General features: G+C 58.3%; 102 protein-coding genes, 3 tRNA genes, 1 pseudogene and 1 riboswitch (2 of these 107 cut by a window edge). Of the genes and pseudogenes, 14 read left to right on the top strand and 92 right to left on the bottom strand.

Translation table 11 applies throughout. The annotated features are described in order from the left end of the window. The 4 genes from Q5H33_RS01735 to Q5H33_RS01720 all read right to left on the bottom strand — a co-directional run. Window positions 1-844, bottom strand: the beginning of a protein-coding gene (locus tag Q5H33_RS01735; protein ID WP_034984390.1) for an RNA helicase. 1,760 nt of this gene lie to the left of the window's left edge; only the first 844 of its 2,604 coding nucleotides appear in the window; its start codon is at window positions 842-844; its stop codon lies off the left edge, out of view. Window positions 845-858: 14 nt separating this feature from the next. Continuing rightward, window positions 859-1,176, bottom strand: a complete 318-nt coding sequence (locus Q5H33_RS01730) for a hypothetical protein (protein WP_302422673.1) — start codon at window positions 1,174-1,176, stop codon at window positions 859-861. Between the two features lie 13 nt (window positions 1,177-1,189). After that, window positions 1,190-3,103: a YafY family protein gene (locus tag Q5H33_RS01725; RefSeq protein WP_033499471.1), complete on the bottom strand. Its 1,914-nt coding sequence runs from the start codon at window positions 3,101-3,103 to the stop codon at window positions 1,190-1,192. A 142-nt stretch (window positions 3,104-3,245) separates the two neighbouring features. Next, window positions 3,246-4,640: a UTP--glucose-1-phosphate uridylyltransferase gene (locus tag Q5H33_RS01720; protein WP_050750178.1), complete on the bottom strand. Its 1,395-nt coding sequence runs from the start codon at window positions 4,638-4,640 to the stop codon at window positions 3,246-3,248. A 280-nt stretch (window positions 4,641-4,920) separates the two neighbouring features. Here Q5H33_RS01720 and Q5H33_RS01715 point away from each other — a divergent pair. Together Q5H33_RS01715 and Q5H33_RS01710 are read left to right on the top strand one after the other, a co-directional pair. After that, window positions 4,921-4,997: transfer RNA gene (locus Q5H33_RS01715), tRNA-Pro, on the top strand. A 235-nt stretch (window positions 4,998-5,232) separates the two neighbouring features. Continuing rightward, a complete protein-coding gene (locus Q5H33_RS01710; RefSeq protein ID WP_003809266.1) occupies window positions 5,233-5,646 on the top strand; it encodes a hypothetical protein in 414 nt (137 codons plus the stop codon). 125 nt (window positions 5,647-5,771) lie between these two features. On the opposite strand, the gene der is transcribed toward Q5H33_RS01710, so the two are convergent. Together der and Q5H33_RS01700 are read right to left on the bottom strand one after the other, a co-directional pair. Further along, a complete protein-coding gene (gene der, locus Q5H33_RS01705; protein ID WP_138296815.1) occupies window positions 5,772-7,901 on the bottom strand; it encodes a bifunctional cytidylate kinase/GTPase Der in 2,130 nt (709 codons plus the stop codon). Continuing rightward, window positions 7,898-8,671, bottom strand: a complete 774-nt coding sequence (locus Q5H33_RS01700) for a pseudouridine synthase (protein WP_021913311.1) — start codon at window positions 8,669-8,671, stop codon at window positions 7,898-7,900. Before Q5H33_RS01700 ends, der begins: the two co-directional genes overlap by 4 nt. Before the next feature lie 112 nt (window positions 8,672-8,783). On the opposite strand from Q5H33_RS01700, the gene Q5H33_RS01695 reads away from it, so the two are divergent. Continuing rightward, window positions 8,784-9,719, top strand: a complete 936-nt coding sequence (locus Q5H33_RS01695) for an MIP/aquaporin family protein (protein ID WP_042990491.1) — start codon at window positions 8,784-8,786, stop codon at window positions 9,717-9,719. Here the strand turns inward: Q5H33_RS01695 and Q5H33_RS01690 are convergent. From Q5H33_RS01690 to Q5H33_RS01515, 36 genes are all read right to left on the bottom strand, one after another. Next, entirely contained in the window at window positions 9,633-9,917 is a 285-nt protein-coding gene (locus Q5H33_RS01690; protein ID WP_080505085.1) for a DUF3017 domain-containing protein, read from the bottom strand. The two genes, Q5H33_RS01695 and Q5H33_RS01690, sit on opposite strands and share 87 nt — an antisense overlap. A gap of 156 nt (window positions 9,918-10,073) precedes the next feature. Beyond that, a complete protein-coding gene (gene purH / locus Q5H33_RS01685; protein WP_042990489.1) occupies window positions 10,074-11,702 on the bottom strand; it encodes a bifunctional phosphoribosylaminoimidazolecarboxamide formyltransferase/IMP cyclohydrolase in 1,629 nt (542 codons plus the stop codon). After that, the gene (locus Q5H33_RS01680; RefSeq protein WP_229055851.1) at window positions 11,650-13,035 is read right to left on the bottom strand and encodes a DUF6350 family protein; all 1,386 of its coding nucleotides are present in this window, start codon (window positions 13,033-13,035) and stop codon (window positions 11,650-11,652) included. Before Q5H33_RS01680 ends, purH begins: the two co-directional genes overlap by 53 nt. Further along, the gene (gene sucD / locus Q5H33_RS01675) at window positions 13,035-13,958 is read right to left on the bottom strand and encodes a succinate--CoA ligase subunit alpha (protein ID WP_011743184.1); all 924 of its coding nucleotides are present in this window, start codon (window positions 13,956-13,958) and stop codon (window positions 13,035-13,037) included. The genes Q5H33_RS01680 and sucD overlap by 1 nt, the downstream gene beginning before the upstream one ends. A 1-nt stretch (window position 13,959) precedes the next feature. After that, window positions 13,960-15,147 (bottom strand): ADP-forming succinate--CoA ligase subunit beta, encoded by a 1,188-nt coding sequence (sucC, locus tag Q5H33_RS01670; RefSeq protein ID WP_003809275.1) that lies wholly within the window; start codon window positions 15,145-15,147, stop codon window positions 13,960-13,962. Window positions 15,148-15,198: 51 nt separating this feature from the next. After that, a complete protein-coding gene (locus tag Q5H33_RS01665) occupies window positions 15,199-15,780 on the bottom strand; it encodes an adenine phosphoribosyltransferase (protein WP_080863213.1) in 582 nt (193 codons plus the stop codon). Between the two features lie 115 nt (window positions 15,781-15,895). After that, window positions 15,896-16,309, bottom strand: coding sequence for a preprotein translocase subunit YajC (yajC, locus tag Q5H33_RS01660; RefSeq protein WP_080863214.1), 414 nt, complete (start codon window positions 16,307-16,309; stop codon window positions 15,896-15,898). Window positions 16,310-16,365: 56 nt separating this feature from the next. Next, entirely contained in the window at window positions 16,366-17,439 is a 1,074-nt protein-coding gene (gene ruvB / locus Q5H33_RS01655) for a Holliday junction branch migration DNA helicase RuvB (protein ID WP_033499467.1), read from the bottom strand. An 11-nt stretch (window positions 17,440-17,450) separates the two neighbouring features. Continuing rightward, window positions 17,451-18,068, bottom strand: coding sequence for a Holliday junction branch migration protein RuvA (ruvA, locus tag Q5H33_RS01650; RefSeq protein ID WP_021913305.1), 618 nt, complete (start codon window positions 18,066-18,068; stop codon window positions 17,451-17,453). A gap of 47 nt (window positions 18,069-18,115) precedes the next feature. After that, complete coding sequence (ruvC, locus tag Q5H33_RS01645; protein ID WP_003809282.1) at window positions 18,116-18,697, bottom strand: crossover junction endodeoxyribonuclease RuvC; 582 nt, start codon at window positions 18,695-18,697, stop codon at window positions 18,116-18,118. Window positions 18,698-18,703: 6 nt separating this feature from the next. Beyond that, window positions 18,704-19,459, bottom strand: a complete 756-nt coding sequence (locus Q5H33_RS01640; RefSeq protein WP_039775122.1) for a YebC/PmpR family DNA-binding transcriptional regulator — start codon at window positions 19,457-19,459, stop codon at window positions 18,704-18,706. A gap of 130 nt (window positions 19,460-19,589) precedes the next feature. After that, window positions 19,590-20,252 (bottom strand): phosphatidylinositol phosphate synthase, encoded by a 663-nt coding sequence (pgsA, locus tag Q5H33_RS01635; protein WP_003809290.1) that lies wholly within the window; start codon window positions 20,250-20,252, stop codon window positions 19,590-19,592. 113 nt (window positions 20,253-20,365) lie between these two features. Further along, window positions 20,366-22,399: a threonine--tRNA ligase gene (gene thrS / locus Q5H33_RS01630; protein ID WP_038444446.1), complete on the bottom strand. Its 2,034-nt coding sequence runs from the start codon at window positions 22,397-22,399 to the stop codon at window positions 20,366-20,368. Between the two features lie 161 nt (window positions 22,400-22,560). Further along, entirely contained in the window at window positions 22,561-23,388 is an 828-nt protein-coding gene (locus Q5H33_RS01625) for a DUF881 domain-containing protein (protein ID WP_038444443.1), read from the bottom strand. Between the two features lie 6 nt (window positions 23,389-23,394). Further along, window positions 23,395-23,727, bottom strand: coding sequence for a small basic family protein (locus Q5H33_RS01620; protein ID WP_003809295.1), 333 nt, complete (start codon window positions 23,725-23,727; stop codon window positions 23,395-23,397). Continuing rightward, window positions 23,727-24,698 (bottom strand): DUF881 domain-containing protein, encoded by a 972-nt coding sequence (locus tag Q5H33_RS01615; RefSeq protein WP_011743176.1) that lies wholly within the window; start codon window positions 24,696-24,698, stop codon window positions 23,727-23,729. Before Q5H33_RS01615 ends, Q5H33_RS01620 begins: the two co-directional genes overlap by 1 nt. A gap of 7 nt (window positions 24,699-24,705) precedes the next feature. Then, entirely contained in the window at window positions 24,706-25,317 is a 612-nt protein-coding gene (locus tag Q5H33_RS01610) for a CDP-alcohol phosphatidyltransferase family protein (RefSeq protein WP_038444441.1), read from the bottom strand. 13 nt (window positions 25,318-25,330) lie between these two features. Beyond that, window positions 25,331-26,182 (bottom strand): ATP phosphoribosyltransferase, encoded by an 852-nt coding sequence (gene hisG, locus Q5H33_RS01605; protein WP_003809302.1) that lies wholly within the window; start codon window positions 26,180-26,182, stop codon window positions 25,331-25,333. Window positions 26,183-26,233: 51 nt separating this feature from the next. Beyond that, window positions 26,234-26,497, bottom strand: coding sequence for a phosphoribosyl-ATP diphosphatase (locus tag Q5H33_RS01600; RefSeq protein ID WP_003809305.1), 264 nt, complete (start codon window positions 26,495-26,497; stop codon window positions 26,234-26,236). A 29-nt stretch (window positions 26,498-26,526) separates the two neighbouring features. Continuing rightward, on the bottom strand, window positions 26,527-27,192 hold the full coding sequence (gene rpe, locus Q5H33_RS01595; protein WP_038444440.1) for a ribulose-phosphate 3-epimerase: 666 nt from the start codon (window positions 27,190-27,192) through the stop codon (window positions 26,527-26,529). A gap of 34 nt (window positions 27,193-27,226) precedes the next feature. Then, window positions 27,227-28,237: a prolipoprotein diacylglyceryl transferase gene (gene lgt, locus Q5H33_RS01590; RefSeq protein WP_038444438.1), complete on the bottom strand. Its 1,011-nt coding sequence runs from the start codon at window positions 28,235-28,237 to the stop codon at window positions 27,227-27,229. Window positions 28,238-28,306: 69 nt separating this feature from the next. Further along, on the bottom strand, window positions 28,307-29,182 hold the full coding sequence (trpA, locus tag Q5H33_RS01585; protein WP_033499461.1) for a tryptophan synthase subunit alpha: 876 nt from the start codon (window positions 29,180-29,182) through the stop codon (window positions 28,307-28,309). Window positions 29,183-29,199: 17 nt separating this feature from the next. Continuing rightward, window positions 29,200-31,293 carry a bifunctional indole-3-glycerol phosphate synthase/tryptophan synthase subunit beta gene (locus tag Q5H33_RS01580; RefSeq protein ID WP_033499460.1) on the bottom strand — a complete coding sequence of 698 codons (2,094 nt, stop codon included), beginning with the start codon at window positions 31,291-31,293 and terminating at the stop codon, window positions 29,200-29,202. 43 nt (window positions 31,294-31,336) lie between these two features. Next, window positions 31,337-32,893: an anthranilate synthase component I gene (gene trpE, locus Q5H33_RS01575; RefSeq protein ID WP_039775121.1), complete on the bottom strand. Its 1,557-nt coding sequence runs from the start codon at window positions 32,891-32,893 to the stop codon at window positions 31,337-31,339. Further along, entirely contained in the window at window positions 32,890-33,297 is a 408-nt protein-coding gene (hisI, locus tag Q5H33_RS01570; RefSeq protein WP_003809316.1) for a phosphoribosyl-AMP cyclohydrolase, read from the bottom strand. Before hisI ends, trpE begins: the two co-directional genes overlap by 4 nt. Window positions 33,298-33,360: 63 nt before the next feature. Next, window positions 33,361-34,131, bottom strand: coding sequence for an imidazole glycerol phosphate synthase subunit HisF (gene hisF / locus Q5H33_RS01565; protein ID WP_003809320.1), 771 nt, complete (start codon window positions 34,129-34,131; stop codon window positions 33,361-33,363). 114 nt (window positions 34,132-34,245) lie between these two features. Beyond that, on the bottom strand, window positions 34,246-35,406 hold the full coding sequence (rlmN, locus tag Q5H33_RS01560) for a 23S rRNA (adenine(2503)-C(2))-methyltransferase RlmN (RefSeq protein WP_003809321.1): 1,161 nt from the start codon (window positions 35,404-35,406) through the stop codon (window positions 34,246-34,248). 25 nt (window positions 35,407-35,431) lie between these two features. Then, window positions 35,432-36,418 (bottom strand): phosphatidate cytidylyltransferase, encoded by a 987-nt coding sequence (locus Q5H33_RS01555; protein ID WP_033499459.1) that lies wholly within the window; start codon window positions 36,416-36,418, stop codon window positions 35,432-35,434. 56 nt (window positions 36,419-36,474) lie between these two features. Next, a complete protein-coding gene (frr, locus tag Q5H33_RS01550; RefSeq protein WP_003809323.1) occupies window positions 36,475-37,029 on the bottom strand; it encodes a ribosome recycling factor in 555 nt (184 codons plus the stop codon). Between the two features lie 52 nt (window positions 37,030-37,081). Next, the gene (pyrH, locus tag Q5H33_RS01545; RefSeq protein ID WP_080863220.1) at window positions 37,082-37,831 is read right to left on the bottom strand and encodes a UMP kinase; all 750 of its coding nucleotides are present in this window, start codon (window positions 37,829-37,831) and stop codon (window positions 37,082-37,084) included. A gap of 181 nt (window positions 37,832-38,012) precedes the next feature. Next, complete coding sequence (gene tsf, locus Q5H33_RS01540) at window positions 38,013-38,888, bottom strand: translation elongation factor Ts (protein ID WP_003809325.1); 876 nt, start codon at window positions 38,886-38,888, stop codon at window positions 38,013-38,015. 75 nt (window positions 38,889-38,963) lie between these two features. Then, window positions 38,964-39,782: a 30S ribosomal protein S2 gene (gene rpsB / locus Q5H33_RS01535; protein WP_003809326.1), complete on the bottom strand. Its 819-nt coding sequence runs from the start codon at window positions 39,780-39,782 to the stop codon at window positions 38,964-38,966. Between the two features lie 261 nt (window positions 39,783-40,043). After that, entirely contained in the window at window positions 40,044-40,529 is a 486-nt protein-coding gene (locus Q5H33_RS01530; protein ID WP_003809330.1) for a peptide deformylase, read from the bottom strand. A 2-nt stretch (window positions 40,530-40,531) separates the two neighbouring features. Next, on the bottom strand, window positions 40,532-42,571 hold the full coding sequence (locus Q5H33_RS01525) for a long-chain fatty acid--CoA ligase (protein ID WP_033499457.1): 2,040 nt from the start codon (window positions 42,569-42,571) through the stop codon (window positions 40,532-40,534). A gap of 116 nt (window positions 42,572-42,687) precedes the next feature. Further along, window positions 42,688-43,338 carry a hypothetical protein gene (locus tag Q5H33_RS01520; protein WP_003809333.1) on the bottom strand — a complete coding sequence of 217 codons (651 nt, stop codon included), beginning with the start codon at window positions 43,336-43,338 and terminating at the stop codon, window positions 42,688-42,690. Between the two features lie 148 nt (window positions 43,339-43,486). Further along, window positions 43,487-44,605 carry a GuaB3 family IMP dehydrogenase-related protein gene (locus Q5H33_RS01515; protein ID WP_003809334.1) on the bottom strand — a complete coding sequence of 373 codons (1,119 nt, stop codon included), beginning with the start codon at window positions 44,603-44,605 and terminating at the stop codon, window positions 43,487-43,489. A gap of 135 nt (window positions 44,606-44,740) precedes the next feature. Between Q5H33_RS01515 and Q5H33_RS01510 the strand changes: the two genes are divergently transcribed. Both Q5H33_RS01510 and Q5H33_RS01505 read left to right on the top strand, forming a co-directional pair. Then, entirely contained in the window at window positions 44,741-45,961 is a 1,221-nt protein-coding gene (locus Q5H33_RS01510; protein ID WP_085382484.1) for an NADP-dependent isocitrate dehydrogenase, read from the top strand. A 121-nt stretch (window positions 45,962-46,082) separates the two neighbouring features. Continuing rightward, entirely contained in the window at window positions 46,083-47,591 is a 1,509-nt protein-coding gene (locus Q5H33_RS01505; protein ID WP_011743164.1) for a substrate-binding domain-containing protein, read from the top strand. 90 nt (window positions 47,592-47,681) lie between these two features. Here Q5H33_RS01505 and Q5H33_RS01500 read toward each other — a convergent pair whose 3' ends face one another. Together Q5H33_RS01500 and Q5H33_RS01495 are read right to left on the bottom strand one after the other, a co-directional pair. Further along, window positions 47,682-49,511, bottom strand: a complete 1,830-nt coding sequence (locus tag Q5H33_RS01500) for a long-chain fatty acid--CoA ligase (protein ID WP_302422645.1) — start codon at window positions 49,509-49,511, stop codon at window positions 47,682-47,684. A gap of 112 nt (window positions 49,512-49,623) precedes the next feature. Then, entirely contained in the window at window positions 49,624-50,247 is a 624-nt protein-coding gene (locus tag Q5H33_RS01495; RefSeq protein WP_011743162.1) for a M23 family metallopeptidase, read from the bottom strand. Between the two features lie 174 nt (window positions 50,248-50,421). On the opposite strand from Q5H33_RS01495, the gene Q5H33_RS01490 reads away from it, so the two are divergent. Beyond that, on the top strand, window positions 50,422-50,799 hold the full coding sequence (locus tag Q5H33_RS01490) for a hypothetical protein (protein WP_003809340.1): 378 nt from the start codon (window positions 50,422-50,424) through the stop codon (window positions 50,797-50,799). A gap of 57 nt (window positions 50,800-50,856) precedes the next feature. Here Q5H33_RS01490 and Q5H33_RS01485 read toward each other — a convergent pair. The 3 genes from Q5H33_RS01485 to Q5H33_RS01475 form a co-directional block, all read right to left on the bottom strand. Continuing rightward, a tRNA-Asn gene (locus tag Q5H33_RS01485) sits at window positions 50,857-50,929 on the bottom strand. A 27-nt stretch (window positions 50,930-50,956) separates the two neighbouring features. Continuing rightward, window positions 50,957-51,029, bottom strand: a tRNA-Asn gene (locus Q5H33_RS01480). Window positions 51,030-51,127: 98 nt separating this feature from the next. Beyond that, window positions 51,128-51,829 (bottom strand): ABC transporter ATP-binding protein, encoded by a 702-nt coding sequence (locus Q5H33_RS01475; RefSeq protein WP_003809341.1) that lies wholly within the window; start codon window positions 51,827-51,829, stop codon window positions 51,128-51,130. A 106-nt stretch (window positions 51,830-51,935) separates the two neighbouring features. Here Q5H33_RS01475 and Q5H33_RS01470 point away from each other — a divergent pair, with 106 nt between their 5' ends. Beyond that, entirely contained in the window at window positions 51,936-53,711 is a 1,776-nt protein-coding gene (locus tag Q5H33_RS01470; RefSeq protein WP_124917189.1) for a bifunctional ADP-dependent NAD(P)H-hydrate dehydratase/NAD(P)H-hydrate epimerase, read from the top strand. A 15-nt stretch (window positions 53,712-53,726) separates the two neighbouring features. Here the strand turns inward: Q5H33_RS01470 and Q5H33_RS08395 are convergent, their stop codons facing one another. Both Q5H33_RS08395 and Q5H33_RS01460 read right to left on the bottom strand, forming a co-directional pair. Continuing rightward, on the bottom strand, window positions 53,727-55,259 hold the full coding sequence (locus Q5H33_RS08395; RefSeq protein ID WP_308286019.1) for an ABC transporter permease: 1,533 nt from the start codon (window positions 55,257-55,259) through the stop codon (window positions 53,727-53,729). A gap of 841 nt (window positions 55,260-56,100) precedes the next feature. Then, window positions 56,101-56,484: pseudogene (locus Q5H33_RS01460) on the bottom strand (ATP-binding cassette domain-containing protein); the annotation flags it as partial. Between the two features lie 275 nt (window positions 56,485-56,759). On the opposite strand from Q5H33_RS01460, the gene Q5H33_RS01455 reads away from it, so the two are divergent. Both Q5H33_RS01455 and Q5H33_RS01450 read left to right on the top strand, forming a co-directional pair. Continuing rightward, window positions 56,760-57,395, top strand: a complete 636-nt coding sequence (locus tag Q5H33_RS01455; RefSeq protein ID WP_021913284.1) for an HAD family phosphatase — start codon at window positions 56,760-56,762, stop codon at window positions 57,393-57,395. A gap of 161 nt (window positions 57,396-57,556) precedes the next feature. Next, on the top strand, window positions 57,557-58,480 hold the full coding sequence (locus tag Q5H33_RS01450) for a LysR family transcriptional regulator (RefSeq protein WP_033499525.1): 924 nt from the start codon (window positions 57,557-57,559) through the stop codon (window positions 58,478-58,480). 122 nt (window positions 58,481-58,602) lie between these two features. Here Q5H33_RS01450 and pyrE read toward each other — a convergent pair whose 3' ends face one another. From pyrE to lepA, 20 genes are all read right to left on the bottom strand, one after another. Continuing rightward, the gene (gene pyrE, locus Q5H33_RS01445) at window positions 58,603-59,298 is read right to left on the bottom strand and encodes an orotate phosphoribosyltransferase (protein ID WP_003809359.1); all 696 of its coding nucleotides are present in this window, start codon (window positions 59,296-59,298) and stop codon (window positions 58,603-58,605) included. A 36-nt stretch (window positions 59,299-59,334) separates the two neighbouring features. Next, window positions 59,335-60,282, bottom strand: coding sequence for a dihydroorotate dehydrogenase (locus Q5H33_RS01440; RefSeq protein ID WP_011743304.1), 948 nt, complete (start codon window positions 60,280-60,282; stop codon window positions 59,335-59,337). A gap of 2 nt (window positions 60,283-60,284) precedes the next feature. Continuing rightward, window positions 60,285-61,103, bottom strand: coding sequence for a dihydroorotate dehydrogenase electron transfer subunit (locus Q5H33_RS01435; protein ID WP_011743303.1), 819 nt, complete (start codon window positions 61,101-61,103; stop codon window positions 60,285-60,287). 39 nt (window positions 61,104-61,142) lie between these two features. Beyond that, the gene (gene pyrF / locus Q5H33_RS01430; protein ID WP_003809364.1) at window positions 61,143-62,105 is read right to left on the bottom strand and encodes an orotidine-5'-phosphate decarboxylase; all 963 of its coding nucleotides are present in this window, start codon (window positions 62,103-62,105) and stop codon (window positions 61,143-61,145) included. Then, a complete protein-coding gene (locus Q5H33_RS01425) occupies window positions 62,105-63,523 on the bottom strand; it encodes a dihydroorotase (protein ID WP_003809366.1) in 1,419 nt (472 codons plus the stop codon). Before Q5H33_RS01425 ends, pyrF begins: the two co-directional genes overlap by 1 nt. A gap of 4 nt (window positions 63,524-63,527) precedes the next feature. Continuing rightward, the gene (locus tag Q5H33_RS01420) at window positions 63,528-63,947 is read right to left on the bottom strand and encodes an aspartate carbamoyltransferase regulatory subunit (protein ID WP_003809368.1); all 420 of its coding nucleotides are present in this window, start codon (window positions 63,945-63,947) and stop codon (window positions 63,528-63,530) included. Further along, window positions 63,947-64,909, bottom strand: coding sequence for an aspartate carbamoyltransferase (gene pyrB, locus Q5H33_RS01415; RefSeq protein WP_171024943.1), 963 nt, complete (start codon window positions 64,907-64,909; stop codon window positions 63,947-63,949). The genes Q5H33_RS01420 and pyrB overlap by 1 nt, the downstream gene beginning before the upstream one ends. A gap of 159 nt (window positions 64,910-65,068) precedes the next feature. Continuing rightward, window positions 65,069-68,170: a bifunctional [glutamine synthetase] adenylyltransferase/[glutamine synthetase]-adenylyl-L-tyrosine phosphorylase gene (locus tag Q5H33_RS01410; protein ID WP_302422637.1), complete on the bottom strand. Its 3,102-nt coding sequence runs from the start codon at window positions 68,168-68,170 to the stop codon at window positions 65,069-65,071. A gap of 101 nt (window positions 68,171-68,271) precedes the next feature. Then, the gene (gene metF / locus Q5H33_RS01405; RefSeq protein WP_011743158.1) at window positions 68,272-69,111 is read right to left on the bottom strand and encodes a methylenetetrahydrofolate reductase [NAD(P)H]; all 840 of its coding nucleotides are present in this window, start codon (window positions 69,109-69,111) and stop codon (window positions 68,272-68,274) included. 42 nt (window positions 69,112-69,153) lie between these two features. Further along, window positions 69,154-71,460, bottom strand: coding sequence for a 5-methyltetrahydropteroyltriglutamate--homocysteine S-methyltransferase (metE, locus tag Q5H33_RS01400; RefSeq protein WP_302422635.1), 2,307 nt, complete (start codon window positions 71,458-71,460; stop codon window positions 69,154-69,156). A 181-nt stretch (window positions 71,461-71,641) separates the two neighbouring features. Next, entirely contained in the window at window positions 71,642-72,046 is a 405-nt protein-coding gene (locus Q5H33_RS01395; protein WP_021912871.1) for a cupin domain-containing protein, read from the bottom strand. Window positions 72,047-72,176: 130 nt separating this feature from the next. Next, window positions 72,177-72,737: a histidine phosphatase family protein gene (locus Q5H33_RS01390; protein WP_033499447.1), complete on the bottom strand. Its 561-nt coding sequence runs from the start codon at window positions 72,735-72,737 to the stop codon at window positions 72,177-72,179. 98 nt (window positions 72,738-72,835) lie between these two features. Then, the gene (locus tag Q5H33_RS01385) at window positions 72,836-73,891 is read right to left on the bottom strand and encodes a tRNA (adenine-N1)-methyltransferase (protein ID WP_021912873.1); all 1,056 of its coding nucleotides are present in this window, start codon (window positions 73,889-73,891) and stop codon (window positions 72,836-72,838) included. Between the two features lie 163 nt (window positions 73,892-74,054). Beyond that, on the bottom strand, window positions 74,055-74,906 hold the full coding sequence (locus Q5H33_RS01380; protein ID WP_021912874.1) for an ABC transporter ATP-binding protein: 852 nt from the start codon (window positions 74,904-74,906) through the stop codon (window positions 74,055-74,057). Between the two features lie 136 nt (window positions 74,907-75,042). Beyond that, entirely contained in the window at window positions 75,043-76,287 is a 1,245-nt protein-coding gene (gene glgA / locus Q5H33_RS01375; protein WP_033499445.1) for a glycogen synthase, read from the bottom strand. A gap of 247 nt (window positions 76,288-76,534) precedes the next feature. Next, window positions 76,535-76,996: a membrane protein gene (locus Q5H33_RS01370; RefSeq protein WP_033499444.1), complete on the bottom strand. Its 462-nt coding sequence runs from the start codon at window positions 76,994-76,996 to the stop codon at window positions 76,535-76,537. Between the two features lie 121 nt (window positions 76,997-77,117). Then, complete coding sequence (locus tag Q5H33_RS01365) at window positions 77,118-78,665, bottom strand: glutamate synthase subunit beta (protein ID WP_035011052.1); 1,548 nt, start codon at window positions 78,663-78,665, stop codon at window positions 77,118-77,120. A 1-nt stretch (window position 78,666) separates the two neighbouring features. Beyond that, entirely contained in the window at window positions 78,667-83,238 is a 4,572-nt protein-coding gene (gene gltB, locus Q5H33_RS01360) for a glutamate synthase large subunit (protein ID WP_085382479.1), read from the bottom strand. Window positions 83,239-83,449: 211 nt separating this feature from the next. After that, on the bottom strand, window positions 83,450-84,613 hold the full coding sequence (gene hemW / locus Q5H33_RS01355) for a radical SAM family heme chaperone HemW (protein ID WP_217730173.1): 1,164 nt from the start codon (window positions 84,611-84,613) through the stop codon (window positions 83,450-83,452). A 7-nt stretch (window positions 84,614-84,620) separates the two neighbouring features. Continuing rightward, complete coding sequence (lepA, locus tag Q5H33_RS01350) at window positions 84,621-86,501, bottom strand: translation elongation factor 4 (RefSeq protein ID WP_021912880.1); 1,881 nt, start codon at window positions 86,499-86,501, stop codon at window positions 84,621-84,623. Window positions 86,502-86,657: 156 nt separating this feature from the next. On the opposite strand from lepA, the gene rpsT reads away from it, so the two are divergent. Further along, window positions 86,658-86,918, top strand: a complete 261-nt coding sequence (gene rpsT / locus Q5H33_RS01345) for a 30S ribosomal protein S20 (protein WP_003809394.1) — start codon at window positions 86,658-86,660, stop codon at window positions 86,916-86,918. A gap of 88 nt (window positions 86,919-87,006) precedes the next feature. Here rpsT and Q5H33_RS01340 read toward each other — a convergent pair whose 3' ends face one another. From Q5H33_RS01340 to Q5H33_RS01330, 3 genes are all read right to left on the bottom strand, one after another. Then, entirely contained in the window at window positions 87,007-87,747 is a 741-nt protein-coding gene (locus Q5H33_RS01340) for a trimeric intracellular cation channel family protein (RefSeq protein ID WP_003809397.1), read from the bottom strand. Window positions 87,748-87,940: 193 nt separating this feature from the next. Continuing rightward, window positions 87,941-89,068 (bottom strand): branched-chain amino acid aminotransferase, encoded by a 1,128-nt coding sequence (locus Q5H33_RS01335; protein WP_003809399.1) that lies wholly within the window; start codon window positions 89,066-89,068, stop codon window positions 87,941-87,943. A gap of 233 nt (window positions 89,069-89,301) precedes the next feature. Continuing rightward, on the bottom strand, window positions 89,302-89,910 hold the full coding sequence (locus tag Q5H33_RS01330) for a 50S ribosomal protein L25/general stress protein Ctc (RefSeq protein ID WP_033499439.1): 609 nt from the start codon (window positions 89,908-89,910) through the stop codon (window positions 89,302-89,304). Between the two features lie 260 nt (window positions 89,911-90,170). On the opposite strand from Q5H33_RS01330, the gene Q5H33_RS01325 reads away from it, so the two are divergent. After that, window positions 90,171-91,172, top strand: a complete 1,002-nt coding sequence (locus Q5H33_RS01325) for an alpha/beta hydrolase (RefSeq protein ID WP_003809402.1) — start codon at window positions 90,171-90,173, stop codon at window positions 91,170-91,172. A 103-nt stretch (window positions 91,173-91,275) separates the two neighbouring features. Here the strand turns inward: Q5H33_RS01325 and Q5H33_RS01320 are convergent, their stop codons facing one another. After that, window positions 91,276-91,689, bottom strand: a complete 414-nt coding sequence (locus tag Q5H33_RS01320; protein ID WP_003809404.1) for a GNAT family N-acetyltransferase — start codon at window positions 91,687-91,689, stop codon at window positions 91,276-91,278. Window positions 91,690-92,066: 377 nt separating this feature from the next. Between Q5H33_RS01320 and Q5H33_RS01315 the strand changes: the two genes are divergently transcribed. Continuing rightward, entirely contained in the window at window positions 92,067-94,265 is a 2,199-nt protein-coding gene (locus tag Q5H33_RS01315) for an excinuclease ABC subunit A (RefSeq protein ID WP_227561546.1), read from the top strand. Between the two features lie 27 nt (window positions 94,266-94,292). Here the strand turns inward: Q5H33_RS01315 and Q5H33_RS01310 are convergent, their stop codons facing one another. From Q5H33_RS01310 to Q5H33_RS01270, 9 genes are all read right to left on the bottom strand, one after another. After that, window positions 94,293-94,949, bottom strand: a complete 657-nt coding sequence (locus Q5H33_RS01310) for a hypothetical protein (RefSeq protein WP_270479470.1) — start codon at window positions 94,947-94,949, stop codon at window positions 94,293-94,295. Further along, window positions 94,946-96,541, bottom strand: coding sequence for an ABC transporter ATP-binding protein (locus Q5H33_RS01305; protein WP_302422623.1), 1,596 nt, complete (start codon window positions 96,539-96,541; stop codon window positions 94,946-94,948). Before Q5H33_RS01305 ends, Q5H33_RS01310 begins: the two co-directional genes overlap by 4 nt. Beyond that, entirely contained in the window at window positions 96,487-97,245 is a 759-nt protein-coding gene (locus tag Q5H33_RS01300; RefSeq protein ID WP_302422622.1) for an energy-coupling factor transporter transmembrane protein EcfT, read from the bottom strand. Before Q5H33_RS01300 ends, Q5H33_RS01305 begins: the two co-directional genes overlap by 55 nt. Next, window positions 97,173-97,790, bottom strand: coding sequence for an MptD family putative ECF transporter S component (locus Q5H33_RS01295; protein ID WP_003809410.1), 618 nt, complete (start codon window positions 97,788-97,790; stop codon window positions 97,173-97,175). Before Q5H33_RS01295 ends, Q5H33_RS01300 begins: the two co-directional genes overlap by 73 nt. A gap of 180 nt (window positions 97,791-97,970) precedes the next feature. Next, a complete protein-coding gene (locus Q5H33_RS01290) occupies window positions 97,971-98,345 on the bottom strand; it encodes a CrcB family protein (RefSeq protein ID WP_003809412.1) in 375 nt (124 codons plus the stop codon). After that, on the bottom strand, window positions 98,345-98,800 hold the full coding sequence (locus Q5H33_RS01285) for a CrcB family protein (RefSeq protein ID WP_003809413.1): 456 nt from the start codon (window positions 98,798-98,800) through the stop codon (window positions 98,345-98,347). The genes Q5H33_RS01290 and Q5H33_RS01285 overlap by 1 nt, the downstream gene beginning before the upstream one ends. 94 nt (window positions 98,801-98,894) lie before the next feature. Further along, window positions 98,895-98,972: riboswitch (Fluoride riboswitch) on the bottom strand. A 59-nt stretch (window positions 98,973-99,031) separates the two neighbouring features. Further along, window positions 99,032-100,408, bottom strand: coding sequence for an MFS transporter (locus tag Q5H33_RS01280; RefSeq protein WP_021913748.1), 1,377 nt, complete (start codon window positions 100,406-100,408; stop codon window positions 99,032-99,034). Continuing rightward, entirely contained in the window at window positions 100,405-100,881 is a 477-nt protein-coding gene (locus Q5H33_RS01275) for a MarR family winged helix-turn-helix transcriptional regulator (protein WP_003809417.1), read from the bottom strand. The genes Q5H33_RS01280 and Q5H33_RS01275 overlap by 4 nt, the downstream gene beginning before the upstream one ends. 175 nt (window positions 100,882-101,056) lie before the next feature. After that, window positions 101,057-101,464: a cupin domain-containing protein gene (locus tag Q5H33_RS01270; protein ID WP_003809418.1), complete on the bottom strand. Its 408-nt coding sequence runs from the start codon at window positions 101,462-101,464 to the stop codon at window positions 101,057-101,059. A 365-nt stretch (window positions 101,465-101,829) separates the two neighbouring features. Between Q5H33_RS01270 and Q5H33_RS01265 the strand changes: the two genes are divergently transcribed. Then, window positions 101,830-102,228: an aldo/keto reductase gene (locus Q5H33_RS01265; RefSeq protein ID WP_003809420.1), complete on the top strand. Its 399-nt coding sequence runs from the start codon at window positions 101,830-101,832 to the stop codon at window positions 102,226-102,228. 23 nt (window positions 102,229-102,251) lie between these two features. On the opposite strand, the gene Q5H33_RS01260 is transcribed toward Q5H33_RS01265, so the two are convergent. The 6 genes from Q5H33_RS01260 to Q5H33_RS01235 form a co-directional block, all read right to left on the bottom strand. Further along, entirely contained in the window at window positions 102,252-103,112 is an 861-nt protein-coding gene (locus Q5H33_RS01260; protein ID WP_011743135.1) for a MerR family transcriptional regulator, read from the bottom strand. Then, a complete protein-coding gene (locus tag Q5H33_RS01255) occupies window positions 103,109-104,458 on the bottom strand; it encodes an MATE family efflux transporter (protein ID WP_003809424.1) in 1,350 nt (449 codons plus the stop codon). The genes Q5H33_RS01260 and Q5H33_RS01255 overlap by 4 nt, the downstream gene beginning before the upstream one ends. A 118-nt stretch (window positions 104,459-104,576) precedes the next feature. Then, a complete protein-coding gene (locus Q5H33_RS01250; RefSeq protein WP_003809428.1) occupies window positions 104,577-105,944 on the bottom strand; it encodes a hypothetical protein in 1,368 nt (455 codons plus the stop codon). Window positions 105,945-106,150: 206 nt separating this feature from the next. Then, a complete protein-coding gene (locus tag Q5H33_RS01245; protein WP_171024944.1) occupies window positions 106,151-107,578 on the bottom strand; it encodes an NAD(P)(+) transhydrogenase (Re/Si-specific) subunit beta in 1,428 nt (475 codons plus the stop codon). A gap of 18 nt (window positions 107,579-107,596) precedes the next feature. Next, window positions 107,597-107,902 (bottom strand): NAD(P) transhydrogenase subunit alpha, encoded by a 306-nt coding sequence (locus tag Q5H33_RS01240; RefSeq protein ID WP_003809446.1) that lies wholly within the window; start codon window positions 107,900-107,902, stop codon window positions 107,597-107,599. Between the two features lie 4 nt (window positions 107,903-107,906). Beyond that, window positions 107,907-109,052: an NAD(P) transhydrogenase subunit alpha gene (locus Q5H33_RS01235; protein ID WP_302422614.1), complete on the bottom strand. Its 1,146-nt coding sequence runs from the start codon at window positions 109,050-109,052 to the stop codon at window positions 107,907-107,909. A gap of 235 nt (window positions 109,053-109,287) precedes the next feature. Between Q5H33_RS01235 and Q5H33_RS01230 the strand changes: the two genes are divergently transcribed. After that, on the top strand, window positions 109,288-111,324 hold the full coding sequence (locus Q5H33_RS01230) for a long-chain fatty acid--CoA ligase (protein ID WP_003809451.1): 2,037 nt from the start codon (window positions 109,288-109,290) through the stop codon (window positions 111,322-111,324). 192 nt (window positions 111,325-111,516) lie between these two features. Here the strand turns inward: Q5H33_RS01230 and era are convergent, their stop codons facing one another. The 4 genes in view from era to Q5H33_RS01210 are tightly spaced (at most 48 nt apart) and all read right to left on the bottom strand, a layout consistent with a single transcriptional unit that may run on beyond the window. After that, on the bottom strand, window positions 111,517-112,515 hold the full coding sequence (era, locus tag Q5H33_RS01225) for a GTPase Era (RefSeq protein ID WP_003809452.1): 999 nt from the start codon (window positions 112,513-112,515) through the stop codon (window positions 111,517-111,519). Further along, window positions 112,508-113,926 (bottom strand): hemolysin family protein, encoded by a 1,419-nt coding sequence (locus tag Q5H33_RS01220; protein ID WP_003809453.1) that lies wholly within the window; start codon window positions 113,924-113,926, stop codon window positions 112,508-112,510. The genes era and Q5H33_RS01220 overlap by 8 nt, the downstream gene beginning before the upstream one ends. A gap of 48 nt (window positions 113,927-113,974) precedes the next feature. Further along, on the bottom strand, window positions 113,975-114,520 hold the full coding sequence (ybeY, locus tag Q5H33_RS01215; protein ID WP_035011076.1) for an rRNA maturation RNase YbeY: 546 nt from the start codon (window positions 114,518-114,520) through the stop codon (window positions 113,975-113,977). Next, window positions 114,521-115,343: the 3' portion of a PhoH family protein gene (locus Q5H33_RS01210; protein WP_003809457.1), read on the bottom strand. 311 nt of this gene lie beyond the right edge of the window; the window shows 823 of its 1,134 coding nt (coding positions 312-1,134); its start codon lies off the right edge, out of view; its stop codon occupies window positions 114,521-114,523.

Below are 115,343 nucleotides of genomic sequence, written 5' to 3'. Positions count from 1 at the left end.
TACGTTTCGCGGCCTTGCGGTCGAGCTGATCGAGCCTGCTCACCAGCTGGGCGTTGAGCTTGTCTGTCTGATTGCCGTCTTTATCACGTCGATACAGGTCGATGAGCTCCGGTTCGGTGTGGTCGTCCGCCTGAACAAGCACATGCTGTTCCAACGGCACGGGCCGTTTTTCGGACACCACCAGCGTGGTGTCGCCACGGACCGATTCAATCCATTTGGAGAAGTCCTCGACATTCGACACGGTTGCGGACAGGCCGATGATTCTCACGCTTTGGGGCAGGTGGATGATCACTTCCTCCCACACCGGCCCGCGGAAACGGTCGGCGAGATAGTGCACCTCGTCAAGAATCACGTAACGCAAGGCGTCAAGCGTCATGGAATGCTCGTAGAGCATGTTGCGCAGGACCTCGGTGGTCATGACCACGATGTCGGCTTCGGAGTTGATGGACGTGTCGCCGGTAAGCAGGCCGACTCTGTCCGGCCCGTACGTTTCGACCAGATCATGGTATTTCTGATTGCTCAACGCTTTGATTGGCGTGGTGTAGAACGCTTTGACGTTACGCTCTTGGGCCAGATAGATCGCGAAATCAGCCACGACCGTCTTGCCGGCTCCGGTAGGCGCGGCGACGAGCACATTGTCGCCGGCTTCCAACGCATCATTGGCTTTGACTTGGAAATCGTCCAATTCGAATGGCATGGACCGTGCGAAACGAGACGAGACCGATTGGCGTTTGGCCTGCGTCTGTTTGAACGCCGCATAGCGTTGCGCGGGAGATAGGGCTGTGGTCATCTCGGCATCGTATGTGCCGGTGTCGTTATTGCCATGTCGACGATGATGAGTCATGGTTCCTTTTCGAATCAGTCGTTGGAATGTTTCCACTGCGCCCACTGCCGGGCATGACGGACGCGCTTTTCCTCACGGCGGCTGACGACTTCGGCATGAGCGTCGATATAACGATTGGCCGCGTCCTCAAGTGGACGTGTGAAGCACGGGGACGTGTTCTCCTTTGGTTGCGGCAACGGCTCGGACATGACCTCGAAACGTTTGGACATGCGTCCGCCTACTTTGATGGCATCTTTGAACGCATGATATCCGCGGATGCATGCGTATGCGCCGCCGCCGACCAGCATCGTCAGCATGAACAGGACGAGCACCAGCCAAATCCACCAAGGCATAGCGCCTCCCTCGTCAGTCTTCGTTCTCTCGGTCGCCGACGCTCAGCTCATGCTGTGCTCGGGCGATGATCATCGTGCGCAACGTCTCCGGCGCGACGGCAGTAATATGACGGGCGTGCGCGATGCAGAACGCGACATACCAGGAATCGGAAGACACAATCAGATGCACCTTCTCGCCTTCGCCGCATTTCTCGACGGTGGCTCCCGACAGGCTGTCGATGAACGACAGGTCGTCCTGATTGGTTATGAACACGGCAGGTGTGCCATTGTCGAAACTCCACTTGCGCAGTTCGGATGCGGGCACGTCCGGAATGTCCACTTTTTCAGTGGGTTCGACCAGCTCCGTATGCTCGATGCGGGAGATGCGAAGCACCTGCCAGATACGAGGCTTGCCAGTAGCCTTGTTGATGGTCGTATCCGTCTTGACGAACTTCATCTTGTCCGCGGGCGCCGCGTTGGACACGTCGGTCCATACCGCCACGTAGTAAACGCCTTCGTCGACAAAAATCTTGTCTGGCGCCACTAGCTTGCGCTGTATACGGCCCGCACCGTCCGTATATTCCATGTCGAGCAGCATGCCTTTGGAGATGGCGCTCTTGACGATGGAGAAGTTCCTTGGTTCCATCTCGTATCCGGTCAGGCTCAGCCACGGCATGTCGCCAGGCTTGACGTGCTGGCGCAGTCGGCTGTACAGCGATTCCGCCTGCTCACGCAGCTTGTCCGGAAGCAAAGAGGAGTGGGCGAGATAGCTCACCGATGCGGTCAGCATGCTCAGGTACTGCTGGGAAATGCCGGCAAGGCGTTCAAGCCCCAGCGAATTCGTGGCGGAGACGATGCCTTCCGCGTCAAGCAAGGACCAATCGATATCGAAGAACTGGCTTCCGGCCATCTCGCCATCATCGGACACCGTGGTCAACGTGTTGATGTCCTTATGAATGATGTTGACGAACTTCTTCAATTCGTCATCGGACTTCGGCCTGCCGATGAATCGTTCCGCAAGTTCTTCAAGAGAGTATTCCTCACCCATGTGGGCGGACAGGAACAGCATCAGGCGAAGACGCCGATCGACCTCACTACCGGTCTGGAACGCGGAGTTCTTCTTCGGACGGCCCTTGCCTTCCTCGGTATCATCCTCATCAGTGCTGTTGCGGTTGATTTCCGGAGACACCACGGTGGAGCTGTCGGTGCCGGTGGATTCATCGGCCGGCACGAACTGCGTGGCCGCATGCAGCCGGCGGTTGAACGCGTCGACAGCCTCCTGAGGGCTCACTATGGACGCACCCGGATGAGACAGCACGAACATGGCCAGATCATCGGAGTCGGCGTAGGCGACATTGAGATGCTCGCCATCAACATCCACAGTGGCGGCGAAACGCCGCTGATCGACCACTTTGACCAGCTCGTCGGGAATGGATTGCGTGCCAAGACCCGGCGCGATGGAATCCAAGCCAAGTCCTGGAATCGGCGTCTGCGGCACGCGCGGCGCGGTACGGGAAGCGTGCTGGGGTTCGTGCGCAGGAGCCGAGGAAATCGACATGGAGCGCGCAAGGTAATTCGCAGCGGCAAGAATCGGCAGATCCTCGTCGCCGAACAGCAGACGCACGCGCGGCTCATCGCCAAGCTGCAGACGGTAGGAAGCGAAATCCTGCCCTTCTGACTTGGAGGAATATTCCGGCTGCCTTGATTCGATGGCGATGCCCATGGCGGCGAGCTTGGCGCGGTCACGCTGAAATTGCTTGGCGAAGGCGGCCTTCGCCGCTTGATCGGCGAGCTCTCCGTACGAATCGGCATACGCCTTCACACGTTGCGCGATCTGACGTGAGGTAAGCCATTGCGGAAAGGCTGAGGAGAGCACAGCCAACACATCAAGCTCATGCTTGCCCCATTTGTCGGAAAAACGTCGCCTACCGTTACTTCCCTCAGCCATTAGTCCTCACGTCTCGTTAACGTTTCTTTTTAAGTGCTTGGCCTCGTAAGCCGCACACAACATTCTATGATAGAGGTTTTTTAAGCGATTTGTGCCTATTTCACGAAAAAACATCGTTTTCGTGTTGCATGGCCGTCCAAAATCAGACCCAATCGTCCGGTTCCACGCCCTGCGGGCCGACATATTCGCCATTCGGCACATAGCTTGGTTCGCCTTGATCCTCCAGTCGCGCGTCGCTAAACAGCATCACATCCCTGCCGAAGGTCCAATCGCCATCGATATTAACGGATTTCGCCGCGGCGAGCGAAGGCACACCGTATGGGAAACGGGCATCGAAATCGTGGATGTTCTTGTAATAGCGCGCGTCCAAATGGACGTCGGGGAAGATGTAGTTGCCGTCTTCCATCTCGTACTGGTCCGTCAGATGGAATCGGTCGGACCGCATGATGAACAAATCGTCAGTGGTCTTCACCGGCAGGAAACGCATACGGTCGACGCATACGCAGGTCGCGCCATCGAAAAGCGACACCGCGGCTCCCATGGCGGTCTCCAGCTGAATGACCGGCTCGCTGGTCGGATCGGTCGGGTCGACCGTCTTCTTATTGCGGATTACCGGAAGGGGAAGCACGCCGTCATAGGATGCGAGTTTCGCTTTCAGCGCATCGATACGCACCCAAATGCTGTTCGTGTTGAAGTACGGATGCTTGTCGATGTTCTGCGCGTCGTCCTTGTCGTCTGGATGGACCTGGCTCATCTCACGCAGCATCAGACGGCCCGTGGCCTTGTCTCGCACGATGTGGCCGCCCTTACGATCGGCTGGGGTGCGTTTGGCGACCTCGATCATGAACGGTGCGCCCGTATTCTCGAAATGCTGCGCAAGCGTACGGGAGGGACGCGCGCCCAGGTTGTCGGAATTGGAGATGAAAAGGTATTTGAACCCCTGCGCCTCAAGCGCGTCAAGCAGACCGGATTCCCAAATGGTGGAGAACAGGTCGCCGTGGCCCGGCGGGCACCATTCGAGTTCCGGATTGGCCGGGAAGCTGACGGGCATTCCCGTTTCCGCGCTGATCTTCGGCTCCTGATGCTGGATGATTTCCATCGGGATGTCTTCCTGATGGAATTTCTTATTGGTCTGCAGCACCTTCATGGTGTCTTTGGAGGTACGGAAGGAGTTCATCAGAGTCAATGGCAGATCGACGCCAAGTCTGGTCCGCGCGGTCAACACCTGTCCGATGATGATGTCGATGAAACGCATCTGCCGTGCCTTGTGGCGACGTACCGGCAGCAGCGACTTGGCGCAATCGAGTCCCATCGAAGTGCCAAGACCGCCGTTAAGCTTCAGGAACGCCGTTTTGGCGAACGCGTCAACGGCCTTGTCGTGATTGATGGTCTCATACACGTCATGGAAGCTGGGAACGCTGACGAGCGGTTCGACCTCGTCCTCACGAATCCAACTGCTGGCCTCCTCATTGCGCCAGACCTCGTACAGACGACGGAACTGGGCGATGGCCATGTCGGTCATTCCGTGCTTCCGCATCTTCGCGGCAGAGTATTCGAATACGTCCTCAGTCAATGTCTCTCCCTTTCGAACGGGCGTTGTTATTCGATGCGCTTATGCCATAATACGACATTCCGCCAAAATCGGGGGCATTTAGACACAGAACCAACATGAACTTCCGGTGGAGCAATTGCCGGAAAACCCTCAAATATCCGAAGCCAAACTCTCCGGAATGGATGCGACTCGCTTTCCGACACGATGTGTTTGAAAAACCGTAGAGATTATGCTATGCTTCATATTCGGTGCTTTTCGCACCGTTCGGACCATAGCGCAGTTTGGTAGCGCACTTGACTGGGGGTCAAGGGGTCGCGGGTTCAAATCCCGCTGGTCCGACCAAGAAAGCCCGTCGTTCCGCCGTTTTCCACGGCATCGGAATGGCGGGGTTTTCGTTATGTTTGGGCAGGTTTGGGCAGTGAACTGCGGCATACAGCCCCTCAGAATGGCATCTATCGGAGCCGGAAGCCGGACGTCAGGACGGTCTTGAGCGCATGCAAATATGTAGCCTGCGATATTTTTCATGTTTCTTGCCGTTTAATGCGATTAACGCATGGGTTCAGAGAGGTGATTCGGTTTGCAGCAGAACGACACGCAGCCACAGTTCGATGACGTCGACGAATTCGCCCATGTGTTCGATTCAACGCTTCCCGAAGATGAATGGAAGATTCGATTGCCCCGCGAGCTTGGCTTGGAAGCCCGCGAACGCGCTCGGCATGATGGCATCACGCTTACCGAATTGACCCGCAGGGCACTCTTGTCCGACGATTCCGATGGCTGTTCAGACGCGGTCGGCATCGGGCGCATGCCAAAGAACAGCGACGGGCGCAAACAGCTTGGCGACGAATGGAAGATCAAACTCCCCTACGCCGTAGGCCATAAGGCGCGGGCCAAGGCCAAGCAGGACGGCATTTCATTAAGCTCGCTCGCGCGCAGAGCCATAACGGGGTATCTCAGAACACGCAACCAGGATGAACATCCTCTGTTCTGACGCTGTCGGCCTAAGCTGTGCGTAAAGGAAAACAAAAGCCGGCAACGACCCAGATTCAATAAGGCAGATGGGCGTGCGCCATGGTCTAAACCAGGCGCACGCCCATCTTCTAACAGTTCCGGTGGTTACTTGCGTTTCTTCTTCTCACGGACATTCACCGAAATCTGAATCGGCGATCCTTCGAAGCCGAATTCCTCGCGCAGACACCGTTCGATGTAGCGGCGATAGCCATGCTCCAAGAAGCCGGTGGCGAAGATCACGAAGCGCGGCGGTCTGGTGGACGCCTGCGTCGCAAACAGGATTCGCGGCTGCTTGCCGCCACGCAGCGGATGCGGGTGGGCAGCTTGGATCTTGCCAAGGAACGCGTTGAGTTTGCCGGTGGGGATGCGCTTGTCCCATGATGCCAAGGCGCCACGCATGGCATTGGCCAAACGATTGGTGTGCCATCCGGTCTTTGCCGACAGATTGACGCGCTGAGCCCAAGTGACGCGATTGAACTCGGTCTTCCACAGGCGTTCCATACGCTGACGGTCGAACTCGTCCATCAGGTCCCACTTGTTGAACACAAGCACGATGCAACGGCCCGCGTCCACGGCCTGGCTCATGACCTTCAGGTCTTGGTCGGAAATCGGCTGGGAGGCATCGAACAGCACCAAGGCAAGCTCGGAACGTTCGATCGCGGCCTGCGTACGCAACGAGGAGAAGTATTCCGCGCCGGACAGCTTGTGCAGACGACGTTTGATACCTGCGGTATCAATGAACAGCCAATCCTCGCCATCGACGGTGACGACCTCATCGACCGGATCTCGCGTGGTGCCCGCAAGATCGTTGACGACGGTGCGTTCCTCGTGGGCCAGCTGATTGAGCAGGGAGGATTTGCCGACGTTCGGACGTCCGACCAGAGCCACGCGGCGCAGATGCGACGGCGTAAGGAAGCCGGATGTCCTTTCCGCTTTCTCCAACGAGTCGAGTGCGGCGTCAAGCAGTTCACCGATGCCACGACCATGCATGGCGGAAATGCCATACGGCTCCCCCAGACCCATCTTCCAGAATTCGGCGGTCAGGTATTCGCTTTCGCGATCATCGACCTTGTTCACCGCAAGCGTCACCGGCTTGCCGGCGGCACGGAGCATTTTGACGATGCGTTCGTCCGTGTCGGTGAGGCCAACCAGACCGTCCACCACGAGAATCACGGCATCGGCAAGCTGCACGGCGATTTGCGCTTGGGATGCGATGGCGGATTCGATGCCTTCCACGTCGGCTTCCCAGCCGCCCGTGTCGACCAGTTTGAAATCGGTGCCGCACCATTCGGCGTCGTAGCTCACACGGTCGCGAGTCACGCCGGGGGTGTCCTCCACCACGGCTGCGCGACGGCCGAGAATACGGTTCACCAGAGTGGATTTGCCGACGTTCGGACGTCCGACCACGGCAAGTACGCCGACCGGTTTCGGACCATTCTTGCTTTCGCCACCAGAGAACACCGTTCCATCGATCAGCTCCTCATCGCCTTCATCCAGCTCATAGCCTTCGAGGTTGGAAACGTACTGGCGGTATTCCTGTTCCTCGATGGCGTCGTCAACGATACGGACGAGCACGTCAAGGGTCTCGCCGAAGTTGAGATCGGAGTTGTCGACGGTCAACACGCCTTCCGCGGCGGATGTGAAGTTGGTGACTTTCGAATCGGCCTTGTCGCGTGCCGCGACATTCTCCGCACCCACACCCGAGACGGCCTGTCCGCTACGTCGGGCCTGACGGACCTCTTCACGCGCGGTAAGCAGGATGCGCACTTCGGCGTCGGGAGCGACGACGGTGGTGATATCACGGCCCTCAGCAACAATACCGGCGCCTTCGGAGAAGGAATCGACCGAAGCCTCTCGTGCGATGTAGGCACGTTGCGCGGCGATCAACACGTGACGCACGGGGATGATGTTGGACACCTTGGACACGTGCGAAGAGACCTCGGAAGAACGGATGGCCTCGCTGATGTCCTCGCCATCGGCGTACACCTTCGGATCGTCCGGATCGACGCTGATGTCGAAATGGCCGTCGGTGAAGAATTCGCCGACGGTTTCGGTGACGAGCTGCTCATCGATGGTTTCGGCATCCAAATCGATGCCTTTGTGCATGCACCACCAGGCGCAGGCACGGTACATCGCGCCTGTGTCGAGGTATGCGAAACCATAATATTTGGCCAGTGCCTTGGACGTGGATGATTTGCCGACGCCCGCAGGCCCATCAATAGCTACACGGATCACAGTCCCACCGCCTTGGATAGAGAACGGACCTCAGCCTGCGACAACACGCGATACGTGCCGCTTTTCAGGTCGCCGAGTTTGATCGGACCGATCTGCGTGCGTACCAAACGCTTGACGGGAAAACCGATCGAGCCGAAAATACGGCGCACGATGCGGTTCTTGCCCGAATGCAGCACGACCTTGACCAACGTGCTTTCGCGGCTGGAGTCGAGAATAGCGCAGCGGTCGAGTTTGATCCACCCATCGTCGAGCTTCACGCCCGTGGTGACGAGCCTGCGGCACACCTGACCGCTGATGCGTCCTTCCAGCGTGGCGATGTAGGTCTTTTCGACCTCATATTTGGGGTGCATGACGTGCTGGCTCAGTTCGCCGTCGTTCGTCATGAGGATTAGGCCTTCCGAATCATAATCCAGACGGCCCATGTGGAAAATACGCTCGTACTTGTCTCCGACGATGTCGCGCAAAGTGTAGCGTCCCTTGGGATCCTCCATGGCGCTCAGCACGCGTTTCGGCTTGTTCAACGCAAGCGTGACATGGTTAGGGTTCACACGCACGCGAGAACCGTCGACACGGACCTCCTGACGTTTCGGATCGACTCGGGTGCCAAGTTCGGTAATCAGCTCGCCATCGATCTCAACGCGACCATCGGTGATGATTTCCTCGCATTTACGGCGCGAGCCGAAGCCCGCCTGAGCGAGAAGTTTCTGCAGGCGAATGCCTTCATTGTCATGATTGTGCGCCTTGGCGGCGCGAGAATATGCGTTTGGCATCGTTCTCCCAACGTGGCCGGATAATACTTACAGGGACTGCTGGTAGTATGGCAGTCGTTTGGCGGCTTTCATAAAAACCGCAACTTGTCCACTATATGACAGAGGAAAGACTATGACTGCTGTTGAAGCAACGTCCGTAACAGAGGAAGAACAGAGCAAGCCACTGGCCCTTCGCATAGGCGCGGAGCTGGTGGGAAGCTTCATCATCTGCTTCGCCATCTACTCGATTTGCACGCTTGGTTCCGCGATCTACGGCGTGAATATGGCGTTCATCGCCTTGCTGACAGGTTTGGTGTACGCCGCCGCCACCCTGATATTCGGCACGATTTCCGGCGCCCAGTTCAATCCGGCGGTCTCCGTTGCGGCGATGCTGTCCGGCAAAACCCATGTGCTTGACGGAGTGCTCTATATTATCGTTCAGGTGCTGGGTGGTATCGGCGCAGGCGCCGCCATCCGCTTCCTGCTGCCGACATCCGAGCAGGTAACGCTGAAAATCTGGCTGACGCCGGTCATTAACGGTTTTGACAAGAATTCCGTCTCCTATGCCACGCTCGGCAACTATGGCGTGTCCTTCAGCATCACTCTGGCCATCGCCGTTGAACTCGTCGCGGGCATCATCATCGTCGCCACCGCGCTCAACACCACCAGTGAATCCGGAAAGACCAATACCAGCCATGCCATCGCCATGGGTCTCGCCTACGGTGTCGGCGCCGCAATCTCCTATCCGGTAACAGGCGCAGCTCTGAATCCGGCTCGTGCCACTGGCATCGCCATCTTCGCCCAGAATCAGGGCCTTTCCCAAGAGCCTCTGCAGCAGCTGTGGGTGTTCTGGATCTGCCCGATTCTCGCAGCCGCCATCGTCTCGCTTGTGGCCATAGTCGCGTCCATGATCGGCACCAAGAAAAACGTTTCGGAAGCCGAGCAGGATTCCGAAACGCTGGAGGCCATAGCCGACGACGCGTCAGACGATGCCGACGGGCACGAGGGCGAGCAGGATGAACAGTCCGACGCCCAGACCGATGCCGATGAAAGCGTCGAAGCCAACTGAACGGACTTTCCAAGGACTACGCTCGCGCATTACGAGTCTGATTAGTCCTGTTATGATGGCCGTCACCGCGATTACCGTGGTGGCGGCTTTTACATGGCCTAAGACCGCAAGCACTGTGGCTATAACCACCATTGCCGCAACGATCCATTCAAACCACGGCTTGCCTTCATGGTCTTCGGAAACGTAGGGATGACTCATATCGCAGGCCTTTCGTTATATGTCAACGCGCGTCCGCGCACGGAACCCAATCATAATAATAAAACGTGGCGTCCGAAACCAGCGAATGGTTTCGGACGCCACGTCATTTATCGCGCCGCAACGCTCCCAGCTTGCCGGTCGACGCTTCCACTGAACTCAGTGGAAGAAGTGTCGGGTACCGGTCACATACATGGTGACGCCGGCCTTGCGGGCCGCCTCGAACACTTCCTCATCACGAATGGACCCACCAGGCTGGACGATGGCCTTGACACCGGCGTTGATCAGAATCTCGGCACCGTCGGCGAACGGGAAGAACGCGTCGGACGCGGCCACCGCTCCCTTGGTGCGGTTGGCTCCGTCAGCCAGCGTGTTGGCACGCTCGACGGACAGATTGGCGGAATCCACACGATTGACCTGGCCCATGCCGATGCCTACGGTTGCCTGATCGTGGGCGATAAGTATGGCGTTGGATTTGACGCACCGGATGGCACGCCATGCGAACACCAGATCCCTGACGGTTTCAGCGTCGGCCGGCTCGCCGGAAACCAGCTTCCACGCGTTCGGATCGTCTCCTGAAGCGTCAATCAGATCGGTGGACTGCACGAGCAGACCGCCGTCAATCTGACGGAACTGGGTCTTGGTCTTCGGAGGCTCAGACACCTTCAGGATACGCAGGTTCTTCTTCTTGGTCTGGAGCAGTTCAAGCGCATCGGCGTCGTAATCGGGCGCGACGATGACTTCGGTGAAGATTGGACGAACACTTTCGGCCATTTCCATAGTGACCTTGCTGTTCGCAGCAATCACACCGCCATAGGCGCTCATCGGATCGCATGCGTGCGCCTTCTTGTGCGCCTCTGCCACGGTAGCGCCAATGGCCAGACCGCATGGATTGTTGTGCTTGACCACTGCGACGGCGATCTGAGGCGCGAAATCCCACACGGCACGCCATGCGGCGTCGGCATCGACGTAATTGTTGTAGCTCATCGGCTTGCCGCCAAGCTGTTCGGCGTGTGCGAAGCCGTTCTGGTTGAGCGGATCCAGATACAGCGAAGCCTGCTGGTGAGGGTTCTCGCCGTAACGCAGCACGTGCGCGCGGTCCCACGTACGGGTGAACGTGGCTGGGAACTTGGCCTCATTCACTTCGGTCTCGCCTTCGGAAACCGGCTGTTCGATGGACGCCGGCTTCGGCCAATGCTTCGCGGTCCACTCGTTGATGGTGGCGTCGTAGGCGGCCGTATGGGCGAACGCCTTTCCTGCGAGCCAGCGACGCTCATCAAGGGAGAAGCCCTCGCCGTTCTCGATGCGGGAGGCGACGAGTGCATAATCGTTCGGATCGGTGATGATGGCGACGGTGGCGCTGTTCTTGGCTGCGCCACGCACCATGGACGGACCGCCGATATCGATCTTTTCGATGGTGGCGGCTTCGTCAGCTCCGGAGCGGACCGTGTCGGCGAATGGATACAGATTGACGACCACCAGATCGAACGGCTTGATGCCAAACTTCTCGAGCTGGGAGGCATGGTCGGGGTTAGTCATGTCGGCGAGGATACCGGCATGGATATGCGGGTCAAGGGTCTTGACGCGACCATCAAGGCATTCCGGGAAACCAGTGACTTCGGAGACCTCGGTCACTTTGACACCCAGCTCAGCCAGACGCTTCGCGGTGGAACCGGTGGAAACCACCTCGGTGCCCGCCTTGATGAACGCTTCGGCAAGCACCTCGATGCCTTCCTTATGGAAGACTGATACCAGAGCCCGTCGTATCGGTCGATTCGTTGTTGTCACCCTGATCCTCCTTGTTATTGTTGTTCGAGGCGACCGTGCGAAGCGCACGTGTTTCCTCACGGCTGTTTTCCGTGGATTCGGGAGCGGTCTCCCTCTTTCCACGTTCGCGTATACGCTTCATCATCCAGCGTATGGCGAAAAATATGCTCACGGCCACCAAAGTCAGCAGCCATGCGGAGAACAAACCCATGGCGGTGGGTTGTCCCACCTTACGGGTTGACGCGATCACGTCTACGCCGACGTGCGCAAGATGTTTCGATCCCAAGCCTCCGTTTCCCAAGGCGAACAGCAAGCTGGAAGCCACGGACACGACGGCGCTGGTAATCGAAAAAGCAGCAATCGGATAGGCAAAACTCAGCACAACGCGTTTGACGTCGATGTTCCGTCCTGATTCACCTACTCTGATATGGAATCCCTTATTAAACAACATGACGACCATGCCGGTAGCAAAAGCGGATGCCAATGGTATGCACATCAGCGCGATTCTCACCCAATCCGTCTCGACCGCCTGTGGCATCATACCGAAAAGCGGCAAGGCGGGGAGCCCGTCACCCTGTCCGGTCCATAATGTGAATTCAGCTAAATCGCCGATTGAGAAGCCGGCGCCGAAAGTCCATGAGACAGCCCAAATCATCAGATTCGGAAGCCATGCGAGCATACTGATCGTGGTAAGAATACGAGACCCGTTCTGCATGCCCGAAAGTTCATATAGCTTCGCTATCGATGATTGATTGCTTATTGCCCAAAAAACAACGACGATCAGACCGACCAGCAGATACGCCGCCTCCAGCAGCAGCCCTAGGACGGAACCGATGACCATGGTCTTTCGCACCGGCGATGACACATGAGATCGAATCCATTCGGTACAGGCTTGGGTCCATGACGCATTCGGAATCGCCGCGACCGCATATCCGAGGATGAAAACAAGCGCCGTTTTGATGGCGATCATCGTCATCGAATCAACGATTTCGATATTTATGCTTCTGGCGAAGAAGATGTTTACGGCTTCCCAAAAGACCAGACCGGCCGCGAATCCACGCAGACTCGTGCCAAATCTTCTGGCGAGCTGCGCGATAAGGGCGATAAGCAGTACCGTCAAGAGCAACGGCACAATCGTCAACGTGATGGCATCAGTCTTGAACCCGATACCTTGGCTGAGCAGCACCAACGCCTCGGTAAGAGGCACCGAGAAGGCGGAAAGATTGTCCCCGCCTTCTTCCATGGATATGACCAGAAGCATTAGGGCCATATAGCAGCCCAAGGCAACGGCGTAAATAATCATGGACGCTGCCGCGACGGCAAGCCCTTTCAGCCAATACTTCAGGTTCGTCATCATAGCGATTGGGAAGCGAGCACCTCTCGCATGATTTCAGCGGTCTGTCCGGGAGTACGACCGACACGGATGCCAACGGCCTCAAGGGCTTCTTTCTTATCCTGCGCGGTGCCCTTGCCGCCGGAAACGATGGCGCCGGCATGGCCCATCTGCTTGCCTTCCGGCGCGGTGAATCCCGCGATGTAGGCCACGACGGGCTTGGTCATATGTTCGGAAGCCCACTTGGCAGCGTCCTGTTCGGCGCTGCCACCGATTTCGCCGATCATGACAACGGCTTTGGTGGCTTCATCGTTCTCAAAGGCTTCCAAAGCCTCCTGCAAGGTCGTGCCGACGATCGGATCACCGCCCGCGCCAAGGCATGCGGTGAAACCGATGTCAGACAGCTCCCCCATCAGCTGATAGGTCAACGTTCCGGACTTGGACACCAAACCCAACGGGCCGCGGGACACGATGCCATCTGGAATAATGCCGAGGTTGCAGCCCTTGGCGTCCTTAGAAGATGGCAGCGTCAACAGACCAGGACAATTCGGCCCAACGATGCGCACGCCCTTACGCAAGGCCAACTCGACGAAATACGCGCTGTCCGCCACCGGAATGCCTTCGGTGATGACGACAATCAGTTCGATGCCGGCTTCAATGGCCTCAACGACGGCGTCCTTGGCGAAGCGCGGCGGCACGAACACGACGCTTGCTTTGGCTCCAGTGGCTTCGATGGCTTCAGAGCAGTTGGCGAACACGTGAATGGTGGCGTCCTCGCCATTTTTGGCTTCAGGGAAGGTGACGTCCAGCCCAGCCTTGCGGGCGTTCACGCCACCGACGATGTTGGTGCCGGCCTTGAGCATGCGGGCCGTGTGGGTCATGCCCTGATGCCCGGTCATGCCCTGGACGATGACCGGAGCGCCATCTTCAATGAAAAGCGTCATTTCAGCGAACCTCCTTGGCCGCGAAACGTGCGGCCTGCTGTGCGGCTTCCTCCATGGTCTGAGCGACGTGCAGGTTGGCGCGGCCGGCTTGGGCCAAAATGTTCAGACCTTCCGCCGCCGCATTGCCATCGAATCGCACGACGATAGGCTTGCTGCTGCCAAGTTCGTCAAGCGCCTCGAGAATGCCCTTCGCGACCTGTTCACACGAGGTGATGCCACCGTACACATTGATGAGCACGGATTCGACCTGCGGGTCGGACAGCACGATTTCAAGACTATTCGACATCACTTCGGCGGAAGCGCCTCCGCCGATGTCGAGGAAGTTTGCGGGCTTGACATTCGTGCCCTGATCCTCGCCTGCGCCTGACACCGCGTCAAGAGAGCTCATGACGAGTCCCGCACCATTGCCGATCACACCGACGGAACCCTTGAGATGCACATAATGCAGTCCATGTTCGCGGGCTTTTTGCTCATATGGATCGACATGAATCGGATCGGTGAAACGTTTCCAACCATCATGGCGGAACGATGCATTGTCATCAAGGGAGATCTTGGCGTCCAGCGCGCACAACGACTTGGAAGATTCGTCATCCGGATCGCCGATTTTTGCAAGCGGGTTGATTTCCACAAGCGTGGCGTCGTTCTCCTTGAAGCAACGCCACATTTTCAGCAGAATCTGCGCGGCCTGATCAACATCGGCATGATAGAAGCCGATGCTTTCAGCCATCTTGGTGGCCGCTTCCAAATCGAAATCGTCAAGAGCATCGATATGCAGACGCTTCACGGATTCCGGATGCTCTTTGGCGATTTCCTCAACCTCAGTACCGCCATTCGCAGTGGCGAGCACGTCGAAATCACGAGAGGATCGGTCCACTGAGATGGAGACGTAATACTCGTGAAGGATGTTCTTCGCCTCGGCCACCAGCACGCCGCTGACCTTGTGCTTGTGAATGGTCATCGGCAGAATGTCTTCCGACGCGAGAATGGACTCGTCACGGGTCTTGGCGAGCTTGACTCCGCCGGCCTGGCCACGGTGTCCAATCTTCACCTGCGCCTTAATCACATTGGGATATCCAATCTGGTCGGCCGCTTCGGCGACTTCATGGGAGTTCTGGGCGAATATTGCCTTAGGAGTCGGGATACCCTGTTCTTCGAGCAATTCCCTGGCTTGATACTCATAGAGATCCATGGATCATTCCCTTTGGTTGTTTGTTCTGAATGGTTGACGAAAACGGAGTTATCAGGCAGGCATGCACACCAGCGAGCTTGTCGGATAATCGCCTAGCGATTTCATGCCGTCAATACCGGTAAGTTCCATGACGAAGCTGAATCCAGCAACGACGCCTCCGCACTTCTCGATGAGGCTACGCGCCGCATTGGCGGTTCCACCGGTGGCGATCAGATCGTCGACGATCAATACGCGCACTCCCTCATGGACAACGTTGGTTTCGATTTCCATTGACGCCTGACCATATTCGAGGTCATAGCTTTGCGACATGGTTTCTGGAGGCAATTTGCCGGCTTTACGGACCGCGATAAACCCCTTTCCGAGACGGGCGGCCAACGCTGGACCGAACAGGAATCCACGGGCTTCAAGGCCGGCGACCATGTCGAAATCATCGACGTCTACTGGCAATGCCGCTTCAAGGGCCCCCATCAAAATACCGAACGCGCGCGCATCAGCCAACACCGGCATGAAATCGCGGAATAGGATGCCCTCCTTCGGAAAGCCCGGAATAGTACGTATTTTCGATACAAGATATGCTGCGTCTTCGGCTCCAACTTTGTTCAAGCCCGAAACGGCGATATCCGATGCTGCCATGACAGTGGTTTCCTTCTACCTTGGTTTACGGCACTTTGAATTATAGGTTTCCCGTGCGAAAAAGAACGGCGAAAACCTCAAAAATGAGATTTTCGCCATCTAAAAATCAAAGAAATCAATCGTTCTTCTGCTCGTCAATGGGCTGCTGAATAACATCGGCATCCTGTACGGGCTCTTCAGTCGCGTCGACGATAGGCTTCTGGTCGGGCTCGTCTTCCTTGGATAGCGGATTGCCGTTCTCATCGACCTCATCATCATGCACGTATGCCGGACGGACATATTCACGGCTGATGGCGTTGAAGCCGAAACGCAGTTGCGATCCTTCGGAATCAACGACGATCTCCTCGTATTCCGTATCGACGGAAACGACCTTGCCGATGATGCCACCGATGGTGATCACTTCAGTGCCGGGCTGCAGATTAGAACGGAAATCCTGACGTTCAGCTTGCTGCTGCTTGGCTTTCTTGGACTGCCAGAACATCATGCCGAACATTACAACGATAAGAACAACGAGAAAAAGGATATCCAAAATAAACTCCTCGGAGTCAGGGTCTCAACCGGAACACATTACTCAAGATGTGAAGTCTATGACATCTTATTGACATCATATGCGGATTCGTCGGGAGTAATACCAAGATGCTCCCATGCCTTGCGCGTGGCCACGCGGCCTTTCGGCGTGCGGATGAGGAAGCCCTCACGTACCAGATACGGTTCGCATACCGTTTCCACCGTTTCCGACTCCTCGCCCACCATGGCCGCCAGATTGTTCAAGCCGACGGGGCCTCCGTTGAAATTGGTGACGATGGCCTTAAGCACTGCTATATCCAGACGGTCAAGACCTTCGGTATCGATCTGATAAAGCGCCAACGCCTCCTTGACATCATCGGGACGCACCGATTCGAGATCGTGCACGATGGCCCAATCCCTAACACGACGAAGCAGGCGGTTGGCAATTCTCGGCGTGCCGCGGGAACGCATGGCCAGTTGGCGAGCGGCCCCGTCCTCCAACTGGATTCCCAACACTGCGGAGGAACGCTCAATCAGCTTTTCAAGCTCCTCATGCGGGTAGAAATCCAGATGCGCCGTGAAACCGAACCGCGCACGCAGCGGCGAGGGAAGCATGCCCTCTCGCGTGGTGGCACCGATAACCGTAAACCGAGGCAATGTCAGCGGAATGGATGAAGCTCCAGGGCCTTTGCCGACCATCACATCAACACGGAAATCCTCCATGGCGATGTACAGCAGTTCCTCGGCGGCACGGGGCAGACGGTGGATCTCATCGATAAAGAGCACCTCGCCGGCGTCCAGCGAACTCAGAATCGAAGCCAAATCACCAGCATGTTGGATGGCGGGACCGGAAGTGACGCGGATTGGAACTTCCAATTCATTGGCCACAATCATGGCCAAAGTGGTTTTGCCAAGTCCCGGAGGCCCCGCAAGCAGGATATGGTCCGGAGGAACGTCACGTTTTCGAGCAGCATCGAGGAAAAGCTGCAACTGCGCTTTGAGTCTTGGCTGTCCGATGAATCCCTCAAGGATATGAGGACGAAGCTCCTCGTCGCTGACCGGTTCGTTGCCGACGGGTGCGGCGGAAACCATACGGAGGGATTCCTCGTTCGCCCCGGTGTTCGGCTGTTCGAATGTATCAGTGTTCGTCATAATGGTCCGTTTCATCTACCTCTATCCAACGATGTCAGCGCGAGCTTCAGCACGCGTGGAACATCCTCGGCGTTCAACGGCGTCTCGATTTGATTATCGGCGCAGACCGTCTGCACCGCATGGACAGCGTCCTGCTGGTGCCATCCCAAAGACATCAGACCTTCGACGACCTGTTCGGCCCCAGTGTCTTCAGGAGTCGAAGCGGTTGCGGAAGAACCCTCGATCTGGCTCAGATCAATGGAACCTTTCAGTTCGAGGATGATTTTCTGCGCGCCTTTCTTGCCTAATCCCGGAGCCTTGGCCAACGCAGTGGCATCACCATCCGCCACAGCCCTCGCAAGTCGATCGGGAGGCAAAGTGGACAGCAACGATAGCGCGACTTTCGGTCCGATGCCACTGACCTTCTGCAATTGCAGGAACATGCGTTTCGAGGCCAGCGTGCCGAAGCCGAATAAAGTGATGGCGTCCTGGGACACATTCAACGAAGTGTAGACCTTGATTTCCTGGCCGGCGTGCATGGAAGCCAAGTCGGCGGATGGCATCCTGACCTCGTAGCCGACTCCCCCGACCTCGATAATGGCCGATACGGCGTCTACCGACTCCACATGGCCACGTAGCATGCCAATCATTATGGACGTCTCCTTCGCACAGGTCTAGAACATCTGTTCGATACAGCTTACATGCCTCTGCGGACGCCTTGTCTGCGCGCTGCTTTTTGCGAAGCCTGCGCCCACTGTCGTTGCGCCGCCGTGAGATGCTGTTCGCGTTCGCCGCCTTGCAGCGCACCAGCCGGACGCAACGCGTGACAAATCGCAATAGCCAGCGCGTCAGCCGCATCAGCCGGCTTTGGCAGCGTGTTCAATCCCAATATCCGCGCCACCATACGTTCCATCTGGATTTTCTCTGCTTTGCCGTTGCCGGTGATTGCAAGCTTTGATTCCGTCGGCGTATGCAACGCTACAGGAATGCCGCGTTGCGCCGCAGCGAGCATCGCCAACCCTGCCGCCTGTGCGGTTCCCAGCACCGTGTTACGGTTTTCTTGCGCGAACACTCGTTCGATGGACACCGCATCGGGAGCAAATCGTTCGATTTTTTCCACCAAGCCGTTGTAGATGGCCAGCAGACGCAGATCCTGGGAGGTTTTTGGATCGGAACGCACCACATCCACGTGGATAAAAGAAAGCCGGCGGTATGCGCCGGCTTCAATCACGCCGACCCCGCAGCGAGTCAGCCCGGGGTCGACGCCAAGAATAATCACGCTGGATTACTCCTCGTCAAGCTGGGCCATGACCTCGTCGGAGGCGGTCCAGTTGGAGTAGATGTTCTGGACATCGTCCAGATCATCGAGGTTGTCGATGAGCTTGGAGACCTTCTGGGCATCCTCAAGGCTCAGCTCGACCTCGTTCTTCGGCATCATGACCAGATCAGCGGAATCGTAATCGAAACCGGCGTCCTGGAGAGCCTTGCGCACGTCGATCATGTCGGACGGATCGGTGATGACGGTGAATACCTCACCATCGTCGGTCACGTCTTCGGCACCGGCTTCGGCGGCCTTCTCGAACAGGTTGTCGAGGTCAACGCCTTCGGCCGGAACAACGATCTGTCCCTTGCGTTCGAAGTTGAAGCTCACGGAACCAGTGGTGGCCAGGGAGCCATTGCCCTTGGTCAGGGTGGAACGCACGTCGGCAGCCGCACGGTTGCGGTTGTCGGTGAGGCATTCGATGATCAGGCCAACACCTGCCGGGGCGTAACCCTCGTACACGATGTCTTCATAGTTGGCGCCGCCGGCTTCCTCACCGGAACCACGCTTGACGGCGCGCTTGATGTTGTCGGCCGGCATGGAGGCCTTCTTGGCCTTGTAGATGGCGTCATACAGGGACGGGTTGCCGTCGGGATCGCCGCCACCCATACGTGCTGCGATCTCGATGTTCTTGATCAGCTTGGCGAACAGCTTGCCGCGCTTCGCGTCGATGGCGGCCTTCTTGTGCTTGGTGGTCGCCCACTTGGAATGACCTGACATAATGCTCCTAGGCAGGTTGCGGATGTTTCAAACGAAATGATTCTAAAGCGGTTCGCCGACAAAATGCCGAATACGAACCTGTGGCATTTCGCTTTTCGAACTTTTGGATGGGGTCTGCCCCCGGCTGTGACTACCGCCGATATGTTTTCTCCCCTATGACCATTTGGCGCTTGGCTTCGAAGATGCGTTGGAATACGGTGACTAATCCCAATCCGGCCAACAGTATCATGGCGATGGCGAGCCACAATCCCTGACGCGTCAATCCGGTGATGGCCATGCCCACCAGAATGATGGTCAAGCGATCGGCACGAGTGGCGATGCCGTTTTTCACCTCATAGCCGACTGATTCGGCACGAGCACGGGCATATGAAGTGACGAACGATGTCATCACGGCCACCGCGGCGGCGGCGATACCGATCATGCTCGTATAGTCAGGCGTGTTGTCGATGGCCGTATGCCACCAGTCACGATGCATAAGAAAGAAGATGATCACGCCTACGAGCATCGCCCAATCAGCGATGCGATCGAGCGTGGAGTCGAGAAAAGCCCCGAATTCGGTCCCACCCGTGGTAAGCGCGGCGATCGAGCCATCCAACGAATCGGCAAGCACAAGCAGAGTCAGAACAACCGCTCCCCCAAATAGCCATCCGGTCACACCGGTGGCGATGGCCACGACGATGGTGCCGACAGCACCAATCACCGTCACCGCATTGGCGGTCAGTCCTATGGCGATCAACGCTTTGGCTATTGGCTCGATGAGTTTTTTGAACGGCGCACGAAGATGCTCAAGCATGTGTTACTTCCTTCTCGATGAGAAAATGAGAAACGGCGCACAAACCTCTTGTCGAGATTCGTGCGCCGTTTCACGGTTCATGGTCGCGTGCGACTTGTTGTCACCGGTCTCGCTCAGTCGGCGAGGGCGGCCTTGAAGTCGTCTGCGGTGTTGACCTGGACGCGCTTCTTGATTACGGCCAGAATGTTCGCCTTCGCCTCATCGACCGGCACGCCGTTCAACTGGCTGCCGTCGCGGAAGCGGAAGCTGACCGCGTTGTTGTTCATATCCTCTTCGCCGACGATGAGGATGAACGGCGCCTTGGACTTGGATGCGTTGCGGATCTTCTTGCCGAAGCGATCGTCGGACAGGTCGATCTCGCAACGGACGGTCTCCTCTTCCAAGCTGGCGATGAACTTCTGCAGGTGCGGGGCGAACTCGTCCGCGACCGGCACGCCAAGCACCTGGACCGGGGCGAGCCACGCCGGGAAGGCGCCCGCGTAATGCTCAAGCAGCACCGCGAAGAAGCGTTCGATGGAGCCGAACAGCGCGCGGTGGATCATCACCGGACGCTGGTGCGTGCCATCGGCGGCGATGTATTCGAGCTTGAAACGTTCCGGAAGGTTGAAGTCGAGCTGGATGGTGGACACCTGCCAGGTACGTCCGATGGCGTCACGGGCCTGCACGGAGATCTTCGGACCGTAGAAGGCTGCGCCGCACGGATCGTCGACCAAGTCCAAACCGGATTCCTTGGCGACCTCGGCCAGCGTGTTGGTGGCTTCCTCCCAAATCTCGTCGGAACCGACGTACTTGTGCGGATCCTTGGTGGACAGCTCCAGATAGAAGTCATCCAGACCGAAGTCCTTCAACAGGCCGAGCACGAAGGTAAGCAGGCTCTTAAGCTCGTCCTTCATCTGCTCGCGGGTGCAGTAGATGTGGGAATCATCCTGAGTCAAGCCGCGCACGCGGGTCAGGCCATGCACTTCGCCGGACTTCTCATAACGGTACACGGTGCCGAATTCGAACAGGCGCAGCGGCAGCTCACGGTAGGAACGCTGGCGGGACTTGAAGATCAGGTTGTGCATCGGGCAGTTCATCGGCTTCAGGTAGTAATCGAAGCCTTGCTTGATGACGTTGCCGTTCTCGTCCTTCTCCTCGTCCAGACGCATCGGCGGATACATGCTGTCCTTGTACCACTGCAGGTGGCCGGAGGTCTCATACAGGCCGCCCTTGGTGATGTGCGGGGTCTGCACGAAGCTGTAGTGGTGCTTGCGGTGCATCTCACGGGAGTAGTCCTCCATGGCGTTGATGACGGCCGCGCCCTTCGGATGGAAGACGGCAAGGCCCGGACCGATCTCATCCGGGAAGGAGAACAGGTCCATTTCCGCGCCGAGCTTGCGGTGGTCGCGCTTGGCGGCCTCCTCCAGACGGGTCTGGTATGCCTTCAGGTCCTCCTTGGTGGCGAAGGCGGCGCCGTAAATGCGCTGCAGCATCGGATTGGCCTCGCTGCCGCGCCAGTATGCGGCGGCGGAACGCTCTATCTTGAACGCCTTGATGTAACGGGTGTTCGGCAGGTGCGGACCACGGCACAGGTCCTTCCAAACCACATTGCCTTCACGGTCGACGTTATCGTAGAAGCTCAGTTCCTTGCCGCTGATTTCGGTGGCGGCTTCCGGGTCAAGATGCGCTTCCTTATCCTTGATAAGTTCAAGCTTGTAGGGCTGGTCGGCTTCCTCGGCAAGAGCCTCTTCCTCGGTCACCACGCGGCGGCGGAAGGACTGGGAGGACTTGATAATGCGCTGCATGCGCTTTTCGATTTCCTTGAGGTCCTCCGGAGTGAAAGGGGTCTCGACATCGAAATCGTAGTAGAAGCCGTCTTTGATGACCGGTCCAACACCAAGCTTGGCGTCAGGGCGAATCTCCTGCACGGCCTGGGCCATGACATGGGTTGCGGAATGGCGCATGATGGCCACACCGTCCTCGCTATCGAGCGCGATGGGTTCCACAACGTCGCCGTCGTGCAGCTCGGTATAGAGATCGCGGGGTTCGCCGTTCAAACGCACCGCGATGATGTTCTTGTCGTCGGAGAAGAGCTGGACGCCGGTCTGGTCTGCCGCCACCTCCTTCTTTTCGCCGTTGAGTGTGATGGAGATGGTCTGTTCAGCCATGAGTTGTCCTTTGCTATCGGGGTCCGCGTTACCAATGTGCAGGCCTGGACTATATATCAACGATGAACAAGATAGGGTCAAGCGCAGACAACGGCACGCCATTTCGGTGAACGGAAGAACAACGCTGATTGAATGTCGCGAAAGGAAAGGTCCTTCACTGTTTACTGTCCGATGACGTGCGCATATGTATACTGCGGAGCCTGACGCGTGGACTTGATCATCACTTTGTCAGAGGGGCTGACCGATACCGTAGCGCCATACTTCACTTTGAGCCGCGACCCGACGCCACCGGCCAGATTGACCGCGTTCTGCAGATTGTCGCTGTCGCCGATCGCGCGAATGGTGAATGGGGATTTCAGTTTGGTGCCGTCGCAGACGAGACTGCCGGCCGTGCCACTGATGTAAGTGCTGGTTACCACGCGGACATTGTTGATCTCAATGACCTCGGCACCACTGTTGCGCAATTCCTCAAGCAACGTGAACAATATCGCGGAGTCAATCTTCTGTTTGGAACCCTGCGATATGCGGATGACCACGCCTTCTCCCGTAGCCGCGAGACGGCCGGATAGGATGCCGTTGATCTGCGCGTTCTGCTTGGCGATTTCCGCGGCCTTCTCATTTTTGTCCGCGGTGTCTTTCAAAGCGTTCAGCTGGCTGGAGAGTTCGTTCTTACGCTGTTCGAGCTTTTGGACCTGGGCATTGGTCTCGCTGATGAGCTTGGTTAATTCATCTTCGCTCATCGTCTCATAGGTGGATGTCGTGTTGTTTATCTGGATCACATAGCCGAAGCCAAGCAAGGCGCACAATATCGTGACCAGAATGCTGGAATACAGTCGGGTTCGTGTGACCTTCGCATCAAGTGAGATCCGCTTCTTGGCCTTGACCATGGGGAACGCACCGGTTTGGGTGCTGTCATTGTTCTGGTCCTTGACCCTCTGCTCATGGATTCTGGACAGCATGTCCTTGCTGTTCGCGTCTTGTCCGCTCATACCGCATCAACCTTTAAAGATGAAGCGTCGGATGGAGGACACATTGGTAAAGATTCGTATGCCGAGCACTACGATCACTGCGGTCTGCAGCTGGGAGCCGACTCCCAACTGGTTGCCGAGGAACACCAGCAGCGTCGCGGTGATGACATTCGAGAAGAAGGAGATCACGAACACTTTATCGGAAAAGCTGCGTTGGAAATACGCGCGTGCGGCGCCTAGCAACGCATCCAACGCGGCCAATACCATAATCGGCAGATACGGTTGGAGCTCGATGGGGATGTCCGGACGAACGAATACACCGATTACCACGCCGATGATAAGTCCCAAGACAGCTGCCATTACTTGTCCTTCCTCACATGCGTCGTGTCGCCAGCCACTGCAGCATCAAGTGTAATCGATTTGCTTTTGCTTATCTGCGGATAGATGCCGGCCTTTTTGAAATCGTCATACAGTTGTTTCTGCGTTGTCTTGCTTACCGATTTCGCCAAGGTCGCCTGATTGCCTATCGCCTCGATTCGATATGGGCTTTGCACCGAATTGACTCCGATGAGAATCGTCGATCCGGCGGTTCGAATCGAGGTTTGCACGCCAAGGCGGTTGCCGTTGATCGCGATCGCCTCCGCTCCGGATTGCCATAGCAAGGAGACAAGCAGCTGCAAATCGGAATCGGTGACGACTCGAACCTGGCTGCCATTTTCTCTTGGCAGTGAGGAGTCAGCATTGTCGCCGCTGACGGAAAGCGGGTTGGCTACGGTCAGGACAATGCCTTCCCCTTGCACCGGAAGCGTTCCATTGACCATTTCATCATCCTGCATCGTCTGGTTTAGGGACCAGCTTGCCAAGGATTCCGATTCAGATTCGATTTGCGACCGCAAGTCGTTGACATCCTTGGTGAGGTCGCCGACCCGCTTCGTTTGTTCGGTCAGCTGGCTTGCCAACTGCTTGCGTACTTCTTTGCGTGGGTCAGTGCTCAGCTGGCGCACGAAAACGCTTCCCGCGGCACCCACAGCGATGCAGATGAGGAACACCAGAATCCTGGTGGCCCAAATCGAAACCGCCGAACGTTTTTTAGTGGCCAGGCGGGAGTCCGAATACAGGACATCCATCGGACGATTGGTCAAATCGTCAATAAGCCGAAGCGAATCGTCATCGACATGTCTATGGCGTTGCGGCATGGCGGGCATGGAGGCCGGTTGCACATGATGGGATGACAGGCCGGCGAAGGATGACGAAAAAATGGCACGATGCTTTGTGGGTACGTTCTCCGGGGAAACGGGGAACGACGCGAAACGTGGAGCATCGGACTTCATATATGCGTCAATCCTTGCTGTTTGTATCGTTCTTCAACAGTTGGATGCCTTGGCGCATGTAGATGTACCCTGCAAGCCAATACAGTCCAACGCCCCAGATTCCGGTGGCAAGACCGCATAGATGCAGTGTATCCGCAGCGGCGTTGGACCAGATGTCGGCGAAGATCAACGCGACGATGGCGATAAGCAGCATCGCGGTACCGGCCTTGCCTACGAAATGAACAGGCAATGGGCCATAATCGTGCTGCGCCAAAACCAGTATCAGAACAGCCATGATCAAATCTCGCAGGCCGACGACGATCAGCATCCACCATGGAATGATGTTCGCCACACCCAAAGCAAGAATGCTGCAGAAGATCAGCAGACGATCGGCAATCGGATCGAGAATTTGCCCGATTTTGCTCACCTGATTGAATGATCTGGCGATCAGTCCGTCCAAACCATCGGATATCGCCGATAGTGCAAGCACGACCAAGGCGGTCACCATCCTGTGATGAGAGACCAGCATCGCGATAAAAGGAATCGAAATGATTCTCAGCAGGCTGATGAAGTTCGGAACCGTGAAATAGATGTCTCGCGGTTCCGGACTGTATTGCTTCTTAATAATCAATTTGCTCATATTACGAGCAACACTACATTCTCGAAGCCTGCAACGCGGTGACTATTATGCCACGGGCACCAACTTCATACAACTGGTCCATAAGCTGGTTCACCTTCGCCTTCGGAACCACCACACGCACGGCCGCCCACTGCTTATCATGCAGAGGCGAAATCGTCGGGCTTTCGAAACCCGGAGTGATATCCACTGCGGCGGACACCTTCTCGACCGGAATGTCGTAGTCCATAAGCACATTACGCTGGGCAGTGAGCACGCCTTGCAGACGCCTGCTCAGAATCGTCAGACGCTCGTCATCCGCCTCAAGACGAGGGGAACGAATCAATACGGCTTCAGAGTGCATCAGCGGTTCAGCGAAAATGCGCAGTCCCGCATTACGCAGAGTGGTCCCTGTGGAAACCACATCGGCGATCAGATCGGCGACGCCAAGCTGGACGGACGATTCGACGGCGCCGTCAAGGTGCACGGTTTCCGCGTTGATGCCATGCTCGACCAGATAGTCGTGTACGAGCTTGTCGAATGTGGTGGCGACTCGCTTGCCTTCAATATCCTCAAGCTTGGTAATCGGCGAATCGTTCGGGGCTGCGAAACGGAACGTGGAGGCTCCGAAGCCAAGCTGCATATGCTCCTCCGCATCGGTGCCGGAGTTCACGAGCAAATCATGCCCGGTGATTCCAACGTCGATGGTGCCGCGACCGACATAGACCGCAATGTCGAGGGGACGCAGGTAGAACAACTCAACATCATTGTCGGGATCCTCCACGACCAACTGGCGAGGGTTGCTCCTCAAACGGTAGCCGGCTTCCGCCAGCATGTTCCAAGCGGGTTCGGACAGCATGCCCTTATTAGGCACAGCGATTCTTAGCATGTTTCTCCTCTAAAAAAGGCCACACCTTCAACTGGCATGGCCCCGGGTTTCTCACAGGTTCTTGTAGATGTCCTCGAGTGTGATGCCACGATCGATCATCATGACCTGCAGATGGTAGATGAGCTGGCTCATTTCTTCGGCCGTGCGATCAGCACCCTCATATTCGGCGGCGATCCAGGTCTCTCCAGCCTCTTCGACAATCTTCTTGCCGATGAAGTGCGTGCCTTTGGCAAGCTCATCGACGGTCAGGGAACCGGCCTGCTTGGTGGCGGCTTTCTCGCTCAATTCCGCGAACAGCGATTCAAAAGTCTTCATATTCGTATGCTTCCTTGTATGGTGGGCGTTCACGCCTTGAAGGCTGCTTCGGCCTTCTCGCGGATGGAGTCGATAGCCTCGGCCGGATTCTCGGCACCGTACACGGCGGAACCGGCGACCAGCACATCGGCACCGGCTTCGGCAACGATATGGGCGGTCTTGGGGCTCACGCCACCATCGACCTGGATCTTCGTCTTCAGGCCACGGCGGGTGATTTCGTCACGCAGACGACGAACCTTGGCCATCTGGTTGTCAAGGAACTTCTGACCGCCGAAGCCCGGTTCGACCGTCATGATAAGCACCATGTCGAATTCGTCAAGGATGTCGAAGATCGGCTCGACCGGTTCGGCCGGACGGACCGCGAAGCAAGCCTTGCAGCCCATGTCGCGCAGCTGACGCGCAAGACGAACCGGAGCATGCGTCGCTCCCATATGGAAGCTGACGGAAGCCGCACCAAGCTTGGCGTATTCCGGAGCCCAACGGTCCGGATCCTCGATCATCAGATGCACGTCGACCGGAAGGTCAGTGACTTGGCAGATGCGAGCCACAATCGGCTCACCCAACGTCAGATTCGGAACGAAATGATGGTCCATCACGTCCACGTGAACGAAATCGGCGTTGGAAATGGCCTTAAGATCACGTTCCAGATTGCAGAAGTCAGCGGACAGGATGCTAGGTGCGATTTGAATAGTCATGGTTCTCATTCTATGGAAGGTAATCGACTTGATGCTACTTGTTGTCGGACTGGTCATCGGCATATGAGACGGATGAGCCATCGTTTGCCGTGATTTCATCCTTGGTTTTCGTAAGGTTGGCCTTCGCGGTCGAGAGACCGGTTTCTCCATCCTCGACGAGGCTTAGCTCAATCTCGGTGACGGTGCGCAACTTCTCGGCAAGCAGCTCGGTGGACTTTCCCATCTGCTGAATAACGATGAAAGCCACCACGCCAAGCACGAACACCGCCATGGACACCCATACGTTGATGCGCACGCCAAGGAACTCGTGCGCGAAATCAATGCGCAGAGCCTCGATCCAAGTGCGTCCCGCCGTGTACCACATGATGTATATGGCGAACAAGGACCCGGCCTTGAGTTTTTTCATGATTTTGGAACCAAGGAAAACGATGAGCGCAGCACCGATGAGATTCCAAATCATCTCATACAGGAAGGTGGGGTGGAACAGCGTGCCTGTCGGGCAGGTCGCTCCGTCATAGCATTGTTCGCTGTGACCGATGGCGCTTCCCTCCATATTCAACTTCAAACCCCAAGGCAAGATCGTCGGCGCGCCGTAAAGCTCTTGGTTGAACCAGTTGCCCAGACGTCCCACGGCCTGCGCCACGAGCAATCCTGGCGCGACGGCGTCACCGAGCAGAGCCATTGGATAATGCCTGTGACGACACCATGCCCAAGCGGCAAGCGCTCCAAGCAGGACGCCGCCCCAGATGCCCAGTCCGCCATTCCAGATGCGGAACATCTCCACCCAATCGCCGGTCGGTCCGAAGAAACGTTCCGGAGTGGTGATGATGTGGTATATACGCGCACCGATGATGCCGCTCGGCACCGCGACAAGCGTGATGTCGAGAATCTGATCGAAATTACCGCCATATCGTTTCCAATGAACGGTTGTCATCCATACCGCCAGCACGATGCCGAGCAGAATGCACAGCGCGTAGAAATGGATGGTCACCGGCCCGATGGAAAACTGCGAAATGGTGGGTGACGGAATGTAAGCAAGTGTCATAGTTTCCTGATGGTAGTCCACGTATACGATATGGTACGTGGACTACCAGTATGTTGTCTTTGGACTGGTTCAGTTGCGGGCGTTGTGGATGCCTTCGGCAAGCTCCTCAGTCTTCTCCGCCAAGGCCTTGAGACCGGTGGCTTCGTCGACTGCATGCTTGCCGGATTCGTCAAGCATGGTATGCACCAGAGCCGAGCCTACGATGACACCGTCCGCATACGATCCGACACGAGCCCCCTGTTCCGCGGTGGACACGCCGATGCCTACGCACACGTTTTTCGCACCGGCCTTGCGGGTACGGGCGACCAGTTCCTTCGGGGACGCATCGATGGTGGAGCGTTCTCCGGTGACGCCCATGCGGGCGGCAGCATAGACGAAACCCCGCGCATTGTCCGCAACGACTTTCAGACGGTCTTCGGTGGAATCCGGAGATACCAGGAAGATGCGGTCGAGTCCGTGACGGTCGGAGGCTTCGATCCACTCGCCGGCCTCATCCGGAATGAGATCCGGGGTGATGAGACCGGCTCCACCGGCGTTTTCGAAATCACGTGCGAATCGTTCGACGCCGTAATGGAAGATGAGGTTCCAATAGCTCATGACCAATGGCACTCCCCCGGCGTTCGCCACTGTTTCCACCGCTTTGAATACGTTGGCGATTTTTTCACCATTGTCGATGGCGATTTGCGATGCCGCCTGGATGACGGGACCGTCCATGACGGGGTCGGAATACGGCAGCCCGATTTCGACCGCGTTCACGCCGTGTTCGACCATGGTGCGGAAAGCTTTGAGCGAATAATCCGGATCAGGGAATCCGTATGGCAGATATCCGATGAATGCCGGCTTGTCGGCGGCTTTGAATTCATCGAACATGGTTTCCGTCGGGCTTGGCTTGTGGCTGATGCCGAGTGGCTGGCCGGACGGCGTGGATGATGTTGCGTTCGTCATGATGGTTGCTCCTTTTCTCACTCGCCGTCCGCGTTGTTGCCTTGCGCGCCGTTGGCTTCCAAGGCTTTGGCCTGCTCGTCGGTCAGGTATCCGAACCATTTGCCGGCGGTGTTCATGTCCTTGTCTCCACGGCCAGAGATGTTGATGATCATGACCGGATGCTCATACCCTTTGGCCTTGAGGTCTGCAGCTGCCTTGTACGCGCCGGCCACTGCGTGGGAGCTTTCGATGGCAGGGATGATGCCTTCGGTTTCGCACAGATCCTTGAACGCGCTCATGGCTTCCTGATCAGTGGCCCAGGAATAGTTGACGCGGCCGATATCCTTGAGCCATGCATGTTCGGGGCCGACGGAGGCGTAATCCAAGCCTGCGGAGATGGAGTACGTGTCAAGGGTCTGGCCTTCGGGGTTTTCCAACAGATAGCTCTTGGCTCCTTGGAACATGCCCAGTTCACCGGTACCTGGCGCGAATCGAATGGCATGGCGACCGGATTCGGGCCCGTTACCGCCGGCCTCGTAACCGTACAGGTTCACTCGTTCGTCATCGAGGAAGGCGTTCATGATGCCGATGGCGTTGGAGCCGCCGCCGACGCATGCGCAGATAGCATCGGGATGGTCGATGCCATACCAATCCTGCAGCTGCTGTTTCGCTTCCTCTCCGATGATCTTTTGGAAGTCGCGCACCATCGATGGGAACGGATGAGGTCCTGCGACCGTGCCGAGCAGATAATGGGTGTCTTTGACGTTGGTGACCCAGTCGCGCAGCGCCTCGTTGATGGCGTCCTTGAGGATGCGATCACCCAAGGTGACTTCGACGACCTCCGCGCCAAGCATGCGCATGCGGGCAACGTTCAGCGCCTGACGGCGGGCATCGATCTGTCCCATGTAGATGCGGCACTTGAGTCCCAGCATGGCACAGACCGTGGCAGTGGCCACACCATGCTGGCCTGCACCGGTTTCGGCGATCACACGGGTTTTGCCCATGCGCTTGACCAGTAGGGCCTGTCCAAGCGCGTTGTTGATCTTGTGGGCGCCGGTGTGGTTCAGGTCTTCACGCTTGAGGAACACACGGGCATCAAGACCGGTTTTCTCCTCGAGCCTCTGCGCGAAACGAGGCGCTTCAGTCAATGGGGACGGACGTCCAACATACTGCTGGTTCAACCGCGCCAATTCCTTATGGAATTCCGGATCGGCCTTGGCTTCCGTATACACGCGTTCAAGCTCGTCGAGCGCCGTGATCAGCGCTTCCGGAACATAGCGTCCGCCAAACTGTCCGAAATATGGTCCTTCATGGCTTGCCAACGGGGTCTGTTCGGATGCCTTCACTCTTGCTCCTGCCTTTACTAATCGTTCCACTGCCTGCTCATGGTTGGCCGCGGTGGCCACGCCTTCTCCCACCAGCACCGCATCCGCGCCGGCACGGGCGTAATCCTCAAGCTCAACCGAACCGAACACACCGGATTCCGCCACGCGAATCACATCGTCCGGCAAATCCGCGGCCAGTTCGTTGTACTTGTTCACATCCACCTTGAGGTCTTTAAGATTGCGGGCGTTGATGCCAATGACCTTGGCCCCGGCATTGATGGCCCGTTGAATCTCCTCACGGGTGTGTGTTTCCACCAGCACCGTCATATTGAGGCTATGCGCGAGATCGAGCAGCGACTTGAGCTTGACGTCGTCCAATGCGGCGACGATGAGCAGCACCAGATCGGCACCATGCGCACGTGCTTCCCAAATCTGATATTCGGTAACGATGAAATCCTTGCGCAGCACGGGAATCCTCACTGCGGCGCGCACCTTGTCGAAATCTTCAAGAGAGCCAAGGAACCGACGGCCTTCAGTCAGCACGGAAATCGCGCTTGCACCTCCCTGCTCGTATTCGCGGGCCAAAGCGGCCGGATCCGGAATATCGCTCAAATGGCCTTTGGATGGGGAGGCACGCTTGATCTCGGCGATGACCGGAATGCCATCCGCCTTTTTCAGCCACTGGCGCGCATCGATTGGCGCTGAAGCCTCGAACGCCATCCGCTTGACCTCAGCGAGCGGCACGTTGTTTTCTCTTGATCGCTGATCCTCGACGGCTCCCGCCACCAATTCATCGAGCACAGACATTACTGCTTCCTTTCACAACACAATTGAACGGTCAGAATGTGACTCACAACTGGCGAAGCTGCGCGGCGATCTGTACCGCTTCAACGCTGGCTTCGGCCTTGTTGCGAGTCTCCTGCCACTCACTGGCCGGCACGGAATCGAGGACGATTCCAGCTCCGGCCTGCACGCTCGCTTCATGGTCGCGAATGAATGCAGTTCGAATGGCGATGGCCATATCGAGGTTGCCTGAAAAATCAAAATAACCGACGGTGCCGCCGTAAATACCACGGTCGGCCGGCTCAAGTTCATCGATAATCTCGATGGCGCGCGGCTTCGGCGCTCCGGACAGCGTCCCCGCGGGGAAGGCGGAAGTGAACACGTCGAACGCCGTCATATGCGGATCGACCTGCCCGGTAACGGTTGAGCAGATGTGCATGATATGGCTGAACCGTTTGATGTCCATCAAGGAAACGACTTCGACGCTTTCCGGACGGCACACGCGGCTCAGATCGTTGCGGGCCAGATCGACCAGCATGATATGCTCGCTGCGTTCCTTCGGGTCTGCCAATAGTTCCTTGGCGAGACGTTCATCTTCCTCAGGAGTGGCGCCTCGTGGTCTGGAACCGGCGATTGGGAAAGACATGGCATGGCCGTTGTCCACCTTGATCAGTGTTTCCGGGCTGGAACCGATGACGTTGAAATCACGTCCTTGAGCATCGGTGAGTGCCATGAAATACATGTACGGGCTCGGATTGAGGGTACGCAGCACACGATACACATCAAACGGATCGGCGGGAGAATCAATATCCAGTCGCTGCGAAATGACCACTTGGAACACATCGCCATCGATGATATGGCGTTTGGCCTCTTCAACGGAACGTTCGTAATCGCTTTTCTCCGTGCGGAATCGCAGTTGGGGCTGGCCGACCGACTCGTCGAGCACATTGACCCGGGCTTCGTTTTCGACGGGTGCGGCAGCCTTGCGCTGCATATCATCCAGACGTGCCAGCGCTTCATCGTAGGCGGCATCGGCACGAGTCGGACGGTCATCGACATTCACGGCATTGGCAATCAGCCATACCGAGCCAGACACGTGGTCGACTACTGCGATGTCCGTGGCGAGAGCCAGAACGGTTTCCGGCTGTCCGGTCTCATTCGGGGCTTCGGCACGGAGCGTCGGTTCCCAATGTCGGATGGAATCCCATCCGACAGTACCAACGAGGCCACTGGTCAGATTCGGCAATCCCTCGACGTGCGGAGCCTTCAATGTCTTCAGCGCGGCATGTGCCACTTCGACAACATCACCGTCGGTGGGCACTCCGACAGGCACCTGTCCCAGCCAATCGGCTTTGCCGTTGTTCGAACGCAGCTGCGCCATGGAATTCACGCCGATGAAGCTGTATCTACTCCACGCTCCGCCAAATTCAGCCGATTCGAGGATGAACGTACCGGAACGGCCTCCTGCGAGACGCTCGTAGAAGCCGACTGGGGTCAATGAATCAGCCAGCAAACGGCGTACGATGGGGATGACACGGTAGCCTTGGTCGGCCAATTCATGGAACTGCTCACGGCTTGGCCATGTAGTACCCCACTTGAGGGTCTGTACGCTGCATTCGCTCACCGCTGACCCTCCTGTTCTTTGGTTCGATGGCCCACGACCACAGGCAGCTGTCCGCCTTCTTCAAAGCAGGAACGTTTGCCGGTATGGCAAGCCGCTCCCACTTGGTCAACTTCTACCAGAATGGCATCTCCATCGCAATCCAGCGCGAAGGACTTCACATACTGGGCATGTCCCGACGTATCGCCCTTACGCCAATACTCCTGCCTGGACCTCGACCAGAATGTGACGCGTCCGGTGGTGAGGGTACGTCTGATGGCTTCGTCGTTCATATAGCCGACCATCAGTACCTCTTTGGTATCGAACTGCTGGATGACGGCCGCGACCAAGCCTTTGTCATCGTGCTTGAGACGCTGTGCGATGCGCGGGTCGAGAGTGGTGGTGTTGTCGTATGCTTCGTTGGTCATGATGGTATTGCGATTCGTTGTTCAGTACTACAGGGTTGGTTTGCGTAGTTTCCGTGGTTCTATTCAGCGTACGGTGTATCCGGCTGCCTTGATGGCGTCTTTGACTTCACCGATGGTGACTTTGCCGTAATGGAAAATCGAGGCAGCGAGCACGGCATCGGCGCCCGCCTCGATTGCCGGCGGAAAATCCGAGGCTTTGCCGGCGCCGCCAGAAGCGATAATCGGGATTTTGACTTCCTTGCGGACAGCTTTGATCATCTCCAGATCGAAGCCTTGTTGGGTGCCATCGGCATCCATTGAATTAAGGAGAATCTCCCCCGCACCAAGTTCTTGGGCGCGCTTGACCCACCAAATGGCGTCAATGCCAGTGGATTTGCGCCCGCCCATGGTGGTGACTTCGAAACCTGACTGCGTATGTCGTTCTCCCTGTTCGCGACGTGCATCGACGGACAGCACAAGCACCTGATTGCCGAATCGTTCGGCGACACGACTGATGAGGGTAGGGTCATTGATGGCCGCGGTGTTGACGCCGACCTTATCCGCACCGCAACGAAGCAGGGAATCGACGTCTTCAGGGGTACGTACGCCGCCGCCGACAGTCAGTGGAATAAAAATCTGTTCGGCGGTGCGGCTCACCACATCGACCATGGTCTGCCTATGGGAGCTTGACGCCGTCACATCAAGGAACGTCAGTTCGTCCGCGCCCTGGCGGTAGTATTCCGCGGCGAGTTCGACCGGGTCTCCTGCATCGCGAAGATTCTCGAAATGCACGCCTTTGACCACTCGTCCCGCATCGACATCAAGACATGGAATGACTCGGACCGCCAGTGACATGCTGCTCTACTCCTTCACGCATAACGGTTGCAATGATTGCAAGAGTAACCGCAATACGTTACGTCGGTTCATGCGGATTCCGAGTAGCGGACAGAACCGGGCCTTTCGGAGGAATCAGTCACGTTCTTTGGCTGCAAGCTGTCCGCATGCGCCATCAATGTCCTGTCCTCTGGTATCACGCAGCGTGGCTGTGATGCCAGCGTTATGGAGAATCTCAAGGAATCTACGCTCGTCTTCTGGTTTGGACGCGGTCCACTTCGATCCCTCGATCGGATTGAGCGGAATCGGATTGACATGCGCCCAATCATCTCCATAGTGGTTCAGACGCTTCGCCAGCAATTTGGCATGTTCCGCCTGGTCGTTGATGCCGCGCATCAAGGCGTATTCGATGCTGACTCGCCGTTTGGAAGCCAGATAATAATCATGCGCAGCGTCGAGCACCTGTTTGGTGTTGAAACGCTTGTTCATGGGCACAAGTTCATCGCGCAATTCATCGCTCGGCGCGTGCAGGGATACTGCGAGACGTACTGGGATGCCTTCTTCGGCCAGTTTCCTGATGCCAGGCACCACGCCAACGGTGGAAACCGTGATGTTACGTGCGGAGATGCCGAAGCCTTCGGGAGGCATGGAACTAATTTGGCGGACTGCGCTCAAGACGGATTTATAGTTGCCCATTGGTTCGCCCATGCCCATGAACACGATGTTGCTCAGTCGTCCGGAGCCTCCGGCCACTTCACCGTCACGCATGGCCTTCGCGGCCACACGAACCTGCTCAACGATTTCGCCTGCGGACATGTTCCTGGTCAGTCCCAGTTGTCCAGTGGCGCAGAATGGGCAACCCATGCCGCAGCCGACCTGGCTGGAAATGCAAAGCGTGGTTCTGGTGGGATAACGCATCAATACGGATTCGATCAGCGACCCATCAAACAGGCGCCACAACGTTTTGATGGTGGTGCCTCCATCGGCGACTTGGCGTGTCACCTCATGGATGAGTTCCGGGAAGAAAGCTTCAGCCGCGTCGGAGCGTCTTGCCGCCGGAAAATCGGAAAATTCTTCCGCATTGACATCAAAATGGCCATAGTAATGATTAGCCAGCTGTTTGACCCTGAATTTCGGCAATCCAAGTTCCTTGGCCTTACCGATACGTTCCTCTTCGGACATATCGGCGAAATGCAGTGGCGGCTTGCCACGGCGGGCATGGTCTTTCGACAGCACATCCCGGAAGGCGCCCGAAGTGCCTCCAGGAGTGATGCCTGTTTCCGGCTGATCATTCATGGAATTCACGGTTATTGGCCCTTTCTCACATTCCGGTGGCCCACAGGAGCACGCACACGAAAGGAGCGCACAGGAGGATGGAGTCGACACGATCCATCACTCCGCCATGACCTTTAAGCAGATGGCCCATATCCTTAATACCAATGTCACGCTTCAGCATGGAAGCGCATAGGTCGCCGAAGGTTCCGGCTATACCGATCATGAAACCAGCGACAATAGGCACCCACCATCGAACCGTCCAAACGGATGGCTCGTAAGTGCAAAACATCACCACAAAAGAACCGGCCATGGCGAACAAGATGGATCCTGCCAGGCCCTCCCATGATTTCTTCGGTGAGATACGGGGACTGAGTTTATGTTTGCCAAGCCATGCACCTGCAAACAGACCACCGGTGTCACTCAGCGCGGGCATGAAGACAAGCATGATGGCATGTGCCACCGGATGACCGTTGAACGTCAACGGCATGATCAGGCAGGAGGCAAGCAGCGGAATGTACAGAACGGTGAACATGGAGACTGCCACATGGCTCAGTCGGCTGTGGCGCACTTCACCCTGTTCATGATTGAACGACGATTCGAGACGAGCACCTGCATCGGTGTGCGACAGTTTGTCCGCCACGGCCAGGGAAAGCCGACTGCCGAACGTCACCTTGGCACTTGCGGCGATCGCTACAAGCAGCAAGGAGGCCAGTACACAGACCGTCATAGCCACAATATGATGCTTGCTGTAGTAGGTGGCCAGCAAAGTCACCGCGGAACATGCCCACAGCGCCACCACGGGAATATGCAATCCCGCGGTGGCGAAATCGACGCGCAGCTCCCACAATGCGAGCACCATGAACAGCACGACAAGATAGACGAACAAATCAACGCTGATCAACAGGCATGCCAAGATGATGGCGATCAGGACGACCGCCGTGGCGATGGCCTGCGGCATGTTGCGTCCGGTTTTCTTGTTGATGGCGTTAATGGCCTCTTCGGCTTCTTTTTCGCGTTGCTCCTGTTTTTCCATCGTGGTCTCTCCTGTGGTACCGTGCGTCGATTGATGATTATGGAGATTCGAAGGAATCAGACCTCCATGATCTCCTTCTGCTTGGTTTCCAGCAGAGCGTCAAGCTCGTCGGTGGTCTGCTTGGTGACCTTGTCGAGTTCCTTGAGCAGACGATCGCCTTCGTCCTCGCCCATGTCGCCGTCTTTGATGGCCTTGTCAAGGGATTCCTTGGCCTTGCGACGAATGTTGCGCACCGCGACCTTGCCGTCTTCAGCCTTGCCCTTGGCAATCTTGACGTATTCCTTGCGACGCTCTTCGGTCAGCTCCGGCATGGTCAGGCGAATGACGTTGCCGTCGCGACGGGGGCTGGCTCCGAGATCGGAATCACGAAGCGCCTTCTCCACGGCGTTGGCCTGGGACGCATCGAAAGGAGTGACCGCCAAGGTGCGCGGCTCCGGAACACCGATGGTGGCAACGGCCTTCAGCGGGGTCGGTGCGCCGTAATAGTCAACGGTGATGCCGTTAAGCAGCGCCGGATTCGCACGACCGGTGCGAATACCGGAGAAGTTCTCCTTGGTGGATTCCACGGACTTGGCCATCTGCGCCTTGGCCTGATCGACGATAGTTGCCATTGTTTGCTCCTTTAATATTGTTGGTTTAATCGATATTCGGCTTTGAATGTCGTCACTCGGCGAGGGCGGATTCCGCGGTGGAAACCATGGTGCCGATCTCCTCGCCCAGCAAAGCCTGGGTCACATTGCCGGCGCCCTCGAGTCCGAAGACGCGGATGCGCTGCTTGTTGTCCCGCGCCATGGAAAGCGCCGCAGCATCCATGACCGCAAGATTGTCGACCAATGCACGGTTATAGCTCAGCGTGGCGAAGCGCTTGGCGTTCTCGTCTTTGCGCGGATCGGCAGTGTATACGCCGTCCACGCCGTTCTTGCCCATCAGCACCTCATCGCAGTGGATTTCCAGAGAACGCTGGATGGACACGGTGTCAGTGGAGAAATACGGCATGCCTGCTCCGGCGCCGAAAATCACCACGCGTCCCTTTTCCAGATGACGAATGGCCTTAAGCGGAATGTACGGCTCGGCGACCTGTCCCATGGTGATGGCGGTTTGCACGCGCGTGGCCTGTCCCTCCTGCTCGAGGAAATCCTGCAGAGCGAGGCAGTTCATCACCGTTCCCAGCATGCCCATATAGTCGCCGCGGGAACGATCGATGCCGGCCTGCTGCAGTTCGGCGCCACGGAAGAAGTTGCCGCCACCAACAACGATGGCGACCTGCACACCTTGCTTGACCGCGGGAACGATTTCCTCCGCAATACGACGAACGACGGTGGTGTCGATGCCGACTTTGCCTCCGCCGAATGCCTCTCCGGACAGCTTGAGCAGTACCCTGCGGGGATTGTCGCCAGTGTTTTCGCCAGTCATGAAATGCCTTTCTTACCCGAAAACCCATGAAATTTACCGTTTTCAAGACTATCGGCAAACACAGACACCAAAAACACGATGGGGTTTAGTGCAAAAAAAATGTCCGCAATCCTGTTGGATTGCGGACATTGGAGATATGCCAAGCCCACGTTCGAAAGCGTGAGCTCAATTCACATCAGATTCACTCGGCGTCGCCCTTGCCGACCTCCACACGAGCGAAGGAAAGCGCGGTTCCCCCGACTTCCTTGAACAGGTCGCCGACGGTCTTGGACGGATCCTTGACGTACGCCTGCTCAAGCAGCACGGTCTCCTTGTAGAATGCGCCGAGACGGCCTTCCACGATCTTCGGAGCGATCTTCTCGATCACGGCCTCCGGCTTGCCCTTGCTCTTGAGCTCCTCCGTGGTCTTCTCGGTGGCCACGCGACGCTCGGATTCCAGCACATCAGCCGGAACATCCTCGCGGGTCAGCCACTGGGCGCCCATCGCGGAAATCTGCAGAGCGGCCTCATGAGCCACAGCAGCGCCGGCTTCATCGGTGGCAATCATGGCCACGATGCTCGGCGGCATCTCAGCGGACTTCTTGTGGGCGTAGACCTCGACATGCGGGCCCTCGACCTTGGCGAACTGGCCTACCTTGACGTGCTCACCGAACAGAGCAGCGGCTTCCTCGACGGCTTCCTTCACGGTGGTGTCACCGGAGGCTGCTGCCAGAACCTCATCCACGGAGGATGCTTCGGCCTTGACGGCGTCATCGAGCACGCTACCGGCGAATTCCACGAACTTCGGGGTCTTGGCCACGAAGTCGGTCTCGGAGTTCAGCTCGACCGCATAGCCGGTCTGGCCGTTGGCGGATTCGACAACGGTGGAGGCGATGGTGCCTTCCTGAGCCTTGCGGCCTTCACGCTTGCCAGCGGCCTGGATGCCCTTGGCGCGGATGATTTCCTTGGCGCGAGCCACATCGCCTTCGGCTTCGGTCAGGGCCTTCTTGACGTCCATCATGCCGGCGCCGGTTTCCTCGCGCACCTGCTTGATCAGAGCTGCAGTGATTGCTGCCATTGATTTGTCTCCTCTGAAAATTTGGTGATGCCCCGATGATGGGAGGCATAGCACCTCCCATCATAGAGCATGGTCTCACTCGGCCTTGGTTTCGCCTTCAGCCTCAGCCGGGGCTTCAGCTGCCGGAGCGCCCTCGGTGAGGAGCTCCTTTTCCCAAGCAGCCATCGGCTGCTCGGCTTCGCCTTCGGCCTTGGCGGCCTTGCCGGAACGCTCCAGCAGACCTTCGGCCACTGCGTCAGCCATGAGGCTGGTCAGCAGTTCGATGCCGCGGATGGCGTCATCGTTGGCGGCGATCGGATACTCAACGGATTCCGGATCGGCGTTGGTGTCGACGATGGCGACAACCGGAATGCCCAGCTTGTGGGCTTCCTCGACGGCCAGAGCTTCCTTGTTCACATCGACCACGAACATGGCGGACGGGGTGCGGTTCATGTTGCGGATACCGCCCAGCTGCTTAGCCAGCTTGTCCTTCTCACGCTCGAGGAGCAGCAGCTCCTTCTTGGTCAGACCGGAGCCGTGCACGTCGGTGAAGTCCATTTCCTCAAGTTCCTTGAGGCGGGAGACGCGCTTGGACACGGTCTGGAAGTTGGTCAGCATGCCGCCGAGCCAACGCTCGGAGACATACGGCATGTTCACGCGGGTGGCCTGAGCGGAAACAGCTTCCTGAGCCTGCTTCTTGGTGCCGACGAACAGCACGGTGCCGTTGTGGGCAACAGTGGCCTTGATGAAGTCGTAGGCCTTGTCGATCATGTCGAGCGACTTGAACAGGTTGATGATGTGGATGCCGTTGCGCTGGGTGAGGATGAACTGCTTCATCTTCGGGTTCCAACGACGGGTCTGGTGGCCGAAGTGCAGGCCTGCCTTCAGCATGTCGCTCATAGTGATCTGAGCCATGGTATTGCTACCTCTTTCTTTGTCGGTTCTTGCCTGGTCATGCGTTCCTGCGTGCAGCCAATGCCTTGCAGGCATCAGCCGACCGACACAGGTCGTCGCGAGCATGACGCGAATTGGTTGCGCACCGGTTGACAATAATTGGGCGGTTTGAAGCACTCGCGGCAGCGCTTCTCACCAAATTGGCGCACAAATATTAAAAATACCATGGGGCCACGTCTTTCTGACGTGGCCCCATGGTTGAATCGTCGTTCGCTGTTTCGATCACTTGCGATGGGTGCGCATGTAACGCATCGCCTCGCGGCGTTCTTCCTTTTCCAGACGATCAAGATAGACGTGACCGTCCAAATGATCAGTCTCGTGCTGCAGCATGCGGCCCATGATGCCATGACCTTCCAACACTACCGGCTTGCCGTCCAGATCAATGCCCCGCACGCGAGCATAATCGGCGCGACGAGTCTTGTACCACAATCCTGGAACGGAAAGGCAGCCTTCATCGCCATATTGCTCTCCGCTGGTCTCCTCCAACACCGGGTTAAGCACATAGCCGATTTTGCCGTCGATATTGTAGGAAAACGCACGCAGACTCACACCGATTTGGTTGGCGGACAACCCGGCGCGTCCCGGGTCATCAACGGTATCCAACAAATCCTGCACCAGATGGCGCACCGCGGGCGTGATCTCCTTGATGGGATCGCATGGGGTGCGCAGCACTGGATCAGGTACGACTCGAATCTCACGGATTGCCAAAATTAACGCTCCTCGTTGTTCTTGGTTGCGGAAGGCTCGACGGACGGTGCCGTCTCGTCATCCGGTTCATCGGACTGCTTCTTGATTCTCTCCTGCATGGTATCAAATGCCTGCCGAACCTTCGGGCTGACGGATTCAGAAGCCTGCCGCATGCTTTCCGACGCCTGCTTGACGGTTTCGGTGGTGCGGTCGAGAATCTGGACGGTCTTCGGCAACGGCCTGTTGGAGGGTTTTGGCGCGTAAATCACGTTTTCGATGACGTCTGCGTAGCGCTGCAGCACCTTGGGACGAACAACTTTCAGGCTTGCCGTCAAGGTGCCGTCCTGTTGGTTGAATTCCTCATCGAGAATCTCGAATTTTCGTACGGATTCCGCACGGGAAACGTTCGCGTTGGCCTTTTCGACATACTGCTGCACGAAAGCGCGCACGGCATCGTTTTCCGCTACCTGCTTCATGGACATATCGGCATCAAGACCCTGCTGGGAAAGCCAAGAACGAGTCATATCAGAATCCAGTTCAATCAAAGCGCTGATGAACGGCTTGCCATCGCCAATGACCACAGCATGGGACACGATAGGACAGGTGTCGATGATGTCCTCCATCGGGGCGGGGCTGACGTTCTTGCCTCCGGCTGTGATGATGATGTCCTTCTTGCGGCCGGTGATATACACGAATCCATCATCGTCGATGGCCCCCAGATCGCCGGTCCTCAGCCAACCATCAGGCATTTTGACTTCAGCGGTCTTCTCAGGATTCTTGTAGTAGCCAAGAAAAACATTGGGGCCCATGACCTGCAGCTCGCCATCATCATCGGTGCGCACACCCATACCCGGCCCGGGCTTACCAACGGAACCGACGCGATTCGCATTTTGCCAGTTGACGATCATCGGAGCCGCGGTTTCCGTCATACCGTACCCCTGAATGAACGTGATGCCATCCATGCCATTGAAGAAGTGGGCAAGGTCGACGTTCAGCGGGGCGCCGCCGCATGCCAGATATTTCAGGTTCGGACCAAGCGCGGAACGAATGGACTTGCCGACGACGGACATGAAGAAGGAATGCTCGGCTCGGGCCACCATCGAATGATGTCCCCCGTCCTGCTCGTCCTTGGACCATTGCACGAAATGATCGAACGCCTTGGCGAAGACCCTGCCGCGAATACCCGCACCGGCCTTCTGCGAGGCAGCGTTGTACACTTTTTCGAACACACGTGGCACGCCAAGCAAATACGTCGGTTTGAAACTGCGCAGATCGGCGAGCAGATGCTTGGCTCCAGGCAGATAGCCGACCACGCCTTGTCCGCCAATCGCCACGTATTGGATATAGCGGGCGAAGCAGTGCGCCAACGGCAGGAACAGCATCAACCTGTTGGGCTGGTACAGCATCTCGTCAAGAATGATGTAGCCATTGAGCACGATATGCGTGAAGTTGCGATGGGACAGCATCGCACCCTTCGGACGTCCCGTGGAGCCCGATGTGTAAACGATGGTGAGCATGTCGTCCGCCTTGATCCGGGCAATGACCTGATCAAGGGTATCGTCATCGACGCCCTCTCCGAAATCGGCGACTGCGTCAAGACCGTCCGCTTTGAAATTGAACACGTAACGCAGCCCTTCATGCATGTCACGAATCTGTTCGAGCGTCTGCGTGTGGACGGAATCTCCAGCGAAGGCAATAACCGGCTCCACCTCTTCCACGATGGAAGCGGCCTGCTTGGCCGAATCGGTTTCATAAATCGGAACGCTTACCGCGCCGATGGCCGCGCATGCGAAATCGACCACACCCCACTCGTAACAGGTGGGAGAGTAAATGACCACCATGCTTCCGGCCTTGACTCCAAGACCGATAAGGCCCTTCGCCACGGCGCGCACACGAGCGAGCATCTGGCCTGCCGTCACATCATGCCATTGCCGAGTCTCATCATCCTGCCATTGTGCGATAAGATCATCCGGATTCTTCTGCGCACGACGCGACAGCAACGCATATACCGTGTCATCATCCGTGGTGCTGTAGGCCGGCTCTGGTACAAATTCTCTCAACATGGTTCTCTATAGTAGTTCCCGTATGCTTAAGGCACGCTGAAAACCCTTGGCATCGACTGCGAACATCGACGCCAAGGGCTTTTGCAGATTCCTACCGTATCATCGCATCAATGCGATCACCCGAAATCAGCCAAGACGCACTTCCACGTGGAGCCTTTGAGCCTGAATGCGGTGTTGCATCTCAACCGCGTTTCGCCGATGTTGAGCAAAGCCGCACATTCGAATTTCGTGGTCGAAGTCAACCAGCCATTAATGGCGGACACGTTGATGGGAAGCAGACCAATCTTGGCATATAGATTTGCGTCTTCCTTCATATAATGGCCTATTATGGAAGCTGCGATTTTAAGCCTACGCATACAGTCCTCCGTTAGAATACGCTCTACATGCGCCGGCTTTTGCCGACCACGGAAGATGTCGATGGCATCGCACGACATGCGCGCGCCCAATAACGCCAAGGAATAGGCTTGCTTCGCGTCCCACGGTGTGGAATCGGACCGGATAACATGGAAGGGCACCCGCATGCCGGATAATTGTGTTTCCAAAAACCCATCATATGAAGGAAGCTTCTCGACGGATTTTCCTATGCACTGCAGCCATTGGCCATTGTTTTCCGCTTCTTTAAGACCGACATACGAATCAGGGTCTGACGGTGGGATTTCGTCAGGCTCATTGCCTTCTATCTCCTTGTCGTCTTCCGGCTCCCGCTCAGAGCCGGACTGCCATTCCGGAGGTGAAACGCCATCGTCGGATAAGTCGTCCATTGCCATGGATCCCTCATTTCTTTACCTGTTTAATGTCATCCAACTCTCTTCACTGAGAAGGACCAAAAACATTAATACATAAAGACAATCCCCCCGTCAAGTCGACGGAGGGATTGTGGATAACTTTTTTTATCCACAGGACGAAGCTATCTGATCAGTGGCTCGAAGCGACCGTAACCGGACAACGTTGGAAGCTCTTCAAATCGACATAACCGGTCGTGGCCATGGCTCTGCGAAGCGCCCCAACAAAATTGGTGGTTCCGTCGGCGTTATGGCTCGGGCCGAACATGACCTCCTGCAAGGAACCTACGGTGCCCACGTTAGTGCGGAATCCGCGCGGCAACGTCTGGTGGCGGGCCTCGGCGCCCCAATGCATGCCTTTGCCAGGAGCCTCGGAGGCGCGTGCCAGAGGCGAGCCCAGCATCACCGCATCGGCGCCCAGCGCGAATGCCTTGACGAAGCTGCCGGAATCACCCATACCGCCGTCGGCAATCACCTGCACATAGCGTCCGCCCGATTCGTCCATGTAATCGCGGCGGGCCTCGGCGACATCGGCGATGGCTGTGGCCATCGGCGCGTGCACTCCAATCGTGTTGCGGTTGGCGGATACCGCACCGCCACCGAAGCCGACAAGCACGCCAGCGGCTCCCGTGCGCATCAAATGCAACGCAGCCGTGTAGTTGGCCGCGCCGCCAACAATGACGGGGACATCTAGGTCATAGATGAATTTCTTAAGGTTCAGGGGCTCATGGTCCTTGGAGACATGCTCCGCCGACACCACGGTGCCACGAATGACAAACAGATCGACACCGGCCTCAAGCACGGTGGAATAATAATCCTGCGTACGCTGCGGAGACAGCGCGCCGGCTACGGTGACGCCGGCATCACGAATCTCATGCAGACGTTCGACGATGAGTTCCGGCTTGATCGGCTCAGCGTAAATCTGCTGGATGCGTTCGGTGGCCTTGTCCGCAGGCAGCTGCGCGATTTCGTCCAGCAGCGGCTGGGGATCGTCATAGCGGGTCCACAATCCTTCTAGGTCAAGCACGCCAAGCGCGCCCATCTTGCCCATGGCGATGGCCGTGGCCGGGCTGGTCACGGAATCCATCGGGGCGCCGATGACCGGCACGTCGAATTCATAGGCGTCGACCTGCCAAGAGGTGGACACATCCTGAGGATCACGGGTACGACGGGAGGGAACGATGGAGACATCGTCCAGCGAATAGGCCAGACGGCCCTTCTTGCCCAAACCGATTTCAATTTCCTGAGACATGGTTTCAAGGCTAATGCTCAGCTATGACAGTGCCTTCGCGCGTGTCCCCACGGTTTTGGACATTTCCATACGGAATTAACACACATGTAATAAGACGGAACCCATCACCTTCAATTCCGACAGGGAGGACAAACCATGGCCAAAATCAAGGTCGAAGGCAAAGTCGTCGAACTCGACGGCGACGAGATGACCCGTGTCATCTGGAAAGACATCAAGAACCGTCTGATCCTGCCGTACCTCGACGTGGATTTGGATTATTACGATCTGGGCATCGAAAACCGCGACGCCACCGACGATCAGGTGACCGTCGACGCGGCGAAGGCCATCCAGCGCGAACATGTCGGCGTCAAATGCGCCACCATCACCCCGGACGAGGCACGCGTCAAGGAGTTCGGCCTCAAGAAGATGTGGAAGTCCCCCAATGGTACCATCCGCAACATTCTCGGCGGCACCATCTTCCGCGAGCCGATCGTCATGAGCAATGTGCCTCGCCTGGTCCCGGGATGGACCAAGCCGATCGTCGTGGCACGTCACGCCTTCGGAGACCAGTACAAAGCCACTGATTTCAAGGTTCCGGGAGCCGGCACCCTCACCGTAACCTTCACTCCGGAAGACGGCTCCGAGCCGATTGAGCACGTCGTTTACAATTATGGCCCTGACGGCGGAGTTGCCCAGGTGCAATACAACGTGAACGATTCCATCCGAGGTTTCGCACGCGCCTGCTTCAACTATGGTCTGATGCGCGGCTATCCGGTGTACCTGTCCACCAAGAACACGATTCTCAAGGCGTACGACGGCCAGTTCAAGGATACGTTCGCCGAGGTGTTCGAAAACGAATACAAGGACAAGTACGAGGCGGCTGGCCTGACCTACGAGCACCGACTCATTGATGACATGGTGGCAAGCTCCCTCAAGTGGCATGGCGGCTATATCTGGGCTTGCAAGAACTACGATGGCGACGTGCAGTCGGATTCCGTCGCACAGGGATTCGGCTCCCTTGGCCTAATGACCTCCGTGCTGATGACTCCCGACGGGCAGACCGTCGAAGCCGAAGCCGCGCACGGCACCGTGACCCGCCATTATCGCCGTTGGCAGAAGGGTGAAAAGACCTCGACCAATCCGATCGCCTCCATCTTCGCATGGACCGGCGGTCTGAAGCATCGCGCCGACCTTGACAACACTCCGGAAGTCAAGCATTTCGCCGAAACTTTGGAGAAAGTCATCATCTCCACCGTCGAAGGCGGACAGATGACCAAGGATCTGGCCATGCTCATCGGACCGGACCAGCCTTGGCTCGATACCGAGGGTTTCATGAACGCCCTCGACGAGAATCTGGCAAAGTCTCTGGCAGAGTAATCTATCTGAGCTGTCGAAAGCCCGTATGCGCAATCACACACGCGTACGGGCTTTTTGACGTCCGGATATTACAATCGATGGTCAGTATAAGGAACGTCTATTCTTCCGCAAAGGACATGGCATGATTCTGCATCGCACAATCCCGGCGAAACGTCTGCTCGCTCTGCTGGCATCGGTCTGCATGGCAACAGCCATGGGGGCCTGCTCGCCCAACGGTGATTCGCAATCGCAGCAACAGCCGTCATCACAATCCAGCGCAACAGCCGATGCCGGCAATGTGGCGATTTTCGCTCCGACAGACAGCATCACCATCTCTCAACAGACGCCATTGAGCAAATGGGAAAAACTCGTTCCCGAAATCGTGTCCTCGTTGAAACGGACCGGTGTCAAAAGCGGCGACATCACCGTGAAAACCGCTTCGAACCTCGACAAACAAAGTCAAAGCGTCCAAGACTATGTGGTGAATCACATCAACGGGACCGAGCATTCGTCCACGAAAGCCAAAACCACCTTGGTGGTGGCGCCTGTCGCCGAGATGCCGGAATCCGACAGGCAATACGGCGACTATGCACGGCATGATATCACGTGGAACTCCGACGCGTCGGATGAGGACGAACAGGATTATGCGCAATCAGCGCAACGGCTGGTTTCGGCGTTGCAGCTTGCGCAGAATGAAGGAATGAAGGTCGTTCTGATCTCCAATACGCTTCAAGGGTATGCGCCGGACGTGTACGTGCCGATGACCACGGCCGAGCAGATTGGAGAACTGCAAGCCAAAGAGCTCGTCAACAAGCTCGAGCTCGACAAGGCATCGTCCGATGCCCCCAAGCAAATCGAGGTACTACTCCCCTACGACGCGGCCGACGGACATGATGCCAAAACGGACACGTCCTTCGCCCAGAACATGTTCAAAGGCATCTGGAAAGTGCTCGAACCGTATTTCAAGGACGGCAAAGCGGCATCTCCTTCCGAGACGCTCACCGCTTCGACCACCAAGGATGACTGGCGGTCCGTGGCATTCGATTCGTCAAAAGCCGAACAAATCAAATCGGTGCTTGCCGAACGTCTCGACGCGGACAAGGACGATTCGCACCCTGTCCACCTTGATGGCGTCATCTCCTGCAACGACTATGTGGCGAAGAACATCGCCGACGAGTTGGACAAACTCGGCTACACAGGTTCCTCAGCCGATATCAACCCTTCCATCTCAATCTCCGGCATCGTGGACAGCATCACGGGCAAAAAAGACCTGAAACGGCAGGCAGTGCCTGACCCTGCGAAGACGTCGTCATCGGATGACGACAGCGATTCCGATAACAAGGAAAACGCAAAATGGCCGATCATCACCGGCTATGGGGCCTATATCAGTTCCATGCCGAACATCGTCAACGGCAAGCAATGGATGACCGCCATGGAGAACCGCAAGGCGTTGGCCGATGACATCGCGCAGACATGCGTGCGACTGAACACTTCGGGCAAACTTTCCAAACTCGGTTTCATCCGTTCCGCAACGGTCGAGGGGAAGAAAATTACGACCATCCATGAGGAGACATTGGCGATCAGCGCCGACAATCTCAAGAAAACGCTGATTGAACCCGGCTACATTTCGCTGGCGGATGCGGGCCTATGATTCTTCCGGGATTCTTCCGGGATTCTTCCGGATATGGTGGGGGCCGATGGCATCACTCGGATGTCACCGGCCCCCACCATATTTCGAACATCATTCGGCGTGAGCCGCCGGCTTCCTCGGCACGTAGATGACCTTGTCGATCAACGTCCGGTAATGTTCAACCACTGCCTGCCTGCGGGCCTTCATGCTCGGCGTGACCAAACCGTTCTCCTCAGTGAACTCGTCGGGAACGATTTCGAACTTGCGGATTGATTCGGCACGTGAGGCGAGCTCATTGGCTTTGTTGACGGCACGCTCCACTTCCGCACGCACAATGAGATTCTTCGAGGCTTCATCCAAATCAGCGACCTGTTCCGCTCCCTTGGATTCCAGCCATAGGTTCGTCTCCGCCAAATCAAGGGAGATGATTGCGGCGATGAATGGCTTGCGATCGCCGATCATGACGCATTGGCTCACCACCGGCGAAGTCATGATGGATGCTTCCATCTCGCATGGGGAGACGTTCTTGCCGCCTGCGGTGATGATGAGATCCTTCTTACGCCCGACGATGGAAACGAAGCCGTCATCATCAATGGAGCCGAGATCACCGGTATGCAGCCATCCATCGACAATTTGCTGCTTGGTAACGTCAGGATTGTTGTGGTATCCGGCGCATACGGCAGGGCTCTTTATGCACAGCTCCCCTTCTTCGTCGACCCCCATGGTCACGCCTTGCAGAGGCAAGCCGATGGTGCCGATCTTGTAGCCTTCGGTCGGATTGACGCTCGAGGGGGCGCACGTTTCGGTCATGCCGTAGCCTTCCAATAGCGGCAGACCGACACCGTTGAAGAAATGCGCGATAGAGGAATCAAGCGGCGCTCCGCCGGAGACCGCATACTCGACGTGGCCGCCGAACACTTCCATGATTGACGAATACACCAGCTTGTTGTACAGGGCATGTTTTGCGTTCAGCGCGAGTGGAATGCTCCCACCGGACTGCTGAGCATGCGACCAATCGCATGCCGTCTGGGTGGCGTCAGCGAAAACACGTCCCTTGAAACCGGCTCCGGCCTTCTGCGAGGCCGCATTGTAGATCTTTTCGAAAATCCGCGGCACGGCGAGGATGAACGTCGGTTTGAACGCCTTGAAATCGGCGAGAATGGTCTTCAGATTGCTGGACAGACCGAGTGAAACGTTTCCGGCAAAGCAGAAGAACTGCATGTATCGGGCGAATACATGGGCGAGCGGCAGGAACAGCAGCAGTCGACGATTCGGTTTCATGGCGATGTCCGGCATGGAGTTGACGCCGGAATAGGTGATGAACACGAAATTGGCATGCGTCAGTTCAACGCCCTTCGGGGTGCCAGTGGATCCCGACGTATATACGATGGTGGCTAGATCGGAGCCTTTGACCGTTTGTTCACGTTCAAGGAATTCGGCGTCGGAGACCGCGCGGCCGTATTCGATGATCGTGTCAATTGCACCAAGTCCGATGACGTACACGTCGCCAAGATCCGGGCACTGATCACGGACGGATTCGATTTTGTCGCGCTGGAAATCATCCTCAGCGAACGCCATCTTGACATTGGCATCATTGAAAATCATCTTCACCTGCGCCGGCGAATTCGTTTCATAGACCGGAACGGTAAGGGCGCCGATGGACATGATGGCCACATCAAGCGCGGTCCACTGCCAGCAGGTATGCGCGATAATGGATACCGAATCTCCAGGCATTACGCCACGAGCGATAAGTCCTTTGGCGAGGGCGACGACCTTGTTTTTGAACTCCGCAGCGGTGAACGCCGCCCATTCGCCCTGAGCGTTCTTGTATTCGACAAGATTGTCGTCAGGAGTGCGTTCCACACGCTCCTCAAGTACTGAGAAGATGTTTTTGTCCGAGTCAATTCCCTGTTCCAAAGGGCGCGTGTATTCCTTGATCATAAGCTTCTCGCTCCTCGAAATCTAATGTACAGACAGCATTATAGCCGGAATACCGCACTTTTTCTTTAAGGCCACGACCCCAGGACAACGACAACACCCGTGGATATGGCCGTTACAACGGTTTCAGTTCAACCCGCATCGACCTCACTCTGCCCGACGGATCCGCATAATCACGTCCTCCGCTCTTGAGGCCCCAATGCAGGCATCCATCGGCGCAATGTTCCGAGCCACCTTCAACACGAGCGAAACGCTCCCCCTTGGCGATGACGGCCCCGACCGGTCGCGTAGTGACCGCGGGTTCAAACGTCGACGTCAGGCTTCCCGTTTCCGCACCGTGGCGAAGCGTTACCACGGATTTGCCCGCCACTTTGCCACTGAAGGCGACCACACCATCCGCGGGCGCGATGATGGCGTCTTGCGGCCGTGCACGCAAATCCAAACCGCGATGCCCAGGCAACCATTGTTTAGCCGGCGCATCATATTCGCCGATTACTTGCGCGTGCTCCAAAGGCCACTGCATTGATGTGCGGCATGCCGCTTGTGCGACTTCATGCGCCACGTCATCAGCCGATTGCGCGTATGCCGACGCCGTAGGTTGCGCGCAGCATATCGTGAACGCGATGTTCGCCAATACGCATACGGCCATCGCCGCGGCGCACCGGTGCCGGTTGCGCTTGTCAATGTCATCGGACATCTTATTGTGTCGAACACGACGACGGTATTCCCATTTGTTCATGAGGCCTCCTGTGGTCCGCGTCTCTATCGGGGAATCGATATCATGGCACGTTCGAAGACCGCCCGTCGACTTGGAACGACCTTGTGGTCGGAGAACAACACTTATCCACAGATGCCGGGCGTGTCGCGCCATGACATGCCAAAACGCCACCGAACGTGGCATACGATGGGACGCATGAGTGACAACACTACGCAACGCAAGGCATTGCAGCAGTTGGAGAGCGAGCCGTCCGAGGAACGCATCGCCTACTACCGCAAGCCATTCATGGTGCTATGGGCCGCCATTCAGGAGGCTTCAAGCGAGCTGCAGGACGATTACACGCTTTCACCCGAATTGTCCCAGTTATGGGTTGGCGAGCAAATACGGCAGGTTTCGGATTCGCTAGTGGATCGGCTCGCGGAAATCGCCGTGGCGCATGGCGAGTCAAAATCGAATGTGGCACGTGCGGCCAACGCAAGTCCCGACAACGTCATACGTCGCTTCCCTCGACTCAAGGCTGATGCGGCACACGACCGCACACTCATTGACGACGTGCTCGATTCGTTGGAATAGCAGCGAAAAGTTCTTATGGAAACAAAAAAAGCCCTTGGAAAACCAAGGGCTAAAAAGCTCCTGCGACTGGGCTTGAACCAGTGACCGTTCGATTAACAGTCGAATGCTCTGCCAACTGAGCTACGCAGGAATATGTTCCGGAGTACCCGAAACTGCGCTCCTGCGACTGGGCTTGAACCAGTGACCGTCCGATTAACAGTCGGATGCTCTGCCAACTGAGCTACGCAGGAATGTTCCCACCGGAAGACTTAGCTTCCGTGCACAAGTCACATATATTACACGAATCAGCCATTTACGCAAATCATACGTATCACAGCGTGTCGCAACGTCACCATTCAAGCTCTTCGATATCCATCGGATGCTCGTTGACCTCAATCGATGACACACGTCCATCATGCATGCGAATTACACGGTCCGCAATCGGCGCAATCGCAGAATTATGCGTCACGATCACCACTGTCGCGCCCTTCTTGCGGCTCATGTCCTGCAGAATGCGGAGCACTTGCTTGCCGGTGTTGTAGTCAAGCGCGCCGGTCGGTTCGTCACACAGCAGAATCTTCGGATTCTTCGCCACCGCTCGAGCGATCGCCACACGCTGCTGCTCGCCGCCCGACAACTGCGCGGGAAAATTGTCGACGCGGTCCGCAAGCCCTACGTCGGCGAGCGCCTGTCGGGCGTCTTGTGCGTCGGGAACGATTTGTGAGGCGAGTTCTACGTTTTCGCGTGCGGTGAGGTTGGCGACGAGGTTGTAGAACTGGAATACGAAGCCGATGTCGGTGCGGCGGTATGCGGTGAGTTGTTTGGGTGTGTAGTTGGAGATGTCTTTGCCGTCGATGATTACTTGTCCTGAGGTGTTGGCGTCCATGCCTCCTAGGATGTTGAGCACTGTTGATTTGCCTGCGCCGGATGCGCCGAGGATGATGGCGAGTTCGCCTTGTTCGATGGTGAAGGAGACGTTGTCGTTGGCGGTGATGGTGGTGGATCCCATGTGGTAGAGCTTGGTGCTGTTTTTCATTTCGATGTATGCCATGTTCCGCTCCGTTTTCTTGTTTGGCGTCCATGCCGTTTTTGTTTGTTGTTTTTAATATACGACTAAAGTGGTGTTTGTGGTTCCACGCCGAGGGAAAGGATTTTCCATGGATGTCTCCGATGATGCCGACCGTTTGCAGACGTTGTTGTATAGTTCCTATTCCGCCGATGTTGTCCGGCAGTTGGAGCGTCCTTTGTTGGATGATGGTGTGCCGTTGATGCGTATGGCTGCTTCTGCGGTGGCTCGTGTGACGTTGTCGTTGCTTGATGATGAGGATTTGGATGTTGAGGATGCGCGGGTCACGGTGTTGGCTGGCGCTGGGGACAATGGTGGCGATGGCTTGTATGCGGGGGCTGAGTTGGCGCGTGAGGGTGCGCAGGTTACCGCGGTTGCTGTTGGCCGTTCGTTGCATGAGGATGCGTTTAGGGCGTTTGTTCGTGCGGGTGGGCGTGTGTTGGTGTTGGATCCGGCGGCTGATATTTCTGGGTGCACGTCTGGTTTTTCCGCGGGTGAGGCTGGTGAGCGGCTGCAGGCTGCGGTCGAGTGTGCGCGGGGTGCGCATGTGGTGCTTGATGCTATGACGGGGATTGGCGTGGTCGGCGCGTTGCGTGGTGTCGCTGGCACGTTGGCTTCGTCTTTGGGTATGGATGGCGTGTTGCCGGACAAGCCTGCGTTGCCGAACAATGACCCTTCCGCTGATTTGCCGTTGGTGGTGGCCGTCGATGCGCCGTCGGGTGTGGGTGTTGATGATGGTTCGTTGCCGGGGCCGTATATTCCTGCGGATGTGACGGTGACGTTCGGTGCGATGAAGCCGTGTGCGATGGTGCCGCCGGCTTCGTATGCTTGCGGACGGATCACGTTGGTCGATTTCGGTTTCGATGTCGATGATGCTGTTCCGTTTGCCGAGATGACGGATGGCGATTTTGTGGCGGATTCGGTTCGTCTTCCGTCTCTTGCGGATGGCAAGTATTCGCGTGGAGTGGTTGGTTTGGTGACTGGTTCGGCGCGGTATCCGGGTGCTGCCGTGTTGTCGGCGAGGGCCGCGGCGTGCGCGAATGTGGGCATGGTGCGTTATCTGGGGCCACAGCGTGCGCAGGATATGATATTGGCCGTGTTGCCGGAGGCTGTGTTGGGCAAGGGCCGGGTGCAGTCGTGGGTGGTTGGATCCGGTGTGCCCGCCGAGGGTGACGTTGCTTCCGGTGATGACATGCAGCGTGCGACCATTGCCGCGCTGCTGGATCATTACGCGTTGGAGGATGGCGATGGCTCGCGGAACGAGCGGGCGGAGGGCATGCCTCCCATTGTGGTTGATGCCGGCGCGTTGGATTTGCTGCCGTGCCATGTTGTGCCGCAGGTCGTTATCACTCCGCATGCCGGCGAATTGGCCGCATTGCTGAATCGGTTGGATGCCGATATGGCCGATGTTGTTTCCAGGCAGTGGGTGGAGGCCCGGCCATTGCGGGCGGCGTTGCGCGCGCATGAGCTTACGGGGGCCACGGTGCTGCTTAAGGGCGCGGTCACCATTGTGGTTGGAGCTGATGGAGATGGGAACACGCGGATCATCCTGTCCGGGCGCGCGCCTGCCTGGATGGCCACCGCCGGTTCGGGCGATGTGTTGGCCGGCGTGTTGGGCGCGTTGCTGGCGCAGCAGGACGACATGCTGTCCGACGATCCGGCTTTGGTTCCGGAGGTCGCCGCGGCCGCCGCGTATATGCATGGGCTTGCCGGCGCGATGGCCAGCGGGTCGGAGCAGCGCGGATGGCATCGTCCGCATCTGTATGGGCATGCGGGCAAGACTCCGGCGAGCGCGATCGGGCATCCGATTGTTGCCGGTGATGTCGTCGCGGCTGTTCCCCGGGCTTTTGGCGAGCTGCTCCGCTGACCGTTTCGTGGAGGGTCATTCCACTGATTTCAGTGCTTCGAGCATGTCCACCGTTTCGAGCTGGCGGTATACGATCCAGCCGAGCACGGCTAGTACCACGGCCACGACGATGGCCGGGGCCGCCAATGCGATCCAGCTGATGGCGGGGTCGAACATGACTTCGTCGGGTGGCACTTCGGTGATGATGTATCGGTGCAGCCATTCTCCGAAGCCGTATCCGGCGAGTATGCCCAGCAGTGACAGCAGGATCGTTTCGCGGTAGATGTACATCGTGGTCTCGCTGGTGTGGAAGCCGAGCACTTTGATCGTGGATAGCTCGCGTATGCGTTCCGACACGTTGAGGTTGGTCAGGTCGTAGAGGATCACCACGGCCAGCAGCACGGCCACGAGAATCAGCACTTCCATGATCTGGTTGAGCGATCCCACGATTGTGGACACCATGTTCTTCTGCGTCGTGTTCTGCACGACGCCGCGCACGGCGGCCAGTTTCATGAATTTGGCGCCTTGGCGTTCCGTGTTGGCGTTGCTGTGGTCTTTCAGTCTGACCATGTATGCGTTTGTGCTGTACTGGTCGCCGAACACGTGTTCGTAGCATTGCGCGTTCATGAATATGAAATGGCCGATGTACATTTCGCTGATGCCGGCGACTTTGATGGTGCGTTGCGCGCCGTTTTCGTCGTTTACCGTGAAGGTGTCGCCGACCGAGACGTTGAGCATTTCGGCGAGCCGTTCGGAGATTACCGCGCCATTGTTGACCAGTATCTGTGGTTGGTGTGTTTTGCGGTCGCGTAATGTCAGGTATTCGTTGAAGTTGTATGCGTCGTCGGTGGCCAGCAGGGTGATCGACTGCTTATCGTTCTCCTTGCCTGCGGTTTTCGACAGTTCCTCGTAGCGCACCGCTGTCGAGGATTGGACGGTTTTGCCCTTCAGCGTCGTGGCGATTTCCTCGCGTTGCGCGCTGTTGGTGTCGGATTCCTCGGCGACGATCAGGTCGTAGTGGATGAGTTCCTCGAACTGTCGGTTTCCTATCTGTCCGATCGAGGATTGAACGGCGAGGCCGGCCGTCAGCAGGGATACCGCTCCGCATACGCCGAAGATCGTCATGAACATGCGTGTTTTGTATCGGAAGATGTTACGGGCGGTCACTTTGTGTGTGAAATTCAGACGGTTCCATAGTGGTGGGAAATGTTCCAAAAGAATTTTCGAGCCTTTGGCCGGCGGCTTGGGCAGCAGTAGGCTCGCCGGTTTTTCGCGCAGTTCCTTGGACGCGGCCAGCCATGCCGGCACGACGGCGCTTATCCATGCAAGTGCGAATGCGGCCATGGTGATCCAGGGGTGGAATTTGAGCATGATGTCCGGCATGGTGAATCCCGCGCTGTATGCGTGGGCGACGATAAGCGGCAGCAGCGTGTGGCCGGCGAGCACGCCGATGCATGTGCCCAGGGTGGATGCGGCGAATCCGTATACGGTGAATTTGAGCATCACATCCGCGTTGCCGTAGCCGAGCGCCTTCAACGTTCCGGAATTGGTGCGTTCCTCGTCCACCATGCGTCCCATGGTGCTGAAGGTGACGAGCGCCGCGACGAAGTAGAGGAAGATCGGGAAGATGTCCGCCAGTTTCGCCACGATGCCTTCGATGACCATGTACACGCAGTAGCCTTGCGAGGTCAGGCCTTCGCGGCGGCCGCTGACGGAATAGGCCGGGACGGTGAGATTGTCGATCTTCTCCTCGGCGAGGGTTATCTGCCGTTCGGCTTCGGATATCTTGCGTTCGGCTTCGGGCTTCTGCGCGTTGAATTCGGCGAGTTTGCTCTGGTATTCCGTTTCGGCCTTGTCGATGTCCCTCTGGCCTTGGATAAGCTGCGTGACGCCGTCTGCGACTTGCTTGCCGGCCTGCGACACCGCTTTGCCGAGCTCGTTTTGTTTTTCGGCTATCTGTTTGGATGCCTGTGCGAGATTGTCCGCATTGCTCCGATACGCCTGCGAACCTTGGTCGAGCCGCGCTACGGCGTTCTGGTATTGTTGCAGTCCCGCATTGTAGGCGTTCAGCTGTCTGTTGTATTCGGCGCAGGCTTCGTTGTACTGGTTGATCGCCATGTCGTATTTGCCGCGTATTTGTTCGTAGAGTTTGCCGGTGATGCCGGTCTGTTCCCATTTGCCGAGCGTCGCGCCGACTTTGTCGAGCACGGTTTTGCTTGTTTCGAGTTGTTCTCGCGCCGCGTCCAGCTGCGTTTTGCCGTTCGCCAGCTGGTTCCATGAATCGGAGAGCTGGTTCTGTCCTTGAGCCAGTTGCGTCCGTGCCGCCTGCAGTTGCGTCTGTCCGGAGGCGACCGACGCGTTGGCCGAGGCCAGTTGCGCTTGCGCCGTGGCCAGCTGGGCCGCGGCCGCCAAGTCCCACATCGACCAGCGTCTGCACTGGATCGGCCGCGTTCTTGACGAGTTCGGAGGCGAGTTCCACGTTCTCCTTGGCGGTGAGGTTGGCCACCAGATTGTAGAACTGAAACACGAATCCGATGTTGTTGCGCCGGTAATCGGTCAGTTGCTTCGCGTTGAAGTCCGAGATGTCGACGCCGTCGATGATGACCTTGCCTTCGGAATTCGTGTCCATGCCGCCCAGGATGTTGAGCACCGTCGATTTGCCGGCTCCGGATGATCCCAGAATGATCGCAAGCTCGCCGCGTTCGATGCCGAAACTCACATCGTTGTTGGCGGTGATTGTGATGTCGCCCATATGGTAGCGCTTGAAGCTGTGCACCATTTCGATATATGCCATCGTCGGCCCCTTCCTAATGCTTTCCACTAGGACACCCGTCTATTCAGACAACATGTTGATTTAATTTCGGATTGATTGTATGTTCGAAATGGTCGGCATGACAATCATCACAATCTCCGAAAACGTCTAGATTAGCCTTTTTCAAAAACCCAAGCGAGCCTTTCCGCCCCAATGACTTTCAGGAAACGCCGCACGCGAAGACGAAAACGTCCTTCACGAACATGGGTACGGTACACTGGCGGAAGACAGACGCACGCTACAAGAAGGGTTTCCCGATGACCGTTGCAGTTCCGACCATCACCGACGTCGTTTTCGATTTCTGCGGAGTGTTGCTGGATTGGCGGACACGGGCATGCCTTGAAGGCAGATTCGACGACGCGACCGTCGACCGCATCTGCGCCGACGACGACCCCTGCGGCTTCTTCGGATACGAGGACCGTATGGACGCCGGGGAGGACTTCGATTCGATATGGCCCGATGTGGTGGCCGAGCAGGGAGAACGCGTCGCCGGGATCTTCCGTTATTACATCGCGCATTACGACGACGCGCTGCCACGCATGCTGCCCGGCATGGAGCGGCTGCTGCGCGATCTGAAGGCGGCCGGCTATGGCGTGTGGGGATTGACGAATTGGTCCCATGAGACGTTCCATTTCGCATTCGAGAAGTTCCCGCAGCTTGCCGAACTGCTGCAGGGCACCGTCGTCTCCGGCGTGGAGAAGATGCACAAGCCGAACGCCGACATCTACGAACTGGCGATGAGCCGTTTCGGCCTAAGCCCCGAGAGCAGCGTGTTCCTCGACGACACCGCGAAGAACGTCGCCGGGGCGCGGTCGGCCGGCATGCACGCCTTCCGTTTCGTCGACGCCGACCAGGCGCGCAGGGACCTGGAATCCTTGGGCGTGCGCGTGTGAGCGCGGCGGACGTACGCCTGCGTCCCGCGGAACGGGCCTCGGCCATGCGCCCATATCATCGTCCGCTGTAGGCCGCACATCCACCGACCGCGTGTCCACTATGCAAAACGAAGCGCTATAAATCGTCGTTTCGTAAAGCGACGCTGGTATAAATGGGCGTTATGACCCTCCTTCAGCTGAAATACATCGTCAAAATAGTGGAATGCGGCTCCATGAACGAGGCCTCGCACGAGCTGTACGTATCCCAGCCCGCGTTGAGCTCCTCGGTGAAGGAGCTTGAGAACGAGCTCGGCATCGAGATCTTCACCCGTTCCTCCCAAGGCATCGCGTTGACCGTGGACGGCGCGGAATTCCTCACCTACGCGCGTCAGGTCCTCGATCAGGCGTCACTGCTGGAGGAACGGTACAAGAACGCGAAACCCCGCAAACAGCTGTGCTCCGTGTCCACGCAGCATTACATGTTCGCCGTGGAGGCGTTCGTGGAGATGATCGACTCCACCAAGTCCGACGAATACGAGTTCACCATCCGCGAGACCCGCACGAAGGACATCATCAACCAGGTGGCGAACATGCTTTCGGAGATCGGCATCATCTACCTGTCCGACTTCAACAAGGACGTGATCGGCAAGCTGCTGCGCGAGAAGCATCTCGAGTTCCATCCGCTGTTCCGCGCGCCGTTGCACGTGTTCATCTCGCGCGACAATCCGCTGGCCGGCAAGAAGAAGGTCACCATGGACGATCTGAAGCCGTTCCCGTTCATCCAATACGAGCAGGGCGAGGAAGGCAGCTTCTTCTTCGCGGAGGAGGCCGTCTGGCCGGAGTACTCCCCCAAGCAGATCAACGTGACCGACCGCGCCACGATTCTGAACTTCATCATCGGCCTGAACGGCTACACGGTGTGCACCGGCATCGACAACGGCGATCTCAACAACGAGAAGATCGTCACCGTGCCGCTCGACACCGATGAGACGATGCTTGTCGGATGGATCACCAATGAGCGCGCGAAGCTGTCCAAGGCCGCCGAAACGTACTTGGAGAAGCTCAAGTCGGTGGTCGCCAGCCACGGCTACACGCTCATCGACTGACCCCGGAACAGAGGAACCACAACGAAAAGGCACTGTACTGCCCGAAAGCAGCACAGTGCCTTTCTGTCATATCCGAGACGACTATGACAGCCGATGAGCGCGGTTCAGCGCGAACGCCGCAGTCAGGCGCCGTACTGTTCCAGGTACGCGTCGGCGGCGGCCTTGATCTCCGGTGTGACGTACGGGGTGCCGTCGGCGTTCTGGATGTGCTGGCCGGCTTCGAAGATCTCCTTCACGTTGGCGATGGCGAACACCGGGAAGCCGAATTCGGCTTCGACGGCCTTCACCGCGGACGTGTCGGAATCCTTGGTCTTCTCCATGCGGTCCACGCTCAGTACCAGGCCGATGACCTCGACGTTCGCCTCGGCCTTGAGCTTCGGGATGACCTCGCGCACAGCGGTGCCGGCGGTCATCACGTCGTCGACGAGCAGGACCTTCATGCCGTCCGCAAGCTGCGTGCCGACCATCATGCCGCCGTCGCCATGGTCCTTCTTCTCCTTGCGGTCGAAGGTGTAGCCGACCTCCATGCCATGGGCGGACGTCAGCGCGATGGCGGTGGACACGCCCAGCGGGATGCCCTTGTAGGCAGGGCCGAACACGGTGTCGATGTCCTTGGGCAGGTTGCCCGCCTCGATCTCCTCGACAATCTTCTCGGCGTAGAACGCGCCGAGACGGGCGATCTTGCGTCCGTCGTTGAATGCGCCGGCGTTGATGAAGTACGGCGACTTGCGGCCGGACTTCAATGTGAACTCGCCGAATTTCAACGCCTGCGATTCCAGCAGGAACTCGGTGAAACGATGGTCGAGCGATGCGGTCATTTGCTTGTTCTCCTTACATTGATCGATTACGAAATTTCAGCGCCAGGTCTCGCCTTTGGCGAGCTTGTCGGCGAGTTCGGGACGTTCGTCGAGCAGATCGTCGAGTTCGCGGGCCACGCGCAGCGGCGCGGTCGGCTCGAACAATGCGGCCGCGCCGACTTCGACGGCGTTGGCGCCGGCATACAGGTATTCGAGCGCGGTCTCGCCGGAGTCGATGCCTCCGATGCCGATGATCGGTATTTCTGGCAATGCGGCGCGCACGCGCCATACCGCAGCCAGTCCGACCGGCAGGACGGCCGGGCCGGACACGCCGCCGGTGACGTGCGTGATGACCGGCTCGCCGGTGCGGATGTTGATGCGCATGCCGAGCAGCGTGTTGATCAGGCTCAATGCGTCGGCTCCGCTTTCCACCGCGGCTCGTGCCGGCACGGTGATGTCGGTGACGTTCGGGGTGAGTTTGACGATCATCTTCTTGTCGGTGAGCTTGCGCAGTCTGGTGATGAGGCGGCTCAAAGCCACCGGGTCGGTGCCGACGCTCATGCCGCCTGCGGACACGTTCGGACAGCTCACGTTGATTTCCAGCATGTCGGCCGGGGAATCGTCGAGCTTGGACACGACTTCCGCGTAGTCGTCGTCGCAGTGTCCGGCGACGTTGGCGATGACGGTGGCGTTGATGGCCTTGAGTTTCGGCAGATCGTCCTCAAGGTAATGGTCCACGCCGGGATTCTGCAGGCCGACGGCGTTGATGTTGCTGGAGGGGCCTTCCGCAGTACGGATGCCAGGATTGCCTTCCCATGGCACCGGAGACACGCCTTTGGTGGTGACGGCGCCCAGCTGGCTCACGTCATAGAACCAGCGCACGGCAGCATATTGGAACGTGCCGGAAGCGGTCGCCACCGGATTCTTCCACGGGATACCAGCCACCTGGGTGGGATGCTTCCATTCGTGCTGTTCGTACAGGTTCGCATGTTGTTCTGCGGTCATGCTCACTCCCCCCATCCCAATTGTTCGCGGGTGAACACAGGTCCGTCCGAGCAGACCTTCAATCGTCCTTCGGCGGTGTCGACGGTGCACAGCACGCATGTGCCGTATCCGCAGCCCATGCGCTGTTCCAAGCTCAGCTGTGCCTCGATGCCGCGTTTCGCCGCCCATGCGGCGACGGCCTTCATCATCGGCAACGGCCCGCATGAGAGGATGACCGGCTTCAGCTCGCCGTTCACCAGTTCATTTTCAATACGGTCAAGGAGCGTTACGACATTGCCTTCGGATTCGTCGATGCTGTATGTCTTGTCCGCGTACCGGCCGACGTATCCGTCTCCGAAACGCACGTTGCGGTATCCGAACACCGCGGTGCTCGTCGACCCCTCCGATTCGGCGATGGCCTGCGCGGCGCGCACCAGCGGCGGCACGCCGAGACCGCCGGCCACCAGCACGTAGTTCGCGTTCTCCTTGGTGTTGAAGGAGTTGCCGAGAGGACCCATCACCCGAATGGTGTCGCCCGCACGCAATTCGGAGAATTCGGCGGTGCCTTTGCCGACGACGGCGAAGATAAGGCTCACCTCATCGCCATCCACTTCGGCCACGCCGAACGGGCGGGGCATCAGTCTGCTCGGATTGTTGGAATACACGTCGACGAACTGCGCCGGCTTGGCATGTCCCGCGATGAATTCGTCGCGGAATGTCAATCGGTACACGCCATCGGCCAGCATGCGGTTGTCGACGATTTCGACCGTGTGCCTGCTGGGGAAGAATCCCGCTTCCCTCGCCTGGCCGACGGTCGGCATGAACGTTGCTGCGGCGGTCATGACTCCCTTTCCTGTGTTTCGTTCGATTGTTCTGGTAGCTTACGGCAGTACCGCGCGCAGATTGTCGCGCATGTCCTTCGCGGCCTCGCGCGCCGATTCGGCGACCAAGTCGAGCGCATCGTCTGCGCTCATGGATTCGCTGTATTTGCCGGACTTCTTCCAGGCTCCGATGATGCCACGCGACGAATTGACGAGCGCGCCCATGCCGTCTTTGTCGAACATGCCGGCCACGCCTTGGGCGGTACCGCCCTGCGCGCCGTAACCGGGGACCAGGAAGAACGTGTGCGGCATGCGCGCCCGCAACGCCTTGCCTTCCTCGGGATGGGTGGCTCCGACCACCGCGCCGACACGGGAATACCCGTTCGCGCCGATGGTTTCGGCTCCCCAGCCTTCCACGAGGCCGGCGATATGCTCGTACACGCGCTCGCCTGAGGCGAGTTCGAGTTCCTGCAGTTCGCTGCTGGATGGATTGGAGGTGCGTACCAGTACGAAGATGTCCTTGTCGGCACCAGTGGCGGCTTCGACGAACGGGGTGATGCCGTCGGTGCCGAGGTAGGGGTTCACGGTGACCGCGTCCTCATGCCACGGGTCGAAAGCGCGCTCCCCCGCGTTCACACCGCTCAGATGGTGGGCGTAGGCGGCTGCGGTGGAGCCGATGTCGCCGCGCTTGACGTCGCCGAGGACGTACAGTCCCTGCTGTTTGGCGTATTCGCAGGTCATGCTGTAGGCGTCGATGCCGGCTGGTCCGAGCGCCTCATACATGGCGATCTGCGGTTTGACGGCCGGGACGATGTCGGCTACTGCGTCGATGATGGCGCGGTTGAATTCGAAGAAGGCGACGGACAGTTGGGCTGCCGGCGCTTCCGTCGGATCCTCCACCTGTTCGGCGATTTCCTCGGCGAAGCTGGCCACGACCTGCTTCGGCACCAGCGCTTCGGTGGGGTCGAGTCCCACGACGCTTGGATTCTGCTTGTCTTCGATGGCTTCGATCAGACGGTCCATCAGTCCTCCTTGTCGATGCGGCTGAAGGCCAGCTTCGAGCCGATGATGGTGGCGAGCGGCCGGCCGGTGACCTGCCATCCGCCGAATGGGGTGTTACGTGCCGAGGAGTGGAACTTCTCCGGGTCGACGGTCCATTCCTCTCCGGTGTTCAGCACCACGAGATCCACCTGGTCGCTTTCGGGCACGCGGCCCAGATCAAGCACGCGCTTGGTGTCGTCGTCTCCCGGCACGGCGTCGGCGTAGTCGTCGAGCACCGCCGTGATGTCCGTTTTGTCGTGGCCCATGAGTTCGGCCGGACCGGTGGACATGAGTTCGATGAGACGTTCGTCGGAAATGAATCCGCCGTCGACAAGTACCTTGTGGCAGACGCCGTATGCGCATTCCAGCCCGATGATGCCGTTGGGCGCGTCGAGGAAGCCGAGTTCCTTCTCTTCCATGGTGTGGGGCGCATGGTCGGTGGCCAACAAATCGACCGTGCCGTCGGCGACGGCTGCGATGGTGGCCTGGCGGTCCGCTTCGGAGCGCAGCGGCGGGTTCATTTTGGCCAAAGTGCCGTACTTAAGCAGCGCCTCGTCGTTCAATGCGATGTAATGCGGCGCGGTCTCGCAGGTGATCGGAAGTCCTTCGGCCTTGGCTTTGCGGATGGCGTCGAAGGAGATCGCGGTGCTGACGTGCTGGAAGTGCACGTGCACGCCGGTTTTGCGGGACATGTCAATGTCGCGTTCGACGATTTTGAGTTCCGTGTCCTCCGGAATGCCTGGAACGCCAAGCTTGCGGGACACCGGACCGTCATTGACCGCGCCGGTGTCGTGGTGTTCGCAATGCTCGATGAGGTACAGTCCCGACTCCTTGACGTTTTCGAACACCTGTTCGAGAATGCTGGGGGTCACCGCGGAACCGTCATCGCTGATGGCGGTCACCGGATGCGCCAGCTGGTAGGCGTCCTTATGCTCGTCGCCATGTTCGGGCAGGTAGCCGATCCAGTCGGCCACTTCGGTGGCCTCATGGCCGGCACGCCCCTTTGAGGCGCATACGCATAGGTCGTAGCGCACCGGCAGTTTCACGCCATGAGCGGCCTCGTAATGCTGCAGGTAATCGATGACCGTGTCGTATTCGGCGTCGAGCACTTCGGAGGCGCCCGGCTGGCCGGCCTCCACCTTCACGCCATCCATGGCCGGCACGGTGTTTGGCATGATGAGCACGTTCGTGTATCCGCCGGATGCCGCCGCCGCGCAGCCGGAGATCATGGACTCCTTGTAGGTCTGTCCGGGATCGCGGAAATGCACGTGCGGGTCTTCGAATCCGGGGGCGATGGTCATCGCCGAGGCGTCCACGGACGCGTCCGTGTCGGAGGGGACGACGAGGTCAATGACTTCGCCGGTGTTCCAGACCTTGATGTCGTGAAGGGTGAGGGTCATGATTTCAGAACTTCGCTTCCTCGTCGCAGTAGTCGCAACGGTATTCCTGACGGTCGGAATGCACCAGATGGAACATCTGCACCGCAGGCTCGGTGGTGGTGACGCAGCGCGGGTTCACGCATTTGATGATGTTGACGACATGTTCCGGCAGGGTCGGCTTCTTCTTTTCGACGATTTTGCCGCCGCGGACGATGCCGACGGTCGCGGTGCGCGCCACGAGGCCGAGCACGTCGAGGTCGATGGATTCGGTCTCATCCTCGATTTTGATGATGTCCTTCGTGCCGTACATGTGGCTGTCGGTGTTCATGATCAACGCGAGCTTGGTTTTGGACGGGTCGATCTTCAGATACTCAAGTACCTTGAGCGCGGTTCCGGCGGGCACGTGATCGATGATGATGCCGTTCTGAATGCTGGTGACTTCCATCAGGCTTCAACCTCCTTGGCTGCGAGCGGTTCGTATCCCGGCAGTTCGTCACCGACCACCGAGCTTTCCAATGCCATGCGCATGAGCATACCGTTCTTGACCTGTTCGAAGTAGGCTGCACGCGGATCGTCGTCGACTTCCACGGCGATTTCGTTGACGCGCGGCAGCGGGTGCAGCACGGCCATGTCCTTCTTGGCGTACGCCATCTTGGCTTCGTCGAGGATGTAGGTGTCACGCAGACGCAGATAATCGTCCTCGTTGAAGAAACGTTCTTTCTGCACGCGGGTCATGTACAGCACGTCAAGATCGCCGATGACGGAGACCAGATCCTTGACTTCGGTGTAGGAGCAGGATTCGGTGGCGTTGATGCGGTCAAGCACGTACTGCGGGGTCTTGAGCTCGTCGGGGCTGATGAGCACGAAGTTGACGTTGCCGAAGCGGCACAGTGTTTCGATCAGGGAGTGCACGGTGCGGCCGAAGGTCAGATCGCCGCACAGGCCGACGGTCAGGTTGGTGACACGGCCGAAGCGCGATTGAAGCGTGGCCAGGTCGGCGAGCGTCTGCGTCGGATGCATGTGTCCGCCGTCGCCCGCGTTGATGACCGGCACGGAGGCGGCGCGGGATGCGACCAGCGCGGCGCCTTCCTTCGGATGGCGGATGGCCACCACGTCGACGTAGTTGGACACCGTCTTCAACGTGTCGGCGATCGTCTCGCCCTTGGTGACGGAGGCGAGCTGGGCGCCGGCGAAACCGATCACCTTGCCGCCGAGGCGCAGCATGGCGGTTTCGAAACTCAGACGCGTGCGCGTGCTCGGCTCATAAAACAAAGTGGCAAGCACCCTGCCTTCGCAGGTGTGTGCCACTTCTTTACGATGGGAATCGATGTACTGCGCTTTGTGCAGCATTTCCTGAATCTGACGAATGGAAAGATCATCGAGAGTGATGACGCTTTTTCCGACCATCGGCGTTTCGACCGCCGGTTCGAGTACTGAGGACAACGGCTCACCTTTCATGCAACTTGTGGTTGAAGGTGGCCACTGAAAGTGACCTAGCCAACTATAGCCCGAAACACTGACCCGGAGCGTTCACCGCGTGTTCACCGAGCGCCCGCTCGAATCGTTTCATGAAAGGCCGTAGAACAGACGTTCCGTCACGTCGCGCGCCTTGCGCATTACGGCAAGCAGATCGTTTTCGAAATGCTGTCCGCGATTCGCGTCGTATCCGAGATAGACGGCGAGTCCTCCCAGCGAATACGTGTCATCCGGCAGGATATCCGCCTGGTTGACGCGCCCGCTCCACAGGTAGCTGCCGTTGCGCGCGGCCGTGCACATCCACCATGCGCGTCGCAATACGACGGCGTCGCCGGCGGAAACCAGCTTGCGCCGCTCCAACTCGTCCAACGCCTGCATCGTGCCGTTGACTCGCAGGTTCGCGTTGTCGCCGGCATGCTGCAACTGCAGCAGCTGAATCGTCCATTCCACGTCGGACAGACCACCTTTGCCCAGCTTCAGGTGACGGTCCCTACGCACGCCGCGCGGCAATCGCTCGGCTTCCATACGCGCCTTGAGCTTGCGTATTTCGGCGACCTGCGCCTCCGTCAAATCGATCTTCGGATAGCGCAGCGGGTCGGCGACGTTCATCAGGAAATCCTCGGCGAGCGCCGCGTCGCCTGCCGCGTAACGCGCACGCAGGAGCGCCTGGTGCTCCCATGTGCTCGCCCAGGAACGGTAGTATTCCTCGCAGGACGCGTAGGAGCGCACGAGGGGTCCGTTTTTGCCTTCGGGCCGCAGGTCCATGTCGAGTTCGATTTTGGGTTCGAGCGTGGTCGGTCCTTGCAGGATGGCGCGGAGGTCTTCCTGCACTTTGCGTGCGAAGAGGTTGGCTTGGTTGTCGTCGGCGTTATCGGACGGCCGGTAGATGATGATGACGTCGGCGTCGGAGCTGAAGTTCACTTCCCTGCCGCCGTAGCGTCCCATGCCGATGACGGCGATTGCCGCCGGCGCTTCGTCGAGTCCCATTTCCTGCGTTTGGTGGCGGATGGCCCAGGTGAGCGATGCGTCGATGGCCGCGTCGTATACGTCGGTCATACCTGCGAGCGACGCCTTGTCGTCGATGACGCCGCTCATCCACCCTAGTCCGATGCGTTCGATTTCGTGGCGTCGCATGGCGCGGATGGAGTTGGCGAAGTCGTTGATGCTGCCTGCGTTGCGTTCGAGTGAGGCGTGTGTCTGCACGTCGAGGCTTTCGCGTGAGCGTGGCTGCAGGTCGTTGTCGCTGCCGAGCCAGGTGACGGATTCGACGGATTTGTTGAGCGCGTCGCCCAGGAACCGCGAATTGGACAGGATGTGGCACAGGCGTTGCGCGGCGGACGGCGAGTCGCGCAGGAAGCCGAGGTATTCGCTGTCCGTGCCAAAGTGTTCTTCGAGTTTGCGCCAGTTGAGCAGTCCCATGTCGGGGTTCTGCCCTTCGCCGAGCCATTGGAGGGCGGCGGGCAGGAGGATGCGGTTGATTTTCGCGGCACGGGAGATGCCGGCGGTCAGTGCGGTGACGTGGCGCATGGCGGCGTCGGGGTCGGCGAATCCGATGGAGGCGAAGCGTTCCTGCATGGCGTTGGCGGACAGTTCCACTTGTTCGTCGTCGAGGCCGGCGTTGATGGGCAGCATGGGCCGGTAGTAGATGTCCATGTGCAGGTGGCGCACTTCACGTCGGGTTTCGTCGTATTTGTCGACGAGTTCCTCGGGGTGCATGTGGAAGGCCCGGGCGAGTCTGCGCAGTTCGAGGTTGTGGTTGAGTTCGTCGTCGTTGGTGTCGCGTTTGCGTTCGATGCCGCCGAGACTGGCTTTGCCGAGGTCCGGGAACAGGTGGGTGCGTTTGAGCGCCCACATTTGCTGGCGGTGTTCCATGACGCGTTCGAAGCGGTAGTCCCAGGAGAGCTTCTTGGCTTGTCTGCGTGAGACGTATCCGCCTTCGGCGAGGCGTTGCAGCGATTCGAGGGTGGAGCTGGTGCGCAGGGTCTCGTCGGCGCGGCCGTGGACGAGTTGGAGCATCTGCACGGTGAATTCCACGTCTCGTAGGCCTCCGCGGCCGAGTTTGATTTCACGGTCCTTCAGGGGCGCGGGGATGAGGTCTTCGACTCGTTTGCGCATCTGCTGGCAGTCGTAGACGAAGTTGTCGCGTTTGGAGGCGGTCCATACGAACGGTCGGGTCATGTCCATATAAGCTTGGCCAAGGTCGGGATCTCCGGCGACGGGGCGCGCCTTGAGCAGGGCTTGGAATTCCCAGTTCTCCGCCCATTGCTCGTAATACGCCTTATGCGATTCGAGCTTGCGTACGAGCGGGCCGTCCTTGCCTTCGGGGCGCAGTCCGCCATCGATCTGCCACAATGTAGGTTCGGCGACGCCCATGATGACGGATTGGCATACGCGCTGCAGGGTGGCGGCCATTTTGGTGCCGACACGGTTGAGGGTCATGCCGTTGGTGTCCGCGTCCGCCGGTTCCACCACGTAGATGAGGTCCACGTCGGATACGTAGTTGAGTTCGCGTGCGCCGAGCTTGCCCATGCCGATGATGGCGAAGCGCACGTGTTCGCTGCCGTCCACTTCGTTGCGGGCGATGGCGAGCGCGCCTTCCAGGGCCGCGTCGGCAAGATCGGACAGTTCCTGGCTGATTCTCGGTTGTATTTCGATTGGGTCGTCCGCGGTGGCGTCCTGCGCCATGATGGCGGCGAGCTGTTTTCTGTAGGTCTGTCGTAGCGCGGTTGCCGCTTCGGCGAGTGGTTTCGTGGCTTTTGGCATGCGATTGTCGGCCGGGTCGGCACCGACCGCTTCGAGGACATGCGCGCGGCGTTGCGCGTGGTTGTACAGATGGCTTTCGCATGAGTCGCTGGCTGCGGCCATGACGAGTTCGGGGCGGAAGCGCATGAGCTTGCCCATTTCGTCGGACACGCCGAGCACGGTGACGAGTCGTACGAGTCCGGCGTCGTCGGTGATGACCTGGTGGAAGTCGCGGCCTTGGCTTTGCAACGCTTTGATGATGTCGACGAGGTTGCGTAGCGCGATGTCGGGCTCGCAGGTCTGTTCCAATGTTTTCATCAGCAGGCATAGCCGGTCGTCGTCGATGCCGTCGGCGCGCAACTCGTCAAGCAGCGTGCGTGCCGTGTCCAGATCCTGCAATCCCGCCCGAATCAGATCGAGCACCCCAAACTGATGCGTAGAAGAAGCCATGGTTCCCATAGTAATCGTTTATATCCGTAAGTATGGCGAAAGGGATGGTTTCCGACAGCTGCCGGAAACCATCCCTTTCGTGTTTGTTGCATCGTCCGGAATCAGACGAAGAATGGTTTGACGTTGGACCAGATGCGCCGGCTGACGCATGGATGGTTCATCGTGTACAGGTGCACGCCGTCGACGCCGCGTGCCGCCAAGTCGCAGATCTGTTCGGACGCGTAGGCGATACCCGCCTCTTTAAGCAGCGCGGTGTCGCTCCCCCACTTGTCAAGCAGGACGGCAAGTTTTTCAGGAACACGCGATTCGCACATCTTCGACATGCGCAGCACCGACTTCGCGTTCATCACCGGCATGATGCCGGCTTCGATCGGAACGTCGATGCCGGCGGCACGAGCCTTGTCCACGAATCGAAGGAAATCCTCGTTGTCGTAGAACAGCTGGGAGATGAGGTGGCTTACGCCCGCGTCGACCTTCTTCTTGAGATTGTCGATATCCTCCTCAAGCGTGGCCGCCTGCGGGTGCTTTTCCGGATAGCAGGCGCCGTAGATCTTGAGATCCGGACGCTTCTCGCGGATGTAGGCCGCCAGATCGCTCGCATGGTCGAACACTCCCGCCGGTTCGGCTCCTTCCACACGGTCGCCTCGCAAAGCGAGCACGCCGGAGACTTTGGCTTGGTCGAACAGGTCGAGCGCCTCGTCCACGTCGTCTTTGTCAAGGTATTGCGCGGTCAGGTGCGCCACGGCCGGAATGCCGTATTCGTTCACCGTATGCGCGATGCGTGCGGTCAGCGTGCGGTCGGACGATTTGCCGGTGCCGTAGGTGACGGAGATGAAGTCGGGGTCCAGCCCCTGCAGGCCATCCAACGTATCGTAGATGGTACCTACAGGGCTGGTGCGCTTGGGAGGGAACACCTCCAGCGAGAAGATTGGCGAATGCATGTGATTCCTTGGAAATCTTGCCTGTTTATGCCTATGCCGGCCTTACTTGGCGAGTTTGGCGCGCACGGCCTTGGCCGCGGCGACGAGGTTCTCCAGGCTCGGCCAGGTTTCGGCGTTGCCACGGGTCTTCAGGCCGCAGTCCGGGTTGATCCACACCTTTTCGACGTCCATCTTCTTCAGGATCTCGTAGATGCGGTCCTTGATCTCCTGTTCGGACGGAATGCGCGGAGAGTGGATGTCGTACACGCCCGGGCCGGCTTCGGTTTCGAAGTTGGCGTCGTGGATGGCGTCGAGCACCACAAGGTCGCCACGGGAGGCTTCGAAGGAGATCACGTCGGCGTCCATCGCGTCGATGTCCTTGATGATGTCGTTGAACTCCGAATAGCACATGTGCGTGTGGATCTGCGTGGTCGGCTTGACGGCGGAATGCACCAGACGGAACGCCGGAATGGCCCAGTCGAGGTACTTCTTGTGCCAGTCGGTCTTCCTCAGCGGCAGCTTCTCGCGCAGTGCGGCCTCGTCGATCTGGATGACCTTGATGCCGGCCTTCTCCAAATCGAGCACTTCGTCGCGGATGGCGAGCGCGAGCTGCTGGGTCTGCTGCTCGTGGGTGATGTCCTCGCGCGGCCAGGACCAGTTGAGGATGGTGACCGGACCGGTGAGCATGCCCTTCATCACATGGTCGGTGCGGGACTGCGCGTAGGCGCTCCATTCCACGGTGATCGGGTTGGCGCGGGATACGTCGCCCCACACGATCGGAGGCTTGACGCAACGTGTGCCGTAGGACTGCACCCACGCGTTCTTGGTGAACAGGAAGCCGTTGAGGTTCTGGCCGAAGTATTCGACCATGTCGTTGCGTTCGAATTCGCCGTGGACGAGCACGTCGAGGCCGATTTCCTCCTGATGCTTGATGCAGGCGTCGATCTGGTCCTTCATGAATTCGTCGTATTCGGCCTTGGTGATCTCGCCCTTGCGCAGCTTGGCGCGTTCGGCGCGCACTTCCTTGGTTTGCGGGAAGGAGCCGATGGTGGTAGTGGGCAGCAGCGGCAGGTTCAGCGCCTCACGCTGCTCCTTCTGGCGTTCGGCACGTGCCGGCTGACGTACGAAGTCGGCGTCGGTAAGGCTTGCGATTCGCTTGGCGACCGCAGGATCGGCGGCGACGCGGGTGCCGTCGAACAGCGCCTGGTTGGCTGCGAGTTCGGCGGATGCCTTCTTCTCGTCGTCGGAAGCGTCGGCAAGCACGGCGACTTCGTGCAGTTCGTCGAGCTTCTGGACTGCGAAGGCGAAGTGCTTGCGCACGTCGTCGGCGAGACCGTCCTCGCCTTCGGTGCTGAACGGCACGTGCAGCAGGGAGCTGGCGGTGGAGACGGCCACGTTGGCGGTGACCTGCTTCAGCGCGTCGACCAGGCCGAGGCTCACGGCGTAGTTGTTGCGCCAGATGTTGCGGCCGTTGATCACGCCGGCGAAGATGGTGGTTTTTTCTGCCACGCCGTACTTTTCGACGGCGGCGAGGTTTTCGTCCTTGCCTTCGTTCAGGTCCAGGCCGATGCCGTCGAAGCCGAGCAGGTTGACGGTTTCGTACACGTCGGCGATATGTCCGAAGTAGGTGTTGAGCAGCACCTTGACCTTGCCTTCGCGGGCGGGCAGGATCTTGGCGTACAGGCTCTTGAACAGTTCGACATCGCCCGGCTCCTTGTCGAGCACGAGGTACGGTTCGTCGATCTGGATCCACTGCGCGCCCAGTTCGGCGAACTTGGCGACGACTTCGGCGTACACCGCGGCGACCGCGTTGACGAGGCCCTTGTCGTAGTCGAGCTCCTCGGCCTGCGGATTGCGGGCGAGCTTGAGGAAGGTGTACGGGCCGATGAGCACCGGCTTGGTGGCGATGCCGAGCGCCTTCGCCTCGTTGAATTCGTCGAACGGCTTGGTGCTGTTGAGCTTGATGTCGGTGGCGGAGTCGATTTCCGGCACGAGGTAGTGGTAGTTGGTGGTGAACCACTTCTTCATCGGCAGGGCGGTCACGTCGCCCTTCTCGCCCTGATAGCCGCGGCCCATTGCGAAGAGGGTCTCTTCCGGGTTCTCGAAGGCGAGACGCTGGTAGCGCTGCGGAATGACGTTGAGCAGGATGGCAGTGTCGAGCATCTGGTCGTAATAGCTGAAGTCGTTGCTCGGAATCAGGTCGATGCCGGCGGCCTGCTGCAGCTTCCAATGCTTGGCGCGCAGTTCCTTGGCGGTGGCACGCATCTCGTCGAGGGTGGCGTTGCCCTTCCAATACGCTTCGATGATTTTCTTCAGCTCACGGTTCTGGCCGATGCGCGGGAAACCGGAGACGGAAGTAAGAGCGGACATGAATCCTCCATCTGATATGAACAATGCAACCCGCTCAAGCTATCACAAAACCGCCAGCTATAAGACATCAAGAAAATTTGAGTGTCGCTATAAACTGTCCTTATAACGCAGTCCGTATGCCGTCTATATTCACACATTTATGTTTATGGATCAATAATGCAGAACAGCCCGGCAAGCGGATTTAACGCAATGTCCCGTATGCGTCGGGGTCCACGGGTTCCAGCCATTCATTCGTCGCGTCGCCCGTGCCATCCGCAATCATGAACGCCAAATGGCTGAAAGCTTCGTGAGGGGCGGCGCCGTGCCAATGCTTAACATCCGGCGGAATACGGACGGCCTGTCCCGGTTCAAGCTCCTTCGGCTCTTCGCCCTCAAGCTGGTAGTAGCCACGCCCTCCGACCGCAATGAGAATCTGGGCCGCGTGATGGTGGATATGCCAGTGGTTCCGGCATCCAGGTTCGAACGTCACATTGTGGATTGACACTTCAGGCGCGTCAAGTACCGGCGCAAGCCAGCTCTGTCCGTCGAAATACTGGGCGAAACCGTCATTTGGTTCCCCAAGAGGGAACGCACTGGGATTGTTCATATGGGCTTTCCTATCCATCATTCTGAACATCGGTTCAGAAAGCACCATACAACCTTGAAGCCGCTTGAAGTCAAATCACAGCACTCTGCGGAATGCTCATCGTTCCGAATCAGCCCGGAACACGCAAGCCCTACTCGAAGTCTTTGGCGGTAAGCAGCGCGATGAGTTCGCCGCTGTGCAGCTGCCACTGGTTGAATGGCTCGTTCGAGCCGAATACGGCGATCGAGGCCGGGGACATGCCGAGATTCAGCAGGTCAAGCAACGTCGGATCGGATTCGGTGCTGGCCAGCCATTGGCAGGCGATCGAAATGGTCGGTTCGTGGCCAAGCACGAGCAGCGTGCGATGCTTTTCCTTGGTTTGCGCGAGCTCGTCGAACACGGATTGCACGCCGCCTTCGTACAGGCTTTGCCGGTAGTCGACTTTCGGATCGTCGCCGAACACCTTGAGCATGCGATCGCAGGTCTGACGGGCGCGGGTGGCGCTGGAGCATGCGATGCGAGTGGGCACCATTTTGAACGCCGCCAATCCTTTGGCCACGGTTTTGGCCTGCTTACGTCCTTTGTCGGTGAGCTCACGTCCCACGTCGCTGCCGTTGCCGCCGAACGGCTCGGTTTTGGCGTGGCGCATCGCCAGCAGCACATACTTGTATTCCTTGGTCTTTTTGGCGACCTTCTTCAGGCTCGTTCCCATAATCGCACGCTCCGATCCGGTTCCAGCGCCGCATTTCAAATGTCTAATGTCCATTGTCTCAGATTTTCCGCTGGGACATGGCATGAAACGCTCTAAATCTACTCCTTTATGGCTTCGACCTGCGCGTCGAGGTCACGCAGCACCTTGCGCAGCTTGCGATCGGAAATGTCACGCAATTCCAGATCCTCAAGCTGTTCGGCACGCTCCTCGAGCGTCAACGAATCGATGTCGGTCGTCGTGTCCTTCGTGGCACGGTCGCGTTTACGCAACGCCTGGAAGCCCGGAGCCATCGCGCGAGAAACCATGAGGAAACCGGTGTGTCCAATCATCTGGTGATCGGGACGGATGGCCAGTCCTTGCGCCTTCCAATTACGTTCCAAAGTCTCCTGAATGTCCGGCTCGGTCCAGCAACCGGCCTCGCGCAACGCTTCGGCAAGACGGCTCAACTGCGTGGTGGTGGTGACGTACGCGACGAGCACGCCGCCAGGCGCGATCACGCGATACGCCTGTTCAAGACGGTTCCACGGGTCAAGCATGTCAAGCATGATGCGGTCGAAGGAGTGTTCCGGCAAACCAGCCGCGACCGAATCGAAATCGCCGGTCCTCAAATCCCACCATGCGGGACGTTCGCCAAAGTAAACCGTCGCGTTGGCTTCGGCGACGCGCGCGAATTCCGAACGCATCTCGATGGTGGTGAGGCTTCCGCCCTCCCCCACGGCATCCAGCAGATTGATGCTCATCGCGCCCGAACCGGCTCCGGATTCCAGCACGTTCATACCGGAACGAATATCACCGAGCTGAATGACCTGCGCGATGTCCTTCGGATACATGATCTGCGCGCCACGCGGCATGGACAGCACATAGTCAGCCAAGCGCGGACGCATGACGGCGAACTCCCAACCACCGATGGCACGCGTCCCCTTCCACGGCTTGTTCGCGTCGCGTTCCGGATGCGTCTGGTTGACCTGAGCCTCACGTTTCGCACTCACCGTCACGACAACGGATCCTTCCGTCTGGCCAATCACATCATCATGCAGGATGATGCCATGCGAAGTCTGCGTCACACCACCCGGCACCAGCTGATCGGTGATTTTATTCGACCTGCGGTCCGTAAACTGCACTTTTTCACCGGCGGCAAGCGGCCCTCGACGCATGGTTCACGCTCCTTCGTACGTTCGTTCAGTATACGATTTCACGACTATGGCTTACGATTGCAGACCGCATTATTCCACGGACAGCAACGAACCTATGCTACCGTATCCGCCGTCATACCGGCAGACGGCACGAAGCGACGGCAATGTGACGGCGACGTCAACATCACACCGCGTACGCGTTCCAACGACCATTCGCATGCGTGACCTTCAAATCCAAACCAAACACCTGGCTCAACCGTTCAGAAGTAAAACCATGCTCCAAATCACCCGTATACACGATAGTGCCCGGCGCCGGATCGTTGCCGGCCACATTATCCGCATACGCGTCCGCCTCGTTGCCGGTGATACGTCCCATGATCGCCACATGGTCGAAGCCTTGCGGAATCTCCTCAAGACGGTGCGTCACCAGAATCACGGCGCGGTCAGACTGCTCCGCACCAACACGACTCAACGCACGCAAAGCAATCTCACGCCCACCCAAATCAAGACCCGTGGTCGGCTCGTCAAGAATCAGCAAATCGGGATCCGCCATCAACGCACGGCAGATAAGCACGCGAGTGCGTTCGCCTTCGGAAAGCTTGAACATCATCTTGCCTTCCAGGTATTCGATGCCGAATTCACGCATCAATGAGCGGGCTTTGGCGTAATCCTCGTCAGTATAGGTGTCGCGCCAACGGCCGGTGGTTGCGGTCAGCGCCGTCACGATGGCGTCAAGAGGATCTTCCTGCGGTGGGAACGCACGTCCGAGTTCGGCCGAGCTCAAACCGATGCGGTTGCGGTAGGAGAACACGTTCACTTTGCCCAGACGGTTTCCAAGAATGTCGACTGTGCCTTCGGATGGGAATCCACGGGTGCTCATCATCTGCACCAACGTGGATTTGCCGATGCCGTTGGGACCGAACAGCACCCATTTCTCGCCTTTTTTGACTTCCAGATTAACTTTGGTGAGAATTACGCGCCTGCGGCGACGGAATTCCACATCGTCCAGTTTCAACGCGATGCTCTGTTCGTTCATGGTCCCCTCCATTTTCACAAACCACTTGGATGCGATGATGCCTCCTGCCAGCATAGTGCGTCGGCAGGAGGCATTTCAGGAATATTCTGGCTATCGATCAGCCGGATCGGTTATCCGCGATCAGACAGGTTCGGTTCTACTTCCGTTCGGCAAGCACGTCCTCGTAGACTTTGACGGTCTTGTCTGCGATGGACTCCCAGCTGAAGTGGTCGCGGGCACGCTCGTAACCGGCCTGTCCCATCCGCTTCGCCTTTTCAGGGTCAGCCATGATGCGGTTGATGGCGTCGGCCATATCGTGCACGAATTTGTCAGGGTTGGTGGGGGTGCCAGTGCCGTCATGCAGTTGGTCGACCGGCACCAGATATCCGGTCTCGCCGTCGACGACGACTTCCGGAATGCCACCGGTCGCAGAGGCGACCACCGGCAGACCGCATGCCATGGCTTCCAGATTCACGATGCCGAGCGGCTCGTAGATGGATGGGCAGATGAATGCGTCACAGCCATGTTCGAGTGCGTTGAGTTCCGGCTTCGGCAGCATCTCCTCAATCCAGATGATGTTGCCGCGTTCCTCGTCGAGCTTGGCGAAGGCGGTCTTGACCTCTTCCATGATTTCCGGCGTGTCGGGAGCGCCGGCGCACAGAACGACCTGGATGTTCGGGTCCACGAAGTGCAGTGCCTGAAGCAGGTACGGCAGACCCTTTTGACGGGTGATGCGTCCGACGAACAGCAAGGTCGGTTTGCTGCGGTCGATGTTGTAACGTTCGAACACCTTCCAGCCCGGATCGTCATCCGCCGGGGTTTCAAACTGGCTCATGGTGATGCCGTTGTGCACTACGACCACCTTGTCCGGGTCAAGGTTCGGATAGGCGGTGAGGATATCCTCACGCATGCCCGCGGATACGGCGATCACGCGGTCGGCATGCTCGTAGGCGTCTTTCTCAGCCCAGGAGCTCAGATTGTAGCCGCCGCCCAACTGCTCACGTTTCCATGGACGGAACGGTTCAAGCGAGTGCGCGGTGATGACCAATGGGGTGTCATGCAGCATTTTGGCGAGATAGCCGGCAAGGCATGCGTACCATGTATGCGCATGGATGATGTCGGCATCAACGTCGTTGGCGATTTGCAAATCGACGCCAAACGTCTTCAACGCACCGTTCGCATCCTCAAGCTCCTTCGGCACGTCGTAGCCGACGACCGTGAGCGACCCTTTCGGGTCGGTTCCGGGAATCGCGGGAATGTCGGCGGCCGCGCGCGGCCCGTCGAATGCGCGGACCGTCACATCGACACGTTCCGCCAGCACCTTGGAAAGCTCTTCGGCATGCACCCCCGCGCCGCCATACACCTTGGGCGGGTATTCACGCGATAGAATGTCAACCTTCATGTCTGTAATCTCCTCCTCGAGTCTTCCAGCGTTTCCTGTTCTACTGTAAAACATCAGACACGAAAAACACTTATTGTTTTCATCGTTTTTCAGAAAGTTCCATTCTTTTTCTGAAAAACGATGAAACAGCATTCTCGCATACCCTTTACGGTTAGTCGAAGTCAAGTAGCGCATACCTAAAATCCGATAGAAAAAGCGGTGAGACAAATGCTTCTGGTTGTCTCACCGCTTTCCATCGTTTTTGTGATCAGACGGCTGTTCCGTTTTGGTCGAGATTCGGATTGTGCTTCGGGTTGCCGGCCGTGAAGAACAGGCTCAGCACACCGACTGCGAAGACGATGGCGACTGTGGAGATGAGCCACATCGGATGCGACGGCAGCCACATGACCACGAGGAAGGCGATGGCCGACAGCGCAATCAGCACCCAGCTGGCCACACGGAACCATTGGCGGACGGAATGGGGTGCCTTGAACATCTTCGGATTCTTGTAATCAGGATTGGTGTTCAGCACGTTTTCCGTTTCCGTGATCGTACTGGCACTCGGCTTCCATGGCCCATCAGTGCCGTCCTGCAGACGACGTGACTTTTCCTGCAGCTGATACTCGTCCAACATGCCGGAACGTGCGCGGCCTTGGGTTTGGTCGTATTGCTGTGGCACTCCCCTGCGATTGCGCTTGGCTTGGGCACGTCGTTCTGCGCGATTTGGCATTAGTCACTCCTTTGTTGCATGGTGCTGGGATTACTTTACCGCATTTTGGGTGAAAAACAGGTAGCCCGGCTCACTATTCGCGAGCCGGGCTACCTCGTTCATACCCTTACAACAGTGTTGTTTATCGCGGCAGCATCATCGGACGCTTGGAAGCGACGATCGGTGCCGGCAGTTCGGTGGAGCCGGTAAGGTACTCGTCGACCGCGGCCGCGCAGGAGCGACCTTCGGAGATGGCCCACACGACGAGGCTCTGGCCACGTCCGGCATCGCCGCAGGCGAAGACGCCGTCCTGGGAGGTGGCGAACTTGTCGTTACGCGCCACATTGCCTCGACCGTCAAGGTCGACCGGCAGCTGATCCACCAGCGTGGTGGTGTCAGGGTGCAGGAAGCCCACGGAGATGAGCACCAGATCGGCGGGAATCACTCGTTCGGTGCCTGGCTGGCGGGTGAACGGCCCGTTCTCTCCTGGAGCGACGTTGACGACCTTTAGACCGGTGACATGTCCGTTCTCGTCGGCGACGAAGCCTTCGGTGGCGGTGGAGTTCTCCACCTTCACCTTGGCCTTGTCCTCATCGGAGCCCTCGAAGTTGACCGAGTCGGTGTTGTACACGTATTCGGCGCGCTGCGTTTCGAAACCTTCCTCCATGGAGGAGGTTTCCTTGTACAGGCGGGCGAAGGTCGGCCATGGCTGGTTGGCCGGACGCTCCTTCGGTTCCTGCGGCATGATCTGCAGCACGGTGACGTCCTTAGCGCCTTGGCGCAGGGATGTGCCGAGGCAGTCGGAACCGGTGTCGCCGCCGCCGATGATCACCACATGCTTGCCTTCGGCGGTGATGTCGTTGACCGGCTTGACACCGTACACGCGACGTGTGGCGTCCGGCAGGAACTCCATGGCGAAATGGATACCCTTGAGCCCGCGGCCTGGAATCTTCATGTCACGCGGCACGGTGGAGCCGATGGCAACCACCACTGCGTCGTAGCGGGAACGCAGGTCATCCCAGGAGATGTCCTTGCCGATTTCCACGCCGGTGCGGAACACGGTGCCTTCGGCTTCCATCTGCTCGACTCGGCGGTCGATGAGGCGCTTGTCGAGTTTGAAGTTCGGAATGCCGTAACGCATCAGACCACCGATGGCGTCATCACGCTCGTATACGACCACGGTGTGGCCGGCACGGGTGAGCTGCTGGGCGCAGGCGAGACCGGATGGGCCGGAACCGACCACGGCAACGGTCTGGTCGGTCAGACGCTGCGGCGGCAGAGGCTTGACGTAGTCAAGGCTCCATGCCTGATCGATGATGGTGCGTTCGTCGTTCTGAATCATCGTGGCCGGCTGATGGATGCCAAGCACGCAGGCGGCTTCGCACAATGCCGGGCAGATGCGACCGGTCACTTCGGGGAAGTTGTTGGTTTCGGACAGACGGTTGTACGCGTCCTCCCACTTCTCCTGACGGACCAGATCGTTGAACTCCGGAATGATGTTGCCGAGCGGGCATCCGCTCATGCAGAACGGGGTTCCGCAATCCATGCAGCGGGCCGCCTGCTCGGTGGTCCAGGACTGCAGGCCGGATTCGGTGTGAACGTCGAACCAGTCCTTGATTCGCTCTTCAACGGGGCGTTCGGCCAGTTCGCGACGGGTACGGACCTTCAGGAATCCACGAGGATCTCCCATGTCAGCGCGCTCCTTCCATAACCTGCTCGTACACCTGTTCCCAGACGCCGGGCGTATTGAAATCGATGTTCTTCTCCTCGGCTTCCTTCATCGCCTTCTGCATGGCGAGGAAGTGCTTCGGAACGATGTGGGTGAATCGCTTGGCGCTGTTTTCCCAGTCGTCAAGCAGGGCCTTCGCGAAGGCGGAGCCGGTCTCTTCGGCATGCTGCTTGACGAGACCATGCACCAGCTTGTCGGCATCGGCGTCAAGCGGCTCGAACAGCAGCGCGCCGTTGGTGGCGGCCGCCGGGTTGACCTGCTTCATGTCGAGGTCGAGCACGTACACGTTGCCGCCGGAGAAGCCCGCGCCGAGGTTACGGCCGGTGGAGCCGAGAATCACGACCGTACCGCCGGTCATGTATTCGCAGCCGTGGTCGCCCACGCCTTCCACCACGAAGGTGGCGCCGCCGTTACGTACGGCGAAACGTTCGCCTGCGCGGCCGGCCACGAACATTTGGCCGGAAGTCGCGCCGAAGCCGGTGACATTGCCTGCGATCACGTTCTCGTGCGGATCGAAGGTGATGCCGTCCTCTGGACGGACCACCATGCGGCCGCCGGACAGGCCCTTGCCCGCGTAGTCGTTGACTTCGCCGTAGACGCGGATGGTTTCGCCACGCGGAATGAACGCGCCGATGGACTGGCCGCCGGCACCATGGAACGTCATGTCGATGGTGCCGTCCGGCAGACCTTCCTCGCCGTAGCGCTTGGTGATCTCATAGCCGAGCATGGTGCCGAGCGTACGGTACACGTTGCGGATCGGCATTTCGATACGCACGGGCTCCTTCTTGTCAAGGGCGGGCTGGGCAAGCTCGATGAGCTTGTTGTCGAGCGCCTTGTCGAGCTCGTGGTTCTGATCGATCGTCTTGTGCAGGATGGTTCCCGGAACCGGGCCCGGCTGCATGAGCACGTTGCTCAGGTCGATGCCGTCGGATTTCCAACGCTTGATGGCTTCGTCCTGGTCGAGGCATTCGACATGGCCGACGGCCTCTTCCAGCGTGCGGAAGCCGAGCTGCGCGAGCAGTTCGCGGACTTCCTCGGCGATGAACATGAAGAAGTTGACGACATGTTCCGGCTTGCCCTTGAAGCGTGCGCGGAGCTCCGGATCCTGGGTGGCGATGCCCTGCGGGCAGGTGTTCTTCTGGCAGGCGCGCATCATGACGCAGCCTTCGACGATCAGCGCGGCGGTGGCGAAGCCGAATTCCTCGGCGCCAAGCAGCGCGGCGATCACCACGTCGCGACCGGTCTTGAGCTCGCCGTCGCACTGCACGGTGATGCGGGAACGCAGGCCGTTCAGAACCAGCGTTTGCTGGGTTTCGGACAGGCCGATCTCCCACGGGGTGCCGGCATGCTTGATGGCGTTGAGCGGAGCCGCGCCGGTGCCGCCGTCATAGCCGGAAATCAGCACCACATCGGCATGGCACTTGGCCACGCCGGCAGCGATGGTGCCGACGCCGAATTCGGAGACGAGCTTGACGTGGATGCGGGCCTTCGGATTGGCCATCTTCGCATCGTTGATCAGCTGCTTCAGATCCTCGATGGAGTAGATGTCGTGGTGCGGCGGTGGGGAGATGAGCTCCACGCCCGGGGTGGCGTGACGTACCTTGGCGATCCACGGCGGAACCTTGGCTCCCGGCAGGTGGCCGCCCTCGCCCGGCTTCGCGCCTTGGGCGAGCTTGATCTGCAGGTCGGTGGCATGCACCAGATAGTCGCTGGTCACACCGAAGCGTGCCGAAGCGATCTGCTTGATCTTGCTGTAGCGCAGCGGATCGTTGATACGATCCTCGGATTCGCCGCCTTCACCGGAGTTGGAGCGTGCGCCGATCGTGTTCATGGCGATGGCGAGCGTCTCATGCGCCTCCTGGGAGATGGAGCCGTAGCTCATGGCGCCGGTGGAGAAACGCTTGACGATTTCGCTGGCCGGCTCGACTTCGGAAATGTCGATCGGCTTGCGGGTGGACTTGAACTTCATCAGGCCACGCAGCGTCATCAGACGGTTGGAGGTGTCGTTGATGTGGTTCGAGTACTTCTTGAACAGGTTGTAGTCGCCGCGCTGGGTGGACTGCTGCAGCAGGAAGATGGCTTCCGGATCGTTCAGATGGTCCTCGCCGGTACGACGCCACTTGTAGTCGCCGCCGGTACGCAGGTTGCGGTGCGGGCGGGCGGTCCATTGGGTCGGATAGGCCACGCGATGGCGGCTGGCGACTTCCTCGGCGAGCTCGTCGAGGCCGACGCCGCCCACACGGGACGTGGTGCCGGTGAAGTACTCGTCGATGACGTCCTTGTTGAGACCGACCGCTTCGAACAGCTGCGCGCCACGGTAGCTCATGATGGTGGAGACACCCATCTTGGCCATGATCTTGAGCACGCCGGTGGACAGTGCGCGGGTCAGGTTCTTCACGGCGGTTTCCGCGTCGACCTTGAGGTAGCCCTTGCGGGAGAGGTCTTCGACGGATTCGAATGCCAGATACGGGTTCACCGCGGCAGCGCCATAGGCGATCAGCAGTGCCACATGGTGGATTTCGCGCACATCGCCGGCTTCGACCACCATGGAGATCTGCGTACGCGTGTGGCGGCGCAGCAGATGGTGCTGCACTGCGGAAGTGAGCAGCAACGATGGAATCGGACCCCACGCATAGTTGGAATCGCGGTCGGACAGCACCAGGAAGTTGGCGCCGTTCTCAATCGCCTCGTCGATCTCCTGGAAGATCTCGTCAAGACGGTCCTTCAGTGCCTGTCCGCCGCCGGCCACCTGGTAAAGGCCCTTGACGATGAATGGCTTGTAATAGCCACCGAGAATCTTGGCGCGGTCGAGGCGCTTGAGCTGTGCCATCTCGTCGGAGTTGAGCACCGGCAGCGGGATGAGGATCTTCTTGGCGTGCAGTTCGGAATCGGCCAGCAGGTTCGGCTCGGGACCGATGGCGGATTCGAGGCTGGTCACGATCTTCTCACGTTCCCAGTCGAGCGGCGGGTTGGTGACTTGCGCGAACTTCTGGGTGAAGTAATCGAACAGCATGCGGCTGTGCTTGGACAGCGCGGCGAGCGGCGTATCGTTGCCCATGGAGCCGAGCGGCTCCTTGCCGGTGTTGGCCATTGGGGCGAGCAGCAGCTTCAGATCTTCCTCGGTGTAGCCGAAGGCGCGCTGACGACGCTGCACGGACTGACCGGAGTGGTTGACGTGCTCGCGCTTGGGCAGCTGACTCAATTCCACGGAGTTGCCTTCCACCCACTTGCGGTAGGGGTGCTGGCTGGCAAGAGTCTTCTTGATTTCCTCGTCGGGGATGATGCGACCCTCGTCGGTGTCGACGAGGAACATCTTGCCCGGTTCCAGACGGCCCTTGGTGACGATATGCTCCTCGGCGACTTCCGGCAGCACACCGGTTTCGGACGCGAGTACGACATAACCATTGTCGGTGACCTGCCAACGTCCCGGGCGGAAGCCGTTACGGTCAAGCAGAGCACCAACCTGGGTGCCGTCGGTGAAGATGATATGCGCCGGGCCATCCCATGGTTCGATCAGCGTGTTGTTGTATTCGTAGAAAGCCTTGACGTCCGGATCGAGCTGGTCGTTGTTCTCCCATGCCGGCGGCAGCATCATGGAGATGGCGTGCGGCATGGAACGGCCGGCGAGGTGCAGCAGTTCGAGGCATTCGTCGAAAGTGCCGGAATCGGAATAGCCGGGGGTGGCGATCGGCAGCAGCGGCTTGAATTCGCCGAGCAGTTCGGAACTCAGTCGGCCTTCACGTGCGGACAGCCAGTTGCGGTTGCCTTGGATGGTGTTGATCTCGCCGTTGTGCGCCAGCTGGCGGAACGGCTGTGCCAGCGGCCAGCTTGGGAACGTGTTGGTGGAGAAGCGGGAATGGACGATGGCGATTTTCGCCTTCATGCGTTCGTCGGACAGGTCAAGGAAGAAGGGCTTGAGCTGCATGGTGGTGAGCATGCCCTTGTAGGTGATGGTGCGGGCGGACAGGGACGCGAAGTAGATGCCTACCTCGTGTTCCACGCGCTTACGGATGCGGAAGGTCTTGCGGTCGAGTTCGATGCCACCGAGCTTGCCTTCCGGATCGGCCACGATCAGCGTCTTGAACGCCGGCATGCTGGCCAGGGCCTGCAGGCCGAGTCCGTCCGGATTGGTGGGTACGACGCGCCATGCGAGCACTTCGAGGCCCTCTTCGCGCACGATCTTGGAAATGGCCTGCTCCTGCTGGCCGGAAGTGGCGATGTCGCGATCCAAGAAGGCGATGCCCGCGGCGTAATGACCTTCTTCAGGAAGCTCCACACCGGCCGTGGCACGCATGAATTCGTCGGGCATACTCATGAGAATGCCTGCGCCGTCGCCCGTGTTCTCCTCGGCGCCCACGGCGCCACGATGGTTCAGATTGACCAGCACCTCGATGGCGTCATCGACGATCTTGCGTTCCGGACGCTTGTTGAGGGTGGTGACCATACCCACGCCGCAAGCATCATGCTCGGCTCCAGGATCGTACATACCTTGGGAATCATGGATCGTCAGATCTAACGGGGCGTGGAAAGTCACCGAAACCACCTTCAATGTTTTTGGGCAAGAAAAGTCTTGCGGTTCTTTAATGCGTGGTTTAGAATACCGCGCCAGTATGTCAGCAACGTTGCACGTGTCCATATAACGAATGGCTATTTTTGTCAATGCCTCGCAGAGGATTTAGCCCATGAACGCATACTTCGCATGTCATGCTCATGCGCACGCACTTCACTTATGCTCATTAACCCGGTCAGTCCAGTGTTTCCAACAGCTCCGTGATGATGGTGTCGTTGAGCAGTCGGCCTCGCAAAGTGGGTATGGCGCGGCCATCAAGCATTGTGATCAGCCCGTCGTGTTCAAGCTCAATCCATTTTTGTTCAGGAATCAAGTGGCTGAATTGTCTGGTGTCGAGTCCTTCACGAATGCGCAGGCCCAACATGATGGTCTCTTCGATGTCCTCGGCGGCAGTGATGCGTTCACTGCCGGCCCATGGCACATTGCCCTCATTGATGGCGGTGCCCCACAATCGCGGATGCGCGATATCCCAGGAGCGCAATCCTTTGCCGTCTTCGCAATCGCCATAATGCGAATGCGCACCGGGACCGAGACCGGCCCAATCGACGTTCCTCCAATAGCCAAGGTTGTGTTGCGACTCGTATCCAGGACGAGCCCAATTGCTAATCTCATACCATTCGAGGCCGGCTTCGGTGAACATCGTGTCGGCGATTTCGTATTTGTTCGCTTCGTCGTCATCGTCCGGTCTCGACAACGTGCCCGCCGCGATCTGTCGTCCCATTTTCGTATTCGGCGCGATGGTGAGCGCATATGCGGAAATATGGTTGACGCCCAAATCGATGGCGGTGCGGACGGATGTGCGCCAATCGTCAAGGCTCTCCCCCGGCGCGCCGTAGATCAGATCGACGCTGGAACGCATGCCTGCTGCATTGGCCGCTGCGATTCCGGCAGCGACGTTTTCCGGCGTATGCGTACGGTCGAGCGTTGCAAGCACATGCGGTACCGCGGATTGCATGCCGAAGGAAATACGATTGAAACCGCCGTCTGCGAGTTCTTTCACATAGTCGGCATTCACCGTGTCGGGATTCGCTTCGGTGGTGATTTCCGCGTCATCGGCGATGCCCCATGTGGCGCGTACCGCATCCAGCATGGCGACCAAATCGCTTGCCTTGAGTGTGGTCGGCGTACCGCCGCCGAAGAAGACGGTTGCCACCTTCGGCTCGTTGATACCGTGCGTTGTCTGCCAATCGCGGACAATCGCCATTTCGCGGATAACCATGTTCGCGTAGTTGCCGCGTGACGCGCCCGCGCCCATGTCCACGGCCGTGTAGGTGTTGAAGTCGCAATAGCCGCAGCGACGTAAGCAAAACGGAACATGAATGTAGATTTCGAACGTCACGAAAGGCTCAACCTTCGGACTTCTGCGCGGCGCGAATCTTGTCCTTGGTGTCGCGGTCGTTGCCCGCTCCGCCGGTGGACAGGGCCGCGATGAACGCCTCCTGCGGCACTTCCACATGGCCGAGCATCTTCATACGCTTCTTGCCGGCCTTCTGCTTTTCGAGCAGCTTACGCTTACGGGAGATGTCGCCGCCGTAACACTTGGCGAGCACGTCCTTACGCAGGGCGCGGATGGTTTCGCGTGCGATGATTCGAGAACCGATGGCAGCCTGGATGGGAATCTCGAACTGCTGGCGCGGAATGAGCTCACGCAGCTTCTTGGTCATCATCACGCCATAGCTGTACGCCTTGTCACGGTGCACGATGGCGCTGAACGCATCGACTTTCTCGCCTTGAATAAGGATGTCGACCTTCACCAGATCGGCGGACTGTTCGCCATCCTCGTGGTAGTCGAGCGACGCATACCCCTTGGTACGGCTCTTCAGCTGGTCGAAGAAGTCGAAGACGATTTCGGCGAGTGGAATACGGTAATGCATTTCCACACGGTCGGCGGAAATGTATTCCATGGTGCCCATCTGGCCACGGTGGTCTTGGCACAGGTCCATCACCGCACCGATGAAATCCTTCGGCGTGATGATGTCGGCGGCAACCATCGGTTCGACGATCTTCTTGATCTTGCCTTCGGGGAATTCGCTCGGATTGGTGACGCGATGCACGGAATTGTCTTCCGCGGTGACCTCGTACGGCACGTTCGGCGCGGTGGAGATCAGGTCAAGGTCGAATTCGCGGCTCAAACGTTCGGTGACGATCTCCATGTGCAGTAAGCCCAGGAAGCCGCAACGGAAGCCGAAGCCCAACGCCACGGAGGTTTCCGGTTCGTAGATGAGGGCCGCGTCGTTGAGCTTGAGCTTGTCAAGCGCCTCGCGCAGTTCCGGATATTGCGCGTTGTCGATTGGGAACAGGCCGGCGTAGACCATTGGTTGCGGATCACGGTAGCCTTCGAGCGGCTCGGTAGCCGGATTTATGGCGGAGGTGATGGTGTCGCCCACCTTGGACTGGCTGACGTCCTTCGCTCCGGTGATCACATAGCCGACCTCTCCTGCGCCAAGCGCCTTGGTGGGCATCATGTCGGGGCTGATCACGCCGATTTCGATGGGGTCATGCGTCATGCCGATACCCATCATGTGCAGTTTCTCGCGCGATTTCAGTTCACCGTCGACCATACGAATGTAAGTGACGATGCCACGATAGGAGTCGTATACGGAGTCGAAAATGAGCGCGCGGGCAGGCGCGTCCGGGTTGCCCGCCGGCGCGGGCACTTCGGCGACGATACGGTCGAGCAGTTCGGCGACGCCTTCTCCGGTTTTGCCGGAGACGCGCAACACGTCGGACGGGTCACAACCAATCAGGCCGGCGATTTCCTCGGCATGCTTGTCGGGTTCGGCGCTGGGCAGGTCGATTTTGTTGAGCACGGGGATAATGGCCAGATCATGGTCGATGGCCATATACAGGTTGGACAGCGTCTGCGCTTCAATGCCCTGCGTGGCGTCGACAAGCAGCACCGCACCCTCGCATGCGGCCAACGCTCGGGACACCTCGTATGTGAAGTCCACATGGCCGGGGGTATCAATCATGCCGAGTGTGTATTCGGTGCCGTCAACCGTCCACGGCACGCGCACGGCCTGCGATTTGATGGTGATGCCGCGTTCCTGCTCGATATCCATGCGGTCGAGGAAGCGATCGCGCATCTCGCGCTCCGGCACGATGCCACTCAACTGCAGAATACGGTCCGCCACCGTTGATTTGCCGTGATCGATATGCGCGATGATGCAAAAGTTGCGGATCAACGACTGATCGGTGTACCCGGGCTGATTATGCTGTTGGCCCACGCCATCCTCCTCTGGAAATATTCGACGCAAACGATTCTAACTGGTAGTGTCGGCATGTCCTTCCGCGACACTCTTATACGCATTGGCGATTTATCCGCGTGCCATGTTATCATCATCGTTTGTATGTCCTTATAGCAAACGTCGTTTGGAGAAATAGTGGCAAACATCAAGTCGCAGAAGAAGCGCGTTCTCACCAACGAGAAGGCGCACAAGCGTAACGTGGCCGTGAAGTCCAGCCTGAAGACTGCCGTTCGCGCCACCCGCGAAGCCATCGCCGCTGGCGATAAGGCCGCCGCCGAAGCCGCCTACAAGGTCGCAGCCCAGAAGCTCGACAAGGCCGCCGGCGCTGGCGTGATCCACAAGAACCAGGCTGCCAACCGCAAGTCCGGTCTCGCTGTGGCCATCAACGCTCTCTGAGTTTTCGTAACTCACAGCTTGTAAGAAGCCCCGCAGGAAAACCTGCGGGGCTTCTTCTTTTTTACATTTCGTACTCTGTTGAAAATGCTCACTTACGCTTGATATCGTCATCATTCCGATCGGGATGGATGACCGGACGTTTGAGATATTTGGCTTCGCTCGGCAGGTAGGTGTTATGCCTGGCCAAAGCCCCCGGCAATTGAATGTCGAAAAACACGGAGATAAGCCGCATGGCCACCATCAGCACCACAATCAGCACATCAAGCAAGACTTCGGCGGGAAAACTGACGATTCCCTCGTTCACTCCTTTACATACGAGTACCGTCAATACGCATCCAACGGCTGAAGGCACCGCGTACCAATGCTTGTCGCGGATCACCATGGGCACCTCGTTGATGAGCATGTCACGGATGAGTCCGCCGCCAAGTGCCGTGAACATGCCCAGGAACACTGCCGTGGTGCCGGACATGTGGTACATCATGGCTTTGGATGTGCCGTTGACGGCGTAAAGACCCAATGCCAGCGCGTCCAATGACAGCATGGACCATTTGAGCTTGTCGACTTCGGGATAAATGATGGCTACGGCCACAGCTGCGAGCAGTGCGGTGATCACCAGCCCTTTGTCGGAGACGCCTGCGGGAGGAAGCGCTCCGAGCAGCACATCACGAATGATGCCACCACCCAATGCGGTGAGCCATGTGGTGACGAGAATCGCAAAAATATCATAGCCTTTGCGTACGGCGGCGAGCCCGCCGACCATGCCGCAGCAGAAGGTCGCCAGATATTCGATACCTATGAAGAAGCCGTTGCTTTCCAGCGCCACTTCCATGGCCACTCCCCTTCCCTCACATATTTCTTTTCCAACCAGCTGTTAAAAATAGCACAATATGGGGCAAGAGCTGCAATAAAAGAGCCGGAGGGCGGCACGTACATTGCCAGACCATGTGAATTGGCCTGAAGCACGCGCCACCCTCCGGCGGCCATTACAGCTATATGTCAGCTAATAATCGCTAACGGGAAAATCAGCAGACCTTCCACATCCAGTTGTGTGGGTCTTCGATCTCGCCAAGCTGGATGCCGAGCAGCTGGTTGCGCAGTGCGAGGGTGAACTCGCCGGAACCGCCGTCGGCGACGGTCACATCGAACTTCTCGGACTTGAAGCGACCGATCGGGGTGATGATGGCGGCGGTACCGCAGGCGAACACCTCGGTGACTTCGCCGGACTTGATGTCCTCAAGCAGCTGGTCCAGAGCGATCATGGTCTCGACCACGTCGTGGCCGTTGTCCTGGATGAGCTGGATCAGGGAGCGGCGGGTCACGCCCGGCAGGATGTTGCCGGTCAGGGACGGGGTTTCCACGTGGCCGTCCTTGTGCACGACCATCATGTTCATGCCGCCAAGCTCCTCAAGGTAGGTCTTGGTGGCGGCGTCGACGAAGCACACCTGCTGGCAGCCGTGGTCGATGCCGGTGTACTCACCAAGCAGGGATGCGGCGTAGTTGCCACCGCACTTGGCGAAACCAGTGCCGCCAGGGCCGGTGCGGAACCACTTGTCTTCAACCCAGATGCTGACCGGCTTCACGCCGCCCGGGAAGTACGGTCCGGACGGGGAGGCGATCACGCAATAATCCACTTCCTGCGGAGCGCGCACGCCAAGGAACGGCTCGGAAGCGAACATGAACGGACGCATGTACAGCGTGTATTCGCGACGGGACGGAACCCAGTTCACATCGCGCTTGACGAGGGCGGCGACAGAGCCGATGAAGTCGTCGATCGGCAGCTCCGGCAGGTACAGACGCTTGGCGGAGTTCTGGAAACGCTCGGCGTTCGCATCCGGACGGAACAGCCAAGTGGAGCCGTCGGCGTGACGATAGGCCTTCAGACCTTCGAAGCATTCCTGGGCGTAATGCAGAACAGATGCGCCCGGGTCCATCTTCAGCGGCGCGTACGGCTCGATGCGGCGGTCCGACCAGCCTTCACCCTTGGTCCAGGTCATGTGGGCCATGTTGTCGGAGAAGACCTGACCGAAAGCCGGCTTGTCGATGAGTTCGGCACGCTTGGCGTCGGATGCCGGGTTGTCGTTCGGGAGCACGGTGAACTTCTCGGCGAGCTTGTCAAGCTCCGCCGGATCGTGATGATTCTGTTCAGTCATTCTTTACTTCTTCTAGTTGCATCAGCCACCCAAAGGCGGCCAGCGGTTATTGGTCTCCGGCGCTTGTGGCGCCGGGTTCTGGTATGTACTCTCTCACACCATAAACGCTTTCGATAACCGGCGTTCGCGATATGAGATAACGATCCTCATAAAGCAGGAAGGGGCCCATACGGACCCCTTCCTCACCGGCTACCTCATGCTTGTGGAGCAGCCAGTATAGACAACGATACGGCTCACTCAGCGTCAGCAGCCGGAGCGGCAGCGGCGTCAGCAGCCGGAGCGGCCTCAACCGGTGCGGCATCTTCCGGCACCTCGACGGTGACGACGGATTCTTCCGGATCCTCGACATCGAGTACGACGCCTTCCGGCAGCACGACGTCCTTGGCGAAGACCTTGGAACCATCGGTCAGGCCATCAACGTTGACCACGATCTTCTCCGGCAGGTTGGCGACATCGGCGCGGACCTTGAGCTCCTGGATGTCGACGAATGCGACAGCAGCGCCCTTCGGGGTGCCTTCGACGAACACCGGCACCTCGACGTCGATCTTCTCGCCGGCCTTGACCTCGTAGAAATCGACGTGCTCGACGATGCGCTTCACCGGGTTGCGCTGGACGTCCTTGACGACGGCCATCTTGGTCTCGTCACCATACTTGATGGTGAACAGGGCGTTGGTGTGACGCAGAGCCAGAGTGGTCTCCTTCATCGGCAGCTGCACGAAGGTCGGATCCTCGCCGCCGGCGTAAACGGTGGCCGGGATGAGGTTCGCGACGCGCATGCGGCGGGCAGCACCCTTGCCGAACTCGGTACGAGCAGCACCTTCAAGAGTGATGGTGGTAGCCATAATCAATATCTCCTTGATACATCGTTCTTATGTTTCGGCGCACCGACGAGCCGCATAAAAAACCCAAGGAGTTTCATATCATACGCCAAGTCGATAACGGAGGCGGAACCTCCCTCGCCAAGACAACAGTTATCTAGTATACATGGTGCGCTGACATTTCCCTGCAATCAGAGTAGCAAGGTGCATAAAACGCGGACTATGCGCAAACCCACGTACAATCGTAGTCAGACAAGCACCAACCAGTGGTAAGGAATCAGAAAATGGCAACGACGCATGACCATTCCGCGCTCATCCGCAACATTCAGCTCGCGACTGGCGTCACGACCGTCGCAGCGACGGGATTGCTCGCGGCGTCAGCACATATGCTGTTCCGCTTTGCCATCGACACGCAGTGGAAGCATTCCATTTTCCATCAGGCGCTGATCGCTCCGGATCGCGAGGGAAAGATGAACCAAGGCGAGGCCAAAGAGGCCGAGCAATGGTTTTCCGAAACGAAACAGCCGGTATCCATCACCAGCCGCGATGGGCTTAAGCTGCATGGCTGGCTCTTCGATCCGGATTGCATCGACCCGACGCCGCATATATATGCCATCTGCGTGCATGGCTATACCGGAGCCCCTGAAGAACAAGCCAAATGGGCACACCGCTATGCCCGCATGGGCTTCACCGTCCTCGCACCATCCCAACGGGCCCAGGATCTGAGCGAAGGACGATATGTAGGCATGGGATGGTTGGAGCGCAATGATCTGCTTGATTGGATACGGCTGATTGTGGATAGCGACGATCAAGCACGCATTCTCCTATTCGGAGGATCCATGGGAGCCACGACGGTGATGATGACGACCGGCACGCCGGAACTGCCACGCAATGTCATCGCGGCAATCGCCGAAAGCGGATACACTTCCGCCCGCATGGAATTCATAGACAGCGCGCGAGGCATGTTCCACATGCCAAAGCTTCTCGCCTCGGCATGTGTGGACGCGGCGGGTCTGATCTGCAAGCGCCGTGCCGGCTATGATTTCACCGAAGCGTCCTGCATACCGTCATTGCGGCATACGGTCATTCCGATGCTGTTCATCCATGGAGGAAAGGACCGCATGGTCAGCCCACGTTTCCTCGACATGAACTACAACGCCTGCTCCAGCATCGACCGCGAACGTCTGCTGGTTCCGGACGCCGATCATATGGAAAGCTCCGCCGTGGATCCGAAACGCTACTGGGACACCGTATACGGATTCATCCGTCGTTCATTCAAGATCTGACAGCCGAACCCCAAAAAATATAAGCGGTAATGGAAACGCCTCCGGCGAAAGATGGCGCCCCTCACCGCCCGAAGTTCTCAAGACATGCCCGATGCCCGTTCCGTCAGTGCCGTTCTCCCGGATTGCATATCTGCATGGCGACGCCATCCTCCATAATATGGAATCCATGCTTCTCATAGAACGTGGCATTCTTGCTTTCCTCAGGCATAACCTCGATATACAGGTAATCGTGGTACCGCTGCTTGACCATGCCGACAAGATGTCCGGCAATGCCGCGCCCTTGGTATTCAGGATCGACCAGCACATAGTGCATGTATGCCACCATCTCCGTGTCATCAAGCACTCGCACCAGACCCACCAGACGTTCGCCATCCCATGCGCTGAATACGGTGGATGACCCCATCAACGCCTTATGCAACCGTTCAGGATATTGACCGGACACCCAGCCGACTGAAAGAAACAGTCGCTGGGTCTGTTCCTTGGTGAATTTCTTTTCATCCGTATATGTGATAACCATATGGCAAGCATAGAATTGCCGGTATGAAACCGTCTCCTTCTATCTTTGCATACGAAACACAAGTGTCTCGGCCACTCCCCTCATGTATCGAAGTGCGCGGAGCCCACGTACATAATCTGAAAGACGTCGACATCGACATCCCGCTCAACAGCATGGTCGGCATAGCCGGAATCTCAGGCTCAGGAAAAAGCTCCCTCGCGCTTGGCGTGCTGTACGCGGAGGGATCACGACGCTATCTGGAAGCGCTATCGACCTATACAAGAAGACGTATGACCCAGGCAAGCCGCGCAACCGTCGACGAGGTGCGTCATATTCCGGCGGCATTGGCACTGCATCAGCGTCCATCAGTGCCTGGAGTCCGTTCCACGTTCGGCACAATGAGCGAACTGCTCAACAGTCTGCGCCTCCTGTTCTCCCGGATCGGATCGCACGTGTGCGAACACTGCGGAGCACGCAACCAACCCACGATGAACGTTGCCGCCGAGCTTCCGATGCATTGCACGTTCTGCGGCGGACTCATGCATCCGCCATCAGCGGAGGATCTCGCATTCAACGCCGCGGGCGCGTGTCCGACATGCTCAGGCACCGGAATCATGAGGGAAGTCGACCGTTCCGCCTTGGTACCGGATGAGTCGAAAAGCATTGACGAGGGAGCCGTGCTGCCGTGGGGATCGTTGATGTGGGATTTGATGAAGCAAGTATGCGGGGCCATGGGAGTACGTACCAACGTACCGTTCAACCAACTCACCGAACAAGAACGAGATATCGTGTTCGCCGGCCCAGCCATCAAGAAGCACATCCTATACAAGCCGAAAAAAGGCGACGATTTCGCCGAACTCGACTTCACGTACTACAACGCCGTATACACCGTGGAGAACGCCCTCACCAAAGCCAAGGACGAAAAAGGGCTTAAACGTGTTGCGAGGTTCCTCAAAGAGCGTCCCTGCAGCGATTGCGGAGGGACCAGACTTTCCGAACGCGCCCGCCAGCCACGTATCAGAGACATCAATCTGGCTCAGGCAACCGCGATGTCTCTGGACGCACTCGTTTCCTGGGTAGGGTCCGTGCCGGAATCGCTGGAACCACATATGCGCACCATGGCGAGCGCCATCTGTGAATCGTTCCTCAATACGTCACGGCGTTTATTGGAACTCGGTCTCGGGTATCTGTCCTTGGACCGCGCCGGAGCCACGCTGTCCACCGGCGAGCGCCAACGCGTGCAGCTTGCCCGCGCCGTGCGCAATCGCACCACAGGCGTGTTATATGTGCTGGATGAGCCGTCGATTGGGTTGCATCCCGCGAATGTCGACGGACTGCTCGGTGTCATGCGTGACCTGGTGGCTGATGGCAATTCCGTGGTAGTGGTCGATCATGACACTCGGGTGCTGGCCGAAACCGATTATCTCATCGAGATGGGGCCAGGTGCCGGCGCAAAGGGCGGTCAGGTGATTGCGCAGGGAACGGTGCCGCAGGTGATTGATACCCGCGAATCGCGCATCGCGCCGTTCCTTGCCCAGGGTGGCAACGTTCATGACCGTGTGCGTGACAACATTGACGCCCATGAAATCTTCTCCGCAGGACGAATTCATATGGAAACCGACCGTCTGCATACCGTCGGCCCGTTATCGGTAGATATTCCCCGTGGACGGCTGACCGCCGTAACAGGGGTATCCGGTTCCGGCAAGACGACGATGGTACTGGAGATGTTGATGCCCGCTTTGCAGTCGCGGATCGACAGGTCGCCGCAGCCGACGCAGGTGCGGCTCCTCGAGGCGGACGGTGTGTCCAAGGCACATCTTATCGATGCCACGCCTATCGGTGCGAACATACGTTCCACCGTCGCTACATATTGCGGCGTCCATGACGATCTTCGACGCGCGTTCGCAAAAACAGATGCTGCGCGGACCATCGGTCTGAAAGCGGGGGCATTCTCCTATAACACTGGCAAGCTGCGTTGCGCGACGTGCGACGGCACGGGATCGATTTCGCTCGACGTGCAGTTCCTGCCTGACGTCGATATCGAATGCCCGGCATGCCATGGCTCGCGGTATTCCGATGCAATCGCCGAGCTGAAGCTCCCCTGCACCGACGGAGTGGCGTATTCGATGCCGCAGTTAATGACAATGACCGTCGACGATGCCATGCCTGTCTTACGAGATGTCAAACCGATCCAAACGAAGCTTGCCACGTTGCATGAATTGGGTTTGGGCTATCTTGCGTTGGGCGAGCCAACTCCCGCGCTGTCGGGCGGTGAGGCCCAGCGTTTGAAATTGGCCAGCGAGATGGGGCGGAAACAGCATGATGCGGTATTCGTGTTCGATGAGCCGACAATCGGCTTGCATCCGCTTGATGTTCGCGTGCTGCTGCACGTGTTTGATGAACTTGTAGCGAATGGCGCGACGGTGGTCGTCATCGAACATGATTTGGACGTGATTGCCAATGCGGACTATGTGGTGGATATGGGACCGGGCGGCGGTGAAGCAGGCGGACGCGTAGTATGCGAGGGAGCGCCTTCTCGGATCGCCGCATGTCCGGAAAGCGTCACTGGACGATACCTACAATCGTCGCAATGCTGATATTGTCCCATCTTCGGGCATCTGCAGTCAGTCTGATGATGGGACAGGCAGTTCCCGCCATGCTTGAAGATGATGCAGCGCACGTACGATGTTGCATTGATCAAGTAACGTCCCTTCAGCGGCGCACATGGTGGGATACCACATGCGATGGCGGAGCGTGGCTTGTTTGCCAGTACCTTTGATGAGTTCGCCTTCATCAGAGGCATATTGAAAATGCAGATGACTGAGCAGTCCCCCGTGTCTGAGCACGGAGCGTTCAGGCATGGGCTCCATCGCGATGAGTACGGCGAAGGGATCGGAGGCACCGGCATCGCTAGCGTGGAACACATAGCAGGGTTTGCCTTCCAGCCCCTTGTCGTGCACATGATCAAGCCGATATTCATGTGTTGTGATGGGGGTGCGTTTTTCGTCCAGCCAAGTCAGGTTAAAGCCTGCGACAGCATCATCGTCGCCAACTGCGGACGGCTGCTCGATATGCCATCCACCAATGCGGAATCGCCACTCCTTGCCCGAGGTTTTGCAGGCTTTTGCCCAGAAGCGTCGCGCATCGCCGAGCATCATGATCGCGAACAGCGGCTTGGATCGCATGGCTTTCGTCGAATCCTTCCAAGCCCGGTCAAGGTTCGGGTCATGATTGTTGATCAAATGTTCGAAGCTAATCCAGTCTCCCAGCCAATCGTTCACATTGAAGTCCATGCCAGACGATCCTCTTCTTCTCCCTGTTCGTTATGCAGTTCGTCTTCCAGCGCTATGATGCGGTCGCACCATAGCGCTGCAAGCTCATAATCATGTGTTACGACCAACACCGCTTTGCCACGGTCCGCGAGCTTTCGCAGAAGTCCGCCGACTTGGGTCATATGCAACCGGTCCAGTCCGCTGGTCGGTTCGTCCAAAACAATGAATCGCTTATCGCTCATCAAAGCGCAGGCTATAGCCAGCCTCTGCTTTTGACCGCCGGATAAACTCATCGGGTGGCGCTGCACGGAATCCAATAGGTCGAGGTCTCGTAGCACAGCATCGCATCGGTCACGCACAGCGTCATCCATCCCATCAAGTCCCAGTAATGCCTCTTCCCGAACACTATCGGAGAAGAGCTGGTAATTGACGTCCTGCATGACGAGAAATCCGGCACGAGTCAAAGCGCCGCGGCTCGCTTTCGTCCCATTCAATAGCACCATGCCGTTCAACGGAGCGGCAAGACCGCATAGCGTACGTGCCAAAGTGCTTTTGCCAACCCCGTTCGACCCCATAAGGCCAAGAATCTCACCCTCGTGAATGTCGAAATCGGGAATATCACGTGCGAATACGGGTGTCTTGCGGCCTAGAAGTCCCCGCTTTGTATGGCCTACACTCAGGCCGCGCACACCAATGACGACCTGTCGCTTGTCCTCGTCGGGCGCAATGCCTCCATGTTGGAGTTTACGATGCACGGCAAGCCTGTATGGTCTGTCATCGAGGGCGCGCAATCCTAATGCCGCGACGCGCTGTTCGGACATCGCCAGAAAATCGGACGCCTCATATTCACCGAGAATCGTACCGTGATCGAACACTATGAAACGGTCCGCTAAATCCGCGCACCATGCAAGACGGTGTTCGGCAATGACGATGGTCATTCCATCAGCTCTCAATCGGGAGACCATGTCATGCAGCCTGCGAATCGCCACCATATCTAAATTACTTGTCGGCTCATCCATAACGATGAGTCCAGGAGCCAGCATGGTCGATGCCGCGACAGCAAGCTGTTGCTTCTGGCCACCTGAAAGCGTCATGATCCTACGACCTAATAGATGCCTGATGTGAAACTGCTCCGCGACATCATGCACGCGTTGCCGAATCCGCGCGGGAGACATGCCCGTATTCTCGCAGGGGAATGCCAGCTCATCGGTGGAATCAGCATTGAAATACTGCGTCTTCGGATTCTGGAATACGCTGCCCACCTGTCCCACATAGCTTTCCACAGGAGCCAATCCGGCGCGGATTCCGCACGTCATATGGATGCCCTGCAAATCGCCGGAATAGAAACCAGGTATCAGACCATTGAGCAAACGTGTGTACGTGGTTTTGCCACAGCCGCTTTGTCCACATAAGATGGCAATCTCGCCTTGCGGTATGGCACAGCTGATGTCATTCAGCGCATCGACCTCAGCAGCTTCATCAGCATGATATGCGAATGAGCACCGTTGCGTCCATGCGACTATCCGATTGATATCACTTCCGATACTCACCATGCTCCTCCAATGCCCAATGCCAGAGGAACCGTGCAGATGACCATCCATGCCCAATCAATGCCATGCATGCGGATTTCGGTATGACATGTATGAGGCCCGCAAATGCCGATTCCTTTGGTCAGTGCGGCTACGGACAAATCCTGGGCGACCCCCGTAGCGTTCATCAACAACGGCATCAGGATGTATTCCAAAGACTGAGCCGGATGACGGAGCAGGGCGAATGTCCCCTGGGCGATGCCACGTAATGCCATCGCGTCACGAATCTGATGGTAATCGTCATGGATTGTCGGGAAGAACCGGATGCACACCACACATGGAATCACAATCGTCTCCGGAATGCGCATGCGCCGCAGGGCACACACGAATTGACTGGCCGTAGTCGTGGTGAATGCGTATATGCCGGCAATCAGACAAGGCATCATCATCCGGATGCCGACACAAAGCAAACCAAACATATGCAACCAGCTGCCGCCATCGTCAAGCGTCGATGCCCAAGTCCCCACTAGTAGCAATACATAGATGCAACCGAAGCGTACCGCAGCCGCCCATCGTCCCGCGCCGAGCAGTGGCAGAAGAAGCAGCAATACTGTAAGCGACTCCACAACCACGTCGACATGGAAGAACAGCAACAGGTTGGCCAATGCCACTAGGTACAGTTTGGTTCTTGGGTCCAGGGCCATCAGATGATGCCGGTCTTCGCAAAATGCTTCTTCAGCATACGCTGCCCAAACCAGCCTCCGAGCAACGCACATACCAGTACCACTATCATGGCAATGAAAAACGTGCCGGTATTGACATGTGCGAACACACCATCGATATAGGACGAGTCCTTGCCACGGGCCTGCAGACTGGCCACATAGGCATCCTTCATGAACCACAACGGCAGAATCGGACCGGTCAGCCCATAGCAGAACACGACATAACTCGCCAGGATACCTGTCTTGCTCCGATAGTCCCCGGCGCGAGCGATGGCATCAGCGATGACCGGAAACACGATGCTCGCAGCAAGGGAAAGGATGAAATGTCCGGATACGAACAAGAACAATCCGACGACGATGCCCATCACGCTAATCGCGCCGAATTTTCCGACCTTGGCAACCAGGAGCATATATACGCAACCACAGATCAATGCGGCGACCGCAGGCAGAAGAATCATGCCGAATCCCATCAAAGCCACGGAACTGAACAGCGTGGCCACGGCGACCAGCACGAAATACAAGGCAGTGAACACACCTATCGTGATGAGATCGGGAATGGTCAGATGCCTCGACTTGGTCGACATGCCCTGCTGCGTCATGGTCAGTCCTTTCGATTGTCATGGGCGGCCAGCCACCAATGTATCGAGGAAACACGGAAAAGACAATAGTTTTTCCTCGTTTTCATGGAAAACTATCCAATCCGCGTCGCGGTAATCCATAAACCATCCATACCCAGAGACAATGAAACGACGCCCCGAGTCAACGTCCTCGCTCCAGTCTCAGACGACAAGGCAATATCCCAATGCCGCGGCCATCACAGGAACCACCACCGACGTCAGCACATATCCCACGAACACGGTGATCCGCCCACCGCGCAACAACGTCACGGATTCGTTCATCATGGTGGAGAATGTGGAGAATCCACCAAGGAAGCCGGTCGCCAACATCACATGCGCGGGATCCGACAGAAACCGGCGTGAGTACAGACCTGCAATCACGCCTGCCAGGAATCCGGCAATACTGTTGATCACAAAGGTCGACAAAGGAAATGCCTTATGCCAAGAAGCTTTGATAACGGAATCACAAACATACCTTGCGGCGGCGCCGAGACCACCACACAGGCACACCGATACGGCGATGACCGCATTATTCATCAGTCCGCCTCCTTGCCCATGGCATGGCGATCACCATCGTTATGCTCAGTACCGGCAAACCGCAGCCCGACATGCGCGCCAACGTATGCCAGCAGACAGCCCACGATGAAGGTCGTGCAACAATACGCCGCACAATCCATGGCTTTGCCGTCATGCAGCATAGTGAATTCCTCGAGGGCGAGAGTGGACATGGTGGACAATCCTCCACACATGCCCATGCCACATCCACGGTTCACATATTCCTTCGCGCGTCCCACGGTTCTGCGGGTTCCTCCCAGCCATGCCGAAAGCGCCGCGTATACGAAGCAGGCGGCCATATTCGCCGCGAATGTGCCGATATGGAATGCGCCGCAGTCGGGAATGACCGAACAAGCGTAGCGTAATGCGGTTCCGATGCATCCCCCAAGGAACACCACGCATATGAGATCGACTCGAATGATATGTTGTCGTGCCATGTATCTTCTTTCCAGCGAGGTGCCGAACCAATATGACAGACATGGAAGAATGGCGATGCCACAACCGCTGAAAGCCATAAGGTACAGCACACCCTATGTCGTAGGAACCATCAGCGGGTTTGCGGTTCGAAGCCTGTAACGGCTTCAGGCGAGTCCCATCACCGCAGTCCAGTATATCCGGCACGCGAGGCCGTCCGTACCATCATTCACGATGCGGACAACTTCCCCGGACTACCGCAACGTACGATCCATAACCGTCGCCAATAGCGCGGCGACCCCCAAAACCGCAACTGTGATGCCAATGCCGTGGAGCCCTCCATCAGTGACCGTCTCACCGAAGAACACGCCACTCAATGAGGACGCACCGATAGACCCGATATAGATGGACGTGCGCAGCAGACCAGACGACGTGCCAATATGCTCGGATGCCGCTCGGCGATATAGCACGGTCTGACTGGTCGACATGCTGAGTCCCAACACCAGTCCCGCGACAGCGGAGGCGGTCAACGGCAATACGACCATGCCAGCGGATGACGTGCAAGCCAACAACATGCCCACCGCCACCATCGCCGAACAGCACACCATCAACGGCAGGCGCACTATCGGCTTCTTCGCGATGGATAACGAAGCCACTGTCGCCACCACCCCCATCGGAATGATGAACATGCCGGAAACACCGGCGTTCATATGGCAGGCATCCTCCAACCACTGGGGCAAGGCGTACATGACCACATAAGCGCCAAGCATGGTGAGCATCGCACGCAGAAAATTCAACGTCATCGCATTATCCGCCGCGAGTGAACGCACATCGACGAAAGGCGTTGCCGCATGCAACTCCCACGCGACAAAAGCCAACAAAGCGATGACAGTGACGCAACCGGACACCTTGTCGAAAGTAGGCAAACTCATAAGAACAATCAGCAGCGCGCTGATTGTGATGGAGAATAGCAACAGACCCATGACATCGAGATGCGCGATGAAGAAGGATACGGTCATGCGATGTTCATGCTTCGCATCGGGCTCGATGCTTGCCAATCCCAGCACAATCGTGATGATGCCGACCAACACGTTGACGAAGAAGGTGGAGCGCCATCCCAAAAAGGTGACCAACAGGCCGCCCAACGGTGGACCGACAGCGATGAGCACCAGTCCCACCATAGCGAGAATGGAAAGGACCAACGAAGGCGGTTCCGCCAATCCCATGCGATCAGCCCGTCTGCGAACCAGCAGCATGGCAGCAGGATAGCCACAGGATGTGCCCGCACCAATAAGCACACGCGACGTCAGCAGCACGCCGAGATTCGGGGCGAAACCACCCAGTAGTCCTCCAATCATGACCAATGCCGCACCGGCCATGAACACCGAGCGAGGACCAATGATCTCAGAAAGCTTGCCCGCCGTCGGCTGCGCGATGGCACATGTCAGGTACAGCGCAGATATCAGCAGGGTCGCCCTTCCGGCATCAATCCGCAAATCATGTGAAATCGGTGCGAGCGCCGTCGAGATAAGCGTGCTGTTGACAGGGTTGAGACCGACCCCAAATATCATCGCCATGATGAAGGTCTTGGGAAACGCGGGAGTTTCTCTTGTCTTATCAGCCGTCTTCATCGCGTGTCGCCTCCCGTCGGCAGCGATTCCGTGGCGGCGATGCGTTCGATCAATGTGGTCGCAGCGGCGAGGTCCCCGCGCTCGCCGTCATCCAATGCATATTCGATGGCATGCGCCAGCCAAGTTGTTTGGCTAGCGGTTACGTGGGCGAGGAACGCATGTCCTTCATCGGTCAAGCCGACCAGTCGACGACGACGATCTTTCGAATCGGCATGCTGTGTGACATACCCTGTGGACCTCAGTAGTTCAAGACGCTGGGTGATGGCCTGTTGCGATACGTGTTCGTACGCGGCCAAAGTCGATACCGACAGTTCTCCCTCGGTATCCAGCCGCTTCAACATGGCAAGCTGCGAAGCGGTGATGCCCCGTTCCGCGATGCCGGCCTCATGCTTCATCCGAGCTTGCAGCCTGCTGACCGCAATCGCCAATTCCATGGCGACATCCGATGTCGAATATTCGTCTTTCGTATCCATTTCGATTGCCTCCAGCTGGCCACCATAGCACTTACACAAGCTACTTGTGCAATCTGCTTGCGGATTTCCTCGCATGACGCCACTCGCCGCAAGGCTTCAAACCGTTATCGCCCTGAACAACAAAAAGGGCCATCCCACTTTTGCAGGATGGCCCTCCATATAAGAACAACAGACCTCAGGCAAGTTTGCCGTAGGCTTCGGCATCCACCGGCTCGAGCCATTCGTTGCTCATGGATGCCGGATCGCCCGCAGGGACCATGAAGGCTAGATGCGAGCATGATTCGCCGGGGGCGGCGCCATGCCAGTGCTTCGTATCCGCGGGGATGCAGACGGCCTGCCCGGCCTTGAGCTCCTTTGGCTCCTGTCCCTCGATCTGGTAGTAGCCGCAACCGCCGACCGCGATGAGTACCTGCGCCGCGTTGTGATGGATGTGCCAGTTGTTGCGGCAACCCGGCTCGAAGGTCACGTTATGGATGGCAATCTGCGGAGTCTCGAGCACCGGAGCAAGGTAGCTCTGTCCCACGAAGTACTGCGCGAAGCCGTCGTTCGGTTCTCCCATCGGGAATGCGCTCGGATTTTCCATTGTCGACCCGTCCTTTCATTTATGCTCTGTACCGTTCCCTATTCAACGCCCGGCGAAAAAGAATGTCCAATGTGAGTATGGTATATCGTTCCATGCGTCGATTGCATATCAAACCATTCATGCGAGGTATTGGTTCTGCCAATCGAAACGGGATATGCTGACCTTCCGAACATCAACGGCAGAAGAGCTTCAGTATGACTGACATGAGCTACGCCCCACTGGGATGGTCCGGCATCCAAGTTTCCAAGGTCTGCCTTGGCGGTATGAGTTTCGGCAAGACCTCCCCGTAATTCCATCAGTGGACCATCGATGCCGACGCCACCGAACAGCCGTCAGTACAACATGGCGCTCACCCCATACTCCCCATGGCGTCCGGCCATCTGACCCATCCGTCCTGGGATTCCGATTCCAAACGCGGCACCACCGACGGCACCATGCGCAACAAGTACGATCAGGCACGTGCGCAGGATATGCCGATCATCGAACGCGTGCACGGGCTCGCGGAACGGCTCGGCGTGCCGATGGCGCGGATCGCCCTCGCCTGGCATTGGGCCAAGGACGTCACGGCACCGATCGTCGGCTGCTCGAAGACGGAGCGCGTGGATGATGTCATCGAAGCACTTGGAGTAAAACTCAGCGAATCCGACATCGCCTATCTTGAGGAGCCGTACACGGCGCATGAACTGGTCGGCCCATTGGCCAGGCCGGGCGAGCGCGCGCTGGCCGGCACCCTTGCGCCGACTCTGAAGGAGAAAGCCAAGTAGCGCCACACGTCGCCGGAAAGTGGCTAGCGCACCGGGATGCAGATCTCGGTCACGAACTGGGCGGGATCCGATGTCAACCCTTCATCGATCAACGCGATCTCACGTGAGAACCCGGTGATGTCGAGACCCTGCTCTGCGGTGTACCATATCAGCTCGCGATACCGGTCGGGGGCATCGCCATGACTCCCCCGGAACCGGATGCGCACGCAATCGGTCTCCGGCAATGCCACGGTGTCGCCCTCATATTCGTCCTCGTCGTCAAGCAATAGGAACACCAACCCGTAATCGGCATATCCGCCCTGTTCCAACGATTCCTTGTCAATGCCGACGCCGACCTTGCCGAGGAAGACCAGCGAATCCTTCTGATGCTGCTCCAGCTTGCGGATCGAATATTCCAGGCCGAGATACGAGTCGACCTTCGGTGAATCCCTGATCCAGACGATCCTGCAGGCGGGTTGCCGCACAACACGTATCACGTCGAATTCGGACTGCTCAGCGTCCCGCAGCCGCTCCAAGCGATGGTCGATCTTCCGCTGGACCATTTCCAGCTCATGCTGTTTGCGCTCGATCAGGGCTTTCTGTGCAACAAGCTTGTCCTCGATGACATGCACGTCGCGATTGTGCAGGAACTCGGCTATCTGCGTCAACGGCATATCCAGCACACGCAGGTACCGGATTGTGTTCAGCACCTCGAACTGCTTGGCACCGTAATACCGGTACCCGGTGCGCGGGTCGATATATTCGGGTTCCAGCAAGCCGCAACGCTCATAATGCCGAAGCGTGCCCAGCGACACATTGAACATATCTGCAACCTTGCCTATACGGAACAGTCTGCCGTCACCCGGCAAAGCGTCGCGCCCTCCACTTCGCTCACTCGCCGTCATGCACGCGCCTTCTCCGAAATTACGCCGTGACGCTTGAGCCACGCGTAGAAGCCAAGACAGATCAGCACGGAAAGCAGCGATCCGGCGGGCGCGGCGACGCCCATGGGGAACAAGGTGTTCGGGAACAGCTTGGATGCCAGATACGCCCCGGGCACACGGACCAGGGTGATGGCCACGATATTGTGGATGAATCCGATATAGGAGCGCCCGCATGCGGCGAAGAAGCCGCTGAAGCAGAAGTGGATGCCCGCGAAGATGCTGTCGACGATGTAGCTGCGGATGTACTGTGTTCCCAGCAGGATTACCGTCGCATCGGTGGTGAACAGGCCGACGATGGAGCCCGCCGTCAGTTCCACCACAATCGATATGACGATGCCGTAGACGACGGTGATCGCGGTGGCGTATCGCAGTGTCTTCGTCGCTCGCTCCATCCTGCCGGCACCGATGTTCTGCGCCGAGACGGCGGATACCGTGGCCAGCATGGACGACGGTACCAGGAACAACGCGCTGATCACCTTTTCGACGACGCCGACAGCTGCCGCATCGTTCAGGCCACGGTAGTTGGCGATGACCGTGATGATGATGAAGGCGATCTGGATGCAGCCGTCCTGAACCGCCGTCGGCACTCCGATGCCGAGAATGCCGCGGAGCATGGCCCTATCGGGGCGAAGATCGCCGAACTTCAGTCTGATGCCCGTACGCCGGCGGCGAATCGCCACCAATGTCACGGTCACACTGATGGCCTGCGCCAGTGTGGTGCCCAATGCCGCGCCCGAGGGACCAAGACGCAGCCAGCCCATAAACAGGTAGTCGAACACGATGTTGCAGAAGCATGCAACCGCAATGAAATACATGGGGCTTTTCGAATCGCCCATCCCACGGAACACCGAGCTGATAATGTTGTACGCGACGATGAACGGGATGCCGATATAGCAGATGGTCAGATACTGCGCGGTTCCCTCGACGGCTTCGACTGGCACGCCGATCAGCGAGATGATGTTGTGCACGTTCAACAGCAGAACGACCGTCAGCGCCAACGCGATTCCTGCGAACAGCGTGATGACGTTGCCGATGGCCTTGGCCGCACGGTCGAGCCTGTTCGCGCCGACCGCACGGCCGATGGTGACGGTCGCGCCCATGGCAAGACCCACGATGACCACGGTGAGCATGTACAGCACCTGGCTGCCGTTCGCCACCGCGGTGATGCCGTCGATGCCGATGAACTGTCCGGCGATGAACAGATCGGCCATGCCGTACAGCGTCTGCAGGAAATACGACAGCAGATACGGCAACGCGAAGGTGACGATCGTTCTGAACACGCTTCCCGTTGTCAGGTTCTTTCCCATGGGTTGTCTCTTATCCTCCCGTTTCGGCCTATGTCTTCCAGCAGGAAGGCTAAACCTTACAATGGTTGTAGAGTCAATCCCAAAGCATTGTCATGTCCAATATGCGGAAAACCGTCTTTCACCCCATGACCGGAGCGGTGGCTTCGTCTTCCCCGTCCGGCTCGTCGGCGAGACCCATGAGCTCTCCCATCTTGTCCGCGTACACGCCCGTCTCATGCATGAGCAGGGCCCGCACTGCCCGAAGCGATTCGCGATCCCGAGGAAGACGGTACAAGGCGATGGTCGCGGCCATTTCGCCAAGCTTTTCATAGTTGTCCAACATGCGTTTGCGATCCTTGTGCGAAGCGAGCATCGCATCCATGCGATCCTCCGGTTCGGCGAAAAAGATATATCCGGCAAGGGTAAGCAGCAGACCAGCCTTCCTCACATTGCGTGCCTGGCTGTCAAGTTCTTTGACACCATTCTCGAACATGGTTCGATCACGCAGTCTGAAGCCTTCCTGGAGAAGACCCGAAGCCGACGGCCCCATAAGGGAGATGGCAAGGTCATGCAGATAGAGCGGGTCTTTCCATATATCCTCCACTTCATATACGCCATTGTCCTCGATCTCGGCCAGTAGTTGGGCGACGGGCTTAGTGTTCTCATCCCACAGATTCCGATATGCCTCCACAATGTGTTCGGCGTCATACAGATATCTGGCATCGAGGCAAGCCGGATATTCCAATGAGCTGGTGACGCTCAGATCCACAGAACAGGCATATTCCAGATCCGCCTTGATCCGCATATCCTGCAACTGGGCGCATACATGCCTGTATCGGAAATCGGGATCACATCCCAATTCGACCACTTTCGGATCATCGCGGAGCATACACATACCCAATCCCCCATAAGCGAGAACCATCAGCGCCGCATCAGCGGCCCTAGGCTCGCCCCCTCCCCATCGCAACAGAGTGTATGCGGCCAGACGGTAGGTCTGTCGCAGGTATTCCATCATGCATTCGAGCCGTTTCCTCCTTCCGCCTCCGCTCTTCTTCCCCTTGGTCTTTTTCCTTCGGAACACCTCACGTGTATCGAACAGACCAAGCTGGAACGGCATCCTGTTGCTCGGCCGATGCGTCGCCACCGCGACGGAAGCATCATTAATCATTTCATACAGCCATGCGCTCATGCCGTATTTACGAACCACATTGCGGCATCCGGTCAGGAATTCGGCATCATAGCCTATTTGGAACCGATCCAATATGATCATATCCATGTCGAGGTTCACCGGCCATGACGTGCCGCCGAACAAGTCATCCGCAAGCTCGTGCACCACGTCATCGAACAGGGAAAGCGGACCTTCCATATCGTGTTCGAGACGTATCCGATCAAGGTCCGCGAAACAACGCCCCGAGCTGTACCGGTCGAAGCGCTCGATCAGCCGATCCATCGTTTGCAGGAAAGCCTGTTCGTCCATATTGAATGGCGTGGCCACGGCAACTGTCATATGCAACTCCTTCGTCGTAGAGATGCACCTACTGTCGCATATCCGTCCACCTCTCCGTCACAATCCTTTGAAAAAAGTGAATAAGTGGACAATTTCCACCTATCCACACCCCCATACCTGTCTGTGGACAACTTGCGCAATAACAAAAGGCCCTTCCTCCAAAAAGAGGAAGGGCCTGATCTTCGCGTAGGCGACGAGCCGGTCCGTCAGTTGATGAGTTCCTTGACCGCTGCGATGACGGCTTGCAGACTCGCCTTGGCGTCACCAAACAGCATCTGCGTGTTGTCTTCGAAGTACAGCTCGTTCTGGATGCCGGCATAACCGGTGCCACGGCCACGCTTCATGACCACCACGTTCTGCGCCTTGTCGACGTCGAGAATCGGCATGCCGGAAACCGGGGTGCCCGGCTTGCGGGCGGCCGGATTGGTCACGTCGTTGGCGCCGACCACCAGAGCCACGTTGGCCTGCGGGAACTGCGGATTGATGTCATCCAGGTCGACGAGCTCCTCATACGGGACGTTGGCCTCGGCGAGTAGCACGTTCATATGGCCAGGCATACGGCCTGCCACCGGATGGATGGCGTAGGAGACTTCGACACCATGGTCCTTGAGCAGGGTGCCAAGGTCAGCGAGCTCACGCTGGGCCTGGGCCTGGGCCAGACCGAAGCCCGGCACGAAGATGACCTTCTCTGCGTAGACGAGCTGGACGGCCAGATCGTCGGCGGAGGTTTCCTTCATGGTGCCCTCCAGCCCCTCTCCGGCGCCCGCCGCAGAATTGGAGCCGCCGAAGCCACCAGCCAAGACGGACAGCAGCGGACGGTTCATAGCCTTGGACATGGCGATGGACAGGGTCACGCCCGCCGCACCGACGAGCGCGCCGGCCACGATCAGGGCGATGTTGTTGATGGCCAGACCGGACATGGCCACTGCGGTGCCGGTGCAGGCGTTCAACACGGAGATGACGACCGGCATATCAGCGCCGCCGATCGGGATGACGAACACGAGGCCGTAGCACAGGGCGAACACGGTGGTCAGGATCGACCAGAGCAGACGCTGGTTCGGCTGCACGCACAACATCACGAAGGACACGATGGTGAGCACGACGAACAGGATGTTCCAGAAACCCTTGCCCGGCAGGCTCAGCTTCTTGACCCACTTGATGCCCTGCAGCTTGCCGGCTGCGATCAGCGAGCCGGAGAAGGTGACGGAGCCGATCATGATGCCCAGACCCGCGGTGATGAGCACCACGATGGATGGGGTTTCGGCGGAGGTCAGGATGTCGTTCAATGCCACGAGCGCGGCGGCGCCACCGCCCACGGTGTTGAACACGGAGACCAGCTGCGGCATGTCGGTCATCTTGACCTTCTTGGCGGAGACCACGCCCGCCACGGCGCCGATGACGATGCCGACAATCAGCACGATGACTGCGACGCCATGCTTGAAACCGTTGGAGGCCTCACCTGCGAACAGCACGATGAAGGCCATGGCCACGGCGAACACCATGCCGATGGCGGAGACCATGTTGCCCTTGCGGGCGGTCTTCGGGGAGTTCATCAGGTGCAGGCCGATGACGAACATCACTGCGGCCAGCAGATAGACGAACCATTCGATGACGCCGAGCGGCGTGCTCAGCATTTCGGCCAGGGTACCCATTTACTTGGCCTCCTCTTCCTTCTTCTTGCCCTTGTCGGACTTGAACATCTCCAGCATGCGGTCGGTGACGACGTAGCCGCCGACGACGTTCATCGTGCCCAGCACGGCGGCCAGGAAGATGAACACCCAGGCGAGCGGACTGGTGGCGTGCGCGGCGACGATGACGACGCCCGCGATGACGATGCCGTGGATGGAGTTGGCGCCCGACATCAGCGGGGTGTGCAGGGTGGCGGGCACCTTGCCGATGACCTCGACGCCGATGAGCAGCGCGAGGACGAACAGTGTGATCGCAACGACGATATCCATTGCTTTACTCCTCTTCCTTCTTGGCTTCCTCGCCGCGGCCGGCCACGACCATGGCGTTGTCGAGCTCTTCGTTCAGGTCGATGGCGAGCTTGCCGTCACGCACGAAATGCGCCAGCACGTCGGCCACGTTGCGGCTCAGCAGGTTGGATGCGGTGGTGGACACGCCGCTGGCCAGATACGGGGCGCCGATGATGGTCACGCCGTTGTCGGTGACCTGGGTGCCGACGGAGGAGCCTTCGACGTTGCCGCCAAGGTCGCTTGCCGCGCAATCGACGATGACGGCGCCACGATGCAGACCGGCCACACCGGCCTTGGTCAGAAGGACCGGAGGCTTGCGTCCCGGCACTTTGGCGGTGGTGATGACGATGTCGAAGCCGGCGGCCTTCTGATCGACCGCGGCCTGTTGCTGGGCCTGCTCTTCGGCGCTCAGCGCGCGTGCGTAGCCGCCTTCGCCCTGGCCCTTGGAGAAGTCAAGACCAAGGTCGAGGAACTTGGCGCCCAAGGATTCGACTTCGCCCTTGGATGCCGGACGCACGTCGTACGCGGTGACGACGGCGCCGAGACGCTTGGCGGTGCCGATGGCCTGCAGGCCGGCGATACCGGCGCCCAGAATAAGCACCTTGGCCGGGCGGATGGTGCCAGCGGCGGTGGTCATCATCGGCAGGAAGGAACCGTACGCGTTGGCTGCCACGATGGCGGCCTTGTAGCCCATCACGGAGTTCTGCGACGTCATTTCGTCCATGGACTGCGCGGAGCTCAGCTGACGCGGCAGCTTTTCCATGGCGACGCCGACCAGACCGGCCTTCTCGATCACGGCGACGTAATCGGCATCGGTGAACGATCCCAACATGCCAATGATCCATGTGCCCTGCTTGACGCGGGCGAGCAGCTCATTGCTTGGACGATCCACAAAACCCAGCGCGTCGGCGCGTGCGATCACATCGTCGGCGGAGACGACCTGCGCGCCCGCCTTCGTATAATCTTCATCAACGTAGTGCGATGCGACGCCCGCACCGGACTCAATCAGACATGTAACACCTGATTTACGCAACCTCGTTACGATATCCGGTGTCAGAGCAACACGGGACTCGTGTTCGGAAGTCTCGTTGAGAACTCCGAAGACCACGGTGGCTTCAGCTTTTTCAGCCATAGGTGCCCTTTCTTCCTCGTTAAAGAAATCTAATGAACAGATACAGCGCCCAAGTGTAACGTACACGGCAACATCGCGGCCGCAATCGTTCATCTTTCGAATCACGGGCTGTATCCGGCATGCGCCGCCCGTTTCCCTGATGGCCTGTCACCTTACGCTACCGTAAGGTGACGTGTCGCGCGCGACGGGCTATCATTCCTTCTTTAGATACCGTTTATATACGTAGGAGAGTCACGTGTCCATCATCACCTCGTTGAACAAGCAGGCCACTAATCTCGCAAGGAAGGCGTTGCGCTTGGGCAACGATTTCGTGCACCCGGTCAGCGACGATTCCGGCAATACACCGGATTACAACGACCCGAACAGCATCCTCTCCCCCGATGGCCATATCGAGCTGCCGCACACCGCTGAATGGGGACCGGGATACCCGTCCACCACGTTCCTTGACCCTGAAACCGGACTGTTGACCACGAAGACAGAGGGCAATCCGCCGCTAGACGAAGGCACCTCCATCTACGATATCTACGCCGACCGCGCCGCTCGTATGGGCGACGAACCATTGTACACGTTCAAGCAAGATGGCGATTGGCACACCAAGACCGCAAATGAGACGCTCGCCGACATCCGCGCCGTCGCGAAGGGCTTGCTGCATTATGGTTTGAAGAAGGGCGATGGCGTGGCTTTCATGTGCCGCACCTCCTACGATTGGGATGTGTTCGACGCGGCCGTCATGGCCTGCGGCGGCGTGCTCGCCACGATTTACGATACCGATTCCGCCGAGCAGATCCGCAATATCGTCAACAATTCCGATGCGCGTCTGCTGGTCGTGGAAACCACTGATATGAAGGCGAAGGCGGACGGGGCCGAAACCGAATGCCCGACTTTGGAGCACATCGTCTGCTTCGAGACCGGTGGTCTTGACGAGATCAAGGCGTATGGCTCCGGTGTGAGCGATGAGGCGCTCGATGCGCGAATCGATTCCGTGCAGAAGACCGATCTGTGCTCCATTGTGTACACGTCCGGTTCGACCGCCGCGCCGAAGGGCGTGGAGATGACGCATGAGCATTATTGCGCCACCGCGTTCAATCTGCCCGATTATATGCCGGAACTGCTGCATGACAAGAAGAACACCGTCCTGCTGTTCCTGCCTCAGGCGCATTCCTTCGCCCGTGCCATCAACTACATCTGTGTGGCGAGTAATCTGCATATCTACATCGCGCAGGGCATCAAGACATTGACCGCCGATTTGCAGGTGGCCAAGCCGACCATCATGATCGTTGTTCCGCGTGTGCTGGAGAAGGTGTACAACGCTGCTTCCCAGAAGGCCGGTCATGGCGCCAAGGGCGTTGCTTTCGCCGCAGCCGTGGTCGCCGCGCAGAATTATATGAAGGAAGTCAGCACCAAGGGGAAGACCGGAACGCTTACCAAGGCACGTCGCGCGGCGTTCGATCCGGTGGTCTATGCCTCGCTGCGTGAGGTGCTCGGCGGACGCGCCAAGTGGATCGTCGCGGGCGGTGCGCCGCTTGATCCGGAGTTGTTGGCGTTCTTCCGTGGTGCCGGCGTGCCGGTCTACGAAGGCTACGGATTGACCGAAACCACCGCGCCGTGCGCGTTCAACGTGCTTGGCGTGCCGTATCATCAGGGTTCCGTCGGCATCGCGTTCCCTGGTTTCGAGCTGCGTATCGCCGAGGATGGGGAGATTCAGGTCAAGGGCGCTTCGGTGTTCCCGAAGTACCATAAGAACGGCGAGGCCACCGAGGATTCCTTTACCGAGGATGGCTGGTACAAGACCGGCGACTTGGGCCGCATTGACGACGATGGCTTCCTGTACATCATCGGACGCAAGAAGGATCTCATCATCACCGCCGGCGGCAAGAACGTCTCCCCTGGCCCGATCGAGGATGTCATCAAGCGTTGCGAATTCGTCTCTCAGGCGTTGGTGCTTGGCGACAAGCGTCCGTTCATCTCCGCGCTGATCACGCTTGACGAGGAAGCGTTGCGTCCATGGCTGGAAAGCAAGGGTCTCAACCGAGATATGTCGATGGAGGAGGCCTCCAGCAACGCGGCCGTCCGCGCCGAAGTCCAGAAGTGGGTCGATCAGGCCAATGAGGGCGTGTCCCGTGCCGAATCCGTGCGTAAGTTCATCATCCTGCCGGAGGAGTTCACACAGGAGAACGGTTTGATGACCGCTTCCATGAAGGTCATCCGTCCGAAGGTGATCAAGCGTTACGCCACCCTGCTGAACACGCAAATGTACACCAAGAAGAAGTGACCATCCAGCACCAACAAGCTTAGAGCATAAGAAAGCCTGCCGCATAAACAGCGGCAGGCTTTATTGTTCCCACCCGGAAAAAATCAGAAGCCCAGCTTCTCAAGCTGCTTGGCTGAGCCGTCAAACGGGCAGCCCAGTGGGCTGACCGTAGGCGAAGTGAGCAGCTTCGCCGCGAAGCGGATCCTAAGCGGCTTAGAAGCCCAGCTTCTCAAGCTGCTTAGGATCCGACTGCCATCCCTTGGCCACCTTGACATGCAGGTCGAGCTTGGCCTTCTGCCCGACGATGCGGTTGACCGCGGTGCGCAGCTTCTTCTTGACGCGTACCAGATGCTCCGCGTTATGTCCGATGATGATCGGCTTCTGCGAATCACGTTCCACGTAGATCGACACAATCACCTGCGCCTTGCCCGCGTAGGATTCGCCGCTGTCGTTGTCTTCCGGATATTCGATGGAATCCACCACCACGGCGAGCGAATGCGGCAGCTCGTCATCCAATTCCTCCAGGAACGCGCCTCGAATCAGTTCGGCGATGGTGTCTTCCGGACGTTCTTCGGTGATTTGCTCGGCCGGATACATCTGCGGTCCTTCGGGCATGTTCTCCACCAGCACGTTGCGTACTTCGGCGAGATTGTCGTGCTCGAGGGCGCTCACCGGCACAATGTCGGTGAAGTCGGCGAACTCGTTGATTTCGATGAGCTTGTCGATCAAAGCGCTTCGGTCCAATTCGTCGATTTTGGTGACGATGGCGATCAGCGGCACCTTCCATTTGAATGTGCCGTCGTCGCGTTTGACGGCGAAATCAGAACGCAGCCTGCTCAGAATGCGTTTGTCGCCGGGGCCGATTTCCTGGTCGGCGGGCAGCAGGAAGGCGATCGCGTCGACATCGGATAGCGATTCGTCGACGACATCGTTCAGCCGCTGTCCGAGCAGCGTACGCGGACGGTGGATACCGGGGGTATCGACCAGCACGATCTGCGCGTTGTCTGTGGTCAGAATGCCGCGGATGGCCTTACGTGTAGTCTCCGGACGGGATGAGGCGATGGCGATCTGCGTGCCGATAAGCGCGTTGATCAGCGTCGATTTGCCGACGTTCGGACGTCCGACCACCGCGACGAAGCCGGAACGATATGGAACGGGGGCTTCGGCGTCGGAATGCTGGGAAGCCGGTTCGGTCACATCTGCGTCAGTCATGCTTGTCCTTGGAATCCTTGTCGTCATGGGATGCCTCTTCGGCACCGTTCGTATGGTCTTCGTGTTGTTCAGTTTCGTCCACGCCCTCGACGTGGGCCGGTTCCACCACGATGGTGGACACTTTCTTGCGGCGTCCCGCGGAGTCGACCGCGGTCAGGCGCAGGCCCCTGGTGACGGCCGTCGAACCGACGATCGGCACGCGGCCAAGCAGCTTGGTGAGCAGACCGTATACCGTGTCGACGTCGTCCTCGTCGATGTCGATTTCGAAGATCTCCTCCAAGTCGGCGATGGGCGTGCGTGCCGGCATGCTCCATTTGTTCTCGCCGATTTGTTCCGGATCGGCATGCTGGGTACGGTCGTGCTCGTCCTCCAGTTCGCCGACGATCTGTTCGATGGTGTCTTCGATGGTGACCAGGCCGGCGATGCCGCCGTATTCATCCACGACGATAGCCACATGCTGGCGGGTGCGCTGCATCTGGTGGAACAGGTCGTCGACCGGCTTGGATTCGGGCACCAGCATCGGGTCACGGACGATGGATTCGACATCGCGGGATATCGCCGCGGGATTGAACGCCGTGGCGCGCACGGCATCCTTCAGGTATGCCACGCCGACCAGATCATCCACATCATCGCCGATGACCGGTATACGGGAGAATCCGGAACGGGAGCACAATTTCAGCATGTTCTCCAGCGTCTCCCCTCGTTCGATGCAAATCATATCAGTGCGCGGCACCATGATCTCACGCGTCAACGTTTCGGACAACGTCAATACGTTGCGCAGCATTTCGGAAACCTCAGGGTCGAAATCATTCGCCTCGACCAGACGATCTATGGTGGCGCGCCCTTGTTCGAGTTGGATTTTTTCAAGCTCCTCATCGTCCGACAGATCATTCGAATGACGTTTCGCATCCTTCTGTCCGCCGATTTTAGCGAATGGCGTCAAAGCCACCGCGACCGACGCCGCATCGGCATGCTTCAGCATCAGATCGACCGGTTTGGAGGCGCCCGCGCTACGTGGACGGACCAGCAGCGAAATCACCGCGACCACCAGCGCGAACACGAAGCCGACAAGCAGTCCCGCCCATAACGGCGCATCGCACAACGACGCGATCGCGGCGACCAACACACCGTCAAGCACATTGCAGGTGATGCGGAAGAACGCGCATGAACCGGCGGTCGCGTAGCGGTCGGCGATCAGCCGCTGCACCTTGTGGATGCGTTTGATCTTCTTGTCGCGTATGAATTGCGACGCCTCCGTATCCGTCTGAATCTCAAGAATGAGGTTGTTCAGACTTGCCCTCGTGACACGTCCCACCGCGCCTTCCGTCGCGGCCATCGACAGCGACAGCCAGACCAGCAGCAATGCGATGACGACGAGAATCGCAATCATCGTGATAGTCGTTGTTTCCATGGTTCGTCAACCCCCACTTTCGAAACCGTCGGATGATGCATCATGCCGTCATTTGGCCGTTTTGCCGCCGGCCCCGTGTTCGCGGTCCCATTCGGCGAGCGCATCCGGCGTGCCGGCGGGAAGCGTCGCCTGCGCGCCGGCTCCCTGTCGAAGCGCGAAGAACGTCAATAGCAGCTGGCGTTGCAAGCCGAACATCTGCCGTTCCTGTTCGGGTGTGACATGGTCGTATCCGAGCAGGTGGAGGATGCCGTGGATGGTCAGCAGCATCATTTCCTCCATGGTGCTGTGGCCGGCCGCGAGCGCCTGCTGGGCGGCCACCCACGGGCATAGCACGATGTCGCCCAGCACGCCTTCCATTTCGGTTCCGCCGTCTCCGGGGCGCAGTTCGTCCATTGGGAAGCTCATGACGTCGGTGGGGCCTTCGAGGTTCATCCAACGCATGTGCAGTTGGGCGATGGGATCCGGGTCCACGAACATGATGGTCAGGTCGGATTGTGTGCTGACCCTCATCTGGCTCATGACCCATACGCCGAGGTCGGAAAAGATTTTGCCGTCGATCTGCCAGGCGGTTTCGTTCGTCACTTCAACGCTCATTTATGCGTTTTCCTTGTTCTTGTCGTCGAATGGTTGCGATGATGCGGCACGCGCGCTTCTGCTGTGGTCTCCCGCTATGGCCGTGTGCCTGTCGTAGGCGGCGACGATTTTGCCCACGAGCGCGTGGCGGACCACGTCTTCGGGCTTCAGGTGGGCGAAGGCGATGTCGTCGATGCCGTCGAGGATGCGTTCGATGGTGGCCAGACCTGATTTCGGCACGGTCAGATCCACTTGGGTCACGTCGCCGGTGATGACCATTTTGGTGTTGAATCCCAGTCGGGTCAGGAACATCTTCATCTGCTGTTCGGTGGTGTTCTGGGCCTCGTCGAGGATCACGAACGCGTCGTTGAGCGTGCGGCCGCGCATGTAGGCGAGCGGCGCCACTTCGATGGTGCCGTCGTCCATGTATCGCTTGAGCTGGTCCGCTCCGAGCATGTCGGACAGCGCGTCGTACAGCGGTCGCAGGTACGGGTCGACCTTTTCGTTGAGCGTGCCCGGCAGGAAGCCGAGGTTCTCCCCTGCTTCGACGGCGGGACGGGTCAGTATGATGCGCCGGACCTGCCTGTCTTGGAAAGCACGTACCGCTTTGGCTACGGCAAGATAGGTTTTGCCGGTGCCTGCCGGTCCGATGGCGAAGGTGATGGTGTGCGATTCGATGGCGTTGACGTAGGCTATCTGTCCGGCGGTTTTGGCACGGACCGGTTTGCCGAGCGCGAAGGTGATGACGCCCGGCACGTGAGGACGCCGCCTGTCTGCGGTTTCCTCACGATGGGACGCGTGCGACTGTTGCCTGCCGGCCATGCGCAATTCCTCCACCACGCGG

The sequence above is a fragment of the uncultured Bifidobacterium sp. genome (assembly GCF_959020145.1).
Lineage (GTDB): Bacteria > Actinomycetota > Actinomycetes > Actinomycetales > Bifidobacteriaceae > Bifidobacterium.
The sequence above is the reverse complement of the archived record's forward strand: the minus strand, read 5'-3'. Positions and strand labels throughout refer to the sequence as shown.

Coding starts and splice junctions, on each gene's coding strand:
- Q5H33_RS01730 (WP_302422673.1), bottom strand. CDS start 1,176: ATGCCTTGGTGGATTTGGCTGGTGCTCGTCCTGTTCATGCTGACGATG.
- Q5H33_RS01725 (WP_033499471.1), bottom strand. CDS start 3,103: ATGGCTGAGGGAAGTAACGGTAGGCGACGTTTTTCCGACAAATGGGGC.
- Q5H33_RS01720 (WP_050750178.1), bottom strand. CDS start 4,640: ATGCGGAAGCACGGAATGACCGACATGGCCATCGCCCAGTTCCGTCGT.
- Q5H33_RS01700 (WP_021913311.1), bottom strand. CDS start 8,671: ATGCCAAACGCATATTCTCGCGCCGCCAAGGCGCACAATCATGACAAT.
- Q5H33_RS01695 (WP_042990491.1), top strand. CDS start 8,784: ATGACTGCTGTTGAAGCAACGTCCGTAACAGAGGAAGAACAGAGCAAG.
- Q5H33_RS01690 (WP_080505085.1), bottom strand. CDS start 9,917: ATGAGTCATCCCTACGTTTCCGAAGACCATGAAGGCAAGCCGTGGTTT.
- Q5H33_RS01680 (WP_229055851.1), bottom strand. CDS start 13,035: ATGACGAACCTGAAGTATTGGCTGAAAGGGCTTGCCGTCGCGGCAGCG.
- sucD (WP_011743184.1), bottom strand. CDS start 13,958: ATGACGCTTTTCATTGAAGATGGCGCTCCGGTCATCGTCCAGGGCATG.
- sucC (WP_003809275.1), bottom strand. CDS start 15,147: ATGGATCTCTATGAGTATCAAGCCAGGGAATTGCTCGAAGAACAGGGT.
- Q5H33_RS01665 (WP_080863213.1), bottom strand. CDS start 15,780: ATGGCAGCATCGGATATCGCCGTTTCGGGCTTGAACAAAGTTGGAGCC.
- ruvB (WP_033499467.1), bottom strand. CDS start 17,439: ATGACGAACACTGATACATTCGAACAGCCGAACACCGGGGCGAACGAG.
- ruvA (WP_021913305.1), bottom strand. CDS start 18,068: ATGATTGGCATGCTACGTGGCCATGTGGAGTCGGTAGACGCCGTATCG.
- Q5H33_RS01640 (WP_039775122.1), bottom strand. CDS start 19,459: ATGTCAGGTCATTCCAAGTGGGCGACCACCAAGCACAAGAAGGCCGCC.
- pgsA (WP_003809290.1), bottom strand. CDS start 20,252: ATGCTTGAGCATCTTCGTGCGCCGTTCAAAAAACTCATCGAGCCAATA.
- thrS (WP_038444446.1), bottom strand. CDS start 22,399: ATGGCTGAACAGACCATCTCCATCACACTCAACGGCGAAAAGAAGGAG.
- Q5H33_RS01625 (WP_038444443.1), bottom strand. CDS start 23,388: ATGAGCGGACAAGACGCGAACAGCAAGGACATGCTGTCCAGAATCCAT.
- Q5H33_RS01620 (WP_003809295.1), bottom strand. CDS start 23,727: ATGGCAGCTGTCTTGGGACTTATCATCGGCGTGGTAATCGGTGTATTC.
- Q5H33_RS01615 (WP_011743176.1), bottom strand. CDS start 24,698: ATGAAGTCCGATGCTCCACGTTTCGCGTCGTTCCCCGTTTCCCCGGAG.
- Q5H33_RS01610 (WP_038444441.1), bottom strand. CDS start 25,317: ATGAGCAAATTGATTATTAAGAAGCAATACAGTCCGGAACCGCGAGAC.
- hisG (WP_003809302.1), bottom strand. CDS start 26,182: ATGCTAAGAATCGCTGTGCCTAATAAGGGCATGCTGTCCGAACCCGCT.
- Q5H33_RS01600 (WP_003809305.1), bottom strand. CDS start 26,497: ATGAAGACTTTTGAATCGCTGTTCGCGGAATTGAGCGAGAAAGCCGCC.
- rpe (WP_038444440.1), bottom strand. CDS start 27,192: ATGACTATTCAAATCGCACCTAGCATCCTGTCCGCTGACTTCTGCAAT.
- lgt (WP_038444438.1), bottom strand. CDS start 28,237: ATGACACTTGCTTACATTCCGTCACCCACCATTTCGCAGTTTTCCATC.
- trpA (WP_033499461.1), bottom strand. CDS start 29,182: ATGACGAACGCAACATCATCCACGCCGTCCGGCCAGCCACTCGGCATC.
- Q5H33_RS01580 (WP_033499460.1), bottom strand. CDS start 31,293: ATGTCTGTGCTCGATGAATTGGTGGCGGGAGCCGTCGAGGATCAGCGA.
- hisI (WP_003809316.1), bottom strand. CDS start 33,297: ATGACCAACGAAGCATACGACAACACCACCACTCTCGACCCGCGCATC.
- hisF (WP_003809320.1), bottom strand. CDS start 34,131: ATGTCACTGGCGGTCCGAGTCATTCCATGTCTTGATGTCGATGCGGGA.
- rlmN (WP_003809321.1), bottom strand. CDS start 35,406: ATGAATGATCAGCCGGAAACAGGCATCACTCCTGGAGGCACTTCGGGC.
- Q5H33_RS01555 (WP_033499459.1), bottom strand. CDS start 36,418: ATGGAAAAACAGGAGCAACGCGAAAAAGAAGCCGAAGAGGCCATTAAC.
- frr (WP_003809323.1), bottom strand. CDS start 37,029: ATGGCAACTATCGTCGATCAGGCCAAGGCGCAGATGGCCAAGTCCGTG.
- pyrH (WP_080863220.1), bottom strand. CDS start 37,831: ATGACTGGCGAAAACACTGGCGACAATCCCCGCAGGGTACTGCTCAAG.
- tsf (WP_003809325.1), bottom strand. CDS start 38,888: ATGGCAGCAATCACTGCAGCTCTGATCAAGCAGGTGCGCGAGGAAACC.
- rpsB (WP_003809326.1), bottom strand. CDS start 39,782: ATGGCTCAGATCACTATGAGCGACATGCTGAAGGCAGGCCTGCACTTC.
- Q5H33_RS01525 (WP_033499457.1), bottom strand. CDS start 42,571: ATGTTGAGAGAATTTGTACCAGAGCCGGCCTACAGCACCACGGATGAT.
- Q5H33_RS01520 (WP_003809333.1), bottom strand. CDS start 43,338: ATGGCAATGGACGACTTATCCGACGATGGCGTTTCACCTCCGGAATGG.
- Q5H33_RS01515 (WP_003809334.1), bottom strand. CDS start 44,605: ATGTCTCAGGAAATTGAAATCGGTTTGGGCAAGAAGGGCCGTCTGGCC.
- Q5H33_RS01510 (WP_085382484.1), top strand. CDS start 44,741: ATGGCCAAAATCAAGGTCGAAGGCAAAGTCGTCGAACTCGACGGCGAC.
- Q5H33_RS01505 (WP_011743164.1), top strand. CDS start 46,083: ATGATTCTGCATCGCACAATCCCGGCGAAACGTCTGCTCGCTCTGCTG.
- Q5H33_RS01500 (WP_302422645.1), bottom strand. CDS start 49,511: ATGATCAAGGAATACACGCGCCCTTTGGAACAGGGAATTGACTCGGAC.
- Q5H33_RS01495 (WP_011743162.1), bottom strand. CDS start 50,247: ATGAACAAATGGGAATACCGTCGTCGTGTTCGACACAATAAGATGTCC.
- Q5H33_RS01490 (WP_003809340.1), top strand. CDS start 50,422: ATGAGTGACAACACTACGCAACGCAAGGCATTGCAGCAGTTGGAGAGC.
- Q5H33_RS01475 (WP_003809341.1), bottom strand. CDS start 51,829: ATGGCATACATCGAAATGAAAAACAGCACCAAGCTCTACCACATGGGA.
- Q5H33_RS01470 (WP_124917189.1), top strand. CDS start 51,936: ATGGATGTCTCCGATGATGCCGACCGTTTGCAGACGTTGTTGTATAGT.
- Q5H33_RS08395 (WP_308286019.1), bottom strand. CDS start 55,259: ATGGTGGACGAGGAACGCACCAATTCCGGAACGTTGAAGGCGCTCGGC.
- Q5H33_RS01455 (WP_021913284.1), top strand. CDS start 56,760: ATGACCGTTGCAGTTCCGACCATCACCGACGTCGTTTTCGATTTCTGC.
- Q5H33_RS01450 (WP_033499525.1), top strand. CDS start 57,557: ATGACCCTCCTTCAGCTGAAATACATCGTCAAAATAGTGGAATGCGGC.
- pyrE (WP_003809359.1), bottom strand. CDS start 59,298: ATGACCGCATCGCTCGACCATCGTTTCACCGAGTTCCTGCTGGAATCG.
- Q5H33_RS01440 (WP_011743304.1), bottom strand. CDS start 60,282: ATGACCGCAGAACAACATGCGAACCTGTACGAACAGCACGAATGGAAG.
- Q5H33_RS01435 (WP_011743303.1), bottom strand. CDS start 61,103: ATGACCGCCGCAGCAACGTTCATGCCGACCGTCGGCCAGGCGAGGGAA.
- pyrF (WP_003809364.1), bottom strand. CDS start 62,105: ATGGACCGTCTGATCGAAGCCATCGAAGACAAGCAGAATCCAAGCGTC.
- Q5H33_RS01425 (WP_003809366.1), bottom strand. CDS start 63,523: ATGACCCTCACCCTTCACGACATCAAGGTCTGGAACACCGGCGAAGTC.
- Q5H33_RS01420 (WP_003809368.1), bottom strand. CDS start 63,947: ATGGAAGTCACCAGCATTCAGAACGGCATCATCATCGATCACGTGCCC.
- pyrB (WP_171024943.1), bottom strand. CDS start 64,909: ATGGTCGGAAAAAGCGTCATCACTCTCGATGATCTTTCCATTCGTCAG.
- Q5H33_RS01410 (WP_302422637.1), bottom strand. CDS start 68,170: ATGGCTTCTTCTACGCATCAGTTTGGGGTGCTCGATCTGATTCGGGCG.
- metF (WP_011743158.1), bottom strand. CDS start 69,111: ATGCATTCGCCAATCTTCTCGCTGGAGGTGTTCCCTCCCAAGCGCACC.
- metE (WP_302422635.1), bottom strand. CDS start 71,460: ATGTCCGCTCTTACTTCCGTCTCCGGTTTCCCGCGCATCGGCCAGAAC.
- Q5H33_RS01395 (WP_021912871.1), bottom strand. CDS start 72,046: ATGAACAATCCCAGTGCGTTCCCTCTTGGGGAACCAAATGACGGTTTC.
- Q5H33_RS01390 (WP_033499447.1), bottom strand. CDS start 72,737: ATGGGAACGAGCCTGAAGAAGGTCGCCAAAAAGACCAAGGAATACAAG.
- Q5H33_RS01385 (WP_021912873.1), bottom strand. CDS start 73,891: ATGCGTCGAGGGCCGCTTGCCGCCGGTGAAAAAGTGCAGTTTACGGAC.
- Q5H33_RS01380 (WP_021912874.1), bottom strand. CDS start 74,906: ATGAACGAACAGAGCATCGCGTTGAAACTGGACGATGTGGAATTCCGT.
- glgA (WP_033499445.1), bottom strand. CDS start 76,287: ATGAAGGTTGACATTCTATCGCGTGAATACCCGCCCAAGGTGTATGGC.
- Q5H33_RS01370 (WP_033499444.1), bottom strand. CDS start 76,996: ATGCCAAATCGCGCAGAACGACGTGCCCAAGCCAAGCGCAATCGCAGG.
- Q5H33_RS01365 (WP_035011052.1), bottom strand. CDS start 78,665: ATGGGAGATCCTCGTGGATTCCTGAAGGTCCGTACCCGTCGCGAACTG.
- Q5H33_RS01340 (WP_003809397.1), bottom strand. CDS start 87,747: ATGGAAGTGGCGCTGGAAAGCAACGGCTTCTTCATAGGTATCGAATAT.
- Q5H33_RS01335 (WP_003809399.1), bottom strand. CDS start 89,068: ATGACTGAACAGAATCATCACGATCCGGCGGAGCTTGACAAGCTCGCC.
- Q5H33_RS01330 (WP_033499439.1), bottom strand. CDS start 89,910: ATGGCTACCACCATCACTCTTGAAGGTGCTGCTCGTACCGAGTTCGGC.
- Q5H33_RS01325 (WP_003809402.1), top strand. CDS start 90,171: ATGGCAACGACGCATGACCATTCCGCGCTCATCCGCAACATTCAGCTC.
- Q5H33_RS01320 (WP_003809404.1), bottom strand. CDS start 91,689: ATGGTTATCACATATACGGATGAAAAGAAATTCACCAAGGAACAGACC.
- Q5H33_RS01315 (WP_227561546.1), top strand. CDS start 92,067: ATGAGCGAACTGCTCAACAGTCTGCGCCTCCTGTTCTCCCGGATCGGA.
- Q5H33_RS01305 (WP_302422623.1), bottom strand. CDS start 96,541: ATGGATGGTCATCTGCACGGTTCCTCTGGCATTGGGCATTGGAGGAGC.
- Q5H33_RS01300 (WP_302422622.1), bottom strand. CDS start 97,245: ATGTGCGTTGCTCGGAGGCTGGTTTGGGCAGCGTATGCTGAAGAAGCA.
- Q5H33_RS01295 (WP_003809410.1), bottom strand. CDS start 97,790: ATGACGCAGCAGGGCATGTCGACCAAGTCGAGGCATCTGACCATTCCC.
- Q5H33_RS01290 (WP_003809412.1), bottom strand. CDS start 98,345: ATGAATAATGCGGTCATCGCCGTATCGGTGTGCCTGTGTGGTGGTCTC.
- Q5H33_RS01285 (WP_003809413.1), bottom strand. CDS start 98,800: ATGGCACGACAACATATCATTCGAGTCGATCTCATATGCGTGGTGTTC.
- Q5H33_RS01280 (WP_021913748.1), bottom strand. CDS start 100,408: ATGAAGACGGCTGATAAGACAAGAGAAACTCCCGCGTTTCCCAAGACC.
- Q5H33_RS01275 (WP_003809417.1), bottom strand. CDS start 100,881: ATGGATACGAAAGACGAATATTCGACATCGGATGTCGCCATGGAATTG.
- Q5H33_RS01270 (WP_003809418.1), bottom strand. CDS start 101,464: ATGGAAAATCCGAGCGCATTCCCGATGGGAGAACCGAACGACGGCTTC.
- Q5H33_RS01265 (WP_003809420.1), top strand. CDS start 101,830: ATGGCGTCCGGCCATCTGACCCATCCGTCCTGGGATTCCGATTCCAAA.
- Q5H33_RS01260 (WP_011743135.1), bottom strand. CDS start 103,112: ATGACGGCGAGTGAGCGAAGTGGAGGGCGCGACGCTTTGCCGGGTGAC.
- Q5H33_RS01255 (WP_003809424.1), bottom strand. CDS start 104,458: ATGGGAAAGAACCTGACAACGGGAAGCGTGTTCAGAACGATCGTCACC.
- Q5H33_RS01250 (WP_003809428.1), bottom strand. CDS start 105,944: ATGACAGTTGCCGTGGCCACGCCATTCAATATGGACGAACAGGCTTTC.
- Q5H33_RS01245 (WP_171024944.1), bottom strand. CDS start 107,578: ATGCTGAGCACGCCGCTCGGCGTCATCGAATGGTTCGTCTATCTGCTG.
- Q5H33_RS01240 (WP_003809446.1), bottom strand. CDS start 107,902: ATGGATATCGTCGTTGCGATCACACTGTTCGTCCTCGCGCTGCTCATC.
- Q5H33_RS01235 (WP_302422614.1), bottom strand. CDS start 109,052: ATGGCTGAAAAAGCTGAAGCCACCGTGGTCTTCGGAGTTCTCAACGAG.
- era (WP_003809452.1), bottom strand. CDS start 112,515: ATGACTGACGCAGATGTGACCGAACCGGCTTCCCAGCATTCCGACGCC.
- Q5H33_RS01220 (WP_003809453.1), bottom strand. CDS start 113,926: ATGGAAACAACGACTATCACGATGATTGCGATTCTCGTCGTCATCGCA.
- ybeY (WP_035011076.1), bottom strand. CDS start 114,520: ATGAGCGTTGAAGTGACGAACGAAACCGCCTGGCAGATCGACGGCAAA.